The following is a 115343-nucleotide window of genomic DNA, read 5'->3' as shown; positions in this document are numbered from 1 at the left end:
ACAAGGCCCAGAACTCCTCCTGGGCCGCCTTCGACTTCTCCGGCACCGTCGAGGTCGAGGTCACGTACAACCCGGGCGGCGGCGAGAAGGTCCGCATCCGCCCGGACTCGTACGGCATCAAGCCCGAGGTGCTCGGCAGCACCGCGCGCTTCACCCTGGACCAGCCCCGCAACCTGGTCGTCCAGATCGACGACAAGATCTTCGACTGCCTGCACCTGCTCGCGAACCCGATCGAGAAGAACGTGCCCGCCGAGGGTGACAAGAAGGTCATGTACTTCGGGCCCGGTCTGCACACCCACCCCGACCGGACGCTGAAGGTGCCCGACGGCACGACCGTCTACCTGGCCGCCGGCGCCGTCCTCACCTCGGCCGTGATCTTCGAGAACGTGGAGAACGCCCGGCTGATCGGCCGCGGCGTGATCTATGACACGCCCGGCGGCGCGGTCTTCGTCCGCAAGTGCGAGAACGTCACGATCGACGGCGTCACGATCCTCAACCCCCGGTACGAGAACATCCGGGTCGCCGAGTGCCAGAACCTCACCATCAAGAACGTGCGCGCCTTCAGCCACCAGGGCTGGGGTGACGGCATCCAGCTCTACTGCTCCGAGAACGTCACGATCGACGGCTGCTTCCTGCGCACCTCCGACGACTGCGTCGCCCTCTACACCCACCGCTGGGACTTCTACGGCGACACCCGCAACATCACCGTCAAGAACTGCTCCCTCTGGGCCGACGTCGCCCACCCGATCAACATCGGCGTGCACGGCAACTCCGACACCCCCGAGATGCTGGAGAACCTGCGCTACGAGAACATCGACATCCTCGACCACCGCGAGCCGCAGGTGACCTACCAGGGCGCCATCGCCTTCATGGTCGGCGACAGCAACATCGTCCGGGACGTCAGGTTCGACAACATCCGCGTGGAGGACTTCCGCTGGGGCCAGCTCATCCACATGCGGGTCGAGTACAACCCGAAGTACAACACCTCGGCAGGCAGCGGCATCGAGTCCGTCTACATCAAGGACCTCAGCTACAACGGCAAGAACGCCGACCTCTCGATCATCGCCGGCCTCGACGCGGAGCACGCGATCAAGGACGTCACCTTCGAGAATCTCCGCGTCAACGGCAGGGTGATCGCCGACAGCACGGGCAAGCCGAAGTGGTACCTGGCCTCGGACGGCGTGCCCATGTTCGTCAACGAGCACGTGACGAACCTCAAGTTCCTCACCACCGCCGAGGCCGAGGCGGCCGCGACCTCATGACAACCTCCCCACTCGGCCGCCGGGGCTTCCTCGGCCTCGGCGGCGGCGGTGCCGCGGCCCTGCTGCTGGCATCGGGCGCGACCGGCCTCGCCGTGCCCGGCCCGGCCTGGGCGGCGGCCCGGCAACGGTCCTTCACCCACCCCGGGCTGCTGCACAGCGCCACCGACCTGACCCGGATGAGGGAAGCGGTCACGGCCAGGCAATCCCCGGTGTACGAGGGCTACTTGGCGCTCGCCGCCCACGCCCGCTCCAAGTCGACGTACACCGTGCAGAACACCGGCCAGATCACCTCCTGGGGCCGTGGCCCGTCCAACTTCATGAACCAGGCCGTCGCCGACTCGGCCGCCGCCTACCAGAACGCCCTCATGTGGTGTGTGACCGGCGTCCGCGCCCACGCCGACAAGGCCCGCGACATCCTGAACGCCTGGTCGGCCTCACTCACCGCCGTCACCGGCGCCGACGGACCGCTCGGCGCCGGCCTCCAGGCCTTCAAGTTCGTCAACGCGGCCGAACTCCTGCGCCACGGCGGCGACTACGACGGCTGGGCCGACGCGGACATCGCCGCCTGCGAGGCCTCGTTCCTCGACGTCTGGTATCCGGCGGTGTCCGGATACATGCTCTACGCCAACGGCAACTGGGACCTGACGGCACTTCAGACCATCCTGGCCATCGGCGTGTTCTGCGAGGAGCCGACCCTCTTCGAGGACGCCCTGCGGTTCGCGGCGGCCGGCGCCGGCAACGGCAGCGTCCGCCACCGCATCGTCACCGACGCCGGCCAGGGCCAGGAGAGCGGCCGGGACCAGGGCCACGAACAACTCGCCGTCGGCCTGCACGCCGACGCCGCCCAGGTCGCCTGGAACCAGGGCGTCGACCTGTATGGCCACGACGGCAACCGCCTCCTCGCCAACGTCGAGTACGCCGCCCGCTACAACCTGGGCAACGCCGTCCCCTTCACCCCCGACCTCGACCGCACCGGCAAGTACATCAAGGCGGCGGTGTCCGAGAAGGTCCGCGGCAACCTGCCCCCGATCTACGAGATGGCGTACGCGCACTACACGGGCGTACGCGGCCTCGACGCCCCCTACACGAAGGCCGCCGTCTTCCGGGGCACCGGCGGCGCCCGTTTCGTGGAGGGCAGCAACGACGACCTGCCGAGCTGGGGCACCCTGACCTTCGCGGGCACGACGCCCCCCGCCCCGACCGCGCCCACCGCTCCGGCGGGCGTCACGGCACTGGGCGCGGACAGTACGGTCACCGTCTCCTGGGTGCCGTCCGCGTGGGCGACCGGCTACACGGTCCGGCGGGCCACGCGCCCCGAGGGCCCGTACGAGACGATCGCCGACGCGGTGACCACCGACACGTACACGGACCGGGACGCGCACGGAGGCCGGACCTACTACTACACGGTCCTCGCCGCCAACTCCCTTGGTACGAGCGGTATTTCGGGCTGGGCGGCGGCAAGCTCCGGCCTGCCCGTGCCCTGGTCGAGCCAGGACGTGGGGGAGGTGCGCGTCCCCGGCTCGGCGGTCTTCGACGGCGAACGGTTCGTGCTGGAGGCGGGCGGGACAGCGGACAGCCACCGGTTCGCGTATCTGCCCCTGCGCGGCGACGGCACGGTCACCGCACGGATCGTGTGGCCGCTCAGCTCCCAGTACTCCAAGATCGGCGTCACCCTGCGCGGCTCCCTCGACGCCGCCGCCCCGCACGCGTCGATGCTGGTCCAGGGCCTGCCGCTGCACACCTGGAGCGGTGTCTGGACCGTACGCCCGGCGGCCGGAGCGGCGGTCTCCGCCACCGGCAGCACGCCCGTACCGCCCTCGCAGCAGCAGACGATCACCACGGCCGCGTCCTTCCCGATCTCCGACCTGGGCACGCTCCCCGAATCGGCGACCCCGCTGGAAGCCCCCTACGTCGAAGGTGCCGGCGACGGCTACCGGCTGCGGGCCCCCTACTGGGTGCGCGTCGAACGCAGCGGCCGCCGCTGTACGGGGTCCATCTCCCCGGACGGCGAACACTGGACCCAAGTCGGTTCCACCGAGGTCGAGTTGGGGCGCACGGTGTACGCCGGACTCGCCCTCACGTCCTCCCTGGGCGTCGACGCCGAGTACGCCGAGTACGCCGAGACCGGCACCGGCGCCTTCGACAACGTCCACGTGACGTCCGTGTCAGGATCCGTCTGGTGCGTGCCACGCCCCCGGCGCACCGCCACCGATCTGCGGGCGACCACTGCCGCCGACGCCGTCGAGCTGGCGTGGACCGACCCCGACCTGTCGGCGCGGTACACGGTGCTGCGGGCCACGCGTCCCGAGGGCCCGTACGAGAGGGTCGCCACCGACGTCGGACCGGTCGGCTTCGGCACCCGCGTGCGGTACGCGGACGCCACCGGGACGCCAGGACGGACGTACCACTACGCCGTCGCGAAAACGAACTCCGCTGGCAGCGGGCCGCGTTCGGCACCGGCCGCCGTCGTGATGCCGACACCGTCGGTCCCGCAGGCACTGTCGGCGGGCGCGGCCTTCGCCAACGTGGGCGTCCCGTTCCGGCACCTGATCCGGGCCTCCCACGAACCCGTGCGGTTCGCCGCCGCCGGGCTGCCGAAGGGGCTGACCGTGGACCGGCGTACCGGCCTCGTCTCCGGAACGCCCGCCGAGAACGGGGAGTTCACCGTCACCACGGCCGCGGGCAACGCCTCCGGCACGGCGACGGCTCCCCTCACGCTCACCGTCTCCGCCCCGCCGCCCGCCCCCTGGACGTACGGCGACCTCGGTGATGTCGTCGTCGACGAACGGGAGTTGGGGACCTACGGCGTGGTCGCCGTACGCACACCCGGCTCGACCTCGTACGAGAACGACGGGGGCGGGACCTTCGTCGTACGCGGCGCCGGGACCGATCTGAACGTCAACGGGCAAGGGATGACCGGGCAGTTCGTCCGGCAACCGGTCACCGGGGACAGTGTCCTCACCGCCCGGCTGGTCTCCCGTACCGGCGCCACGGCCGCCGACCGGGTCGGGCTGCTGATGGCCAAGTCCCTCTCGCCGTTCGACCAGGCGGCCGGAGCGATCGTCACCGGCGGTACCACCGCACAGCTGATGCTGCGCAAGACGGTGGCGGGGGCGTCGGCCTTCACGGGAACCGCCACCACAACCGCCCAACTCCCCACCCTGCTACGGCTGAAGCGCACCGGGACCGCCTTCTCCGCAGCCTTCTCCACCGATGACGGCGTCAGCTGGACCCCCCTCGCCGAGGGAGAGATCCCCGGCTTCGGCGACGCCCCCTACTACGTGGGCCTCGTGGTCTGCTCCCGCGACCCCCTGGCCCGCTGCACCTCGGTCTTCGACGAGGTGAGCATCACCCCCACCTGAATCCCCAGAATCACCCTGGGATTGGAGATGCATCGCAATGAGCCGCGAACTCCCCCACACCCTGCACACCCGCCAAATACCTGACAGCAAGCCCGAGTTGAGCCGCCGGGGACTTCTCAAGTCCGCCGGTGGTCTCACCGCCGCCCTCGCCGTAGGCGCTTCGGCCGCCGCGCTCACGGCCCCCTCCGCACAGGCCGCGCCCGCGACCTTCACCCACCCCGGCATGCTGCACGCCTACGGCGAACTCAACCGCGCCAAGGTCCGGGTCGCCGCCGGCAACGACCCCTGGCTCTCCGGCTGGAACCGCCTCACCGCCAACTCCCACTCGGCGTCGACCTGGACGCCCCGTCCGCAGGCCACCATCGTCCGGGGCGGCACCGGCGAGAACTACACCCTCCTCTACAACGACATCCACGCCGCCTACCAGAACGCCCTGCGCTGGAAGGTCGCGGGCACGACGGCGAACGGCGACAAGGCGGTGGCGATCCTCAACGCCTGGTCGTCCACCCTCACCAGCGTCACCGGCAACGCCGACCGCTTCCTGGCCGCCGGCATCTACGGCTACCAGCTCGCCAACGCCGCCGAACTCATGCGCGGCTACAGCGGGTTCGATCTCGACCGGTTCAAGACGATGATGCTCAACGTCTTCTACCCCCTCAACAACCAGTTCCTCACCGGCCACAACGACGCCTGCATCACCAACTACTGGGCCAACTGGGACCTCTGCAACATGAACTCGATCCTCGCGATCGGGATCCTGTGCGACGACGCGGCCAAGTACGACCAGGCCGTCAACTACTTCAAGACCGGCGCGGGCAACGGCTCCATCGCCCACGCCGTCCCGTACCTCTACACCGACTCCGACGGCTATGCCCTCGGCCAGTGGCAGGAGTCCGGACGCGACCAGGGGCACACCATGATGGGCATGGGCCAGATGGGTGCCTTCTGCGAGATGGCCTGGTCCCAGGGCGACGACCTGTACGGCTACGACAGCAACCGGTTCATGAAGGCCGCCCAGTACGTCGCCAAGTACAACCTGGGCAACGACGTCCCGTTCACCACCTACACCTGGGGCACCGGCCAGAACTGCTCCCAGCAGTCGCACACCGTGGTCTCCAGCGCGAGCCGGGGCCAGGTCCGCCCGGTCTGGGACATCCTCTACTACCACTACGCCAAGCGGCGCGGCCTGTCCGTCCCGTACATCCAGGCGATGGCCGAGAGCGTCCGTCCCGAGGGCGGGGGAGGTGACTACGGCACGACGAGCGGCGGCTTCGACCAGCTCGGTTTCGGCACCCTGATGTACGCCAAATAGCCCCTCCTCGGCTCCCTGCGCGGGAATACCGGCAGGTCATGTGTTGCTCTGATCTGAACGGTTCACGAGCGGCGACGCGCGAGGGAGCTGGTGGGCGGATGACGGCGGAGCAGATGACGACAGAAGCGACGGAACCCGTCGTGCGGACGCCCTACGGGGACGTCCGCGGAAGATACGAGGGCGACGGGATCGCCGTGTTCCGCGGCATCCCGTACGCCGCACCGCCCTTCGGCCCCCGCCGGTTCAGGCCGCCCGTGCCGCCCACCCCCTGGGACGGGGTGCGCGACGCGGGCGGCTTCGGTCCCACCGCGCCGCAACCGCCGTACTCCGAGACCTTCGCCCGGCTGCTGTCGGACCCGGTGGTGCCCGGCGACGACTGTCTCAACCTCAACGTCTGGACACCGGAGCCCGGCCGCGGGGCCCGCCTCCCGGTCATGGTGTGGTTCCACGGCGGCGCCCTGACCCGCGGCTCCTCGGCCGTGCCCGTCTACGACGGCCACGCCTTCGCCCGCGACGGCGTCGTCCTCGTCTCCGTCAACTACCGTCTGGGCGTGGAGGGTTACGGCCTCTTCCCGGACGCACCGCCGAACGCCGGCCTGCGCGACCAGCTCGCCGCGCTGGAGTGGGTGCGGGCGTCCGTCGCGGCCTTCGGCGGCGACCCCGACCGGGTCACCGTCTTCGGCCAGTCCGCCGGCGCGATCAGCATCGGTGCGCTCCTCGCCTCCCCCCGGGCCCAGGGGCTCTTCCGGCGGGCGGTGCTCCAGAGCGGGGCGCCCGAGGCGAGCGACCGCGACAAGGTACGGCGGATGGTGCGCCGGATGGCGGCCCGGCTGAAGATCCCCGCGACCGCCGAGGCCTTCGCCGCCGTCGACCGGGAGCTGCTGCTGCGCGTCCAGGGCGAGGTCGGACGGCTGAGCAGCCCGGTCCTGGGCGGACCCGCCTTCGGCATCGTCGTCGACGGCGACCTCGTACCCCGCGACCCCCTGGAGGCCCTGGCCGAAGGCGTGGCCGCCGACGTCGACCTGCTGCTGGGCTGGACCCGGGACGAGTACCGGCTGTGGCTGGTGCCGGGCGGGCTCGTCGAGCGCGTCGACCGGCTCGGTCCGGTCGCCCCGGCCGGCGCCATGGCCCGCTGCCACTGCGGCCCCGAGGTCCCGCGCGGCTACCGCACCCTGCACCCCGGAGCCGGCACCGCCGACCTCGTCGGCCAGCTGGTCACCGACCACCTGCTCCGCGTCCCGCTGCACCGGCTCGCGGACACCCGTACGGAGGGTACGAAGGGCACGGAGCGTACGAAGGGCTCGTCACCGGCGTACGTGTACGAGTTCGCCTGGCCGTCCGCCAAGCCCGGCCTGGGCGCCTGCCACGCCCTCGAACTGGGATTCGTGTTCGACACCCGCCATACCCCCGAGTCGGCCAAACTCGCGGGCGAGGGCGCCCCGCAGGACCTCGCCGACGCCATGCACACCGCGTGGCTGCGTTTCGCCGTCGACGGCGACCCGGGCTGGCAGCCCTGGGACACCTCGCACCCGGTGCGGATCTTCGGCGACGGCGACCCGCACACCGTACGGGGCCCACGGGACCGCGAACTGGCCCTGTGGGCGGCCGACCGCACCCCCGCCGCTCCGGCACCTGTCCCGGCATCGGCCCCGCCACCCCGTTCGCGCATGCGAGCCGTGGAAGCCCGGTCGGTCGTACGACGGCTCCGCCTCCCCGGCAGCGTCCCGCGCCGCTGACCACCGGCAGCCCCAGGTGGCAGAACTGCTCCCCGCGAGCATGGTTCAGCGGTGAGCCGCGGTCACCGCTGAACGACCGCCGCCACCGAGTTCCGTACGACGACATGCGTGCCCAGCAGCAGGTGCTCGTCCGGGCCGTCCGGGGTGCGGCCGAGGGCGGTGCGGACGGCGAGGCGGCCCAGTTCCTCATAGGGGACGTGGACCGTGGTGAGCGCCGGGTGCAGGTCGCGGGCGAACGGGATGTCGTCGTACCCGACCAGCGAGACGTCACCGGGCACCGAGAGGCCGGCCTCGTGGAGGGCGGTCAGCGCACCGGCGGCGACCATGTCGGTGGCGGCCATCACCGCCGTGAACTCCAGCCCCTGGGACAGAGCCCGGCGCATCAGACGGTGGCCCGAGTCGCGGGTGAAGTCGCCGTGCAGACGCAGCGCCGGGTCGGGTTCCAGGCCGCGCGCACGGTGGGCGGCGGTGTAGCCGCGTTCGCGGCCCTGGGCGGTGGTGTGGTCGGGGTGGCCGCCGAGGAAGAGGACGCGCTGGTGGCCCTGGGCCAGGACGTGGGCGCACAGGGCGTAAGCGCCGCCCTCGTTGTCGTACTCGATGACGGTGACCGGCGTACCGGGAGCCAGCGGCGGCCGGCCGCACAGCACCAGCCGGGAACCGGCGGAGGCCAGGGAATCGGCGATGCGGGCCATCCGGGAGCGGTACTCGGGGGTGTCGGCGGTGCCGCCGACCAGGATCACGGCGGCGGCGCGCTGGGCGCGCATCATCTCGACGAACTCCAGTTCGTGCACGGTGTCACCGTCCGTGCTGCACACCAGGCAGAGGTGGCCTAGCCGGGTCGCCTCGCGCTCCACGCCGTGCGCCATGTGCGCGAACGACGGGCCGGTGATGTCGTCGAGGACGAAGGCGAGCGTGGGCGTCCCCACACCGGCGACCGCCTTGGCGCGCGCGTCGGCGACGTAGTCCAGTTCACGCACCGCCCGCATGACGCTGGTGCGGGTCGCGACGCTCACCGGATAGTCGCCACCGAGCACCCGGGACACCGTGGACGCGGACACCCCGGCGCGGGCCGCCACATCGCGGATCGTGCTGCGCGTGGCGCTGTCCCCGGTGGTGCTCTTCCTCGTCATCGTGCCCGCCCCCTGTCCGTGGGACCTGCGGCAACACCTCGGCAACCGGTTCCCGTCCGGAGGCTAGCAGTGGACGCGAACGGGCGGGAGCCGCAGAACGAGGGCCCGGAAACCGAAACTTTCACCGCCACCCGTGGCTGTGGCCAGGGGCGCCCCGGGTACAGCGCGGCGGCCTGCTCCTATCGGGGGACGCCTACGTGAAGCGGTGAGATTCCCGCGACCACCCTCTCCGCGTCACGCCGACGTCGCGGCCGCCTCCTCCGCCGAGAGGCGCGGACGGGCGGTCGTGGCCCCGAAGCTTTGGGCGGTCGCCGGAGTCGGGTCGGCCGGCCTGCGGGTGTGCCAGTCGGTGACCGCCTGATAGGCCGCCGCGACCTCCAACATCCGGTCCTCCTCGTACGGTTGGCCGCCGAGGATCGTGCCGACGGGCACGCCGGCGCCGTCGAAGCCGATGGGGAAGCCGATCTCGGGCAGGCCGAGGATGTCGAAGGGGACGGGGCCGGTTTGGAGCACGACGTCGGAGGTGGTCAGCACGCCGTCGAGCACCTCTCTCAACAGGTGGTTCTTGGCGCGCTGGGCCGTGATCCACTCGTCGCCCGACAGCATCAGCCCCTGCAGCCAACTCAGCAGCGACACCCCGAACTTGGTGGGATCGGTGCGCAGCCAGTGACGGAAGGGCTCGGTGCGTTCGGCGAGGCGGGCGGCGTTGAACGTGCCGGTGAGCAGGGCCCAGTCGTCCGGATAGGCGATGTCGACGAGCGTGACGCCCGCGATCGCGTCCAGGCGCGCGAGGAACGCGGTCCTCAACTCCCGCTGGGTGGACAGGAAATCGGTGGGGACGCCGATGCGCGTGGCCCGGCGCAGACGTACCTTGCCGGCCTTCGACACGACCGGGGTCGCGGCGCGGACGAGGTCGGGCACGGCGGGCAGGCCCAGGGTGCGGGGGTCCTGCGGGTCCGGTCCGGCCAGGACCTGGAGCATGATCGCCGCGTCCATCGCGTCGCGCGCGAGCGGGCCCGCGTGGTCACGGGTGAACGACAGCGGGATGACGCCGTGGACGGACACCCGGCCCATCGTGGGCTTCAGACCGGTCAGGTTCTGCTGGTTGGACGGCAGCACGATCGAGCCGCCCGTCTGCGTCCCGATCGACGAGGAGGCGAGCCGCCCGGCCACCGCACAGGCCGGGCCGGTCGAGGAACCGCCCGGGTCGACGGACGGGTCGTCCGGCGTCCACGCGTTGACCGTCGTCACCATGCCGTTCGGCTTCGTGGCCCGGGTGGTGGCCAGCGGCCCCATCTGCCCCTTGCCGAGCACGATCGCACCCGCCGCCTTCAGCCGCGCCACGGCAGTGGCGTCCGCGTCCGGCACGAAGTCCTCGAAGATGAGGGAGTTGCAGCGGGTGGGCACACCGGCAGTGAAGTAGTTGTCCTTGATGCACAGGGGGATACCGCGCAGAAGGCCGCCGCCCCTCGGCGTACGGTCCGCGCGCCGGGCCGCCGCCCGCGCGGCCTCGGCGGTGACCTCGGCGTACGCCTGGTACGTGCCGTCGTACCGCTCGATCCGCTCCAGATACGCCTCGGTCAGCTCCGTCGCCTTCAGCCTCCCGCGCCGCATGAGTACGGCGGCCTCGGCCAGCGTCGCCTCCGACGGGTCGTCGCGCGCGGTCTGCCGTACGTCGATGTCTAGGTCGGGGACGCGGTCGGCAACCGGGGCCGCATGCGCGGGAGTTGCTGCCTGCGTGGCGAGTCCGCCGACCAGCGCCGCCGAACTCGCCAGGAATATCCGCCGGTTGAGGGATCTGCTCATGTCCGGTCACCGGTCTTCCCTGTCCACGCCTGAGTGATCGACGGGTACAGAAGAGGCGGCGAGGCCTGCTGCGCGTACGCCGGGCCGGTGGCGGGTGGTGTCCAGCCGGATATCGCGCCGGGGGTCGAGGCGACGAACGCCCTCAGGGAGGCGAGGACTTGGGGGCGCGTCGGGACTCCGGTGGCGGGGTCGGCCTGCTCCGGCAGGAGCGACAGATCGAACCCGGCCAACGCCAGCCGGGTTCGTACATAGGCGTCCAACTGGTCCTGCGTGGGCGGCTCGGTCACCACGGCCTCCGTGATCGGCGATCGGCGTACGGGTTCGCCCCGGACTCCATCACCGGCCCATGAGGATGTCATTGAGGCCGTGCTTCACGGGAGTTACGCCGGGTTCAGCGTCCGGGCGATCGAGGTGATCGCCCCCGGCCCCACCCGGCAGCACCCGCCGATGAGCCGCGCCCCCGCGTCCCGCCACCCCGTCACCTGACCAGCGGAGAAGGTCGAACTCCCTTTCCAGGCACGGGCGTCGGCGTCCCAGACCTCGCCGCTGTTCGGATAGACCACGACCGGCTTCTCGGTCACCCGGGCCGCCAATTCCACGGCGCCGGGCACGTCCTCGGGCACACAGCAGTTCACGCCGACCGCGACAACCTCGTCCGCGTCGGCGGCCAGCGCGAACGCCTCCGCCAACGGCTGCCCGGCCCGAGTCTGCTCCCCGGCCACGCTGTACGACAGCCACACCGGCACCCCGAGCCCGCGCACCGCGCGCAGCAGGGCGGCAGCCTCGTCGGCGTCGGGGACCGTCTCCAGGGCCAGCACGTCGGGTCCGGCGGCGGCCAGCGCCTCCAGACGCGGCCGGTGGAAACGCTCCAGCTCGTCGACGCTCAGCCCGTACCGCCCCCGGTACTCGGACCCGTCCGCGAGCATCGCCCCGTACGGCCCGACCGACGCCGCCACCCACAACGGCCGCTCCGCTTTCGCCCGGCGCGCGGCCTCGCGGGCCAACTCCACGCTCAGCGCGAGCAGTTCGGCGGCGCGCTCCCGGCCGACGCCGCGCTTGGCGAAGCCCTCGAAGGTGGCCTGGTAGCTGGAGGTGATCGCGACGTCGGCGCCTGCCTCGTAGTAGGCGAGATGCGCGTCGACGATCGCCTCGGGCTGTTCGACGAGCAGCCGCGCCGACCACAGCTCATCGCTCAGATCGTGCCCGGCGGACCCCAACTGGTTGGACATCCCACCGTCGAGGACGAGGGGCGCGCCCGAGGCGAGGGCGGCGGAGAAAGAGGCCGGGGAGGGCTGGGCGGGGGAGTGGGAGGTGTCGCTGCTCATGCCTCGACGCTAGCCGACGTTCGGACGGCACGACGGCCGTATGTGTCCAGTACATGAACAGATCGCCCACGATGTGGGACGGCGGGTTACGATCACGCCCTCCCCCTTGCTCCGTCCTCTTCCCTCATCTCTGCCCTCTGCCCTCTGCCCCGTCCCTCCCCGCTGACCGGAAGTGTCATGACTGCTCCAAGCACCACCGAGGCCGACGACCCGGAGCTGACTCCGACCGCGAAGGCCGCGCCCTCGCCCCGCAGCCGCACCTTCGGCCTGGCCGCCGCCACCGCGCTCGTCATGGGCAACATCATCGGCGGCGGCATCTTCGTCCTGCCCGCCACGGTCGCCCCGTACGGCTCGGTCAGCCTGCTCGCCTTCCTGGTCCTGTCGGTGGGGGCGGTGCTGCTCGCCCTCCTCTTCGGCAAGCTGGCCCGCCGCAGCCCGGTCACCGGAGGCCTGTACGTCTACCCGCGCGACGCGTTCGGCCCCTTCGCGGGCTTCCTGTCGGCGTGGTCGTACTGGACGATGACCTGGGTCAGCATCGCGGCCCTGGCGGTGGCGGTCGTCGGATACGTCGACGTACTGATCCCCCTGAACGACAACCACGGCCTGCAAGCGCTGGTCGCCATGCTGGCCCTCTGGCTCCCGGCCGCCGCGAACTTCGCGGGCACCCGGTGGGTCGGCACCGTACAGATCGTGTCGACGTTCCTGAAGTTCGTCCCGCTGCTCATCGTCGCCACGGTCGGCCTGTTCTTCATCGACACGGACAACTTCGGCGCCTTCAACGCGTCCGGCGACAGTGTCCCGGGCGCCCTGGCCGCCTCCGCCGCGCTGCTCCTCTACAGCTTCCTGGGCGTCGAGTCGGCGGCCGTCAGCGCGGGTGAGGTGGAGAACCCCGAGCGCAACGTGGGCCGCGCGAGCGTCCTCGGCACGCTCGGCTCCGCCCTCGTCTACATCCTCGGCATCGTCGCCGTCTTCGGCCTGGTCCCGCACGACAAGCTGGTGAACTCCGGCGCCCCCTTCGCCGACGCGGTGAACACGATCACCGGCGGCAGCTGGGGCGGCACGGCCATCGCGCTGGTGGCCGTGGCGTCGATCGTCGGCTGCCTCAACGGCTGGATTCTCCTGGCCGCGCAGATGCCGTACGCGGCGGCCCGCGACGGGCTCTTCCCGGCCCCGTTCGCGAAGGTCGGCAAGGGCGGCGTACCCGGCTTCGGCGTCTGGGCGTGCGCGATCCTCGGCACGATCCTCATCGGCTTCAACTACACGGCCGGCCCGGACACCACGTTCCGTGTCCTGGTCCTGATCACGACGTTCACGGGCTGCGTCCCCTACCTCTTCTCAGCGGCGGCCCAGTTGTACTGGCTCGCCCAGGGCACCCGCGACCGCGTCCGCCCGGCCGGCCTGATCCGCGACCTGATCGTCGCCGCCCTCTCCTTCGCGTTCTCGTTCTGGCTGATCGCGGGCGCGGGGTACGCGGCTGTGTATCAGGGGGTGCTGTTCCTGTTCGCGGGGATTCCGGTGTACGTGTGGATGCGGGGGCGGCAGGGGACGGAGGAGACAGCTGAGGCTGAGGACGCGCCTGAAATCAAGGCAGTGTGACCTCACCCGCTCGCTTCACTCGCTCCGTTGTCGGAGAAGACGACCTCGAACTCCTCCAGCCCGGTCACGGTGACATGTGCCTTGGCGGCGCCCTCATGTCTGGATGCCGCCTGGCCGCCGCGGGACGCGGCAAGGGACTCGCGGTCGGTGAACACGGTGGCGACCAGCCCGCGTCCCCGGTCCCGGTCGATGAGCAGGGACGCCCTGGCCAGTCCCGGGAGCGTTTCGAGCTTGGGGATCACTGTCGCCCGGAACGTCTCGGCGAACAGATCCACGTCCGAGGGGTCGAACTCCACCCTGGTGATCCGCAGCCCCCGGTCAGGGCTTCACGATTCTGGGCTCGCCCGGTTCCGGGTCAGTGGGCGGGCGTCCCACGTCCGACAGTGTCTCGCGCGCCCGTGCGTCGACGAAGCGGGTCACGAGATGCTGGGCAGCGCCGAAAATGACGGCCCAGGCCACTATCTGCGGGCTGGAATCCAGATCGCTCAGTCCCGGAATGAACGCACCCCTGATGAGAAGCACTCCCACGAACGCGGTCAGAGCCCCGGTAGGAAATTTCAGCAGGGCTGCCGAGAGGGGCAGCATATATGGAGTACTCGTCCCTTGAATCCGACGCAGAGACGCGATGACCGTGAGAGCCGCACCGGCCAGTCCTGCCGCCTCGGTGACGAGAACGTCGACTCTCTGCGCATAATCACTCGCAACCTTTCCCGCTTCCTGGTGAATCTCTCCGGAAGGGCATGCGGCGAGCTTCCTTCCCTCGGGGAGGAAGCACATGTTCAGCGAATCGGGACAGAACCATCCCCAAGCCGCGAGGGCACCCGCACCGAGGAGAACGAAGAAGGTGGCAATTCGCAGAATAATACTGAGGCTGCGAACTCTGCTGAATTCGGAGTCCAGTGCGTTGTACGAGGAGCCCAGAGCGAGAACAAGGAGCCCGCGGTCTCCCGGCAGCGGTCCTTTCCCCTCGATGCGCTTCGCGACTTCCTCCACCTTCACGCGAAGCGGGTCGGCCGGGCGAAGATGTTGTTCAACGTGGCTCAGCACGTCGGTGCTTCGGCTGATCAGGTCTTCTTCCGAGCAGAGCCTGAGCAGCATCACATCGGCTGCGCGCACATTGGCCCACGTCCTTTCGAGGGCTGCGGCTCCCGTGAAGAGGTGGCGCCGTGCCGAGATGCCGATGCGCGCCTCTTCCAGCTGCCGAGCGATCCCCTCCAGCGTCTTTTCCCGCTGGCATTGCTCGGCTCGGTCCTTTACCGCTCGGCATCTCTCACGCTCTGCTTGCTGTTCCAGACAGAGAATGCGCGCGGCAGCTCGCTCACGCCAGGCGGTTCTATGAGTCCTGACCAATTCCCTGGGAGCTCTGCGGAGCTGAGCAACCTTCTTTCGTTGGAATGGCTCGCTCGGGTGATCGAGCTTCGATTGATCTGACTTTCGATTACCTTTGAGTATGAGCGAGGCAACCCACAGGAGAATGAAGACGGTGATGCTTCCTCTGGGTTTTTTCGTGGCTCCTGTACCGTTTGAAGCTTTCCCGTTGGTCATCCCGACCTCCAGCAAAGAATCGCCTTCCCAGCGTAGGGCAGACGGCCAACAGGTGCGCGTCAAAAACGGTGTGGTCACAGTGCAACAGGGTGTGCCGGCCGCCGCCTAACCTGGGGCCATGTCGGAGATCCCCTTCACGGAAGCCGAAGCGCGTGAGGTCCTGGGTCCGTTCACCGGGCCCATGTTCTGCTCGACCCTCACGCACAACCCCCAGAACGGTGTCACGGCGGGCGTGTGGAACGTGACTGCCGGGGATCACGAGGCGGTTCTCAAGATCCTCACCCGGCGGAAAGAGACGTCGCAGACACAGTGGGCAGCCTCCGACGACCCCCGCCACTGGAATTACTGGCGCCGCGAGGCCCACGTGTACGAGTCCGGGCTGGCCCAGTTGTGGCGGCCGTACGGCATCCGCGCACCCCGGCTACTCGCGTGCGTCGAACGCGGGGACGGCGATGTAGCGCTGTGGCTGGAGCCCCTACGGGGCAGACCGGCCACGGCGTGGCGCATCCGGAGTCACGCCGCACACGCCCGCCGCCTGGGCGCGGCACAGGGCGCGGTGGGCGAGACGGCGGACCAGCCGTGGCTGTCCCGAGGCTTCCTGCGGGAGTACGTCGGCAGCAAGTCGCTGGGCCAGGAACTCCTGGATGACGACGGGGCCTGGCAACAGCCCCTGGTCCGCGACCACTTCACGCCGGGGCTGCGAGACGACATGGTCCGGCTGCATCACGACCGCGAGTGGTTCCTGGGCATCATGGAGACGCTGCCGCGAGCCTTCAGCCACCTCGACCACTGGCCGGCCAACGTCCGCTCCAGCGGCCGCCACAGCGCACTGTTCGACTGGGCCTTCACCGGAGACGGCGCGCTCGGCGAGGACATCGGCAACTACATCCCCGACGCCTTCTTCGACCTGTTCCTGCCCGCGGCCCGCCTGCCCGAACTGGCGTCGACCGTGTATGAGGCGTACGTGGTCGGGCTGCGCGAGGGCGGGTGGCGGGGCGACGAGCGGCTCGTACGGCTGGGGGTGTGCGCGTCGGCGGTCAAGTACGACTGGATCACCGGGCTGATGTTGGCGCGCGCGAGTGAGGAGCAGCATGTCGGGTACGGGGGCGCGGAGGCGGTTTCCCCCGAACTCCTTTACCGAGAACGGGGGTTGGTGCTCGCGTTTCTCGCCGGGTGGGCGGCGGAGGCGCGGGAGCTGGCTCCGCTGGTGGGGTTCGGCGGGGCTCCGAGCGGGAGTTGAGACATTGATGGATCAGAGGTGGACCATCGAATCGCTGGTCTTGCGATGTGACCTCTGGAACAGACCGCGTACCACGGCGGCTAACGCGCCACGCGGTAGCGGAGGTAGGCGACTCCCGAGCTGAAGGTGCGGGTCTCTACGAGTTCGAGATCAACCCGGCGCTCGTCTCGGGGAAAGAACGGAATGCCACCGCCGACCAGCACCGGGTAAACGATGACCTGGTACTCGTCGATCAGACCCGACGCGGCCGCCTCGGCGGCGAGAGTCGCGCCGCCGATCGCGATGTCGCCCTCACCCGGCTCGGCTCGCAACCGCTCGATCTCCTCCACCAGGCCGCCGGAGAGCAGGCGGGCATTGCCCTGCACCGCCGACAGCGTGGTGGAGAACACGACCTTGGGGAGCGGGTTCCAGAGCGCGATCCACTCGCGCTCTGCGTCGTCGAGTGTTGGATCCTGGTCGGCGGTCTCCCAGTACAGCATCGTCTCGTACAGACGTCGTCCCTACAGGTGGACGCCGACCCGTCGAATCTCGTCGATCCAGAAGCGAAAGACCTCCGGGTCGGGGGCCGACCAGTTGAAGCCGCCGTCCGGCCCGACGATGTAGCCGTCGAGTGAGACGTTCATCGAATAGGTCACGCTGCGCATCAGCAGTCCTCCTCGGAAACGGTTCGACAGTATGACCGCCGGACGCCGCAGAACTCATCGCGGCTCGCGGGGTCCCGGGGCCGAGTCACCTCGCCAGATCATCGTCGGGGATGTATGCCCGCGTGCGCGGATCGTGAGGGTATTCGCGGCGTCGTAGGCTCCCAGAGTGATTGAGACCATTGTGTTCGACGTCGGCGAGACGATCACCCGAGACGGCCGGTACTGGGAGGCTTGGGCGTCCTGGCTGGACGTCCCCCACCACACGCTCTCCGCGCTCGTCGGCGCTGTCGTCGCTCGGGGCCTGGACAATGCCGAAGCACTGCGGCTCCTCCGCCCCGGAATCGACATCGCCGCCGAATATCGCGCCCGTGAAGCGGCCGGGCGTGGCGAGCACCTCGAAGAGAGCGACCTGTACGACGACGTCCGCTCTGCCCTCTCCGTGCTCCGCGAGACCGGTGTACGTGTGATCATCGCCGGCAATCAGACGACCCGCGCGGGTGAATTGCTGCGCGACCTGGACCTTCCCGCCGATCTCATTGTCACCTCGGGGGAGTGGGGTGTTGCGAAGCCGCAACCGGAGTTCTTCCAGCGGGTGTTGGAGGTCGCGCAGGCTGCTCCGAGCTCGACGGTGTACGTGGGCGACCACCCGGCCAACGATGTCTTTCCGGCGAAGGCTGCGGGGCTGCGCGTCGCGCACATCCGCCGAGGGCCGTGGGGATATCTGTGGGCAGACGATCCGGACGTCGTAGCGGCGGCGGACTGGCGGATCGACAACCTCACCCAGCTCATGGCGATCATCGAGGGCTGATGAGCGGCGAATGCTGCCACCAGCCGGTGCTGATGAGGTCATTCGCATGCTCGCGCCATGTTTGTCTGGGTACGGTTCGGAGGGATGGATGCCCTCAAGTGGAGCCAGGATGCCCGTGACAGCCATGGCGGGGTAGGCAGGCGGATTGCCTACTACCGCAGTGTCGTCCGCCCGAAGATGACACAGCAGCAACTGTCGGATGCTGCCTGCGTCTCTCTTGGCACCATCCGCAAGATCGAGCGCGGCGAGCGCGGTGTCAGCGAGGCCACCCTCGAAGCCATCGCCGACACTCTCGGCATCGACCCCATGCGGCTGCTCACCGACCGCGACCCGGCCCACACTCGCGTCCACAACGCGCTGCCCGTGCTGTCTGCGGCGATCGCCACGTACGACCTTCCCGATGACGGCCCGGTCCGTCCTCTCGCCGAACTGCGCGCAGCCGTCGGGGAAGCCGTCAGCTGGAGGCTGGCGGCGCAGTACACGCGCATCGCCCGCGAGTTGCCCGACCTCTTGGACGAACTTGCTGACGCTCACGCTGAAGGGGCACCTGGCGCTCGTGATTCCCGAAGTGGATCGGGTTGCCTCAGCGCGGCGCGGTGAGGACACCTTCGCCCGCGCGGACGCCCGGATGGCCATCGCCGAGACCTGCAGGAAGCTGCGTTTCAAGCCGAGCCCCGCCCTGAGCGCACACATCGCGTACGCGCGCCGTCTTTCCCGCTCGCTGAACGCCTTGTGCGATCACTACGAGCAACTGTGTGGCGCCCATCTGGGGGTCGACCAGCGAGCCTCTGAGGAAGACGGACCAACGCGAGGGAGCGCGATGAAGGACGGCCAGGTGTGGGTGGGCGACCAGGTGTACGACCACGACACCGGAAAGAACGCCATCGTCACCGACGTCCAAGGCGGGACGTACCTGCTCCGCCCCCTCTGCGGCGGAGGTCAGCCCTGGACGGTGTCCAGTGATCAGAACCTCTCGGTCGGCGTGCCGCGTTCGGAGCGTCCGGAGTGACGTTCGTGAGCGATACCGATGCCATCGCCAGCCCTACTGGGCCTACTGGCCGGCCTGCGGCATCCGAACGACCACGACCCCGCCCTCCAGGTCCACCGTCGTCCGGTGGGGCGGCGCCCCGTCCTCCTCGTCGTCCCGCAGGATCAGGGCCGACTGGCGCTCCTTGAGTTCGCTCTGCTTCCCGGGGGAGAAGGTCGCGTGGAGTTGTTCGAAACCGGTTGCCGATATCTGGCCCTGCCGGACGCTGTTCCGCCAGGGTAGTACTCCGGCCCGCCCGACCCGCAGCAGCAGTTGGTCCACGAAGGCCATGACGGTCAGCAGGATGACCAGCCCGGGCAGGGTCATGAGGACGGCGAATTCCATGCCCTCAGTATCCGGAGCAGGGGCCGATCCCGACAGGTCCCACCCGTCCCGCATCAGTCCCGTTCAGCCCTGAGCCGCGTGCCGTCCGCCCCGTCGCCGCCCGTTCCCGTGCCCCCGCACCCGCCGAGCAGCCGGAATCATCAGCCCCGCCAACAACCCGACCGCCATCGCGTACGGCCAGAAGCCGAGCCCCGAACTGGACCCCGCAGACGCGGAGTTCGTACTCGCGTCGGCCGCAGCCACCGAGTCCGACCCCGCCGCACCCGAACCAGAGCGAACCCCGGCACCCGCCGTCGGCGACGCCCCCTTGGCCACCGCCGTCAGCACCACGTCGTTGCCGTCGCCGCCCCGATAGCTGATCCGGTACGTCGTATCGGCGAGCTTCAACGCGGCACCCTCCTTCAACCCGCTGAACGCGCCCGTCGTCTTGGCGCGCCCCACATTGTTCAGCACCGCGATCGTGCGGACGGGGTTGACCAACGCACCCGAACCCGCAGCCACCGCCGCCAAATCCAGCGCCCCCGCCAACCGCACCGCCCCACCAACCCTCAACGCCCGCCCCCGCAGCACAAGGTCACCCTTCGCCCCCTGCGTATAGCCCCCCGTCACCGTCAACCCGCCAGCGACCACGCCCTCGTTGGTCACCGAGCCCTTCACCGTCCCCGAACCGGTGAGCGTCGTCCTCACTCGCAGCCCCGCCGAGCCCACGTCCAACCGTGCGCCGGTCCCGGTCAGCCGAATCGCCTTGCTGCGTCCGAGAGTTGCCCCACCCCTCAGCGCCAGCGTGCCCTTGGTGACCGTCGTGCTCCCGCCGTACGTCACTCCACTGCCCGTCAGCGTCGTCGTCGCCGCGCCCGACTGAGTGAACGACCCGCTCCCGCTCACCCGCGACAGCACCACCGCCTTGCTCGTGTTCCGGACCACCAGCGACCCGTTGTTGACGACCTTGTACAGCGAACCCTTCGTGTACAGGCCGCCGTCGCCGCCCGTCTTCCCGCTGCCCAGCCGCAGTACCGCGTCCTTCTCGACCGTCGTCGAGCCGTCGTAGTACTGGACGGCCGCGAACGTGACGTCGTTGCCGCGCGTCCCCTTGATGACAATGTCCCCGGCGCCGGGCGCGGAGAGCGTGTCGTGGAATCGGCCGCCGCCGATCGGGGCGCCCAGTGTCACCGGGCCGTTGTAGTCGAACGTCAGGAGTGAACGGGACCTGGCCGCAAGCAGGTTGATGTAGACCGTCTCGGCCGTACCCGGCATGAAGATCTTGTTCGTGGTGCCGTCGCCCCACTGGACGTTCGCGCCCTTGATGTTGGTGCCGCGCTTGTTGACGTTCTTCCGGGCCGGAGTCCAGTTGAGGGCCGGGTCGCTCAGCGACGGGTTCGTGTCGCCGCCCTGGTTCGACCAGCTGTACTGACCGGTGAGGACCACCTTCGAGCCGGGGCGGGACTGGACGTTGATGTCGCTGCCGTACTCGCGCTGGTAGAAGTCCATCCCCATCGTCACCGTCTGGCCCAGCGGGGTGTCGACCGTCCACGTGCCCTGGTTCAGGGCCTTGCGCATGCGGGGGAGCGAAGTTGCGAACTCCGGTCGGCCCGCGTTCACCTGGGTGCCGTTGTCGATCACCCCCGAGAAGGAGTGGGTGCCCGAGAGGTCCCACGTGCCCCAGAGGAACCGGGGTTGCGTCAGCAGTCCGGCGCCGCTGATCGTGCCCAGGTTGTACGCGCTCTTCAGGGACAGCCGCAGCGTGCCGTCGACCCGGATGTTGTCCTGGTTCAGGCGGAACGCCGGGGTGTTGTACGGGAAGTGGCCGATCAGGCCCGTCGTACCGCCGTTGCCGTACTGGAGGGTGGCTCCCCGTTCCACCGTCACCGCCGGTGGGTCGGGGTTCGTCACCGTCACATACGGGTGGTTGCCGCCCGGGATGCTCACCTTCTGGCCCTGCCGGGACCTGGGCAGCGTGAAGTCGCTGTCCCTGGTCAGGATCAGGGTGCCCGTGCCGCGCACGGTGAGGGTGCCCTCGCCGCGGAAGACGCCGTCGTACGTCGTCGTCCCGGCGGGCACGGTGACCACCGTGTCGCCGGTGAGGGTGACGTCCCGGCCGGCGAGTACGTCGGCCGTGACGTTCCGGGGGCCGGCCGCCGAGGCGGGCGGGGCGCCGAGCAGGACGGCGGCCATCGCGAGGGCCGCCGCAGCTGTCGTCGTCCTGCGGACAGTGGTGGCGGGGCTGGTGATGGGGGAGTTGCTGTGCACGTCACCGGAGACGGAACGGACTCGCGGGTAATAACAGAAAGTTGCTGGGCGGTATTCGTCCCTCCCGACCCGTTGACCTTCCCGTAACACACGCTTACCTTTTCGGCGTTCGGTATGACAGATCTTGTTCGCTATTACGAACGTTGCTCGTGTCACTCCCCCACATCTGCACACACACGCACACATCCACACGAACCAAACACCTCGCGCCCCACCCCCGAGAGGCAGTCCGCATGAGCCGCGCTGACGACCTGTCCCGCACCCCCGCCCGGAGAACGCTCCTGATGGGCGCCATCGCCGCAGGCGCCCTGACCACAGTCCCCGGCATCCCTGGCATCGCCGGCACCGCACACGCCGCCGCTCCCCGGGCGACCGGCGCCCCCTACGTCAACCCCCTCGTGCGCAACCGCGCCGACCCCCACATCCACCGCCACACCGACGGCCGTTACTACTTCACGGCCACCGCCCCCGAGTACGACCGCATCATCCTGCGCCGCTCCCGCACCATCCGGGGTATCGCCACCGCCGACGAATCCGTCATCTGGCGCAAGCACGAGACCGGCGCCATGGGCGCGCACATCTGGGCGCCGGAGATCCACCACATCGACGGCAAGTGGTACGTCTACTTCGCCTCCGCGCCCGCCGAGGCCATCTGGGACATCCGCATCTGGGTCCTGGAGAACGCCAACCGCGATCCGTTCAAGGGGACTTGGGTCGAGCGCGGGCAGCTGAAGACCGCCTGGGAGACCTTCTCCCTCGACGCCACCACCTTCACCCACCGGGGTTCCCGCTACCTCTCCTGGGCGCAGCACGAGCCCGGGATGGACAACAACACGGCCGTCTGGCTGTCCAAGATGGCCGATCCGCTGACCCTGACGGGACCTCAGGTCCGGCTCACCACACCGGAGTTCGACTGGGAGCGCATCGGCTTCCGGGTCAACGAGGGGCCGTCGTTCATCAAGCGCAACGGCCGGATCTTCATGTCGTACTCGGCGAGTGCCACCGACTTCAACTACTGCATGGGTCTGCTGACCATCGACGCCCGCGCCGACCTCATGGACCCCGCCAACTGGACCAAGTCCCCGACGCCCGTCTTCACCAGCAACGACACGACCAAGCAGTACGGCCCCGGCCACAACTGCTTCACCGTCGCCGAGGACGGCTGCACCGACGTCCTCGTCTACCACGCGCGCCAGTACAAGGACATCGTCGGCGACCCGCTCAACGACCCCAACCGGCACACCCGGGTGCAGAAGCTCGGCTGGAACACCGACGGCACGCCGGACTTCGGCATCCCCGTCGCCGACACGCAGGTCAACTCACTCTTGGAGAGTGGCTCATGAGACGTGTGTACGCGGTTCTCCTCGCCCTCTGTCTGGCGCTGGCCGGCGCCCTCGTCACCGCCGGGCCCGCCCAGGCCGCGGCCGTGACCATCACCAACGGCACCCAGTTCACCGCCACCAACGGTGCTCCCGTGCACGCGCACGGCGGTGGAGTCATCAAGGTCGGGTCCTACTACTACTGGTTCGGCGAGCACCGCAACGCCGACAACACCTTCCAGTACGTGGACGCCTACCGTTCCACCGACCTGAAGAACTGGGAGTTCCGCAACCACGTCCTGACCCGGTCCAGTGCCTCCGAACTCACCACAGCCAACATCGAGCGGCCGAAGGTCATGTACAACGCCGCCACCGGCAAGTACGTGATGTGGATGCACAAGGAGAACGGCGCCGACTACAGCGAGGCCCGTGCCGCGGTCGCCGTGTCGGACACCGTCGACGGCAACTACACCTGGCAGGGCAGCTTCCGCCCGCTGAACACCCACATGTCCCGTGACATCACGGTGTTCGTCGACACCGACGGCGCCGGCTACATGATCTCGGCGGCCCGCGAGAACTACGACCTCCAGATCTACCGGCTCACCGCCGACTACACCGGCATCGCCGCCCTGGTCGCCGACCCCTGGCACAACGGCCACCGCGAGGCGCCGGCCCTGTTCAAGCGCAACGGCGTCTACTTCATGCTGACGTCGGGCGCCACCGGCTGGAATCCCAACCAGCAGCAGTACGCCACCGCGACCAGCATCACCGGCCCGTGGACGGCCATGGCGAACGTCGGCGACTCGACGACGTACGGCTCGCAGACCGCGTACGTCCTTCCCGTGCAGGGGAGTTCGGGCACCTCGTACCTCTACATGGGCGACCGCTGGGGCAACGCATTCGGCGGCACGGTCAACGACTCCCGTTATGTGTGGCTGCCGTTGAGCTTCCCGTCCTCCACCACGATGTCGATGTCCTGGTCTCCCGAGGTCACCGTCGACACCGCCGTCGGGACGGTCACGGGTAACAGCGCCACGTACAACACGCTGATCGCCCGGCACTCGTCCAAGTGCGCCGACGTCACCAGCCAGTCACTGTGGGCGGGCGCCCAGATCAAGCAGTACGACTGCAACGGCGGCAACAACCAGAAGTACTGGTTCAAGTCCGTCGCCGGCGGCTACTACCAGCTCGTGGGCCGGGGCAGCTCCCTGTGCGTGGCCGAGGGCGCCACCACCGTCACCCAGGAGAACTGCAGCGCGACGGCCACCAACCAGCAGTGGTCGGTGACCGCCTCCGGCAGCTACGTCCTGCTCAAGTCCCGCGCGACCGGAGAGTGCCTCGACGTGAACGGCGCGTCCACCGCCAACGGTGCCGCGCTGCTCACGTACACGTGCAACGGAGGAACCAACCAGCAGTGGACGCGCGGAACATGAGCGCGGAACATGATGGACAGTCAGGCAGCTACACCAGCAGGTCGAGGGCGTCGATCGCCGTCCCCGCGCTGAGGTAGGAGGTCGTCCCCGAACCGCTCACCACGTTGATCTTCAGCACGTTGTACTGACTGGTGTCCGTGAGCCAGGCGCTCGCCGGGACGCTGTAGGTGAACGTGTTGTTGTTCCCCCGGTAGGACCCGTTGGTCAGGGACCGGCTGGTCGGCTGGGTGGGCGGGGAGGGGATGGCCGACGTCCAGGTGTCGTTGACGACGACCTGCGGGCGGCCGTTGGCGAAGGCCGTCGTCACGCCGATGCGCAGGGTGTGCGCGGCGGCGGCCTGGGCGGCGGTCAGCCTGAAGTACACCAGCAGACCGCTGTTGACGTCCTTCCAGATGTAGCAGGGGAAGGCCGAGGTCTCGGAGCCGCTGCCGACCACCACGTTGCCGGTCCAGGAGGCGGCCCGGACGTCCGACGGATGCGCGTACGTCATCAGGTCGGCGTTCTTGAAGCCGCTCGGCGTGCCGTTCCAGTCGTTGATCCGCCAGATCGCGCTCGCGTTGCTCGGGTCGTTCGAGGACGGGATCGCGATCGAGTTGAGTGTGGTCGTGCCACCGGCCGACACCGACACCGAGGTGGTGTAGACGGCGAGTTCGCCCTTGAACACCGAGAGCGTGTACGTCCCCGGAAGGACACCCGCGATGGAGAAGTAGCCGTCGGAGGCGCGGGCCGAACCCCAGTACTGCGCCGCCGAGTTGGCGATCCCGACGGTGTACGCGTACGACGTGTTGCGCCCGGTGATCCCGACGCCGGCGACCCGGCCCCGGCCGCCCGCCGCGACGTAACCGGAGATGCCGAGCGAGTCCGCCCAGGAGGTGGTGAGGGTCCCCGCGTACAGCGACGAGGAGGGCGCGCCGCCATCCGTCAGGGCGATGACGTACGGGCCCTGGAGGCCGAAGCGCTGCTCCTCGGTCTGGTTCTGGCCGTAGTACAGGATCTCGTACAGGCCGCCGCCGTCCGCGCTCTGGTGGCGCAGGAGGGAGCGGTAGAACGGGCCGCCGGAGGCCTTCTCGTGGTTGGAGCGCACGATGTACAGACCGACGCTGCCGGTCTTCCAGCCGATGTAGCTGTAGTCCATGACCCGCAGCTTCGAGTAGTGCTTCGAGCGGGTCTGGCCGTCGGACTTCGCGAAGACGTCCCCGGCCTCGATGGTGCTGTTCGTGTACGTGTACGAGTCGGGCTCGTCGTTGAGGAACAGGCCCGCCTTGACGCGCAGGATGAAGCGGGTCGCCGAGACCGACGTGTCGGCCTTGTTGGTCCACACGTAGACGTTGTTCTCGCCGCTGCGGGCCGCGTAGTAGTGCTTCAGCGTGCCGTACGTGACGCTGACCAGGATCGTCGAACCGGACTGCCGGATCGTCACCGTGGAGGCGCCGAGGCCGGACTCGATGTGCGAGTTGTTGCCGCCGTAGCCCTGGTACTCCGTGCCCCGGTAGACCAGCGAGGACAGGTCGCCGTTGGACTTGCGGACCTTGAAGACGAGGTTGGCGCCGGTGTCGATGACGTAGTTCGTGCCGTCGTCGGTGTAGCCGAAGGTCGCCGCCTGGGCGGTGCCGGGAAGGGCGAGTCCGGCGGCGGTCGCCGTGGCGCCGAGGACGAGGGCGCGGCGGCCGAGGTGGGGCCCGGGCTGCGCGGCGTGTCTGTCGTTGGCTGCGGACATGGGGGGTGCCTCCTTCGGAGGTGGGACGTGGGGGTGTGGGGGGTGAGGGGGTGGCGGTGTTCGGAAGACTGACAGTTGAATCGATTTCGCGAAAGGGCTTTCGTTGTAATGAAGTTGGCGGTTGTGTGAAATCGTGCAGCACTCTAGAAAGCGCTTGCCAGACGATGTACGGTCCTGCCGCTGGGCCTTGTCGAGCGTCGGAGGACTGCTGTGGGAATCGCGATGAGACGTTTCAACCGTGCTGTGCTGGGAGCCGTGACACTGAGCACGATCACCACCCTGGCCGCCGTGCCCGCCGCCGCTCACGAACGGCCCTCGCACGGGCCGCGCGCGCTGGGCATCGAGAACTGCACCGCCACCGCATGCCACTTCGGCGTCGCGCCCGGCACGTACGACGTGCGGGTGCTGCTCGGTGGTGAGGCCGCCGCCAGTACGGCCGTCACCGGCGAGACCCGGCGCGCGCTCCTCCCGGCGACCGCCACGGCGGCGGGCGAGCGCGTCGCCCGCAGCTTCACCGTCAACGTCCGTACGCCCGAGGGCGAACCGACCGGCGCCGCGGGCACCCCCGGCCTCGATCTGGTGCTCGGCGGGACGGCGCCCGCCCTGGCGGACATCCGCGTGACCCCCGCCGCCCGCCACACCCGGCAGATCTTCCTGGTCGGCGACTCGACGGTCTGCGACCAGCCCGGCGACCCGTACACCGGCTGGGGCCAGCAGCTCCCGCAGTACCTCCGCAAGGGCCTGTCCGTCGCCAACTACGCGGATTCCGGGGAGAGTACGGTCACCTACCTCGCCAACTCCGCGCTCTTCCCGACCGTCCAGCCGCTGATCCGCCGCGGTGACCTGGTCCTCGTGCAGCTCGCCCACAACGACAAGCAGACGGACGAGCCGACGTACCGCGCGAATCTGGAGACGCTCGTCGCGGGTATTCGTGCGCGAGGGGGGGAACCGGTACTGGTGACCCCGATCGTGCGCCGCTGGTTCAACTCCGACGGCACCCTGAACAACGGCACCGCCCTGCTGGTCAACGGCCTCGGCGTCGACCACCCGGCGGTGATCCGCGCGGTCGCGGCAGCACAGGACGTACCGCTGATCGACCTGACGGCGAAGACGAAGGCGCTGGTGGAGTCCCTCGGCGTCGAGGGCTCCAAGGCGCTGTACCTCTACAACGAGAAGCGCGACAACACCCACACGTCCGTCCACGGGGCCACGGTGTACGCCGAGTTGGTGCGCGACGAACTGGTCGCGCAGCGGCTGGTCAACCGGGGCCGGGTTCGCTGAGCGGTCCTGGTGAAGTCGGGTGCGCAACCCGCGCCCCAAAGGGGCGCGGGGCTGTGTCGAACTGCGGCTCCGCCGCGATGGGGGTCCCCCCGGTCGAGCGAAGTCGAGAGTGGGGGAGCGACCAGCCCTCACCGGCCCGCGGCAGACGAACCGCCTATCCCGCGGAGCGCTTAGCGGCCCCGCATCAGAGCCCCTGGGGCGTCCCGACCGGAACCGGGGCGCCCCAGGTTCAACACGCCATGACGGCCCGGGTGCCGTGGTGGCTACTCCGGCGCCGCGACCAGCCGTACGGCCAGCCCCGTGAAGACCGTGCCGCTGAAGATGTTGAGGCCGCGGGCCACCCGGCGGCTGCTGCGCAGCGCCGACGACAGGCGGCCGGAGAGCAGACCGATCGAGACGTCCACGGTGAGGCCCATCAGGACCAGCGTGAGCCCGAGCAGCAGCAGCTGCCAACTCACGTGCCCCAGGCCCGGGTTCACGAACTGCGGCAGGAACGCGACGTTGAACAGGATCATCTTCGGGTTGAGGAGATTGGTGACGGCGCCCTGCCAGAAGGCGCGCCGCCGTCCCGGTCCGGCGGGGCCGGACGCGGCTGCTGTGTCCTCCTCGGCCGCCAGGGGCGAGCGGTCGCGGAACGCCTTGACCGCCAGGTAGAGGAGATAGGCCGCGCCCAGCCAGCGCAGTACGTGGTACAGCACCGGCAGGGTCGTGAAGAGCGCCGACAGGCCGAGCGCCGCCGAGAGCGCGTGCACCAGCGCACCGGCCGCCACCCCCAGCGCGGCCAGCACACCGGTGACCGGGCCGCCGCGTCCGCCCATGGCCACGATGAACATCATGTCGGGTCCGGGAGCGACGCACAGCGCGAAGGCGGCGGCCAGGAAGGCCGCGTACAGAGAGGTGTCCACCATGGCGGTCATGCTCTGCGGTACGCGGCGAACCGTCGATCGAGTTTCGCGGGCTGAGACGCACGTGCCGGTGCGGTCGGCTCAGAGCGCCAGGCGAGCGATCCGCAGGGACGCCGTGGTCGGTGAGGCCCCGTTCAGCGCGGTCGCGTACGACGGGGTGACCGGGACGTAGGCCCAGGTCAGAGAGCCGTCCTTCAGAGCCGCTATGTCGCCGGTGATGCGCGCCTGCACGACCTTGTCCGGCGTCTTGAACGCGCCGTTCCAGTCGATCAGCCGCAGATGCGTGCCCGTGAACGTGCCGGTGCAGGTGCCGCTCGCGCACTTGGCGTTCTTCAGGGACTCCCAGGAGACCAGCAGCCGGTCCTTGCCGTACGGGGCGACGCGGACGTTGACGTGTTCCGTGCCCGGCGCGTTGGTGAGGTAGATCGCCTTGCCCGCCGGGGAGTTGCGGTTCTTGAGGAACGACACGGCCACCTGGTGCGTGTTCCACCTCGGCTTCACCGTCCAGCCCCGGCCGCTCGCGTCGTCCGGGTTCTTCTTGGCGGAGGCCGCGCCGCGGGAGCCGTAGGCGGTGGCGTAGCGGCCGGTGGACGACTTCACCAGGTCGCCGGTGCGGCTCGCGTACGTGCCGCCGCAGTAGCCCGCCCAGCACTGCTCGCGCTGGACCGCGGGGGCGTTGTCCGGGGCTCCGATGCCCGTCGACACGAACAGGCCGGAACGCCAGTCGTCGAAGCAGAGGGAGGTGAAGGCGCCGGTGGCCTCGGCGTGCAGGGCGATGCCCTCGTTGTGGGAGCAGCCCCAGCCCCAACCACCGCTGAGCTTCGCGCCCTTGGAGCCGATGTACGACAGCTTGTCGCCGAAGTGGCCGTCGGCGAAGCCGCCGGCGCCGTGCACCACGAAGTAGGCCCCGTACTTGGTGCCGTTCCAGGTGAGCTGGCCGTCCAGGGTCGGGGAGGTGTCCTTGGACGCGGTGCCCGTGAGCTTGGTGCGCCAGGCCTCCTTGCCGCCCGAGAAGCGGACCAGGGCCGCCGCCGTCTCCTTCCACTTGTTGGTGTCGGCGACCCGGGTGAGCAGCGCGAAGCCGTCGTTGTGCGCGACCAGCCCGCCGACCTCCTTGGTGCCCTTGACGACCGCGTCACCGCCCGCGCGCTTGCCGGCCGAGGTCAGCGGGGTCACGTGCACACCGTCCGCCGCCGGCCAGGCGACCCGGAGCGTGCCGTTGGGCGCGACCGCCGTCGCCGTACGCGTCCACTCCCGCGTGTTGTTGTAACCGGCGGACAGGTAGGGGAACTTGGCCGGCAGCGTCACGGCGGTGGCGGTCACCTTGAGGGCGGGCGCCGCGGGCGTCGCCGCTCCGGCGGTCGCGTACCAGGCGCCGGCGAGCAGACCGGCCGCCGCGAGGCCGCCGATCAGGGGCTTGCGGGCCGCGTGGGTGCGGCGGTGGGCGGCGCTGCGGGGGAGTGGTGCTGAAGTCATACCTGTCTGTTGCCGTGGGGTGGGGAAAGGTTGCCGCTTGATCGGACCGGATTTCGCCGATGCGCGGGAACTGTTCGGCGGGCGCCAAACGGTCGGGCCTCTACCGTGACGGCATGACCGCCTCCGCCCCGGCCTCCTCCCTCCCGGCCTCCTCCTCCGCCTTCGCCGCCCTCCACCACCGCGACGAGCCCCTCCTGCTCCCCAACGCCTGGGACCACGCCTCGGCGATGGCCCTTGCCGCGCAGGGTTTCGCGGCGATCGGCACGACGAGCCTCGGTGTCGCCGCGGCCGTCGGACTGCCCGACGGCGCTGCGGCCACCCGGGACCTCACCCTCCAACTCGCCCTGAACCTCGGCGCGGAGGACTTCCTCCTGTCCGTCGACGCGGAGGGCGGATTGAGCGAAGACCCGTACCGGGTGGGGGAGTTCGCGCGAGAGCTGTCCGCCGCTGGTGCCGTGGGCATCAACCTGGAGGACGGCCTCGGATCGGCCGCCCTGCACGCCGAGAAGATCGCCGCCGTGAAGGCCGCCGCCCCGGATCTCTTCGTCAACGCCCGCACGGACACGTACTGGCTCGGCGGCCCTCGTCCGGATGCCCTCGCCAAAGACACCATGACCCGCCTCGACGCCTACCAACAGGCGGGCGCCGACGGGGTGTTCGTCCCCGGACTGAGCGACCCGGACCAGATCGCCACCCTGGTGACGAGTCTCGACGTCCCGCTCAACGTCCTCTACTCGCCCACCGGACCCACCGTCACCCAACTCGGCGCCCTCGGTGTACGCCGCGTCAGTCTCGGCTCGCTCCTCTACCGGCGGGCACTCGGCGCGGCCGTGGAGGCGCTCGCCGACATCCGGGCGGGCCGGGCACCGCGGGGTGCGTCACCCTCGTACGACGAGGTGGTGGCGTTCGGGCGGGAGCGCCGGCGCCGCTGACACCGGTGAGGCCTGCTGTCTATGCGGTCGGCGTCGGCTTCGGGACGCCGGCCGGAACCAGCGTCTCCATGAGCCGCGCGGCGAACTCCGCCGCGTGGGTGAGCGCCCCGAGGTGCCCGCCCGGGAACTGGCGTGCGGTGCTCCCGGTGCGTCGGGCGAGGAAGGTGGCGGCGCGGTACAGGAGGTGACCGGTGGAGTCGACGCCCATGCCGACGGTGAGCCGGGGAGAGGCGGCGGAGAGGGCGGTCAGATCGGGGGCGTAGGAGGTGAACGGGAGGACGACGCGGGTGAGGAAGAGGGCCATCGGGTTGCTCAACTCGTCGGCGGGGGAGAGCGGTTGGGCTTCGGTGCCCGGTTCCAGCGGGGTGGCGGGCCGTTCCTCCAGTCCCGCGGTCATCCTGGCCGCCGCGGCCTGAAGCCCGTGGGTGCGGTAGGTGTCGTACACGTCGGTGAACATCGCCCGCTGGCGCTCGGCGTCGGGCAGTATCCCCACGACCGGCGGCTCGTGCGCGACCACGTGCCGCAGCCGGCCCGGGTGCCGGGCCGCGAGGTCGAGGGCGGCGATGGCACCCGAGCTGGTGCCGAACACGTACGCGGACTCGCCGTCGGGCAGCACCGCGTCGAGGACCCGGGCCGCACCGTCGCTCCACCACTCGACGCGCTGTTCCTCGACGGGCAGGCCGAGCCGGCCGTGGGCGAGGCCGAGGGGGTCGTACGTCACGACGGTGAAGCGTTCGCCGAGGTGGGCCGTGAAGTCGTCGAGGCCCATGGGGTGTCCGGCGCCGCCGGGGATAATGAGGAGGACCGGGCCGTTGCCGCGCACGTCGTAGTGATCACTCATCCGACCGAAGCTACCGGCTGGGAAGGCCCGGGACGCAATGATTTTCCTGACGTGTGCCGTACGCCGTCGATGCGCTCCCTCGCACCCCCTGTAGGTGCTCTCGTTCCGCCAACTGCCCGCCCCCACGTGGTGAGCCCTTTCCCCGGCCCGCAGCGTGAAGACCATGCAGGAATCACGCTCGGTCTCCCTCGCGCGGCACCAGGACGGCGTGCTGCAGGCGGCCCGGGGACGGGGCACGGACCCCGCCGGGACGAAGGAGACGCTCGCACGCCCCCTGCCCTGGCTGCTCGCCGTGGCCGCCGCCTTCACCCTCGCCCAGCTCGCCCTCGTGGTCCGTGGCGTGGGGCTCGGCTGGGACGAGACCGTGTACGTCAGCCAGGTCGGCCCGCAGGCCCCGGCGGCGTTCTTCAGCGCCCCACGCGCGCGGGGCATCACCTTCCTGGTCGCACCGGTCGCCGCCTGGACCACCTCCACCGAGGCGCTCCGCGGCTACCTCGCCCTGCTGTCCGGCGCCGGGCTCTTCGTGGCGCTGTGGGTGTGGCGCAAGCTGCTGCCGGCCGCCGTACTCGCCGTCGCGGGCGCCCTGTTCGCGAGCCTGTGGATCACGGTCTTCTACGGCCCGCAGGCCATGCCCAACCTCTGGGTCGCCCTCGGCGCGCTCACCGCCGTCGGCTGCTTCCTGCGCACCGCCCGCGACCCCGGGGACCGCCGTGCGCTGACCGGCCTGGGCGCGGGCGTGGCCCTGGCCGCGCTCATGCGCCCGACGGACGCGGTCTGGCTGGCCCTGCCGCTCACCGTGGCAGCCCTCCGGGCGCGCAACCGCCGCCGGACGCTCCTGCTCGCCGTCATCGTCGGCTCCGCCGCGCTCGGTTGCGCCGAGTGGATCATCGAGGCGTACGTGGCTCATGGCGGCCTCGGCACCCGGCTGCGGCGGGCGAGTGAGATCCAGGGGCACCTGGGCTGGTACTTCTCCGTCGACGACCATGCGCGCGCCCTGGGCGGCCGTACCCTGTGCCGTCCCTGCGACGGCTCCTTGCGGCACCCCGTCAGCGCCCTGTGGTTCCTCGCGCTGCCCCTGGTCGTCGCGGTCGGCGTCCGCGGGGCGGCCCGCACCCGGCATCGCGCCCCGGTCCTCCTGGCCGCCGCGGTCGGAGCGACGCTCGCCGTGCCCTACCTGTTCACCGTCGGCTACGCGGCACCCCGGTTCCTGCTCCCGGCGTACGCCCTGCTGGCCCTGCCCACGGCGTACGGCCTGGTCCGGGCCTGCGCCCTCCCACGACGGCGGCGCCCGGCCGTCATCGCGCTCGTCACCGCGGGCCTCGCCGTACATCTGGCGGTCCAGTACCTCGCCCTCGACGGCGTGACCGGCCGTGCCCGTGCCACGGCCGCCGCCAACGCCCGCGTCGCCGCCGAGCTGCGCGCCCAGGGCGTACGACCGCCCTGCGTCCTCACCGGCGACGACGCGATCCGGGTCGCCTTCCTCATGGGCTGCGCCTCCCGCCAGCCCACCGGCCACGACGCCTCCACCACCCCCGAGGCCCTGGCCGACGCGGGCGCACGGCAGCCGGTCGCGATCCTGCTCTCGGGCGGTCAGCGCGTTCCGTCGTACGGCCGCTTCTGGCGCCCTCTCGACCTTCCCGACCCGCCCGCCCGGCCGGGTTACCGCGCCTATGTGTCCCCCGCGGCGTCGCCGTAACGCGCGCAGATCAGGGGCCGCTGGAAGAGGACCGGCCCCGCAGGCCCGCACCTCGTCCAACGGCCCGTGACCGGGCCGGTCAGGCGATCGGCGCGTACACCACGCCCAGCTTGTCGATCTCGGTGCCCGCGCGGCCCGTGAAGCCCACGATCTGCCAGCCCGACGGTGCCGTGAACGTCGCCGTGTCCGTCGTGGCCGTGCCGGAGGTCAGGGTGCGGGCCCTGTCGGTGGTGAACGCCGCCGAGAAGACCCTTGTACGGCCGTCCTTCTGACCCTGCGTCAGCTTCACCGAGGTGAGGTGCTCGCCGGACGCCAGGGTGAGGGAGGTGGCCGTGCCGCCCGTGCCGCCGTGGGTGAGGGTCGTGCCGCTGTCGTGCGTCAGGGACACCGCGTCGAGGCGGGAGGCGCCGCGCAGGGTCAGCGTGCGGGGCGAAAGCGCCGACGGGAGGTCGTCGGCGTCGCTGAACGCCGTGCCGTGCGGGCCGCCGATGAAGTCGCTCGCGCGCAGGTTCGTCGGCAGCGTCCAGGAGAAGTCGACCGCGTGCGGGAAGTGGTCGGAGAGGTTGCCGCCCGCGGAGTCCAGGAACGACGCCCACTCGTTGTTGTAGCGGGTCGCGGAGAGGTTCACGAGCTTGCTGCCCCGGTAGAAGATCTTGTCGACGACCTCGCAGTTGTTCGTCGGCGCGGTCGTCGGGCAGACGAGCGCGTCGCTGCCCTGCGTCGGCTGGACACCGCCCTTCACCAGCTGGACCCAGGCGTCCGTCAGGCCGTTGTCCGACACGAGCGTGCGGATGTTGTCACCGGCACGCGTGTACCGCGTGTTCGTGTCACCGGCGACGATCACCGCGTTGCCCGCGGAGTTGGCCTGGATGAACGCGGACAGCTGCGAGATGTTGGACCGCCGGGCGGCGTGCGCCTCGGTGGTGTCGTCCGCGTTGGGGTGGGCGTTGTACACGTCCACGTAGACACCCTCGGCGAGCCGCACCCGGGTCAGCGAGAAGCCCTTGGGGGTAAGGCAGTTGGTGCCCGTGCAGGCGTTCCACTTCACCCGCTCGACGTCCTGGAAGGCGTAGTCCGAGAGGGTGTTGAGACCGTCCCCGAAGGGCACTCCGCCAGTCGTCGCCGTGCGGTACGCGTGGTTGTCGTTCGCGTACAGCGCCGCGTGGTAGTTGAAGTCCTCCTGCACGTTGACGATGTCGTACGCGCCCAGACGCGGCGATATCAGCGGAGTGTTCACCTCAGGGTTGCCCGAACTCAGCAGCTCGGGAAGGCCCGCGACGTTGTACGTGAGGACGTTGAAGGTGCCCGAGGCGGGAGCCGCGGCCTGTGCGGCGGGCGCGGTCGTGGCGGCGAGACCGGCGACCGCCAGCGCGCCGGCGACCAGGGTGCCGATGAGTCTTCTCATGGTGGGGGTGTCTCCATGGGGAGGATAGGTGAACACTGCTCAGGTTCACGGGGCAACAGTGTGATGGACAAGGGCTCCTGGGGGAACAGTGAGTGGAGAGGCGATCTGCCGCGTCCGGGTCGCCCTGCGATCACCCGTTGGTTGAACAAGGTTCATGTTTCACACCGATTCTCCTCAGGCGGCGCACAGTTGGTGCCGCGTGACTGAGGAGGCGCAGCCATGGGGCACGGACACGGGCATGGGCACGGGGACCACCACCACTCCCACGAGCACGTTCACGAAGGGGGTACGGCGCTGCCCGCCGCCTTCGACACCGCCGTGCCCGACGAGGCCCTGAGCCCCGAACAGCGGTCGCGACGCGCCGTGTTGCGTGGAGCCGGGCTGCTCGGAGCGGGTCTGGCCGCCGCGAGCGTCGTCACTCCGGCCGCCGCCGCTCCCGCGTACGCCGCCACCGGCGGCCGCCGCTCGAACGGCTTCCTGTGGCTGGCCGGCGACCACCACATCCACACCCAGTACAGCAACGACGGCAAGTACCGCGTCGTCGACCAGGTCCGCCAGGGCGCCCGGTACGGCATGGACTGGCTGGTCATCACCGACCACGGCAACGTGACCCACTCGAAGATCGGTGTCGAGAAGGTCAACCCGGACATCCGCGAGGCCCGTGACGCCTACGAAGACACCCTCGTCTTCCAGGGCCTGGAGTGGAACATCCCGGGCGCCGAGCACGGCACGGTCTTCGTGCACCCCGGCAAGAACGAGGTGTCCGTCCTCAAGCAGTTCGAGACCGACTACGACGGCAGCGTGAAGAACGCCTCCAGCTCGACGCCCGCCAACGAGGCGCTCGCCGTCGCGGGCCTCAACTTCCTTGCCGAGCAGGTGAGACGGCGCAAGGTCAAGGACGCGCTGATGCTCGCCAACCACCCGGCGCGGCGCGGTGTCGACTCCCCGCACGAGATCCGCGCCTGGCGCGACGCGACCCCGGCCGGCCACCAGATCGCCGTTGGCTTCGAGGGCGCACCCGGCCACCAGGCGGGCGGCATCGCCGCGCCGACCGGTATGGGCCGGGCCCGCGGCATCTACGACAACAACCCCAGCGCCAACTCCTTCGCCGGTTACCCGCTGGAGAGTTACCGCACCTGGGGCGGCTTCGACTGGATGACGTCCACCGTCGGCGGCCTGTGGGACAGCCTCCTCGCCGAGGGCCGGCCCTGGTGGATCACCGCCAACTCCGACTCGCACCAGGTCTACACGGACACCGCCAAGCGCGGCGGCCCCGACACCGACTACGACCTCAACGGCAAGCACACCGACCCCGTGTACAGCGGCGCCGTCGACCTGACCCAGGGCGACTACTGGCCCGGTCAGTACAGCCGCACCCACGTCGGCTCCGACGGCTTCTCGTACGCCGCCGTCATGGACGGCATCCGGGCCGGCCGGATCTGGGTGGACCACGGCCAGCTGATCAGCGGCCTCGAGGTGCGCGTCTCGGGCGGCGGGCGCTGGAGCACGCTCGGCGGTGCACTACACGTGAAGAGGGGCACGAAGGTCACGCTGACGGTGGACGTGACGATGGCCGACGACCCCAACTGGGCAGGATTCGTACCGGAGTTGGCCCGGGTGGACGTCATCCAGGGCGACGTCACCGGCCCGGTCGCCGACCGGGACACCTTCACGGCGCCGACAGCCAAGGTCGTGAAGTCGTATGACGTGAGCCAGTCCACCGGCACGGTCCGGCTCACCTACGACCTCGGTCGCGTCGACCGTCCGGTGTACGTCCGGCTGCGCGGCTCCGACGGCAACCGGTCCGCGCCGGGCGCCATGGGTGCGGCGGTCGACCCGGCGGGCCCGGCCATCGACGTCGTCGGTGACGCGGACCCGTGGCGCGACCTGTGGTTCTACTCCAACCCGGTGTGGGTGCTGCCTTCGTGACGCCGTACGCCTGCTGGGCCGACACCCCGGTGCCTGCCCTCCGCGCCGCCGATCACCTCCTCCTCGCCCTCGCCACCGAACTCGCCCTCCCCGAGGGCACGTTCGGCTGCACCCACCTCGTACGCGGCGACCGCCCCAGAGTCGCCCTGTCGTTCACGCTGCCGTCCGAGCCGCTCCTGCGCACCGCCGAGGAGCGGCTCACGGCACACGGGTACGAGGTGAGGCCGGGGGTTCCCGACCCGGTGGGTCGCGCGGTCGTCTACCCGGGCGTCGGCTCGCTCAACGGCGCCATGACGGTGGGGGAGTTGCTGACACGGAGCGCCATCGACCGGGTGACGGTTCTGGGCACCCAGGGTCAACCGCCGGTAGGGCAAACGATGGTGACGCATGGTCATGTGCGCCCACAGTGGCATGACGGCGAACTCGTCCTCGCCGCCATGCCCGCCGTCGGGGGCACCCTGGTGCCGTTCGAGGTGCCGGACCCGACACCGTGCTGCGCGGATCACTGAAGGAGTTCACCGAAGGACCGCTGAGGGGACCGCTGTTGGGCCGCTGCGCGGGCGTCACCCATTGACCCCCGTGTAGTGCGCCAGGCTCCACCGCCACAGCAGCCGCGCCCCCAGGAAGGCTGCCAGGCCCACCAACGGTGAGCCCGCCGCCAGCCAGTACGGCACGCCCGTCTCGTCGCCGTGGCCGGTCAGCACCGCCGCCGGGAAGTACGCGACGAACGCCAGCGGCAGCCCGAAGGTGAGGAAGCCGCTCACCGCCCTCGGCAGCACGTTGAGCGGATAGCTGCCGAACGTACCCAGCAGCTCCTCCAGCCAGCGGCCCCAGTAGTCGGCGGCCGGGAAGCGCAGCGAGGCGCAGGCCACCGCTGTGAACAGGGCCGCCTCCAGGAGCATCCCGCCGAGGACACAGACCACGAGGTACGTGATCCGGCCCGCCGTCCAGTCCAGGTTGCTGCGGGACAGGGCGCCCACCATCAGGCCCACGGCCACCGTCAGGTCGCCGATGGCGTTGGTGGGGAAGTAGGACAGCTGGACCTGTCGGAACACCGGCATCGGGCGGACCAGATAGGTGTCGATCATCCCCTCCTGGATGATCCGGCCGATGCCGTGCATCCGCCCGAGGAACAGCACGAAGATGCCGTGCGCCAGCATCCGGGTCGCCGGGATCAGCAGTACCTCCGAGCTGTCCCAGCCGCCCATGCCGGTGAACCGGGTCAGCAGCACCGTCGCGAACACGATCACCGAGACCTGCCAGATGGCGCCGATCGCGATCATCAGCAGGAACTCGGAGCGGTACTCCAGCTGGGCACGGAAGTTGAGGCGCGTGATGCGCCACGCGATACGTACGCCGTTCACGGACCTCAGCCTCCCTGGGAGACGACACGGAGGGCGGCCCGCCGCCACAGGAACCGGGTGAACAGGGCCAGCACGACGATCCAGCCGGCCTGCACGGTGAGCTGGAAGGCGGCGTCCGAGAGCGGGATGCGGCCCACGTACAGCGACAGCGGCACGCTCAGCGTGGCCTGGAAGGGCAGGAAGGAGCTGAGGCTGACGAACCAGTCCGGGAAGAACCACAGCGGTGCGTACACCCCGGACAGCAGGTTCTGCGCGAAGATCAGGATGAGCATCGCGGCGCCGTTGCGCAGCGTCCAGAAGCACAGCTGGTCGATGACGAGCATGACGTAGTAGAGCACCAGCTGGCCGAGCAGCAGACTGAGCGCGAACACCCCGGCCACGGCGGCCGATCCGGGCGGCTCGATCACCCCCGTGGCCAGACAGAGGGCGAACCCGGCGAGCGCCCAGGCGAACCCGTACAGCTGCTCGCCGAGCGCCCGCAGCGCGTAGTAGCGCGCCGGTGCCAGCGGGCGCAGGTACCAGTACACGATCGTGCCGAAGTGCATGTGCTGGAGCACGGTGTCGCGGCCCGCGTACTGGTCCAACTCCCGTAGCCGGGAGGCGAGTACGGCCATGACGGCGTACGTCACCGCCTGCTCGCGGTCGAGGCCGGCCGTCGTACCGGTCTGGTGGTACAGGCCGTTCCACAGGGACGCGACCAGGACCACCTGGACGGTCAGCCGGAGCAGGGCGGCGGTCATCCGGGGCGGGGCGTGCAGCTCACCGAGGGGGGTGACCCTGGCGGCCCGCCAGGCGGGCAGGACGGCCATGTCAGGCGCCCCCCTGCGGTATGTCGGCCGGGGCGTCGGCGTGGACGTACGCGGCCCGCATCACGTCCTCCAGGTCGGCCTCGTCGAGGGCGATGTCCGTCACCTCGTACCGCTCGATGACCTGCTTGAGCGCCTGGTGGACCGTCGGCGCGTCCGGGCCGTCGGGGCCGAAGACCATCTGCGGGCCCTCGCGGCGAAGCAGGGCGATGCCCGGGAGCGCCACGACCTCGGTGTGCGGGTCGGCGAGTGTCGCCCGGACCTGCCAGGTCGAGCCGAACTTCTGCCGGATCTCGTCCAGCGTGCCGTCCAGCACGAGCCGCCCGTGGTTGACGAGGACGACCCGCTCGGCGAGCCGCTCGACCTCCGTCATGTCGTGCGTGGTCAGCAGCACGGTCCGGCCGCGCTCCTCTACCTGGTGCCGCAGGAACTCCCGTACCTGCTCCTTGACCACCACGTCCATACCGATGGTGGGTTCGTCGAGGAACACCACCGGCGGGTCGTGCAGCAGCGCCGCCGCCAGGTCGCAGCGCACCCGCTGGCCCAGCGACAGATGCCGTACGCGGGTGTCCCAGAACGTGGAGAGCTGCAGCAGGTCGTCGAACTCCCGCAGCCGTACGGCGTGTTCGGGCTTGGGTATCTCGTAGATGTCCCGCAGGATCGCGAACGACTCGCGCACCGGCAGGTCCCACCACAGCTGGGTGCGCTGGCCGAACACCGCCCCGATGTTGCGGGCGTTGCGCTCACGCTCCTTGTACGGCACCACGCCCACGACGCGTGCCTCGCCGGACGTGGGCGTGAGGATGCCGGTGAGCATCTTGATGGTCGTCGACTTGCCGGCGCCGTTCGGCCCGAGCAGGGCCAGGAGTTCACCCGGCGCCACGTCGAAGGTGATGTCGGAGACGGCGTCCTTCGCGACGCGCTCCGGCTGGACCAGGGAGCGCAGCGCCCCGGTGAAACCGGGACGCCGCACTGTCGTGTGGAAGGTCCGGGACAGGCCACGAACCTCGATACTGCCGCTCAATGCCCCTCCGGGTGCAGTGAGTTGACGGTATTTCAGTCGATCACTCGGCGGCCGAGAACACAAACGAGAATTCCGTCGGCTCGGCCTTCAGGAAGTACTGCGGCAGCGGGCCGGGACCGCAGGACTGTGAGCCGATGCCGTGCAGGCCGTGGTCGAGGTTGACCCACACCGTGTCGCCGGCCCTGAGGTCGGTGAGGTGGGTGGCCGCGTCCAGTTGCTCGGTGGTCCAGCGCCGGGCGGTGAACCAGAACTCCGATTCGCCCTCGACCCTGAGGCCGTCGAGCTCCACCCAGCGGACGTCGGCACGGGCGCCGTTCTCCTGCGGACGCACGTACGGCGTCTGGAGATCGTCGATGCTCGCGTCCCACTGAAGGTGCTTCGCCGCGGCCTTGGTGTCCGGGTACGCCTCGCCCAGACTGCCGAACCAGACTGCGGAGTCCGTGGCCGCCGGCAGCCCGAAGCGGACGCCGAGCCGGGGCAGCGGCAGCTTCCAGTCGCCCTCAGGAACGACCGAGACGGTCAGGCGCAGCCGCGTTCCGTCGGACGTCCACCGGTACACCGTGCGCAGGCCCACCTCGCGGGCGGCGGGCGCCACCCGGGTCCGTACGGTCAGTCCGTCGCCGTCCGACTCCACGCCGTCCAGCCGGTGTTGCATGCGGTGCAGGCCCAGCTGCCGCCACAGCACGCCGTACCGGGTGTCGTCCTGCCAGGACGCGCCGTCGTCGTTGTCGGTGGGGGCGCGCCACACGTCCAGGCGCAGAACGGTGACGTCCACCCCGTTGAGGGACCGCAGGTCACCGGTGCGGGCGTCGAAGGTGGCCGGGCCGAGCGTGATCCGGTCGCCGTCGGCCGTGGGCCGGGCACCGGTGGCCGTGGGCAGGGGCCCGCGGGGCGCGACGGTCTTCTGCGTCCACGCGACCTCGTGGGCCCGGCCCGCCCAGGGGGTGTCCGCGGCGAGCAGCGCGCGGACCGTCCACTGGACCTCCTCGCCGTTGCCGTCGGGCGCGGGCGCCGGCAGCTTGACCTCCGCCGACTCACCCGGTGCGAGCGGCGGCACGGCGAGCGTGTGCGCACCTGTGGGAAATCCGTCCACCTGGTACGAGAACTCGAACTCCAGGTGCGAGAGATCGGCGAAGTCGTACGCGTTCGTGATCCGTACGGTCCCGTCCGAGCCGTCGGCCTCGATGCGGACCGGCTCGATCACCTTCTTGTACTCGACGAGCCCCGGTGACGGAGTCCGGTCCGGGAAGACCAGCCCGTCGCAGACGAAGTTGCCGTCGTGCAGCTCCTCGCCGAAGTCGCCGCCGTACGCGTAGCCGAACCGCTCGTCCTTGATGCCGTGGTCGATCCACTCCCAGATGAAGCCGCCCTGGATGCGGTCGTGGGCCTCGAAGATCCGCTGGTAGTCGGCGATACCGCCGGGGCCGTTGCCCATGGCGTGCCCGTACTCGCAGAGGATGAAGGGGAGTTGGCGGCGCTTGCCGGTGCCGCCGTCCAGGCCCTGGCCGATGCGCTCGGTCTCCGCGTGGTCGGCGTACATCCGGGAGTACATGTCCGTGTCGCGGCAGTCCCAGTCGCCCTCGTAGTGCACGAGCCGGGAGTCGTCGCGGCCGTGGATCCACTCGGCCATGGCGGTCAGGCCGCGCCCGGTGCCGGCCTCGTTGCCCAGCGACCAGATGACGACGGACGGGTGGTTCTTGTCGCGCTCGACCATCCGGGACGCGCGGTCCAGGAGGGCCGGGGTCCAGCGGTCGTCGTCGACGGGGTTGTCGCGCCAGTTCTGCTCGGTGAATCCGTGGGTCTCCAGGTCGCACTCGTCGATGACCCACAGGCCGTACTCGTCGCACAGGTCGAGGAAGGCCGGGTGCGGCGGGTAGTGCGAGGTGCGGACGGCGTTGAGGTTGTACCGCTTCATCAGCAGCACATCGGCCCGCATGGTCTCCAGGTCGAGTGCGCGCCCCTTCTCGGGGTGCCACTCGTGCCGGTTGACGCCCTTGAAGAGGACGGCCTTGCCGTTGACCTTGATGAGCCCGTCGGACAGTTCCACGGTCCGGAAGCCGATGCGCAACGGCACCCGCTCACCCGCCGTGACCAGCACACCGTCGTACAGACGGGGTGTCTCGGCGGTCCACGGCTCGACCGCGACCGTCACCGGCTCACCGGTCCTGACATCGATGTCCAGCTCGGGGACGGTGACCCGCCCGTCGACGTCGGACTCGACGCGGAGGGTGCCCTCACCGGTCGTGTGGTCGTACGAGGCGTGCGTGAAGAAGTCGAGGACGCTGCCCGCCGGGCGGTGCAGCAGCGTGACGTCGCGGAAGATGCCCGGCAGCCACCACTGGTCCTGGTCCTCCAGGTAGGAGCCCGCCGACCACTGGTGGACCCGGACGGCGAGGACGTTGCCGCTCGGCTTCAGCAGCTGCCCGACCGCGAACTCGTGCGCCAGGCGTGAGCCCTTGAACTCGCCGATCTCCGTGCCGTTCAGCCACACCCGGGCACACGACTCGACGCCGTCGAAGCGCAGCACCGCCCCGCCGTCCGACAGGTCGGGCCAGTCGGACGGCAGGTCGAAGACGTGCAGGTGGTCGCCGGTCGGGTTCGCGGTCGGGACGTGCGGCGGGTCCACCGGGAAGGGGTAGAGGTGGTTGGTGTAGATGGGCGAACCGAAGGCCCCGTCGCCCTGGAGGACCCAGTGGCCGGGGACCGTCACCTCGGCCCAGTCCCCGGCGTCGTAGCCCGGCTCGGCGAACGAGTCGTCCGCGCCGTCGGCGGTCGGCGACAGCCGGAAACTCCAACTGCCGTTGAGGGACAGCGAACCGGCGTCCGAGGACGCGTACCAGGCGCGGGGCGGAAGGGCCCCGCTGCCGGGTGAGACGTCCTCGACGTAGTCGGTCGAGGTGGCCGTGGTGCGGAAGGACATCGGTCTCCTAGTTCAGCCCGTGGTGCAGTCCGATAGGCGGCTCAGCCCTTGATGCCGGTCTGGGCGATCCCCTGCACCAGCCAGCGCTGGAGGAAGAGGAACACGAACACCAGGGGCAGGATGGAAAAGGCGGTCGCCATAAAGATCATATGGAAGACGACGGTCTGGTTGGTCATGTAGTTGGAGAGCGCGACCTGAACGGTCCACGCATCCGGACTCTGGCCGATGACCAGCGGCCACAGGAAGGAGTTCCAGCCCTGGATGAAGGTGATGGTCGCCATCGCCGCGAAGAAGTTCAGCGAGTTGGGTACCACGATGCGCCAGTACGCACCCCAGTAGCCCAGTCCGTCCACCCGCGCCGCCTCCTCCAGCTCCTTGGGGAACCCCAGGAAATACTGCCGGAACAGGAAGCAGGTGAAACCACTGAACAGGCCCGGGATGATGAGCCCCCGGTAGGTGTCCACCCAGCCGAGTGACGAGACCAGCACGAAGCTCGGGACGAAGGTGACCGCCGTCGGGACCATCAGGGTGCCCAGGACGGCGTAGAAGATCTTGTTGGCGTGCTTGTACGGGATGCGGGCCAGACCGTAGCCCGCGAGGGAGCACACCAGCAGGACGCCGACGGTGTGCAGGGTGGCCACGACCGCCGAGTTCCACAGGGACTGGGCGAAGGGCACCGTCTGGTCGTTGAAGAGTTCGCTGATGTTGCCCCACTGGACGTCCGTGGGGAAGAACTTCCAGTTCTCGCCGGTGATCTCGGCGTCCGTGGAGAGGGCGTTGCGGACCAGCAGGTAGAACGGGACCAGGAAGAGGAAGCCGGAGATCCCGGTGGCGATGTAGAGCCCGGTGGAGCTCATCACGCCGCCACCGCGCCTGACGCGACGGGGCTTGTCCGGCGGTGGTGTGGATCCCCGTACCTCGGGCATCGTGGTGGTCACTTGGACTCCTCCCCCCTTCCGAAGCCCATGAACTTGCCCTGGAGCAGGGTCACGGCACAGATCAGCACGGTCAGGACGACCGCGCCCGCGCTGCCGGCACCGTAGTCCTGGCTCTCGCCCAGGGCCTTGTAGTACAGCTCGACCAGGGGTGGACGGCCCCAGGTGGTCTTCGACAGGAGGTTGAAGAACTCGTCGAAGGCCTGGTACGCGGCGACCAGCAGCAGCAGGACCACGGCGGTGGACGTGGCGCGCAGCTGGGGCAGCGTGATGTACCGGAAGGTCTGCCAGCCCGGCTTGGCGCCGTCGATGGCGGCGGCCTCGTACAGCTCGCCGGGGATGTTCTGCAGCGCCGCGATGAACAGGATCATGTAGAAGCCGGACTGCAGCCACAGCCGTGCGCTGACGATGACGAGCCAGTACCAGGGCGGATTGGGGTCGGCCAGCCAGGCGATGTTCTCGATCCCGAACCAGCCGAGGACCGTGTTCATCAGGCCGAAGCGGACGCCGCTGAAGATGGACATCTTCCAGATCAGCGAGGCGGCCACATAGCTGCACGCGGTCGGCAGGAAGAAGACCGACCGGAAGAACGCCCGCATGAAGCGCAGCCGGTTCACCAGCAGGGCCAGGCCCAGCGAGAGCGCCCAGGTGGTGGGCACGATGAACGCGGCGAAGGCGGTGAAGGTGCCGAGCGAGCCGACGAAGTCGTCGTTCGTCAGCATGTACACGTAGTTCTCGAAGCCGACGAACTTGTCGGGCGTGACGGTGAAGCGGGCCTCGAAGAAGCTGAGCCAGAGGCTCCAGAGGATCGGCGCGTAGACGAAGATCGCCAGACCGATGAGGAACGGCCCGGTGAAGAGCCAGAAGTTGAAGGTGGGGCTGCCCCGCAGGGCCCGCCGCGGCTTGGCCGGTGAGGCCTTCGCCGGGGCGGGGCGCGCGAGGTCGCGCGTCTTGGTCGTCGACATGTCGTGATCCGTCCCGCGGCCTATCCGAACAGCTTCTTGAGCTCGCGGTTGACGGCTGTGTCGCACTTGTCGAGCGCGGCCTCCGGGTCCATGTCCTTGCGGACGCTGTTGGCGAAGACGTCCTCGTGGGCGGTGATCATGGCCTGGGTCCAGCCGATGTTGTCGAAGTGCCCGAACTCGTTGAAGAGCCTGACGCCCTCAGCGGCGTTGCCCGACTTGAGCTTGGTGGCCGACTGCGCGAGAGAGGTGCGCGGCGGAACGTGGAAGCCGTAGGAGGTGGCCCAGTCCTCCTGGTACTCCTTCTGGTCGATCCACAGCCACTTCACGTATTCCTTGGCGGCTTCGACGTTCTCGCTCTTGGCGTTGACGAACATCGACCAGCCGCCGTTGTAGACCGACGGCTTGCCGGAGTCGATGGTCTTCGGGAAGGGGAAGACCCCCCAGTCGTCGCCGAGCGCGGCCTGGATGCCCGGCATCGCCCACATGCCGCAGAACTGGATGGCGCACAGGCCCTGGTTGAGCGAGGACGGGTCCCAGGACTCGGTCGGTGCGCCGAGGAGAAGGTCGCCGCTGGTGAACAGCTTGCGCATCTTCTTGATGCCCTCGATGACGCCGTCCGTGTGGTAGGCGATCTCGTTCTTCTCGTTGAGGGTGTCGGCACCGGCCGACCAGATCATCGGCCTGATGACGTTGTGCAGGTCGTTGCCCATGTACAGGCCCTTGACCTTGTTGGTGGTCAGCTTGGCGGCGGCCTCCATCAGCTCGTCGAGCGTGGTCGGCACCTCGACCTTGGCCTGCTCCAGCATCGACTTGCGGTAGAAGAAGAACTGCGGGTCGTCGATCATCCGGACGCCGTATATCTTGCCGTCCACCGTGTGCGACTTGATGTCCGCCGGGTTGAAGTCCGCCTTGACCGGCTCGATGATGTCGGTCAGGTCCGCCACCTGGCCGCTCTTGATCATCTGAATCTGCGGGTGGAACTCGAAGAGGTCGGGCGCGTTCTTGGTGAGCAGCGTCGCGAAGAGCTTGCTCTCGAAGTCGGCGCTGGTGATCCACTGCGTGGTCACGTTGGCCTTGTCATAGGCCTTGGCGTACTTCTTGATGGCCTGCTCGGTGCCCGCCTCGCCGTACGCGTGGAAGTACTGCGTGAGGTTCGTGCCCGAACTGCCTCCGCTGGAACGCCCGGTGTTGCCGCCACAGGCGGTCAGCGCGCCCGCGGCGGACAGGCCTGCGGCGGCCCGGAAGATGGATCGGCGGTCCCAGTTGTTGCTCATGGCCGACATGTGACGTCCTTGTCTCTGGTGCGGCTGCGGGCCACGGGCTCAACGCCGAGTGGCTGAAACAGGAGGTGCGGAGCGGGACGTTAACCTTCGGCTAAGGCTTCGGCAAGGGGTTGGACGAAGCCCGTTCGAAACGTTGTGGAGTGTTCGGGATGTCGGACGCGACCGAGCGGCGGACCGCCTCAACGGTGGTTCGCACAGGGGTGGTTGACGGTCGGATCAGTCCTATTTCAACGGCATCGGACGGATAGGTCTGGGGGATCGCTGGGTGACCGAGGACAGGGCGCCTTCGAGGGCGAAGGTCGCGGCGCCCAGGCACGCCGGGGCGGGGGAGATCGGGGAGAGGACGATCTCGGTGGCGGCCAACGGCCGGGGCAGCGCGTGCCGGGCGACGGCCTCGCGCACCTCGGCGACCAGCGGTTCACCGAGGGCCGCAGCCACCCAACTGCTGAGCACGATCACTTCGGGGTTGAGGATGTTGACCAGGGTGGCGATGCCGGCACCGAGGTAACGGGCGGTGTCGCGAACGACTTTGACCGCCACCGGGTCCTGCTCGACCATCCCCCGGGCCAGCGCGTGGATGGTGGCGGTCTGGTCCTCCGGGTGCAACATCAGGCTGTCGGGGCTGAGTTCCCGCAGGTTCAGCATGATCCCGGGCGCGCCGACATACGTCTCCACGCAGCCCTGGTTGCCGCAGCGGCACAGCCGGCCGTCCAGGACGACCGTCGTGTGGCCCCACTCGCCGGCGCTGTTGCTCACCCCCCGGTGCAGCCCGCCGCCCAGGATCAGCCCGGCGCCCACGCCGGTCCCGAGGTTGACCACCACGGCGTTGCCGCGTCCGCGGGCGGCCCCGAACCAGAGCTCGGCCAGCGCGCCGGCGCGCAGCGGGTTGTCCAGGTACAGGGGATAGGCGATGTGCTCGGTGAGCAGGTCGAGCAGCGGCACGTCGTGCCAGTCCCAGTTGGGCGCGTACTCCGCGATGCCGGTCGCGCGGTCCACCTGCCCCGGCACGCTCACGCCGACGCCGAGCACCCGGGCGCCCTCGATCCCGGCCTGCATGACCACCGAGCCGACGGCGGCGGCGACATGGCCGACCACCTGCTCGGGGAGGCTCTCACCGGGGCGGACGTCCTCCTCGGCGCGGGCCAGGACGTTCAGCGCCAGGTCGAACAGCTCGACATGGACGTACGTCTCCGCGATGTCGACGCCGATCAGCGCCCCGCCCGCCGCGTTGACGGCCACCAGGCCCCTCGGGCGCCCGCCCGCCGAGTCCTCGAAACCGACCTCGGTCAGCATCCGCAGGTCGAGGAGCTCCCCGACGAGCGTGGCGACCGTGGCGAGGCTGAGCCCGGTGGCGGCGGCCAGCTCCTGCCGGGACGTCGGCGAGGCGGCGATGATCTGGCGCAGCACCTCGTAGCGGTTCGCGGTGCGGATGTCACGTGACGTGCGCTTCACCACCGGGCTTGCCCCCTCGACCGTGCGCAGACCTCAGCGCAGACAGCGCGCCGGAGCACGACGGCACCGGCGCGGCGCAAGGCTATGGGCAGCGGGGGAGGTTCGACAAGGGGTTAGGAAAGGGGCTGAAGAAAGTCTCTCCGCAGCTAGGCCCTGTCGTCACATTCCCGTCTGCCCTGCGACGCCATGCACGCTCCCCCACTGCCTTGAGGGCGTGGGAGGGGCCCCCACTCGCCGCACCGGGCACAGACCCACGTACAACCAGTACGAGGGCCTGCGCCCGGCACGCCGAGAGCACGCACCTGACGCCGCAGGGCCCGCCCTCCGGGCGGACGACGGGAATGTGACGACAGGACCTAGCACGCCCGGCGGAGGGGTTCAGTCACCGAGCACCTCCCGTACGAAGGCGTTGGTGAACTTCGCCGACGGGTCCAGGGACACAGCCAGCGCCCTGAAGTCCTCCAGCCGCGGATACCGTCCGCGCACCACCTCCGCCGGTACGGCGAACACCTTGCCCCAGTGCGGGCGCGGGCCGAACGGGTTCAGCACCGCCTCGACCCGCCGCACCACGGGCAGCACCAGCTCCGTGTCCGCCACCCAGGTGAAGTGGAACGCCACGCTGTCGCGCCCCTGCGCCGGGCTCAGCCACTGGGTGTCGGCGGCGATCGTCCGGACCTCGCAGATCTGGAGCACCGGCGCGATGACGTCACGGATCGCGTCGAGCGAGCGCAGGGCGTCGACGGCGTACGGTCGCGGCACCAGGTACTCCGACTGGAGCTCCTCGCCGCTGCTCGGCGTGAACTCCGCCCGGAAGTGGGGGAGTCGCTCGTGCCACGGCCCCGGCACCCCGAACTGCTCGGTGCAGTTCACGGCCGGCATCCCCGGCACCGGGTGCATCGCCTCGGTGGCGGGCGCCGCCCACGGGAAGTCCACCGGCAACTGGTCGGTACGCCGCTTCAGCCACACCTGCCCGAAGCCCGGCCCACGCCAGTCGGTGAACAGACTCACGCTGTACGCCGAGCCCGCCACGGACTCGAAGTCCAGCCCCTCCAGGGGCAGTTCGGTGAACACGTACTGCTCGACCTCGAAGTCCGGCTCCAGGTCCAGGGTGAGCGCCGTGACGACGCCCAGGGCGCCCAGGGAGGTGACGGCGCCGTCGAAGCGGTCCTCGCCCCGGGTGATCGTCACGGTCTCGCCGTCCGCCGTGACCAGCTCGACCTCGCGGACGACAGCGGAGAGCGGGCCGTTGCCGACCCCCGAACCGTGCGTACCGGTCGCCACCGACCCCGCGACGGAGATGTGCGGGAGGGACGCCATGTTGTGCAGCGCGAGCCCGTGCCGCTGGACGACCCGGGCCAGCTCCGCGTACCGGACGCCGCCCCCGACCCGTACCGTACGGGCCGCCGTGTCGACGTCGATCTCCTGGCCCAGCGCGGTCAGGGAGAGCAGGACACCGTCGCCGCCCGGCTCGGCGATCTGGTTGAACGAGTGCCCGCTGCCCAGTACCCGCACCTTCGCGCTCTGAGCCACGAGCGCCCGCAGGGCGTCCAGGGAGTGCGGTCGGTGCAGCTCCTTGGGCGTGTAGGTGATGTTGCCCGCCCAGTTCGTCAGCGTCTCGGCCATGGGGTCCGTCCCTCCGCTCAGATGCGTCGAACCTTCTCACGCAGCGGGGTGTGACATGCCCGAGGGTGCCCCGCGGCCATGGACGCGCAGGCGGGGGCATACCGTGAGGAGTCGAACGCCGGAGTACCGCCGGAGCTGGAGGAGACACGGGATGGGCAGCCGCACCGCGCTGGTCGAGGATCTGATGGAGCGCTTTCCGCACGTACCGCGGGAAGCCGTCTTCAAAGAGGACCTGCTCAGGGGTGGGGTCGCCTTCGACCCGTCCGCGCTCAGCGACAACGAGAGCGGCGACGTCAAGCCGAAGTCGTACTTCATCTTCTCCTTCGACCACGGCACCCTGCCCGAGCTGGGCGAGGCCGCGCTGCGACGCCCGCCCGAGGAGATCATTCTCACCGGCGGCCCGTACGACCTGCGCCGGACCGTCGTGTCGGTGCGGGTGAACCCGGCGTCCCCCTACCGCGTGGCCGCCGACGAGCACGGCGTGCTCGGGCTGTACCTCGACGGCAAGCGGATCTCGGACGTCGGTGTGCCGCCGATGCCCGAGTACTACAAGCACAAGCTCGCCAACGGGAAGTCCGTCATGGAGGTCGCCCCCACCATCCAGTGGGGCTACCTGATCTATCTGACCGTCTTCCGGGTCTGCCAGTACTTCGGCGCCAAGGAGGAGTGCCAGTACTGCGACATCAACCACAACTGGCGCCAGCAGAAGGCGGCAGGGCGGCCCTACACGGGCGTGAAGGATGTCGACGAGGTCCTGGAAGCCCTGGAGATCATCGACCGCTACGACACGGCGAAGGCCTCCACCGCCTACACCCTCACCGGCGGCGCGATCACCTCCAAGCTCCAGGGCCGTGACGAGGCAGACTTCTACGGCATGTACGCCAAGGCCATCGAGGAGCACTTCCCGGGCCGCTGGATCGGCAAGGTCGTCGCCCAGGCGCTGCCGAAGGACGACGTACAGCGCTTCAAGGACTACGGCGTGCAGATCTACCACCCCAACTACGAGGTGTGGGACGAGTACCTCTTCAAGATGTACTGCCCCGGCAAGGAGCGTTACGTCGGCCGCGACGAGTGGCACAAGCGCATCCTCGACTCGGCGGACGTCTTCGGCGCACGCAACGTGATCCCCAACTTCGTCGCGGGCGTGGAGATGGCGGAGCCCTTCGGGTTCACGACGGTCGACGAGGCGATCGCCTCCACCACCGAGGGCCTGCGCTTCTTCATGTCGCACGGCATCACGCCCCGCTTCACCACCTGGTGCCCCGAGATCACCACCCCGCTCGGCAAGGCCAATCCCCAGGGCGCGCCGCTCGAGTACCACATCCGGCTGTTGGAGGCGTATCGCCGGACGATGGACGAGTTCGGCCTCGACTCGCCCCCCGGCTACGGCGAACCCGGCCCCGGCCGCGCCGTCTTCTCCGTCAGCTCCTTCATGGACAGCCTGCCGGCCCGGGATCCCGCGCCGAAGATCTGAACGGAACACCGCCGAGATCCGTACGGGGGGACGGTGGTCGCACTCCAGGGGAACGAATCCGGTCGTTTTTCGCACCCCGCGACCACCGTACGGTGAGCCCGCGTTGACATGTTGCGACATGTGGATACGTCGCTTGTCAGTTGTGTGGGGAACGTGAAAAGCTCGGGCTCCGTTCTGCGAAACGGTCCCCAACTCCCCTTCTCGTGGGGTCAGTTGACCTTGACGTTGGCGCGTGCAAGCCGTTGATGCTGGAGTCCCCCCATATGCCAGATCTGCCGACCCCTCAGGACGCCGCCGAAGCAGCGCTGTTCTCCGAGTGCTGGGACGCGGTCCTCTCGTACGCCGACCTGTGCACGTCCGGCTCGTCCGCCGGCGCCGAGCTGGCCGCCGAGGCGTTCACGCACGGTATCCACGCCGCCCGGGCCGCCGAGTTCGGAGCGCGCAACACCGGGCGCCGAATACCCCGCCTGCCCTGGATCCCCCTGCTGCTGGCGGCAGTTCGCAGCACCGCCGCCTCCTGGGAGGAGACCGGCCACGGCAACCATCTCGACCCCGACCTGCGGCTGTGGCTCAACTCCGACAAGGCCGCACGGTACGTCGGACCGCCGCTGCGCCGCCCGCTCGCCCTGCGCGCCCTGCGCGACATGCAGGAACCGGACGCGGCCCTGCTCTGGCTGGCCGAGGTGGAGTCGCTGCCGCTGCCCCAGGTGGCCCGCCGGCTCGGCCTCGACCCGGAGCGCGCCGCCGAGGAACTCGCCCAGGTGCAGAGCCTGTTCAGAGACCGGTGCCAGCGCAACCTCCTCGACACCCCGTTGAGCAGCGACTGCCGCGCCTTCGCCCGGCTCCTCGACGCGGTCACCCGCTCGCCGGGCACCGACACCCCCGAGGATCTCTCCTGGCACCTCGCGACCTGCGTGGAGTGCTCGGAGGCCGCCGCCTGTCTGCGCCTGCACGGCGGAAGCAGCGGACTGTCCGTCGCTCTCGCCGGCGGCGTCATCGGCTGGGGCGGGCTCGCCTACCTGGAACGGCGCCGCCGCGCCGCCGAGGCGGGTCTGCTGGGCGGGCGTTCGGAAGCGGGCATCGACACCGGTCTCACCATCGGGGAGTTCCGCCCGCGCATCGGCCGGACGGCGATCCTGGTCTCGGCCGTCATCGTCTCCGCACTGGCACTCACGGTGTCACTGATGCCCTTCGACGGCTCCGGCAACGACGTCTCCGCGAAGGGCGGCACGACCGACGGGCAGCCCGTGATGGACCCGGCGCCCGTCCTGCCGTCCACGGTCCCCGCGGTCTCCACGCCGTCCGAGTCCCCCCAGCCGTCGGACACAGGCTCGTCCCCGGCCTCCTCCGGCAGACCCGACCCGGGGCCGCAGGGCACCTCCTCGTCGACCGCGCGCGGCCGGACGACGGAGCCGGGTCCCGACGAGAGCGCCCCGGTGACCTGCCAGGTCGAGTTCGACCTCGTCAACGAGTGGCCCGACGGCTTCCAGGCCACCATCAGCTTCACCTCCGCGAAGGCCCTCGACGGCTGGAGCTTCGCCTGGAGCTTCCGCGACGGCCAGCGGGTCGGCCAGATGTGGGACGCGAGCTTCTCCCAGGACGGCGCCCGCGTCACCGCCACGGGCGCCGACTACAACAGAGTGGTCGCGGCCGGCGGCACGGTCTCCGTCGGCTTCCTCGCCAGCCGGCAGGACAGCAACGCGGTCCCGTTCGACTTCACCCTGAACGGAAGCAGTTGCACGAGCACGACCTGACACACGCGACGCGAAGGTACGGGTCCTTCGTGAGCCCGGCAGCACCGCGCTCACGAGGCCCCGGCCCAGGTCAGATCACCTCGGTCTCGCTCCGGTCGGGCCGCTCCCAGAGGGTGTGGAAGCGACCCTCACGGTCGGTGCGCCGGTAGGTGTGGGCGCCGAAGTAGTCGCGCTGGCCCTGGGTGAGGGCGGCCGGGAGGCGCTCCGTGCGCAGGGTGTCGTAGTACGACAGGGCGGCGGAGAACGCCGGGACCGGTACGCCGTGCCGGGCGGCCGTGGCGACGACCTCGCGCCAGGGCACCTGGGAGTCGGTGATCTCGGCCGCGAAGCCCTCCTCGGTGAGCAGGGTGACCCGGCAGGGATCGGCGGCGTAGGCGGCCCGTATCCGGTCGAGGAACGCGGCCCGGACGATGCAGCCGCCGCGCCAGATCCTGGCGATCGCGCCGAGGTCGATGTCCCAGCCGTACGCGGCCGACGCGTCCAGGATCAGCTTCCAGCCCTGGTCGTAGGCGATGAGCTTCGACGCGTACAAGGCGTGCTCGACCAGACAGGCGAAGCGCTCCGCCTCGTACGCGGTGAGGTCCCAGCTGGTGCCGCCGGGCAGCTCGCGGTAGGCGGCGCGCAGGGCGCTCTGGCCCGAGGCGGCGCGGGCGAACGTGGCCTGGGCGATGGCGGTGACCGGGGAACCGAGGTCCAGGGCGGACCGTACGGTCCACTGGCCGGTGCCCTTCTGGCCGGCGGCGTCGGCCACGACATCCACGAAGGGTCTGCCGGTGGCGGCGTCGGTGTGGGCGAGCACCTCGGCGGTGATCTCCATCAGGTAGGAGTCGAGGCGCCCCTTGTTCCACTGCCGGAACACCTCGGCGATCCGCGCCGGTTCGTAACCGCCGACCTGGCGCAGCAGGTGATAGGCCTCGCCGATCAGCTGCATGTCGGCGTACTCGATGCCGTTGTGCACCATCTTCACGAAGTGCCCGGCGCCGTCCGTGCCGACATGGGTGACACAGGGCTCGCCGTCCACCTTGGCACTGATCGTCTCGAACATCGGCCCGAGCGCGGCGTACGACGCCACAGAGCCGCCCGGCATGATGCTCGGCCCGTTCAGCGCGCCCTCCTCGCCGCCCGAGACACCTACCCCCACGAAGTGGATACCGAGCCCGCGCAGCGCCTGTTCCCGGCGGCGGGTGTCGGTGAAGTGGGCGTTGCCGCCGTCGATGATCATGTCGCCGGGTTCCAGGAGCGCGGCGAACTCGTCGACCACCGCATCGGTGGCCGCCCCTGCCTGCACCATGATCATGACCCGCCGGGGCCGCTCCAGGGCCGCCACGAACTGCTCGGCCGTCTCCGCCGGCACGAAGTCGCCCTCGTGCCCGAAATCCTCGACCAGCGCCTTGGTCCTCGCGGGCGTCCGATTGTGGAGGGCCACCGTGTAACCGTGCCGGGCGAAGTTCCGGGCCAGATTCCGGCCCATCACCGCCAGGCCCGTGACGCCGATCTGCGCGGTCGCCTTCATGGTGTGCTCCTTCGTTCCGGAGGTGCCGTCCACCGTCCTCGGCGGTCCGAACTGCCGCCGTGATCAGGTACGCGTGGTGGGGCCCCAGTTGTTCAGCCGTCTCCTCGTGGGTTGGGCGCGTTTCCCGCGCCGGGGTCCTGGCCGCCCAGTTCGGACCGGATCTGCAGCACGGCGAGAGCGGCTCGTGAAGTGACCCCGGTCTTGCGGTAGATGCGGCTGAGATGCGACTCGACCGTACGGGGACTGAGGTAGAGCCGGGCGGCGATGGTGGGGGTGGTCAGGCCTTCGGCGACGAGGGCGGCGATCTCACGTTCACGCGGGGACAGGGACACGGAAAGGGAAGGGGACGGGGCCACGGCGGCAGGTCCGTCGTCGGCCGCGGTTGCCGGTGTGTCGTACACGGCTGGGCGCAAGGCGTCCGCCAGGCCGGTCAGTTGAAGCGCACCGCCGGCCGCGGCGAGTTGCCGGGCGCGTGTCCACATGGCTCGGGCCCGGTCCGGGTGACCGGCGGCCGCGGTCAGGGGAGCGCCGAGCAGCAGGCTGAACGTCTCCCACAGGACCGTTCCCTGGCGGGCTGTTTTCGCCGCGGCCTCCTCGACCAGTTCGGCAGCCGCCGCCAGGTCGCCGTCGGCGAGAAGACAGTGGGCGGTGCTGCGCAGCGCCGCGGCCTGCTGAGTCGGCAAGCCCAGCTGGTCCGCCTCCCTACGGGCACGCTCCGCCCAGTTCCTGGCCGCGTCCGTCTCGCCTGCGGCGACGGCGGAGACGACGAGGATTTCCATGATGAGTGGGCGCATGGACGGCTGGAGTCCGCTCAGGTCGTCACCCCCGGCACGGAGAACTGCGCTCCGGGCGCGCGGCATGTCGCCGGTGAGCACGACGGCATGTGCGAGCAGGCACCAGGCGATCGAGGCCCACCAACTGGTGCCCATACCTGCCGCGGCGACGGCTTCCTCGGCCACCGTCAGCGCGGTGCGGTCCTCCGGCGGCACCGCGTAGGTCAGGGCGTAGGCCTTGTTGGCCAGCACGAAGGCCAGGAGCTCGTCGCTGCCGATGCCACGGGCGATGGTCTCCGCCTCGTCGGCCAGTTCCACGGCCGAGTCGAGCCGAAGGGTCTGGATGTGGACCTGCGCCTTGCACAGCAGCAGATGCGGCAGGACGTAGAGCAGGCCGCCGCGCCGGGCGATGGCCAGGCCGCGGTCGGCGTGCCGTTCGGCATCGGCGTACCGCTCCAGGAACGCCTCTGCCCAGCCGAGGCGGACGAGCGCCTCGCAGAGACTCGCGAGGTCGTGATCGGTCAGGGCGTCGACCAGGGCCGCCGCCCGGTCGGTGGCCTCCCGGGCGGCGGACATCTCACCTTCGTACGTCTCCCCGAGGGCCATGATCGCGAGCGCCATGGCCTCGGCGACCTCGTCGCCCGACGAGCGGGCCAGGTCGAGGGTGCGGGCCACGTCGGCGCGTACCTGCGGGTAGGCGGTGGAGTGCGGCGCGGACGAACCCAGTTCCAGGCCGAGTTCGACGGCGTCCGCAGGGGCCGGGCCCGGGACTCGGGAGAGCTCACGGCGCAGGAGCGCGACCGCCTCGGCGTAGCGCCCGAGGTGACGTTCCATCACGGCGCAGAGCGTGACGGCAGAGGTCCGTACGCCGGTCGCGTCCGCCTCACCCGGCGGCGACATGGCGATCACCTGGTGCAGCAGGTCCCGGCTCTCCCGAAGCCCTCCGCACACACCCAGGGCCTGGGCCCGGCGCAGCATCAGATCGCGGCGCAGCGAGGTGTGCCGCGGGTGGTCGGGGAGGTTCGCGAGCGCGACGCCCAGCCAGTGGGCGCTGCTCGCGGGGGCGGTGGAGGCGGATCGTCCGGCCGCCTCGGACAGTACGGCGACGGCCTCCGGGTCCCAGCCGGTCAGCGACCGCTCGACGTGGTGGGCGCGCTCGGTGGCGGGGGCGCCGGCGTCGGCCAGTCCGGCTGCGGCGAGGCGGTGGATACGGACGCGCTCCTGGGGGGCGATGCTCTCGTGGACGAGCGTCCTCAGCACCGGATGGCGCAACGTCCACCGCCCGCCGGGGCCGGGACGCAGCACATCGCGGCGGGCCAGCGCATCAAGGTCCGCGTCGACTCCGGCCTCGTCCCGCCCGGTCACCACGGCCAGCAGAGCGGCGGTGCCATGGTCTCCCAGGACGGCCACCACCTCGGCGGTGCGGCGCTGGGCCGCGGTGAGCGGTGTCAGTTCGTCCAGCAGGAGGGAGCCGAGCCCGGCCGAGGGCTGCGGGGCGCCGTGCCCTCGGGGCTGCCCGGCCTGTCCGGCGCGTCCCGCCTGCAGAAGGGCGAGGAAGTACAGGGGATTGCCGTCGCTGGCGGCGTACAGTTCGGCGGCCCGGCCGGGCGGCAGGCCGGGGGCCACCTCGGGGGCCAGGACCTCGAGACACGCGTGCTCGGCGAGTGGTCCGAGGTCCAGCCGGAGCACCGTACCCAGGTCGATGCCCCGGGTGAGCGCGGCGGTGAGAGAGGTCGCGGTCTGGCGGTCGCGGCGGGCCACGACGATCACGACCGGGGCGTACGGGGGATGCCGGACGAGGTGGTCGAGGAGTTCCAGGGACGCCGGGTCCGCCCAGTGCAGGTCGTCCAGGGCCACGACGAGCCCCCGGCGGCGTGGGCGGCGGCCGGTCCCGGTACCGGCGTCGGGACCGGTACCGGCGATGTCGGCGAGCAGCTTCACGACGGTTCGGTGCAGCCCGAACCGGTTGCCCTGGCGCCCGGCCCCGGCACCAGGATCCGCAAGGGCCACGTCATGGTCGGCCAGGGCGTCGCTGAACGGCTGGTACGGGATGTGCTGTTCGTACTCGGTGGCCCGGCCGTGCAGCACGGTCATTCCCCGGGCCCGCGCCCGTCGGCAGAACTCGGCCATGAGCCGGCTCTTGCCGATGCCCGCGGCGCCGGCAAGGTCCACGACGGTCGAACCGCAGTCCTGGTCGAGCGTCCGGTCGAGCACCGCGTCCAGGCGATCCAGCTCAGCCGTTCGGCTCACCAGCGGAATCACGTCTCCACCTCACTGCCCATGGCAGCCCGCCGTACCGAGCCCCGCGCATCAGATGATCTTACGTATCCGATTGCGTGACTTCACGGACGCCCCCTGCCCACCACCTCGGCCGGTTCGCGCGGAGACGCTGGTGCCCGGGATGCTCAGCCCGCTGCCACCTTCTCGACCTTGGAGACCTGTGCGGACAACACCTCGTCCGGCATCTCGGCGGCATAGTGTCCGAAGGCCATGACGGTGGCACCACTGCGTACCACCGTGGTCCAGATCGGGACAGAGCCCTGCGCGGTCGTCCTGTACGACACCGCTTCGTCGCCCGAGTCGGGAGCGTCGGCTGCCGCGACAGCCTGGTGCCCACCGTTGTCGTACCCGCCACAACCCGTCGCCGCTGTCCGGAGTTTGGCGAGGATCTGCTCCGCACCGGCCTGATCGAGGGCGAAGAGCTTGATCTCCACCCCGGTCTGGTCGGCGGTCTGCCCCGACGCCGGCATGCTCACGGCCACGCTGTACCGGAACGCCTTCGCCCGCGGCTCGAGCTTGCCCACGGCCATGTTCAGAAGCGGCTGGCACTTGGCCGGGGACACCCGCTGCGCGACGCCCTCGGGAGCAGGCATGCCCCCCATCTCCTCGGACATCTGAAACCCGTTCAGATCCGTGTCGACCAGGACGGCGGCCTGCAACTGAGCCTCGCTCAGCGCCTTCGCCGGCGGCCGGGGCTGCTCGCTCTCCGCGTCGGCCGCTGCTTCCACTTCCGCCGACGCCGACGGCGACTCGGCCCCCCGGGCGGTCGACTGCTGCGTCGCGCCGCCCGGTTCCTCGGTCCCACCACCGCACGCGGCCAGCAGCGACATCATCGAAAGCACCGACACAGCCGCCGCAGCATGCCGCACTCGCACCATCCACCCGCTCTCGTTCCATCTGGCCCCGGCACGCTCATGCCGACGAACGACAACACTTCCAAGCGCTCGCTCCGAGGGCACCGGTGGAACTACGTAACCGCATACGTAGTTCCACGGATCCGACACCGCTCCCGCGAAGCGATCATGGTCGTTCACATCCATAGGGAAGAGGGGATCCGGTGGCTCGTCGCACCAACACGTCCTGCACGGGGATGGCAGTCAGGGGTTACCTGTTGCTGACCTTGTGGTCCGCCGTCGGCTCCCTCCTGGTGCTGCCGTTCACCGTGGTCGACCTGATGGCATCCCAGGAACCGCCGCTGCAGCTGCGCGGCTTCGGACAACACGCGCTCGTGTACGGCGCGCCCGTCGCCGCCGCCGCGGGGGTGGCCGCGTTCATGGGCCGGATACGTCGCGCCCCAGGATGGGTCTTCCCGGCCCGTACGGCCGTCGTGCTCGCACTCAGCCAGGCCGCCGTGGTGGGGGCCGAGGCACGGTTCGACTCACCGGACTGGCACTCCCGTGCACTGGCCCTGGGCGGGGCCGCCGGGCTCACCGCGTTTCTCTGCCCACTGGCGCTTCGCTGGTGGCACAACGGTGGTCTCAACGGCGGCCGACGCCGCCCGGACGCGGGCGAGATCTGGCACGCCGTGGTGCCCTTCCGTGAGTCCGACGGCGAGCTTCCCCACTACTGCGTGGTCATGAGAGCCCGATTCCGCCACGTCGAAGTCCTCCAGATCACCAGCCAGAACAAGGACAGCCGGGACGACCACATCGGCATGCCCAACGACGGCTGGGACTTCAGCTCCGGCAAGGACCACTGGGTCGAGATCGGCCTCCCGCCACGCCTGGTGCCCTACGGGAAGTTCACCGAGACCAGACCCAAGGGCCCCTGCCCGAAGTACGTCTGGCGTCAACTCCGAGCGAACCGCCCGAAATCCGTCGCCTCCGGCATGCCCACTCTGCGGACCAGGATCACGCAGTACTTCGGGTGATCTGTCAGCTGTACGAGCCTGTGGGACGGAAGACCGCCTTTCCTTCCCACAGGCGGGCGAAGAGTGCGCCCTTGTCCAGCTGTTCTTCGTCATCGTCGTCGTCCTTGGCGAACACCTCGTCCACCAGGATGGTGCGCAGGTGCTCCTGGACGCCCTCGCCGTACCCCTGCCGGTAGTCGTCGATACCGAAGTGGTGCTCCGCTTCCACGGTGGCCTGCACATCGTGGTCGTCCGCGATGACCAGGCGTCCCCGGATGGTGCGTGCCTCAAGGGTGTGGTCGTTGTAGTAGCCGTAGACGATGTCCGCCTCGATGTCGCCGCCGACATGCATGTCGCCGTCGGTGTACACCGCCTGGGCCGTCAGGTGTCCGCCGATGGCGACACCCGAGTCCGGGCCCGAGTCCGCCAGACAGCCCTCGACGGTCACGGAGCCGGTGACCACGAAGGGGCACACCACCTGAAGGTGCCCCTTGACGACGAGGTCGCCATGGTGGAAGAACGGAGCGCGCAGTTCCTGCTCGCCCACCAGGGTCCGGGCTGTTCCCGTGTCGCCGAGTCCTCTCCGGCAGAGCTCCAGTACCCACGCGAAACTGTCGGAGCGCCAGTTGCGGTTCAGCGCGGCCACGAAGTGCTGGTAGCTGTCGTACGTGTCGTCCACGTTCCGTTGCAGGCCGGGGTCGTCCCAGCCCTCGGCGCGTAGTTCCGCCGCGGCCCGGCGGACGGCATCCATGTCGATGGGGACCGGTCCGCCCTCGGTGAGGGGGTAGCGGACGTGTGCGGGTGCCCCTGCCGCTTCCAGCATCGGCACGATCTGCGACCGGGCGTGTCGCTGATGGTCGTTGTTCTGGTTCAGGTGCAGGGCGATGCCCAGCGGGGTCTGTCCGAGGTGGTTGACGGCAGCGGTGTCGGCGCCGTGCTGGAGCAGGAGTTCCACCAGCTGGGGCCGGGCCGAACTCACCGTGGCGTGCAGGGGGGAGTTGCCGAGGCTGTCGGTGTCCGTCATCGACGCGCCGTGGTCGAGCAGGAAGGCGTAGACCTGGGTGGCGGTGGTGCTGCGGTGCGCGAACGAACCACCCATGACGTCCCCGCAGGGTCCGTCGAGGCGGGCGCCGTGCTCGACCAGAAGCTCCAGCACCGCCACCGACCGGTCGACGGCGGCTTGCTGCGCGGTGTCGTTGAGCAGGACGGCCCGGCCGGCGGGTGTCACTCCGGCACGGTCGCGGGCGTGCACATCCGCACCCGACTCCAGCAGAGCACGTACGACCTCCAGCGAGGGCAGCGGATCCCCGTCCTGGTACGGGGCCCGGACCGCCCGGTGCAACGGGGTGGCGTCCTGCCCATCGCGCGCCGACACATCAGCGCCCTCGGCCAACAGGGCGCGGATCCTCGCTACTTGCTCAAGGGGCTGAGCGCCGTGCGCGGGGTCGACCGCGTCAAGGAGAGCATCGTCTGTTCCAGGCATGACACCGGACCGTAGCCGACGCCTACGACGCCCACGGCCGGTGAGGACGAAAGGGACGCCGATTACGTATCCGGTTGCGTAATTCCACTCACTCGCTGTCCGACACCGAGGTCGTCCGGTCCTCGTGCTTGTGGACCACCAGCTGGGGGCAGACCCGGCGCAACGCGTCCGCCAGCAGCTGGACCTCGTGCCCAGGCCGGTCGAACCCCGCCCGGGTGCGGTAGACCCTGCGGCCCACCCGCAGCTCCAGGATGCTGTCGCCGCTGCCACCCTCCGCGGATCGGTACCCGACGGTGAGCGGACGCAGTGCGGTCACCGCGCCGAGGGGATGAGTGATCACCGGGCCGTGGCGCCGCTGCAGGACCAGCACCGGCGGTGGGCCCGGCCGGATGTCGGCCGCCACGATGGAGCGGATGTTGCGTAGCCACGGCGGCACCAGGATGCCGCCCCAGAAAGCCGCGAACACACCACCCACGAACAGGCCTCCCAGCGGCTTCATGACGTACGCCGCGAACACGAAGAAGACGTGGAGCAGCGTGCCGAAGACGTAGGCGCCCAAGTCGCCCTTCCCTACGCGGTCGCTGGGGCGGTACATCTCCCAGTGGAAAGCCTTGACTCTCTTGTTCGTGGACACGGGCACAGCATGATTGCCCGGGCACAGCAGCGAAAGGGGCGTTGCGCGCATTACGTAGTTTCACGGATGTCCCGGCCCCGGACTCCGCGAGAGCCGGTCCGTGGAGGGAAATCCCCAGCCGTCACACGGAAGTGGGATTCTCTCGTCGGCGAACGCAACCGCCCTTCGCGATGCGTCATTCTGGTGGTGTCCTGCGCAGGACCGGTCACGGTCCGGTTGCCATCGGTGCTCGTTCTCGTGAGGTGCCCCCATCGCTACGCCCGGCGGATCCACCCTGGCCATGTGGCTGAGCGGTCCCGAATCCCGGCAGTTGGAGCGAGTCCTCGCAGCTCGCCCGGATGCCGTGGCGCCACCGGAGCCACGGTCGCTCGGCGAACTGGCGGACCGCCTTCAACGCCCGGCGTCGGTGGCGCTCGTGCTGCCCCGGCTCGCACGGCCGCACCTCCAGGTGGTCGAGGCGCTGGCGGCGCTGGGGCCGGCTTCGCGTGCCGCACTGGCGGATCTGCTGGGCGCGACCGGACCAGAGGGCGCTCGGGGCCTGGACGCGGCACTTGGGGCGCTGACCGATCACGCGCTGGTGTGGCCGGACGGTGAGGGGCTGTTGCACATGGCGGCGCCGTTGCAGGAGGCGTGGGACGCGCCGCTGGGACTGGACGCGCCGCTGGTCCGGCTGCTGGCGGACACGACCTCCGAGGAACTGCGCCGGATGCTGGCGACCCTGGGCGTCCGGTCCCCGGCCGGCACCAAGCGGCAGCGGCTGGCGGCTCTCGTGGCTCACCACAGTGATCCGGAGCGGGTCACCGCGCTGGTGGCGGGGGCACCCGCGGCCACCCGGGACCTGCTGGAGCGGCGAGCGAGTGACGAGACCGGACTCCCCGGCTCGCAGGCGGAGTTCGTCGTCCTCGGGGTGTCACGGCCCGACTCCGGGCCGGAGGCGCGCTGGGCGCTGGAACGGGGACTGCTGATACAGGACCGGCACGGCTACGGACCCGCCCGTATGCCCGCCGAGGTGGCGCTCGCGCTGCGGGGGGACGACTGGCATGCACCGTTCTCGCCGGCTCCGCCCGAAGTACGGACCACGCCCATCACCCAGGCGGACGTGGACCGGGAGGCGGCGGCCACCGCCACGGCGTTCGCCGCCCACGCCGCATCGGTCCTGACGGTGTGCTCCGCCGCTCCGCCGGCCCGGTTGAAGTCCGGCGGGGTCGGCGCACGTGAGCTGTCCCGGGTCGCCAAGGCGGCGCGGTGCGACGACATCGTCGTACGCCTCGTCCTGGAAACGGCGTACGCCGCCGGGTTGTTGGTCCGGGACGGTGCTCAGGTCGTGGCGACGGACGGCTACGACGGCTGGGCGCGGCGAGAACCGGCGGAGCAGCTCACTGTGCTGCTCAAGTCGTGGCGGACGCTGCCGTCGACCCCGTCCCAGGCTCGCGACGAGGACGGCAAGGCGCTGCCCGCACTCGCCGGAACACCGCCCTGCGAAGGCTGTGCGCAGGCGCGGGACGGACTCCTCACCGCCGCAGCGCACCTCCCGGCGGACCAGGCAGCGAAGAGCACCGCGGAACTGGGGCCGCCGGTCGCCTGGTATCGCCCGCTCGCCCATCAACTCCCGCAGGACACCGGGCCGTTCGCGACGCTGGTCCGCGAAGCCGAACTGCTCGGATTCATCGCCCGCGGCGCTCTGTCCCGCATCGGTGCCGCCGTGCGGGCCGACGACACGAAAGCCCTGGCCGCGGCCTGCCAGCACCTGCTGCCGACGGCCACCAGGGCCGCCCGCTTCGGCGCCGACCTCACGGCCGTCGTCACCGGCACACCATCCGCCCACCTCGCCGAGCTGCTGGACGCCGTCGCGGACAGGGAAGCCGGAGGCACGGCGTCGGTGTGGCGGTTCGGCCCGGGCAGTATCCGCCGCGCCCTGGACTCCGGCCGCACACCCGACGCGATCGCGGCCGACCTGGCCGCCGTCGCCGTCGGTGCCCTCCCACAGCCGCTGTCGTATCTGATCCACGACACCGCGCGCAGCCACGGCCGCATGCGCGTCACCTCCGCGGCCTGTGTGATCCACGGCGAAGAACCCGCCCTCCTCGCCGAACTCGCCGCCCACCGAAAGCTCGCAGGCCTCGGCCTACGACAACTGGCCCCAACGGTTCTCATCAGCCGGACCCCGCTCGACACAACCCTCGCCGCGCTCCGGGCCGAGGGCTATGCCCCCGTCGCCGAGGCCGCCGACGGGACCGTACGTGTCGAACAGAACCGGAGCCCTCGTGCCGCCGCCCCGGTGCCGCACCCACGTCCGCCCGGCGGCACGAGGGCACAGGCGAAGCGGTCCCCGGCGGTCGTCGACGTGAGCGCGCTGGCCGCCACGCTGCTGGCCGCACCGCCCATCGCATCGGCGCCCGATCCGTACAACGGAGTCCCCTTCGGCAGCGACACCGAGGAGATCATCGCCGGGTACGCGCACCTGCTGTCCTTCGCCGACGTCCGTCAACTGGCCCACGCCATCAACGAGGGACTGGCCATCACCATCGAGTACGTCGCCGCCTCGGGCAACCGCACCGTACGCACCCTCAGCGAGATCGACTTCGACCCGCCCTACCTCTACGCCTGGTGCCACCTGCGCGACGACGAACGTGTCTTCACCCTCTCCCGCATCCACGGCGTCATGCCCGGGTAGCTGATATCACCGATGCCTCCGACGCTTCCGGGCGGGCAGCATGCCAGGTGGCTTGGATCAGAACCCGTTCAGTGCTCGCCAGATGGACCGCCGCGGCGAGCCAGGCCGACGCGTAGTGGTCGGGGTCGGCTTCGTCGAGGCGGCCGAAGACGTCACGGGTGCGGCGGTCGGCCGCCGCGGTCAGTGCCGTGGCCAGGTCGGCGGCGGTGCGGAGTCCCGTACGGCGCAGGGAAGCCGTGTCGCGGCCGAGGTCGCCGCTGCGGGCGGGCTCGGCGACCGCACGGCGGCCTCCGGCGACAGCCAGTTCGACCAGCCGCCGCACCCGCCACAGCGGTGAGTCGGCCAGGGGGTCGGGCGGGGACGGTGTGGGTGCTTCGGCGGGCGGACCGGCGTCGGGGGGCGGAAGGTGCGCGCCTTGGATGCGGTCATAGCCGAGATCGGCGCGGTCCAGCCACTCCGGAGGCAGCCGGAGTGTCGCTTCGGCGCCGGGTACCGGGCCGACGGCGAGCGGGTGCAGGGTGGCGGCCCGGTCGGGGTCGAGCCGGCCGATCACGCGTATGCGGAGGCCGGGGCGGGAGGCGAGCCGGCGCAGGTTGGCGGTGTGGGCGAGGTCGGGGTGGGCGTTGGCGGCGGCCAGGTGGATGAGGGGGCCGGTGGCGGCCGACAGTTCGCGGGCCAGGAGGCGGTCGCCGAAGGCGCCGACGACGACCAGGTCGCAGCCGATCGGCTCGCCGGTCCGCCCGTCCCGGCCGGGGTCCGTGGCGAGCCGTTCGGCGACGGTCTCGGCGAGCGGGCGGGCGAACAGGGCGGACAGAGGTTCCGACGACCAGGGGACGCCGGTCAGGGGGGTGGCCCGGACGCCCTTGCCGGAGCCGAGGCGGCCGTCCGGGGAGACGGTGGCCCCGGTGATCAGCAGGCCGCCGCGCGCGAGTTGGGCGTGGTCGAGTGCGGCCGGGCCGAGGGAGACGGGAGCCGTGGCGGCGCCCCGGGCGCGGGCCGGGCCGCCGGGTTTGACGTCGGCGACGGAGAACCAGCGGCCGTCGTCGGTGACGAGGTGGGTGACCACGCCGCCGTAACCCGTGGCGCTGATCACCGGCTCGCGGCAGACCCCGTGGACGCGCAGGCCGCCTTCGCCCGGCCGGTAGCCGCGGCGAGAGGTGCCGATCAGGTCCGGGTCGGGGTGGGCCGCCGCCAACAGGCGGGTGGTGAGCAGGAGTTCGCGCAGCGCGGCGGCCAGGTCGGCCAGGCGATGGCCGTCGTGCCGGGCACGGGCACTACGCAGACCGCGTACGACGCGCACGGCGGCGGCCTCGGCCCGGTGCAGGCCGGCCAGCCGGGCCGTGTGGGCGGCCCGCAGCAACTCGGCCTGGGGCACCGCTCCGGCGGCGGGCACCCCGGCGGCGAGGACCGCCGCGGCGGCCGACCACAGGGCGGATGCCGCGGTGATCTGGGCCGCGGTGAGCGTGGCGGTCACCGGCGCGGGGGATTCCGGGGCCGCCGCGACGGGCTCGGGCGCGGATGTGGCCGCGCTCCCCGCCGCCGTGGCCTCCGCTGCCGCTGTGACCTCCGTGTCCGCCACCGGGCAGGCGCCCAGGACTGCCGCCCGGTGCAGGCAGCGGGGCGCGAGCAGGCAGGTGCAGTGGGCCTGGTCGGCGGTGGTGACCGTACCGGAGGGGCCGGGCGTCAGGGTGACCACGGCGTCCTCGCCGCAGCTGACGGAGACGGTGTCGCCGTCGACCGTGGCGCCCACGGCGGCGTACTGCTCGATCGCCGCGTCCAGCTTCTTGCGCAGCCGGGAGGTCAGGTTCTCCACGGCGGCGGCCACCACATCCGGGGTGACGGGCGGGAGTTGCTCGTTCATCGGGGTTCTCCGCGGAGGCGGTCGCCGACCCAGCGGGCGAGGGCGAGGGGGCTGAGGGCGGCCACGGGCATTCCGGCCGCGACGAGTTGCTGGGCGACGGGCACCGAGTAGCGCGGGGCTCCGGTGTCGTCCAGGGCGGCGCAGCCCATCAGGTGGACGCCGGACGAGGCCAGCGAACGTACCTCTCCGAGCAGGCCGCCCAGCGGATACCCCTCCTCGAAGTCGCTGACGACGACCACGAGGGTGCGGCTGGGCACCGTCACCAGCGAGCGGGCGTGCGCGAGGCCGGCCGCGATGTGGGTGCCGCCGCCGACCCGTACCTCCAGGAGGAGCGACAGGGGGTCGGTGACCTGGTCCGTCAGATCGATCACGCGGTTGGAGAAGGTGAGGAAGTGGGTGGAGAGGGTGGGTACGCCGCCCAGCACGGCCGCGGTCAGCGCCGACCAGATGACGGAGGCCTCCATCGAGCCGGACACGTCGACCACGAGGATCAGCCGCCAGTCGGCCTCGCGCCGGGACCGGGTGCTGAAGACCGGCTGTTCGGGAACGACGACGAGCCGGCCGTCGTCGAGCCGGCGGGTGCGGGCGAGGTTGGCCCGCAGGGTGCGGGGCAGATCGAGCCGGCCACCGGGACGGCGGGTCGGGCGCGGGGTGGCGAGGCCGGTCAGGGCGGGGCGCAGCCGGGTGGCGAGTTCGCGGGCGAGTTCGTCGACCAGGCGGCGTACGAGCGGCCGGAGCCGGGCGAGTTGCTGCTCGGGCATACCTCCGGCGAGGGAGAGGACGGAGGCCAGCAGTTCCACGGAGGGGCGTACGGAGTCCGGGTCGAGCTGGGTGAGTACGTCGGTGCGGCCCGTGCCGGCGGCCCTGCCGAGGACCTCCTCCCGGACCTCGTCCCCGAACAGGGCGTCGAGTTCCTCGGCCCATTCGCGAGCGGTGGGGAAGGCCCCCTCCTGGCCACCGCCGGTTCCGTCCCCGAGGTCGGCGGCGCCCTCGCCGCGCCCGGCCCCGTACAACTCGTCGAGGGCGTGCGCGTAACGGCGGGCGCCGGCGGGGAGCCGGTCGGTCTCCCGGCCGAGCAACAGCCGCCAACGGTCGGCGGGGATGAGGCGCGACTCCGCTGCGGCTGCCGGTGCCGTTGCGTCGGCGGCCGGCGTAGTGGTCGCCGTCGCAACGGCCGGCTCGTCCCCCGTCCCTGCCGGGACGGCCACAGCCCCGGGTGCCGTTGCGACGGCGGCTGGGATCGCGGGTTGTGTGACGGCGGGCCCGGCGTCAGCCGGTGTTCCCTTCGCGGTTTCCGGCTCGGTGTGCTCGGGTGCTGTCACGGCGGTCTCGGGCGGGTGCGCCGATCCGCGTGCTCCTTCGGACGTGTCCAGGGCCGTGTCCGGGGCCGTGTCCAGGGCCCCCTGAGCCACCCGACGGGCTGAGCCGTCGGTACCGGGCACGCCGTCCGCCGGGAACAGCAGGCCCAAGGCGTTGAGTGCGGCGAGCCCGGCGGTGTCGGCGGCGGTCCACAGGGCGAGGAGTTCGGGCGGGGCGGCCAGCGTGAGGTCGAGCCGGTCGCCGAGGCGTTCGGTGATGGTGTGCAGCAGACGGTCGCGGGCCGCCGGGGAGAGCGTGTCGAAGCCCCCGCGCAGGGCGGGCAGGCGGTCCAGGAAGGCCTGGTCGGTGAGTGCGTCGACGCGGTCCAGCAGGGGCGCGAGGGCGGCGGGGGCCGCCTGGAGCAGCGGTCCGGCGGCGCTGAGCAGGCCGGTGAGCAGGCGCGCCAGGCGGTGGCGGCCGTCCGGGCCGGTCGCGGTGTCGACCCAGCCCGCGGCCCGGGCGCCGAGGGCGTCGGGGCCGTCGAGGTCGAGCAGGACCCTGGCCGCCGACGCGGCCCCCTGGACGAGCGGGGAGCCGGTGCGTGCGAGTGTGCCCAGGGCGTCGTCCATCCGCAGCCCGAGACGGTGTTCGCCGGCCCTGGCCGCCAGGTCGACCAGCGCGGCGGCGTCCTGCGGATCGTCGCTGCCGGCCAGTCCGGGCAGTGCCCTCACGGCGGCTTCGAGCAGGGTGACGGCCAACTCGGCGGCCTGCCCGCGCCCCTTGGGCGTGGTGCCGGGCAGATGGCCCTGGCGCAGCGCCTCCAACAGGTCGAGGGCGTCCAGCAGTTCGGGGAGGGTGGCGGCGGAGGGCAGGACGACGGCGCCCTCGGCAAAGCGGTCGGCGACCAGATCGGGCAGGTCGCACCGGGCCGCGTCGCGCAGCCCGCTCAGGAGCTGTGCGCAGGTGGCTCCGCCGTCGGCCGTCTCGCGACGGTACGTCTCGCGCAGGGTTCCGGCGGCGGCCTGGGCGGCGTCGACACCGCGTACGCCCGCCAGGTCGAGCCGCGCCGGCACGGACGGGGTCCAGGCCAGCCGCCATCGTGTGGTGAGGGCGGACGCGTCCCCCGTACCGGTCACGGCGACCGGCTCGCCGTATCCGACGCCGCACACCTTGAGCCGCTGGAGCAGGATCTCCCGGCCGCCGTCGAGTGCGGACCGCAATGGGTCGAGGCGCATTTCACGGGGTTCCGCGCTGTCCGGGCCCGGCAGCCGCAGCGCGGCCAGCTCCGCCTCCACCGACGGGCCAAGACCCGACCGGGGGGTCCCGGGCGCGATCCGTCCCCGCTCGGCACCGACCAGCACCGTTTCGAGCGCGCGGGCCAGTGCCCGGCCCCGGCCCAGGGGTTCGCCCTGGCCGAGCACGGTGGTCACCGCCTCCAGCAGCTCTCCCCGGCCGGGTGCGGGCAGGCCGCGCAACCTGGCGAGGTCGCAGGCCAGCCGCAGGGTCTCGGTGGCCTCGCCCGTGCCCGCGGTGTGCCCGGCAGCGCGCATCTCCCGGCACAGCCCGGTGATCGCGCGGGCGGCGGCATCACGCACGCGGCCGGGATCACCGTCGGCCATGAGGACCGCCTGCTGCCAGCGCGGGTCGCGGATTCCGGCGGGATACCCGGAGCGCGAGTCCAGCAGATCGAAGGCGTACGGGACCAGCGAGGTGACCGGCGCCCGCCCGACGGGCCCGGGGGACGGGCTGTCGGTTTCCCGTCCGGCAGATCCAGCAGATCCAGCAGGGAGGGGGACGGACTCGGTCGCGTCCGCACCGGCCAGGGCCGGGGCGTGGAAGGCGCCGATGACGGCTGCGACGCGGCGGCCACCGGCGGTGGCCTCGGTGAGGACGCGGCGCATGTGGGCTTCGCGGGCGAGGTCGATGGCGGGGATGCCGCCGGTGGCCGCCGCGTCCTGGCGCAGGGCCCAGCCGACGCCGAGGGCGGCGCGGCGGACGGCTTCGGGTGTGCAGCCGGGGGCGAGGACCTCGACGGCGCGGTCCCAGAGGTCGTCGCCGTCGCGTCCGGTGCCGGCGGCGGTGAGGCCATCGGCGTAGGCGGGTTCGGCGCGGGCCGCCGGGGTCTCCTCGCCGTGGTCCGCACCGGTCGGTGCTGACCAGCCCGCGTCGGCCAGCGGAAGGTCGCAGCACAGCACGGCGGCCCCTCGCTCGCGGGCCCAGCGGATCGCGGCGAGTTCCGGCGAGAAGTCGGCGAAGGGGTAGAAGGCGAGCCCGCCGTCCTCGCGGGCGCCGGCGACGGCCAGCGGTGCGACGGCGCGCGGGTCGGCGAGATGCGGCAGCCACCGCTGGAAGTCGGCCGGCAGCTCGACGCACACCACCTCGGCCCCGGCCGCGTCCAGCAGGGCGGGCACGGCCCAGGCCAGCGCGGGGCTGTGATGGCGTACGCCGAGAAGGTACGGCCGGACGGAGGCCGCGAGTGCTGCCACCGCCTCCCGGGGGTCGGCGACGGATGTCCTCGGCGGCGCGGCGGTCACCGCCGCCTGGTCGACGGTCAACGCAGGTTCTCCCGCAGGTCCCAGAGGCGGCGCCACAGGGCGGAGCCGTCCTCGGCGCGGCGGCGGACCGGGCCGTCCCAGTAGCCGAGCAGGCGCCCGTGGTCGGCGGGGTCGTCCTTGCGTACGACGCCGAGGAGATGCCCGGGTACGAGGTCGAGGAGGTCCCCGGCGGGGAGGTAGGCGGCGGCCAGGCCCAGGGAGGCGGCGACCTGCACGGCCTCGGCCGTGGACATCACCGTGCCGGGCCGCTCGACGTCCCAGCCTTCCGCCGAGCGGCCGGAGCGCAGGTCGCGGAAGACGGTGACCAGCGCGTCCAGTACGGCGTCGTCCACACCGAAGGCGGCACCGGCCCGCTGGACGGCGGCGGTGGCCTGACCGCGCACGAGAGCGGTCTCGGCGTCGGCGTCGGCGATGGGGTGGACGGTCTCGAAGTTGAAGCGCCGCTTGAGGGCGGCGGACATCTCGGAGACGCCCCGGTCACGGAGGTTGGCGGTGGCGATGACACTGAAGCCGGGTACGGCGGGGACCAACGCGTCGGGTGTGCCCGCGAGTTCGGGCACGCTCAGGCGCCGGTCGGACAGGATCGACACCAGGGCGTCCTGCACCTCGGGCAGGCAGCGGGTGATCTCCTCGATCCGGGCGACCTGCCCGCCGCGCATGGCGGTCAGCACCGGGGAGGCCACGAGGGCCTGCGGGGTGGGCCCCTGGGCGAGCAGCAGGGCGTAGTTCCAGCCGTAGCGGAACGCGTCCTCCGTCGTGCCGGCGGTGCCCTGCACGGTGAGGGCGCTGGTGCCGCTGACGGCGGCGGCCAGCAGCTCGGAGAGCATCGACTTGGCGGTGCCCGGTTCGCCGACCAGCAGCAGGCCGCGCTCACCGGCGAGGGTGACCACGCAGCGTTCCACCAGGGCGCGTTCGCCGACGAACTTGGGGGCTATGGCCAGTCGCGCGGGCAACGTCTCATGCGGTTTTGGCAGGTGCAGGCTCTCGCCACCGCTGCCGCAGATGAAGGTGACCACGGCACGCGGGGTCAGCGCCCAGCGGGGCGGGCGCGGACCGTCGTCGTGGGCGGCGAGGAAGGCGAGTTCGGCGGCGTGGCGCTCCTCGGCCGGCAGTGTCTGCCGGGCCGGGAGGGCTGTCGCCTGTTCCATCAGGGTCATGAAGTTCCTTGTGCTCTACGGGGTGCCATACGGAAGTTGGGCTCTGGGGCGGGGTGCGGCGCCGGACCGCCCGGCACCGCACCCCGTCGCCGCCGGGTTCAGCGGCGCCGGCCGCGCCGGACCTTGAGCTCCTGGAAGCGCGGGCCGTCGCCTTCGCGGACCCGCTGCCAGGCCCTGCGGTAGAGGTCGGCGACGGGTTCGGCCGGCACGATCACCCCGAGCGCCGGGTGGTCGCCGCCGACCAGGTCGTACAGGGGCAGCTTCCACTGCTCCAGCGGAAGGCGCGGGGACCTGGGATCCACCCAGCCGCCGGGCAGGAAGAGCGAACGCCCCGCCCGGGTGCGGCTGGCCTCGACGACGAGACCGGACGCCGCCAGTTCGGCGCGGGCCGCCTTGAGCCGGGCGGCCCCACCCCGATGTTGCTGCCATCCCGTCCAGCGCGCGGTGTTGCGGTCGGTCGGGTCGGGCATCGCCAGCAGCATCAGGTAGAGCACGGCGGCGTCCTCCCCGATGCCGTACTCCTTCGCCGCCTCGCCGACCAGGCCGGGCACCGACCGGGCAGGGTCCTGCGGCCACCAGGTGCCGTCCTTGTCCCGCGCCCCCGCCTCCGGGTCACCGGGATCGGCCAGGAGAGCCGCGAAACGCGGGTCGCCCGCGGTGCGCAGCGCCACCTCGGCCGGGAAGAGCCGCTGGTCGCCGGTGCGCAGGACGGACAGGTACGGGTCGGTCCCGGCCTCGTCCAGCAGCGCCGTACGGATTCCGGGCGCGGGCTGGTCGTCGTGGGTGGCCATGATGACGGCGCCGTAGCGCTCGTAGCCCTCGCCTGTCTCGGTGGGGGCGCCGGCCACCTTGCGGAATTCGGACAGGCTGACGTACTCGTCGAGGTCGAGCATCAGCCCGGGGCCCGCCAGCCGGTACCGGACGGCGGTCAGTGCGGCCGGGAGGGCCGCCCGGATCGGGTCGCCCGCCGGGAGCCGGTGGGCCAGCCAGGCGGCCAGAGCGACGGTACTGACCAGGGTGTGGGCGGTGAAGCCGGTGGCCTCCTTGTCGACCGGGCGGACCCGGTCCCCGCTGACGTGCCAGGTCAGATCGCGGCTCAACTGCGGTTCGGCGGCCGGGTCGAGGAGCGCGGGCAGCGCCCGGCTCGGCTCCCACGATGTCTTCACCGCGCGGACGGCCTCCGCGAGCAGCGCTTCGGGGACGGCGGCCCGCCGGCCCAGCTCGGCGTTCCAGACCTGCGCGGCGGCGGCCACGTCGGGGCCTTCCGTCCACAGCCGTGCGGGTTCGGCGGGCAGCAGCGCCCGGACGACGGCCCGCCGGAAACCCGCGTCCAGACCGCGCAGCTCGTCCTTGGCCACGGCGGCGTCGGCCACCTTCACCCCGAGCGTCGTACGGGCCTCGGGGCTGAGGAAGTTCCGCTCGTACGTGTCCATCCGCGGGAGGCCGGCCACGACCAGCTTGGCCGTGGTCGGCATGACCCCGGTCAGACGGGCGAACTCCTCGGCGGCCTCGGGGAACCAGGGCGCCGCCCCGCGCCCGGCCAGCTCGGTCAGGAACGTCCCGAGCCACCCGGCCTCCCGGGTCTCGCCCACCGGGGACGAGGACGCCACCGTGTAGGGCGCGGGGACCTCGAACAGCCCGGCCGGGTCGTGGAAGAGGGCCGTGAACTCGCAGCTGCCGGTGTCCGGGAGTTCCCAGCCGACGAAGGCCAGGAACGCGCCGCCGCTCAACCGGAGCAGACCTCGCCAGGACCCGGACCGCACAGTGCCGTCGGCCAGGGTGAACAGGCCCCTGTCGAGACGTAGTTCGAAACGGCGCCACCGCGTCGGCTCGACGACCGCCAGGCCCTGTGTGTCCAGTTCGCGCAGGAGTTCCCCCAAGGCCTCCCGGTGCTCCGGCTCGGTGGTCGCGGCAGCGGCCCGGAAAGCCGCTGTGACGGGCAGGTCGGGAAGGGACTCCCAGTCCAGCCGTGCCGACGGCAGTTCCGGGCCGTCGAGGTGCAGGCGGACCGCCGGAGCCGGCTCGGAAGCGTCCCGCAGCGCCTCGCCGACGAACCGCACCTGGCGCCAGACCTGGTCGGTGTCGTCGGAGCCGTACCCGTACCGGGAATGGACGAGGCCGAGGCCGCCCAGCGCGGCGTCGAGCAACCCGTCGGCCGGACCGGCGGGCCCTTCCTCCTGCTGCCCGCCCGCGAGTTCCAGGGCGAGCCGGGCAGCCGCCGCGTCCAGCGCCGCCCGCTGGGTGGCCGCGAACCGCACCACGGCGGCGATGCCCGTCACCAGCGCGTCATGACCGACCTGCGGCAGCAGCGTACGGATCAGCGCGGGCAGCTCGTCCGGGTCCGCTGCCGCGCGCTCCCGGGCGGCATCGGTCAGCAGCGCCGCCACCGTGTCGCGGTCGACGCGGCGCAGCGCCTCGGAGCCCTGCGGGTCGCGGGGCCGGAGGAGGTGCCAGAAGCGCAGCGGGGGCAGCACCAGGGTGCCGGCCGCGAACGTCCCGGGCCGGTTGTCCGTCTTGGCCGTGGCCGTGACGACGCCGTCCTGGTCGATCAGCTTGAGGCTGTAGGAGCCCGTGACGACGGCCACCGGCCGGTCGGCGCCCGGGAAGAGCACCGCCCGCACCGGCCGGCCGGCATCGGCGGGCAGGACGACGGCGTTGCCGGCCAGGTCCTCGCCGCGCAGCGAGCCGTCGGGCAGCTTCACCACGCGCCAGCCCAGCAACCCGCCGTCCGGAGCGGGCAGCACCCAGCCGGACTCGAAGACGCTTCCCGCCGGGGCGGTACGGGTGGCGTCGGCGAGGAAGCCGGGCAGGCTCTGCCGGCCGCGCTCGCCGGTGGCAGGGTCGTATTCGTACCACCCGGCGGTCTCACGGTTCTGGCCGTCCCAGTCCCACACCCAGTACGAGGTGCCGTCGCTGATCACCGACCGTTCCTCGGGCACGGCGGTGTCGCCCCGGTGCACCACACCGGTGCCCGTGGTCCGGCCCCCGCCGGGCAGCGGGAGGGTGACGGCGCCGAGGTTGCCGAGATAGTTCACCTGGGTGCCCCGGGTGCCGGAGCCCTGCACGGGCTGCCGGCGGTCGGCGGAGTGGTGCCAGTAGCCGCGCAGTTCGCCGTGCACCTCGCGGGAGCGCCAGTAGACGAGCAGTTCGCCGTCCACGTAGTGGCAGCCCGGCTCGCCGTAGCGGTCCTTGTCCGGAATCCGCAGGTCGTGGGTGAGCACGGTGCCCTCGGCGCCGAGCACCCGGACCTGCGAGGAGCCGGAGGCGATCAGATACGGCCAGGCGTCCGCGACGACGAGGTCGTCGATGTCCTTGGCGGGTACGAGGGCGGCGGCCGCCTCCTCCCAGGCGGGCCAGCCCAGCTCGTCGAGGAGCCCGGCCCGCAGGGTCCGTACGACGACCGGGGCGAGGTCGGTGCCGACCGCGGCGCGTACCTCGTCCTCGGCGAGGGCCAGGGTCTCGCCCGGCAGCCACGTCAACCGGCCCAGGGCGTCGGGCAGTTCCGGCAGACCGACGGCGGTGAACCGCCCGGCGACCGCGCGCACCCACTCCGTCAGCATCGGCCGCCCGCCCGGGGAACGGGCCAGAACCCGCAGGGCGCGCAGACCGTCCTTGTCGTTGCCGAACCGGTCGGCCCCGCGCCGGAACGCGGGCCGGAAGCGGGCATCGGCCTCCAGCGCGACCAGATCGCGCGGGTCCTCACCCTCCGCCCACTGCTCCAGGTTCAGCCGGGCGCGCTCCTCGGGGTCGGCGACCGGCAGCTTCAGCGACAGCAGCAGGTCCAGCAGGTCCACGTCATCGGTCGTGACCGGCAACGTCCCACCGGACCCGGCGAGTTCGGTGCGCAGCCGGTCGGCCATCCGCTCCACCAGCGGATACAGTCCCGGCAGACGGCCACGCCGTCGCCACCCGGAGTCACGGAACGTCAGGAACCGCGCGAGCCAGCCCGCGGCCCCGTCCGCCGGGCGCTCGGCCTCCGGCAGCGTGTTGTCGCAGAGCCCCGCCGTGGCGCCGGACTCCTCCAGCAACTCCAGCCACAGCCCCGGCAGTTCCCTGTCGTCGCCCGAGGGCATCAGTTCCAGCAGCGTCCCGCGCACCTCCGGTTCCTGCCGGGCCAGTGCCACCAGCGCCGGCCGGTGGCCCTTCCACCAGCCCGCAGCCGCCCGCAACGTGGCGGGCAGCGCCAGCAGTTCGGCCAGATACGCGCCCTCCTCCGCCACCGGGTCCAGGCCGGCGGCCTTGGCCAGCCTGCGCAGATCGCCCGCCATCTGCGCGGACGGTGCCAGCCCGCCCGCCGTACGTCGCACGCACAGTCGGCGGAACCGGTGGAACGCCTCTTCCGCCGGGACCCGCGCCACCAGCTCCTTCGCGTACCCCGACAGCACCTTCACCGGCAGCGCCCCGGCGAGCGCGAACTCCAGGAACACCGCGTCCAGCCGCTCCTCGTCGACCGTCAGACCGTGCTCGGCCTCGGACCTGCGGGCCCGGGTGAACATCTGCGCCGCGTACGTGGCGTTCTCCACGCCCAGGAAAACCCGGCCGGCCTGCTCGTAGAAGGTCGGCAGGAAGTGCGGCACGGCGGCCGCCAGCTGACCGGCGAGCACCTGGTAGGCGTCCAGCGCGGCCTTCGGCTTGGACTTCGCCTGCCGTGCCACCCGGTCCAGCTCCGGTACGACGCCCAGCGCGTGGTGGCCGTCCGCCGGGTGGTGCACCAGCACCCACTCCGGGAAGCCCAGCGACTGCCGCAGGCCGAGACCGACGTCGGCCGGTTCGCCCTCCGGCTCCAGGCCGAGGAAACCGGCGGCCAGGTCCTCGGCCGCCCCCAGCTCGGCCGCGACCAGCCGCACCACCACCCGGCCGTCCAGCCCCGGATGCCGGTACGCACGCGCGGTCAGCGGCACCGCCCGCTCACCGGCCCCCTCCGTACCCGGCGGCAGCACCGCCCCGGCCGCCAGCAGCTCGGCGGCCTCCACCTGCCCGATGATCCCCGTGTCGCTCATGCGTCCTTGCCCTCCACGATCTTGCGGCCGGCGTACAGCGCCGCCGCCATGCGCATCCCCTCGGACCAGGCGACCGGGCCGACCCGGAACGGCCGCACCGTGCGACCCTCGTCGTCACTCCAGGTCAGGCCGCCCGTCTCGGTGTCCCCGTCCCAGTACGGCTCCCCGATCCACACCGACGCCTCGACGCTGCGCCCGGCGTCCCGCACCCGGCAGGTCGCGTAGCCGCCGGACACCCGGTAGCCCAGCGAGGTGGCCCGCGCGGCCAGCCCGAACCGTGAGTCGTACGTCCCGCCCGCGAACTCCCGTATCTCGGTGACCGTTTCCGCGAGGCCGTCCGGCCTGAGCCAGGTGGCCCGGTGGATCTGCTCCACCCGCTGCGTCACGCCCAGCTCCGCCGCGAACTCCCGCAGATCCTCCAGGTCGGGCAGCAGCACCGGGTGCGGCAGCGTCACCGTGCGCGGCGACAGCCGGACCGTCTCGCCGTCCAGGTTCACCACCCGCAACTCACCGGCGTCCGTCGCGTCCCGCAGGAAGCCCACCTCGTCCGGGTCGTCCCCGACGACCGCCAGGTCACGCAGTGCCGACTGCCACGCCTCGTCCGGCCACAGCCGGGCCAACAGCCCGGTGGGCACCGGCAGCGACGACACCATCCAGGTGTCCACCTGCGCCACGCACGCCACCGCGTGCCGGTCCAGCCACTCGCCGAACCGCCGCAGCCGATCCGTCTCCGGGTGCTCCCGCACCGCCTTCGGCAGCGACTTCAACTGCCGCCCCGCCGCCCGCCCGGACGTGGCCCGCGCGGCCACCCGGCCCTCCACCAGAGCGACTTCGTACCCGTCACCCGCCGACAACCAACCCATCGGTCCCCACCCCTGACACCGTCCGGAAAACAGCACGCTTGAGCCGGTGCGTCCCGGTCTCGCTGCGACGATGCGGCGAACGTTATCGGCAGCCACTGACAAGTGATCCGGCGGAGCCTCCGGGGCGAAAAGGGGAGAACCTCTCCGGCGTCTGTCAGGGCATGGCGCCGTTCGTCAGCAGGTCAGCGAACTCGGCCTGCCGGCCCCGCTGTTGGAGGACGTCGGGGAGGCCGGCCCGGCGATCGTCGACATCACCGGCGAGGCCGGAACCGGCGAGATGCGACTACCGGCGGAGTACTGCGCGCCGTTATTTCGATGGCGCCGCGCCCCGGGTACCTCTAGGGTCGATGGTGTTCGAGCGGCACCTTGCGGTTGCCGTGTGTGACCTGTGCTGGGGAGGTGTGACCGATGGCTGTCGTTGAGATGGGCGCTGCCCGCATCCGGAAGTTCATCAAGTCCACCCCCGTGGTCTCCGGCTGACCTCATTCTTTCCCGCGCCGATGGGCGCGGTGCCGGGGCCACCCTTGTGAAGGGTCACCCCTTGTCTTTCTCGTCTCTTCCGGGTTCGTCCTCGGCTTCCTCGCATCCGCTCGTGCCGTATGGCTGGGACGCGGAGTGGGAGTCCGGGTTCGTGCCCTTCGCCGGGCAGGGTCTGCTGCCCGGCCGTGTCGTGCGGGTCGACCGCGGTCTGTGCGACGTCGTCACCCCGGCCGGCACGGTCCGCGCCGACACCGAGTTCGTCGTTCCCCGTGACCCGATGGAGGTCGTGTGTACGGGGGACTGGGTCGCCGTCGACCCCGAAGGCAGCGATCCGCGATATGTACGGACGCGGCTGCCGCGCCGTACCGCCTTCGTGCGCTCGACGTCGTCGAAGCGTTCCGAGGGCCAGGTGCTGGCCACCAACATCGATCACGTCATCATCTGCGTGTCCCTCGCGGTCGAACTCGACCTCGGCCGGGCCGAACGGTTCCTGGCGCTGGCCTGGGAATCGGGTGCGCAGCCCGTCGTGGTGCTCACCAAGGCCGACCTCGTGCCGGACGCGACGACACTCTCGTACCTCGTCCAGGACGTGGAAGCCACCGCTCCCGGGGTGCCGGTGCTCACCGTCAGCTCCACCGACGGGGACGGCATCGACGTCCTCGCGGCGGTCGTCTCCTTCGGTACGGCCGTGCTGCTCGGGCAGTCCGGTGCTGGCAAGTCGACGCTCGCGAACGCGCTGCTCGGCGCGGACGTCATGGAGGTCCAGGCCACGCGCGACGCCGACGGCAAGGGCCGGCACACCACGACCACCCGCGACCTGCTCGCCCTGCCCGGCGGGGGCGTCCTCATCGACACCCCCGGGCTGCGTGGCGTCGGCCTCTGGGACGCCGGTGCCGGCGTCGGGCAGGTCTTCGCCGAGATCGAGGCACTCGCCGCCCGGTGCCGCTTCCAGGACTGCGCCCACACGGCGGAGCCCGGGTGCGCGGTGCTGGACGCGGTCGACTCGGGGGCGCTGGCCCACCGCCGCCTCGACAGCTACCGCAAGCTGCTGCGCGAGAACCAGTACATCGTCGCCAAGACCGACGCACGGCTGCGGGCGGAGATCCGCAAGGACTGGAAGAAGAAGGGGGCGGAGGGGAAGGCGGCGATGGAGGCGAAGCGGGGGCGCCAGCGGTAACTCTGCGCGCCTGCGGTTCGAGGGTGCCCGGCAAACGGACCGAGACGGGCGGGTGGGTGGGTGGGTGGGAAAATGTCGTGTCCGAAAGCCGCCAGCGGCACCCTCCCCCCGTGCCGCAGACTGGACCACGTGACCGACGAAGACACCAGGTACGAGGCTGTGCGCAGCAGGGACGCCCGGTTCGACGGCGAGTTCTTCTTCGCCGTCGAGACCACCGGCATCTACTGCCGGCCCAGCTGCCCTGCTGTCACGCCGAAGCGGCACAACGTGCGGTTCTATCCGACGGCCGCCGCCGCCCACGGCGCCGGCTTCCGGGCCTGTCGGCGTTGCCGGCCGGACGCGGTCCCCGGCTCCGCCGAGTGGAACGTCCGCGCGGACGTCGTCGGCCGGGCGGTGCGGCTGATCGGCGACGGAGTCGTGGACCGGGAGGGCGTCGCCGGGCTCGCCGTACGGCTCGGGTACAGCGCACGGCAGGTGCAGCGGCAGCTCACCGCCGAACTCGGCGCGGGCCCCGTCGCCCTGGCCCGGGTCCAGCGGGCGCACACCGCACGGGTGCTGCTGCAGACCACCGGGCTGCCGGTCACGGAGATCGCGTTCGCCTCCGGGTTCGCCAGCGTCCGCCAGTTCAACGACACGATCCGCACGGTGTACGCGGCCACCCCGAGCGCCCTCCGCACCACGGCCCCCCGGATCACCCCCTCGACCGTCTCCGCCCCACCCGGTATCCCCCTCCGCCTCTCCCACCGCGGCCCCTACCACCGCGCCGCCGTCTTCGACCTCCTCGCCCGCGAGGCCGTACCCGGCGTCGAGGAGATGACCGGCAGCCCCGGCGGCCGTACGTACCGCCGGACGCTGCGCCTTCCGTACGGCACCGGGATCGCCGCTGTCGACGAGGGCGGGAGCAGGCACAAGGGCCGCTGGCTGGAGGCCCGGCTGCACCTCACCGACCTGCGCGACCTGACGACCGCCGTACAGCGGCTGCGACGGCTGTTCGACCTCGACGCCGATCCGTACGCCGTGGACGAGCGGCTCGGCGCTGACCCCCGCCTCGCTCATCTGGTCGCGCTGCGGCCCGGCCTGCGTTCGCCCGGTGCCGCCGATCCGGCGGAGCTGGCCGTACGGGCGCTGGTGGGGACGGCGGCGGGGGAGCGGCTCGTGACGCGGTACGGCAAGCTGCTCGACGCGCCCTCCGGCAGCCTCACCCACCTGTTCCCCGAACCGGCGGTCCTGGCGGAGGCGGCGGAGACGGAAGGGCGCGGCGACAGCCCCCTCGGCGCTCTCACCGCCGCCCTCGCCGACGGCACGCTGCGGCTGGACCCCGGCGCCGACCGCGACGACACCCACCGCGCACTGCTCGCCCTGCCGGGACTCGAACCCCGTACCGTCGCTCTCGTCCGGGCCCGTGCCCTCGGCGACCCCGACGTGGCGCCGCCCGGCGTGGACGTGCCCGACACCTGGCGCCCCTGGCGCTCGTACGCCCTCCATCACCTCATCGCCGCAGGCGAGTGGGAGTCCGCATCATGACGACACACCCGACCACCTCACCCATGGCTGCTTCCGTGACCGCTTCCCCGTCCGTCCACTGGACCCACCTCGACAGTCCCCTCGGCCAACTCCTCCTCACCGCCGACGAGTCGGGCGCCCTGACCTCCGTCTCCGTGCCCGGACAGAAGGGCGGCCGGACCGTACAGGACGGCTGGCGGCACGATCCCGGGCCCTTCCGTACGGCGGGCGAACAGCTCGCCGCCTACTTCGCCGGTGAACTCACCGAGTTCCGGCTGGAGTTGAAGAGCTCCGGGACCGACTTCCGGGAGCGGGTCTGGGACGCCCTCGACTCGGTGCCGTACGGGGAGACCACGACGTACGGTGAGATCGCCGCGCGGATCGGCGCCTCCAGGATCGCGGTACGGGCCGTCGGCGGTGCGATCGGCGCCAATCCGCTGCTCGTCGTCCGGCCCTGTCACCGGGTGATCGGCGCCGACGGCTCCCTCACGGGATACGCGGGCGGCCTCGACCGCAAGCGTCACCTGCTCGGCCTGGAGGGCGTCCCGCTCACCCCGTAGCTCAGCCGCTGCCCTCCTCCAAGCCCCAGCTGTGGATGCGCCTCGGGTGGACGCGGATCAGCTCGTCGCTGAAGTGCGGGCCCAACTCGTGTGGGCCCGTGAGGAGTTCGGCCTCGCCGCGGATGTCGACGCCGCGCACCTTCCACGGGTGCACGCTCACCACGTCGTCGACGACCAGCGCGACCTTCGGGTTCTTCTCCAGGTTCCGCCACTTCTTGGTGCGGCCCATGGCCTGGCCGCCGATCAGGATCGTCCCGTCGTCCTGCGGGAAGAAGCCGACGGGGTTCGCCTGCGGCTGGCCGTGGGGGTCGACGGTGGCGAGCCGTCCGAGCCGCTGGGTCCGGAGGTAGGTGCGCTCGGCCGCGCTGAATTCGGTCATGCCGGAAGCCAAGCACGCGGGCCCCGGCAGACGCATCGGAAAAGCGGGTGTACGTACGAACGAACGTGCGTGCCGCCAAGGGTGTGACATGGCGGGGGCGCGGCTGACCGTTCGGGGAACCATGCGCACATGACCCGCGCGATCATGGTTCGGCACCTCCTCGCGGCCCTGCTGGCCGCCGTGGCAATCGTCCCGCCCGCCGCGAGAGCCGACGAGGGGCCCGCCGTCCAGGCATGGCCCCCGGCCCCGTCCGCCGCTCCCGTCCGAGAAGCAACCGCGCCCCGTGTCTGGACCGGGACCTGGGAGGCCGCCGCCTCCGGAACGGTCCCGGCCAAGCCCGGCGCCTCGCTCCGCAACGTCCTGCATCTCAGCGTCGGCGGCAGCGCGCTGCGCGTCCGCCTCACCAACCGGCTCGGCACAAAGCCCCTTTACCTCGGCGCCGTCACCGTCGCCCTCCAGGCACCCGGCCGGCCGAAGAGCCCGGACGCCGTGCCCGGCTCGATGCGTGCGGCCACCTTCGCGGGCGCCCGTACGGTGACCGTCCCGGTGGGCCAGGACCGCGTCACGGACACCGTCAAACTGGCCGTACCGGCGGGCGCCAACCTGCTCGTCACGGTCCACACCCCCGGCGACTCCGGTCCGGTGACCTACCACCGTACGGCCAAGCAAACCAACTTCCTGGCCACCAGCGGCAATTGGGCCGCCGTGGAGGACGGCGACGTCTACACCAAGACTCTCGGGTCCTGGTACTACGTCACCGGCGTGGACGTCCTCGACGCTCCCGCCGCCGGGAGCGTGGTCGCGCTCGGCGACTCTCTCACCGACGGTGTCGGCACCACCTCCGACACCAACCGCCGCTGGCCCGACCGCCTCGCCGACCGGCTCGCCGCACTGCCCCCGAACCGGCGCCTGGGCGTTCTCAACGCCGGTATCTCCGGCAACCGCGTCCTCCTCGACGGCGCCGGCCCGCGCGCCCTGACCCGCTTCGACGCCGACGTCCTCTCCCGGACCGGCGTACGCGCGGTGATCGTGTTCGAGGGCATCAACGACATCAACGGCACCCCCGCACAGACCGTCCCGCGCGCCTTCGAGGAGGCCTACAAGTCGCTCGTGAGCCGCGCCCACGCCCGCGGTATCCGCGTCATCGGCGCCACCATCACGCCGTACGGCGGCCACGTCCGGTGGAGCGAGGCCCGCGAGTCCGTAAGGCGGGCCGTGAACACCTTCATCCGTGGCAGCGGCGTCTTCGACGCGGTCGTCGACTTCGACGCCGCCGTCCGCGACCCGGCGTTCCCGCACCGCATGCGCGCCGCCTACGACCCCGGCGACCACCTCCACTTCAACGCCGCCGGCATGCGGGCCATGGCCGACAGGATCAACCTGGCGGACCTCAGGAGCCTGTGAGTCAGGAGCCTGTGGGTGAGGAGCCTGTGGGTCAGTGATCCGTACGCGGCAGGCCCCAGCGCGGGGCCTCCGCGTTCGGCCGGACCGGCGCGATCGTCAGGTCCGGCCGCTCTCCCCGGGCCGTGACGATCGCCGACTCGCCCTTCCGCAGGGCGAGTTGGACTGTCCCCTCGCCGAGATCCCGGTAGCGCAGGCGTCTGCCGCGTTCGTCCCGTACGTCCACCGGGCCCGCGATGCCGTGCCGTACGGCACAGGGTGCGCCCGCCTCGCTGACCAGGCGCACCCAGCGCGTGACACCGCCCTCGCGGACCGCGCTCAGCAGAAACGCCCCCTGCGTACGGAAGTTGTGCACCGTGAGGTCCGCCCACGCGGCCGGCAGTGCCGGGAAGACGCGGATCGTCCCGCCCCAGGACTGGCAGACCATGTCGTGCAGTGACTGCGCGGCCGAGAGGGGCGTCTCGATGACCGGGCCCGACTCCTTGTACATGGTGTTGGGCTGGATGAAACGGGCCATCAGCTCGCCCAGGTACTTCAGCGCGTCCTCGCCCTTGCCCAGCAGCGCCGACATGGAGGCCGCGCCGGTGAAGGTGTAACCCTGCAGGGCGCCCTCGAAGCCCACCCAGTGCGCCAACGACCGCTCGATCAGGGCCCGTTCGTCGGGTGTGCGGCCGGTCAGCTCGTACAGCGGATAGACGGCGAGCAGATGCGAGTAGTGGCGGTGGGACTTCGCGAAGGGGATGTCCGCGCCGATCATGAAGCCGTTCGCGTCGGTCGGATAGGCCACCCGTCTGGCCAGCACCTCGCGCCAGCGCGGTGCCAACTCGTCGTCGACGCCCAGCAGTTCGGCGGAGTCGAGGAGCGTGCGACAGCCCCAGGTCAGGAGCATCAGGTCGTAGTTGCAGTCGCGGGAGTTGCCGCCGTATTCCGGGGAGAAGGTGGCCGGCAGGTGCAACCTGCCGTCGGGGCCCGGCTCCAGGAAGTGCAGGTAGTAGGTGATCGCCTTGCGGAGGAGCGGGAACAGGACCTCGCGGAGGATGCGGATGTCCATAGTGTGGCGGTAGCTGAGCCAGACGTTGTGCAGGGCCCAGGTCAGGTTGCCGACCTCGGGGGTCGGCGGGTCCTGGCCGGGGATGCCCACGCCGTATCCGGTGAGGGTGCCCGCCGCGCCGTTGACGAGGTGGGGGTCGGTGGTGCGGGGGATGCCGAGCGAGTCGGCGCGGTACGGCTGTGCCGTCTCCTTGGCCAGGTTGTCCCGGAACTCGCTCAACGCCCGCGTCACGGCGTCGAGTTCGAGGTGGTTGGAGCCGTGGATCAGCCAGTACTCCAGCTGCACGTTGAGGTTCCACCAGGTGTTGGGCCAGGGGGTCGACTCCAGCCAGGGGCCGCAGGTCGCCATCACGGGTGCGTCCCGGCGGGCGGCGGACGCCGTCTTGTACAGCTGAATCCAGTAGAAGCGCTGGACACGGGCGTCGGGGAGGGAGAGGAAGCTCTTGCGGTAGTAGGCGTGCCACCAGGCCCGGTGCGTCGACGCGAGGGCGGAGTAGGGGAGTTGGGAGGCGCCGCGTACCTCTTTGAGCGCCCGGCCGAGTGCCGTGCTCCCCGGGTAGGAGTGCGCCACGTGTACGTACAGCGTCCGGCTCGTGCCCCGGGCGCGCTCCCGCCACGCCGTCGCATGCCCGCCGCCGGCCAGCAGTGGTTGTACCGAGGCACGGATGCCGTCGTACTCGGCGACCTGGGCGGGCGCGTTGCCCTCGTAGCCCTCCGGCAGTGGTTTGAAGGCGGCGCGCGGGCTGATCGCGTCGGCGGGGTGGAACACCCACCGGAAGCCGCGCTCGCCCTCGCTCGGGGTGACCTCGACGGCGAGGACTGAGCGGTCGTTGTGCACCAGGGCGCGCAGGGCGAGCGTGCCCCGGTCGGTGGTGAGGGTGCCGGTGAGTTCGGCGTCGCGCAGACCGAGCCGCCAGTCCAGACCGGTGATCGCGCCCACCGGCTCCAGCGTGAAGTACCCGACGGGCAGCCGCGCGAGCCCGAAGAGGGAGCCGAACTCCGGGCGGTGGTCCTGGACTTCGGAGTGCTGGACGTTGAAACGGACGGCGCTCGTCTCCGCGCCCGGCTCGGCGTAGATGCCGGAGCCGAGGAAGCCGTTGCCCAGGTACGGGCCCTCGTACCAGGTGGCCGGCATCCGCTGCCAGACCAGGTCGGCGTCGTCGAGGACGGTGCGCCAGGGGTCGGCGGTCTGCTCGGTGGTCTGTCCGGCGGTCTGTTCGGAGGTGGCTGCCTGCGCGGGCACGGCCTGGGCGAGGAGACCCCCGCCCAGGGCGGATCCGGTGGCGAGGACGGTACGTCTGGACGGGCTGGGCACGCTGCCTCCCGGCGGCTCGGACCGATCATCCAAGGCATCCGACAATTCATCGGAGCTATCCCGTGATGCAACGTAGAGAAGGGGTGCGTGGCCGTCAATAAGGCGGGAGAGATCCGATGTGTAGAACGTCAGCTCCAGATCGTGGCGCCGAGCCAGGCGCCCGCGATCAGCAGGCAGGTGAAGAGCTCGACGAGGACGCTGGTGCCGCCCGCCCGCATCACCGTCCGTACCGCCGCCACCGCCTCGCCGTGCCGGCCGAGCCGCAGCCGCTCGTAGAGGTAGAGACCGCCCACGAAACCGGGGATCGCGCCGAGCACGGGCAGCAGGAAGAAGCCGAGAAGGGCGCCCGTCCCGGCGTACACCGCCATTCGGGTGGTCGCGCCGCTCGCGCGCAGCCTGCGCGGGGGCAGCTGCCAGCGCACCACCTGGGACAGGAACAGGACGACGGTCGTGCCCACGAGCACCCACCAGGAGACCGCCTGCGGATCCTTGAGCGCCCACCACAGAACCGCGGCCCAGACGAGCCACGACCCCGGCACCCCGGGCACCAGAACTCCGCACAGACCGAACAGCATGACCAGGCCGATCAGTAGGAGGTCCCAGACTCCCATCTGCCCAGCCTGCCGGAAAATGCCAGAAACCGCAGGTCAGGGAAGGGAGGATAGCGGGATCAGGCCCGTCGGTCCCGGCGGTCCCGGGCTACCCAGCCCCGCTCGTACGCGTGCCACCCCAGTTGGAGCCGGGTCGTCGCACCCGTCAGTTCCATCAGCCGCTTCACCCGGCGCTGCACGGTCCGCAGCCCCAGATCCAGCTGTTTGGCGACGCTCGCGTCGGTCAGCCCGGCCAGCAGGAGGGAGAGGATCTCCAGGTCGGCGGCGTCCGGCTGGTCCGGCGTACCCTCGGTGACCCCGTCGTCCGACGTACCCCGGGCGGCGCCGAGCCGCAGCGGGAGCGCGTCCCGCCACACCGACTCGAACAGCCCCGACAGCAGTTCGAGCAGCCCGCTGGCATGGACGACCAGCGCGGCCGGCTCGGCCGTACGCGAGGTCAGGGGTACGAGGGCGAGTGAGCGGTCGGCGATCACCAGCTTGGTCGGCACCTGGTCGACGACCCGCACCTGCTCGCCCCGGTTCAGCGCGGCGGTCAGCTCCGTGAGGCCGGCGGGCAGGTCCAGCACGGACCGCTCGACGACCACGCGGTAGCGGACCCCGCGATCGGCGGCCTGGTCCTCCGCGTGGTTCTCCGGCCCGGTGACGGCCACCGGGGTCCCGGTGACCAGCGCGCACACCTCCTCGCTCGCACCGAGCTGAAGCTGCAGAAACCGCCGCGAGACCGCCGCCGCGCCGGTCACCACCTCGACCAGGTCGTGTACGGCGGGTTCGGCGGCCTGTGCCCGGTACTCCTCGGCGAGCAGCGCGGCGGCCAGTTCCGCCTTCTCCAGTTCGTGCCGCTGCTGGGTGAGCAGCGCGCCCAGCGCGACCCCGGGCGGCGCGGCCACCCAGCGCCCCGGCCGCGACGACGACTGGGCGGCGAGTCCGTGCCGCTCCAGCCGGCGCAGGGCGCGCTCGGTGACGTACTCGCCGAGCGCGAGCCGCCGCGCGAGATCGGGCACGTCGGCGGCGCCCACGGCCACCAGAGCCCGGTACGCCGACTCGTGCGCCTCGTCCAGGCCTATCGCTGCGAGCACCCGATGTCGCCCCTCTCCGAAGTTCTCCACGGCCGCAAAGTCCTTTGCTGCGTGGGCAGTTCATGGCGGGAACCGGCCACGACGCAAACCCGCCTCGGTACATCATCGCCATACCACGTGTCCCTCTGCCAAGGTGTCGCCACCGCGAACCACAGCGGAACCCCAGGAAGACCGGTCACACTCGACTCGGAGCGGACCCGCCATCCATGGGGCCCGCGAGGGCCCGTGGGTTCAGGTCACCCCGGCGTCGCCGGGCGGTTCTCCCGTGGGGGGTGGGGCCGCCCGGCGACTTGTTTCGTACGACTGTTCGTTGTGTCGGCCGACACGCCGTCTGACACGCCGTTATTGGCGGAACGAGCCGCCGGATTTTCCGGATGCCCCGTTTTCATCCGGCCCGTGCGGTGGACAATTGGGGCCATGAGCCAACAGGGGGAGAGGTCCACCGGTCACGAGGACGACTGGTGGGGGCAGTTGTACGACGACTCCACCGAGGACACCGGGCCCACAGCCGCGGGCGACTCCCTGGACGACCGGTTCGCCTCGGCGGCGGACACGGTCGGCGTTTCGGAGGCCGACGCGATTCCCGGTAAGGCCGGAGACGTCCAGGAGACGGCTTCCGCGTACGGGGGAGGGGCACAGCCGGTGTTCGGGCGCGAGACCGTGTCCGGCGGTTCTGACGGTTCCGCCGGTTCCGACGGCGGAGCCTCCGCGCCCGCGGACGCCTCCGTGGAGCGGGAGGGGATGCTGCGGCCTCCGCCGCCCGTGACGCCGCCACGTTCGCTGCCGCCGCAGCGGGGCGTTGCCGCCCACGCACCATGGGACGCGCCGCGCACCAGCGGACCCGGACGGCCCCGCGCCCCGTGGGAGCCGCCGCCCGCCCTGCCCGGGGGCCCGGCGACCTTCCCGCCCGGCCCCAAGCCCCCGGGCTTCCGGGACCGTACGCCCCCGCCGCCGGCCGACGTCGCCCGTTTCCCGGCGGAGCCACCCACGACGGGCCCCGGATCCGCCGCGGAGGGCTCCCCGGCGCCGCCGGACCTCCCTTCCGCCGGACAGGACGGGCGCCGGGGCTGGGGTTCCCCGGCCCGTTCCGTCCGGGCCACCCCGATGACCGGTGCCCCGCGCGACGCGGCCTCCGCCGATTCCGCCGAGGACAGTTCCCCGGCGGAGCCGCCCACGGCGGGCCCTGGATCCGCTTCGGAGAGTTCCCCGGCGCCGCCGGACCTCCCTTCCGCCGGACAGGACGGGCGCCGGGGCTGGGGTTCCCCGGCCCGTTCCGTCCGGGCCACCCCGATGACCGGTGCCCCGCGCGACGCGGCCCCCGCCGAGTCCACCCAGGACAGTTCCCCGGCCGACTTCCCCTCCCTACGGACCCCGACCCGCCGGGACCTCCCCGCACTCCCGCCCGAGACACCGACAGCGTCCGAGCCCTTCTCCAGCACCGTCGACGGGCCTCCCACGACCGTCGACCACGTCGGCTCCGGTCCCCCCACCTACGCCCCCGAACCCACCGCCCTCCCGCCCGCCGACCCCGACGACCTGGGGGACCTCGTCGCGGACACCGTGCTCGACGGGGCGCACTACGGCGCCGCCACGCTCAGGGCCGTGTCCCTGCGCGGGGACTCCGCGCGCTTCCGCGGTGAGCCCCGCCGCGACTCGCTCCTCACCGCCCGCTTCGGATCGGGCGACCAGGCACTTGTCCTTATCGCCATGGCGACCGGCGCCCGTGCCACGCCCGGCGCGCACCGGGCCGCCGCCGAGGCGTGCCAGTGGATCGGGCGGGCCGTGGGGCGCAGTCACGTACGGCTCGCCGAGGACATCCGCGCCGCCCGGCGCGGCGACCTCAAGTCGGGGCTGCACCGGCTCACCGACCGCAGCCTCGGCAAGCTCCGCGCGAGCGCCGCCGAGCAGGGCATCGAGCCCGAGGAGTACACCGCGGGCCTGCGCTGCCTGCTGCTCCCCGCCGATCCGGACTGCCGTACGCGGGTCTTCTTCGGCGTCGGCGCGGGCGGACTGTTCCGGCTCCGGAACGGCGAGTGGCAGGACATCGAGCCGCGGGTCACCGAGCTCCCCGCCGGTGAACCCGTCGTCGGGTTCGGCTCGCTGCCCCACGAGACCCCGGACGGGGACCGGCTCACCATGGACCTCGGGATCACGACACCCCCCAGTCCGTACGAGACCACCCCCGAGCCGCCCCGCGAACCGTTCCGTTTCCGCGCCTCCGTCGCCCGCCCGGGGGACACACTCCTGCTGTGCACCGGCGGCCTCGCCGAGCCGTTGCGCGGTGAGCCCGAGCTGTGCGAGTACCTCACGGGACGCTGGTCCGGTGATACTCCGCCCGGCCTCGCCGCGTTCCTCGCGGACACCCAGGTGCGGGTCAAGGGATACGCCGACGACCGTACGGCCGCCGCCGTCTGGGAGGCGTGAACCGGTACAACCAGACTGACGGGTCGGGGAGTTGCCTCAGTCGGCGCGCGGGGACCACTCGCGCGCCGAGTACCAGTAGCGGGGCATTCCCTTGATGCCGCTCGTCCGGAACGGGCGTCCTTCGTCGTCGATCCGGACCGTGCCGGTGCGGCCCTGGGAGGACCAGTCGAGTTCCAGGTACCAGCGGCAGTCGCAGCTCTCGGTGCGGGCGGTGACCAGGAGTACCTCGGGGTCCTGGTCGGAGACGCGGTAGGGGAAGCGCACCGCCGGGATCGGCTTGTCCAGCTCGCTGCCGGCGACGGAGCGGGCGATCGGCCGGTCCTTGTCGAGGTCGACGGCGATGTACCTGGGGGTGATCATGCCGCCGCAGCCCTGGTCCATGGAGTACGCGGTGCCCGGGGCGGGGTCGGTCCGCCCGACCACCCGGACGCGGAGCGCCTCCAGGACCACGGCCGTCGAGGTCTTCCCCTGCACCGAGATCTCGACGTTGGTGTCGCCGCCGTGCACCGCGTTCTGGGTGGCCGCCCAGGGGCCGGCGTCCTGCGGGGCCGGCGGCGGAGGGACCTCCTTCGGTGACTTGGCGATGACGTAGTCGTGGCCGCAACCGAGCGCCCAGGCCTGGGAGTTCGCGGTCCAGGTGATCGGCGCGGGGGCGGCTGGGGTCGGGGAGGGGGACGGGACCGGGGAGGCCTTGGACGGGGTCCGGTCGGCGGAGAGGGCCGACAGGCTGCCCAGGGTCGTGAGGAGCACGCCTGCCACGGCCGCGGTGACCGTGATCCGCCGTCGGCGGTACCAGGGGCGGAGCGCGGGGACAGGCCCGCTCCGCTCCTCGGACGCCCTCCACGGGCCGTCGTCGTCGGCGGTGTCCGGAGCGGCGACCGCTGCGGGGGCGCCCTGCGCATCGGACGTATCGGCTGAGGCGGACGCACCCGCTACCGACGACGCATCCGCTGCGGCGGAGGCAACCGGTTCGGCGGACGTGCGCGTCCGCTGCCGTGCCGCCACCGCCAGGATCCATCGGCGGTGCAGTTCGACACGCTCCTCCGGCGACGCCCCGCAGAGCGCGGCGAACCGTTCCACCGGGGCGAAGTCCAGCGGGACGGTGTCGCCGGAGCAGTAGCGGTGCAGGGTGGAGGTGTTCATGCCCAGGCGCCGGGCCAGCGAGCCGTAACTGCGGTCCGTGCGCCCCTTCAGACGCGTCAGCAGCGCCGCGAACTCCTCCACATCGTCGTACGTCGACACCCTGCCCCCGTGTTCTCGTGGTTCCCGTGGTCGTCCGCGTCCCGGGACGGTGTCCCAGGCACTCCATATACCTGCACGTCAGAGGGGATGGGATGGTTCCACCCTCGCGGATCGCGTGTCGTCGGTTGCGGATACCCCGAGTGGCGGCCGATGCTCTGGGTGTCGCACCGACCGCCGCCGGACCGACCACCCGGCGCGGCGACCTCCGACAAGCAAGCAACCACTCACGCAACCGATACGGGGAACAGCCATGTCCACTCGCACTGTCCGCGCCACCATGACCGTCACGCTCACCGCGCTCGCCGCGGCCGCACTCGCCTTCGCGGCCCCCGCCGGCGCCACGGGGAAGACGAGCACCCCGGCCCCGCCCAAGTTCCTGTCGGCCGCCGAACTGCCGCCGCACCCCAGCTCCGCCTGGACGGCGGACAAGGTCAAGGACGGCGTACCGGAGGAGCTCAGGTTCTGCCTCGACGCGGCGCTGCCGGGCTACGACTCCCGCTACCGGGAGTTCCGCACCGACCTGGACACCGGCGCCCGCCAGCTGACGTTCGTCGTCGGCAGCGACGCCAAGGCCAAGGCCCTCGCCACGCGGCTCAACAAGGAGATCCGCTCCTGCCCGACGCGGATCGAGCAGTCCGACCCCGAGGTCGAGGCCGAGTTCAAGGACTACGGCACGCTCCCGGTCGAGGAGGGCGCGCACGTCTACGGCCTGCACACCGAGACCTCGTACGGTGCCACCGACATCAATCTCCTGTCGGTCGGCCGGGACGGCCGCGCCGTCACGGTCGTGGGCTGGGGTCAGATGGGCGACTTCGGGGACGCCCCGGTGCCGGCCTTCAAGAAGACGACGACCACGGCGGTCAAGAAGCTCTACTGACCGGCCGTACCGAGCCACTGGCCCGTTCCGCCGATCAGCTGAACTTCCGCACCTCCACGGGGAGAACACCGACATGAACCGCCGCTTCCACCTCGGTCTGCTCGGCCTCGGAATCGCCGCCGTCACCGCGCTTCCGCTGGGGCTGACCGCCTCGGCCGAGGCGACCCCGGCCGCCGTCACGGCGCCCCGGACGGTCGTCGGCAGCCCGTCCGACTCCGTGACCCGGATCGCCGACTTCTACGGCGCCTACATCGACGCCCGGAGCGGCCCCGGCGACGGCGGCAGGCCGGCGGCGGAACTCCGCACGTACTACGTGCACCCCGACTACCTGAAGAAGCTGGCCGTCTGGGAGGAGAAGAACCACGCGGACGGCGTCCTGCGCGCCCAGAACGTCCCCGTCCGCTGGGCGGTCACCGACAACGGCACCGCGGACCGCACGGAGGTCGGCGTCACACTGACCTGGGGCGACCGGAGCACCACCGAGCTGGTCGTCGACATGACCCGCGACCACAGGATCGTCCACATCGGCACGAAGGGCGTCGGAGGGAAGGGCAACGACGCGAAGTAGCCTACGGCCGGATCGGCAGCCCGCACCGGGCAGTTCGGCCGATCCACCACGGTCACGCGCCCCGTCCCCGACTGGACGGGGCGCGTGAACTGTTGCAGCGTCCGCTCCAAGCGCCCCTCCAGCCGCGCCCGGTGGGCGCGCCCGAGGTCCTGATCCGGCCAGTGACGGTCCAACCATCCCTGTACATCAGGTCGTTGATGATTCGACATGACTGCCGTGTTCCGGTCGGGGGCATGGATCCCGTGAACGTGTTCGATCAGGAGGGGACAGTACACCGACGTCCGGGCGGGGGTCATGAAGAGGCAGGTGCGAGGGGGCGGTCCCGTAACCATCGGGGTCTTCCCGGCGGAAGCGGCGGAGGAATCGACCGACAACGACATCGATATCGGTAGCGGCGAGTACGGCGACGGCAATGCTTCTGACCGGGGGGAGGCGTCGCAGTTGAGGCGCAGACTGGGCTGTTCGGATCTGCGGGAGGTGCCCGAGGCACGCAGGGCGCTGCGCGAGCTGCTGCGGCACTGGGGGAAACCCGGCCGCTCGGAGATAGCGGAACTGCTCACCAGTGAACTCGTCACCAACGCGCTGGTCCACACCGACCACGACGCGGTGCTGACGGCCACCGTCTCGCCGCGTGGATTACGGGTGGAGGTGAGGGACTTCGTAGGACGCAGGCCACGACTGCGCGTACCGAACGCCGACGACGGTACGCACGGCAGAGGTCTGGTTCTGGTGGAGTCCCTCGCCGACGCGTGGGGGGTGCGGGCGCACGGGGTGGGCAAGGCGGTGTGGTTCGAACTGGATGGGGGCGCGGCCTGAAGAACAGGCCGCGCCCCCATACCGGTTGTGCTCAGCCGGTCTTAACCGTACTGCTGCTCAAGGTCCCGGAGCTTGCGCTCCAGGGAGTCGAGGCGGGGCAGGGCCATCGTGTCGTCCTCCGCCGTGAGATCGACCGTGATCGAGTCACTGCTGCTGCCACGAACGGGCTGGAGGGAGGGACGGGCGCGCAGAGGCAGCTGCTCCGCGGAGGATATGGCGGGCTCCGAGGTGACCTGGGCGGGCGCCCGCTCCACCTCGACCTGCTGACGGCCACCGCCGCCACCGCCGCCGAACGGGCCGCGGTGGCCCCGGCTGATCGCCTTGAGGTGCGCGCGCTCGGCTCGCTCCTGCTCACGCCTGCGCATACGCGCCTGCTCCTTCTGGCGCCGGTCCTCACGGACCTCGTCGACCGCCTCGTCCAGGCTGCGCACGCCTTCGAGGAGCATCAGCGACCAGGCCCTGTACGTCTCACGGGGCGCCCGCGCCCAGCGGACCATACGGATCTGCGGCAGCGGGCGCGGTACCAGGCCCTGCTCGCGCAGGGCGGCCCGGCGGGTCTGCTTCAGCGCGCGGTCGAAGAGCACCGCGGCGGACAGGGACATGCCGGCGAAGAACTGCGGGGCGCCCGCGTTGTCGAGACCCCGGGGCGCGTGCACCCAGTTGAACCAGGCGGCAGCGGCCGCGAACATCCACACGAGTATCCGGGAGCCGAGCGCCGCGTCACCGTGACTGGCCTCGCGCACCGCGAGTACGGAGCAGAACATCGCCGCTCCGTCCAGACCGAACGGGACGAGGTACTGCCAGCCGTCGGTGAGGTTCAGGTTCTGCTCGCCGAAGCCGACCAGGCCGTGGAAGGAAAGCGCCGCGGCGACCGCCGCACAGCAGAAGAGGAGTACGTAGGACGCGGTGGCGAAAATGGCTTCCTTGCGCCTGCGGCGCTCTTCGGTGCGTTCCCACGAGTCGTCCTGGCTCGCTTTCCCCCCGGAGGTGCGCTTGCCGCGCGCGAGCACCGCAACCGCCGCCAGCACGCCCAGGAGCAGTACGGCGCCCGGAAGCAGCCAGTTAAGCGATATGTCGGTCAGTCTCATCTGGGGTCCCTTGCATTGGGATAGGGCGTAACGCCCGCCATAGTGGCCCAATCCCCTCAGCCCTCAGGGGGTTTCGGGGCAAGAGGCCGCCTAAGGAGGTGCAAGGGGATACTCAGGGCGACATTCTGCTCGAACTGCCGCTTGAGGGGCGGGAGTTGAGTTCGAATAAGACTACCCGTACGGGTGGTTCCACGGAAAGTTCCTGCGACAAGTGAGGAACTTGTGAAGTGCCCGTAACCATGGCGAGACTCAGTCGAACATGATCTTACGGCGGGGATCCTACGGCACGTCATGCCGGGCCGTGGGGGAGGGGTGCCGCCGGGGGCACTGCTGAGGGTTCCTCAACTCGCGGCGGCGGCCACGAGCTTGGCGTCCCGGTCGCTCGCGCAGGTGCGCGGGCAGTTGTCGCACAACTCGTCCGGGCGGATCGTGTAGAAGAAGCAGCAACTGGCCCGGTCGCGGGTGGGCAGCGTCGAGCCGTCCGGCGCGGTCGCCTCCCGGAAGCCCGCCGATCCGACGAACGGCCGCGTCGAACCCGGCAGCAGCAGCTCCAACTCCCGCTGTGCGCGGTCCCCTTCGCCGACGGTCTGTCCTATGTAGTGCAGGCCCTCCACGACGTCGTCGGTCACCACACCCCACAGGGCCCGGCCGCGCCGCCGCATCCGTGGCCCGAAACCGCCGAGCACCGGCTCCAGATGCTCGGTGAGGGCCGCCCGCACCTCCCCGCGCAGCGCCTCCTCGTCGCCGACGACCCGAGCACCGGGCAGTTCCGCCGCCGGGTCGCCGGGCAGACAGGCGAAGGCGCCGGTCCTGACGCCGAAGCGCCCCCGGGTGCGGTGGTAGGAGACGTTCTCGACGGGCAGCCGGGGCACCCGGCGGTCCAGGAGCCACGGAACGGTGATCAGCAGGCAGGCGGTCCAGGCGTAGCGGTGCAGCCCGAAACTGGCGACGACGTCCGGCCGGCCCCGCCGGCCGTAGTCCCGCAGCACCTGCTCGTCGTCCCAGGCGAGGAAGGAGTCGAGCTCGCCCTCGCCGGCCGCGAGTCCGGCCACGGAGACCCATCCGTCACCGCTCGGATGCGGCTCGCCGGGTCCCAGTTCGGTGACGGCCGCGTCCGGGTAGGCCTCGGCGAGCCGGTCGTACGCGTCCGCGACGGCGGACCGGGCCTGTGCGGGAGCGGACATGTCGGGACCACCGCATCTCGATAGATCATTCGATAGCTCAAAGGTAAGGCTTACCTTACCCATCATGCCTGTGATGTGATCCGGATTTAACGCCGGATCCCAGCCGATTCGAGCCTGGACCCGAATCGGGATTTGAACTGACGGAATGTGCGCCTATGGTGCTTGACGGGCGAGTAACAACCCGCCGCAATGACCTCAATGGCCATCAAGATGCCATCAAGCCCGGAGGAGGCCCCCGTGCAGCACGCCGGCCCACAGGGCGCGCACGGCTCGCCCGAGACAAGGGTCCAGGCCGAGGGCCCGGCCGCCGTACGTGTTCCGCCGCAGGCCAGAGCGGCGGACGTGGACCGCGGATGGGGTCCCGGGGCGAGCGGGCCGACCGCCCACAGGGACGCCGGCGCCGCGGCCCCGGGCGACGGCGCCCGCGGCGAGCACACGCACAGTGAGCAGCCGATGCCCCGGCCCCGCATCGAGCAGGCGCGCCCCGTCGTCCAGCGTTCCTCCGTGCGCGGCCAGATCCTCGACGCGCTGCGCACCGCGCTCGTCGGGGGAGAGCTGGCACCCGGGGAGGTGTACTCGGCCCCCGTGCTCGGCGACCGCTTCGGGGTCTCCGCGACGCCCGTCCGCGAGGCGATGCAGCAGCTCGCACTCGAAGGCGCCGTCGAGGTCGTCCCCAACCGCGGCTTCCGCGTCGTGGAACGCGGCGCCCGCGAGCTGGCCGAGCTGGCCGAGATCCGCGCCCTGATCGAACTCCCCGTGATGCTGCGCCTGGCCCGCACGGTGCCCGCCGAACGCTGGACGGAACTCCGCCCCCTCGCCGAGGCGACGGTCCGCGCCGCGTCCACCGGCTGCCGGGCCACCTACGCGGACACCGACCGCGCCTTCCACCGCGGGGTCCTGTCCCTGGCCGGCAACGCCCAGCTCGTCCAGATCGCCGACGACCTCCACCGCCGCGCCCAGTGGCCCCTGATGGGCGCAAAGACAACACCAGGCCGAGCAGCACTGATGGCCGACGCCGCGGACCACACCAACTTGCTGGACGCCCTCATCGCAAAAGACGTACAGCTGGTCCAGTCACTGACACGGGAACATGTAACAGGCGCCCACTGACTCGACGGTAGGGGCGCGGGGAACTGCGCGACAAGCCACAACGAACCCGCACCCGCCCCACAACCGAACAACCCCCCACAGCTGGCGCACCTACGCAGACGCAGCCGGCCGCGCCAACTGCCGCGCCAACCACGTCGGCACCCCACCAAGCAACCGGAACAACCGCCCCGCCTCAGCCCGCAACCTCGCAGCCTCCGGCTCGGACTCCGCATCGGCGAGCGACGCCAACGCCGGCGCCGTACCCACCAGATACCCCAACTCCTCACGAATCCGCAGCGATTCGCTGAACCCGTGCCGCGCCTCCGCCAACTCCCCGTCCCGCAGGGCCAGTCCGGCCAGATGACGCCACGTGAACGAGAGCAGCAGTGGATCGGCGTGCGCGGTCGCACCTGCGTGGGCCCGCCGGTACGCGGCCCGCGCCGCCTGCGGAGAACGCGCCAGGTTCTCGGCCAGCAGCCCCCGCCGGAAGTCCAGCACCGCCCGCCCCGACACCCCCGGCGGGATCAGCGCCGCCGCCCGGCCCAGCGCGGCCCGCGCCTCGTCGGCCCGGTCCCGTACGCCGAGCAGCGTCGCCGCGTACGCCAGCTGCCCGCGCTCACAGGCGGCCGCACCCCGCTCCTCGTCGCTCTGGGCCACCGCCTCCGCCGTACGGAGCGCGTCCTCGGCCTCCGCCCAGCCCTGTTCGGTGTAGAGGCACCGCTCCACCAGCAGCGAGGCCCGCTGGAGCGAGGCGTCGGCCGTGGTGGGTTCGAGCAGCGCCGCCGCATCCGCCCAGCAGGCGCGTGAGCGCAGCCGCCATATCGCGGTCTGGAGCGGATCGTCACCAGCAGTCGTTCCGGAACCAGACATGGCGGTGTACGCCACGTTGCCCTCCCCGAGCACGCCATCGAGCTTGTTGAGTGGTGGCGGCATCTCAGCACGAATCCTGGCACTGGGCCAAGGGGGTGGGTGAAGGAATTCACAAAGTCGGGGAAGAGATCGCGCCCGGGTTGCCGTGCGGCCGGTCCCATCCGGCGTGCGGCAGGACCGCGCGCCCTACGCCCCCGTCACTGACCGGCGTCGTGCGATCAACTCATCCGCAACGCCAGGAAGAAGTCCAGCTTGTCCTCCAGCCGGGACAGGTCACGGCCCGTCAACTGCTCGATCCGCCCCACCCGGTACCGCAGCGTGTTGACATGCAGATGCAGCCGCGCCGCGCACCGCGTCCACGATCCGTCGCACTCCAGGAACGCCTCCAGCGTCGGGATCAGCTCGGCCCGGTGGCGCCGGTCGTAGTCCCGCAGGGGATCGAGCAGCCGGGCCGTGAAGGCGCGGCGGACGTCGTCGGGGACGAACGGGAGCAGCAGGACGTGCGAGGCCAGTTCCTGGTGGCCCGCCGCGCACACCCGGCCGGGGCGCGCCGCGGCCACCCGCCGGGCGTGCCGCGCCTCCTCCAGCGCCCCGCGCAGCCCCTCCGCCGAGTGCACTGCCGCGCTGACGCCGATCGTGAGCCGCCCGTCGTCGTCCAGACCCGCCGACAGCGGGTCCCGTACGGCGGCGAGCAGCTCCTCGGCCAGAATTCCCGCCTCCGAACCGTCGTGCTCCGACGACACCGCCGGCAGCGGTACGAGGGCGATCGCCTCGTCCCCCGTATGGGCCACGGCGATGCGGTCGGAGTGCTCCGGTCCCGTCGCATGCGGGTCGACGAGAATTTCCTCCAGCAACGCCTGGGCCACCGGGCCGCCCTCGATCTCGCCGCCGGCCCAGTCCACGCGGGCCACGACCACCTGCCAGTGCGGGGCCGCGCCGAGGCCCGGCAGCAGGACCGGTGCGGCGACCCGCAGCCGGGCCGCGATCTCGGCGGGCGCGGCGCCCGACTGCACCAGCTCCAGGATCTCCTGCGCCAGTCGCCGCCGTACCGTGCGTGCCGCGTCCCGCCGGTCGCGCTCGACCGCGATCAGCTGGGTGACACCCTGGAGCAGGTCGAGCCGCTCCGCCGGCCAGTCCCCGGCGTCCGCCTCGACGGCCAGCAGCCAGTCGGACAGCACGGTCTCGCGCAGGTCCCGTGAGCCGCCCTGCGCGGCGCTGCGACCGTTGCCGCGAACGGGGAACAGGGAGTACGTCGTGCCGCCCACCGCCACCCGGTGGGGGCTGAGCCCACGTCGGCTCCCCGTGCGGGCCGCCGTCAGGTGCCCGGCCGCCAGTGCCGCGCACACGTCGGGGGCCGGCGCCGGCCCCGAGACCTTCGAACCGGCGATGAGCCGTCCGGCGGGGGACAGGACCCAGGCGCGCAGGTCGAGGTCCGAGCCGAGCAGGTCCAGGACCACGTCAGGGCCGCCGCCCGCCGGGCCCGAGATCATCATCCGGCGGTGCCGGTCCACGACCGCGGCCAGATCCCCGGCACGCTCGCCGGACACCTGCCGTACGACATGCTCGGTGATCGTCGCGAACGCCACCGACTCGTGCACCGCGAACAGCGGCAGCCGATGCCGGGCACAGGCCGCGATCAGGTCGTCCGGGACGTTCCCCAGCTCCGCCTCACCGGCGCCCAGGGCCGCGACCCCGGCCCCCGCCAGGAGCCGTACGAACGACTCGGAGTCCGTCGGCTCCCGGCGCCAGGCCAGACCCGTGAGCACCAGTTCGCCGCCCGAGAGGTAACGGCTGGGGTCCCTGAGGTCGGTGGTCATCACCCCGCGCACCGTGCGGTCCAGTTCGTCCTCGCCGCCGAGCAGCCTGAGGCCCAGCGCGTCGGTGTCCAGCAGTGCGCGCAGCCGCATGTCTCGTCGCCGCCGTTCTGTTTGCGAGCCGCGCTTTTCCGCCTGCGCGGCGCTCACTGTTTCCGGGGAAAATCAGAGAGGTTACTGATGGCCCCTGTTCATACGAATCTACAAGACGATCGCCTTGGCCAGCCAACTCCTTCATGGTTTCCGTGACTGACCCCGGCGGAGCACAGCGCTGTGTACTGAATGCATCCCCCGTGAACAGCACATGAACGAGCCATTGGCACGACCTACGCGACGAAGAGGAAAAGAGCCGGTCATGGACTTCCTTCGCCCCGCCAGCTGGGAGGAGGCGCTCGCCGCGAAGGCCGAGCACCCCACCGCTGTGCCGATCGCGGGCGGCACCGACGTGATGGTCGAGATCAACTTCGACCACCGCCGGCCCGAGTACCTGCTCGACCTCACCCGCATCGGAAATCTCTACGAGTGGGAGACCGACGGCGACAGCGTCCGGCTCGGCGCCTCGGTCCCGTACACCGGCATCATGGAGAACCTGCGTGACGAGCTGCCGGGCCTGGCCCTCGCCTCGCACACGGTCGCCTCCCCGCAGATCCGCAACCGCGGCGGCGTCGGCGGCAACCTCGGCACCGCCTCCCCGGCCGGTGACGCCCACCCGGCGCTCCTCGCGGCGGGCGCGGAGGTCGAGGCCGAGTCCGTACGGGGGACCCGGCTGATCCCGATCGACGACTTCTACACCGGCGTGAAGCGCAACGCGCTCGCCCCCGACGAGCTGATCCGCGCCGTCCGTATCAAGAAGGCGGACGGGCCCCAGCAGTACTCGAAGGTCGGCACGCGCAACGCCATGGTGATCGCGGTCTGTGCCTTCGGGCTGGCCCTGCACCCGGAGTCCCGGACCGTCCGTACGGGGATCGGCTCGGCGGCGCCCACACCCGTCCGGGCCAAGGCCGCCGAGGAGTTCCTGAACGCGGCGCTCGACGAGGGCGGCTTCTGGGACAACGGGAAGATCATCACGCCGTCGGTCGCCAAGCAGTTCGCCGACCTGTGCGCGGGCGCCTGCAACCCGATCGACGACGTCCGGGGCACGGCCAGTTATCGCCGCCACGCGGTCGGAGTGATGGCCCGGCGGACGCTGATGTGGACCTGGGAGTCGTACCGCGGCACCGCCGCCCGCACGGAGGGAGTCGCGTAATGCGCGTCAATCTGACGGTCAACGGACGTCCGCAGGAAGCCGACGACGTATGGGAGGGCGAGTCCCTGCTGTACGTCCTGCGGGAACGGCTCGGCCTGCCGGGCTCCAAGAACGCCTGCGAGCAGGGCGAGTGCGGATCGTGCACCGTCCGCCTCGACGGCGTACCGGTGTGCTCGTGTCTCGTCGCGGCCGGGCAGGCGGAGGGCCGTGAAGTCGTCACGGTCGAGGGACTCGCCGACTACGCCAGACAGCGCACCGAGCGTGCGGAGCACGGCAGTTGCGGAACGGGCGCCTGCGGTACGTCACTTGACGCCGCCAAGCAGTGGCAGCCCAAGGGCGGTACCGACTCGCAGACCGGCGAGGGCACCGAACTCGCCCCGATCCAGCAGGCGTTCATCGACGCCGGCGCCGTCCAGTGCGGTTTCTGCACGCCCGGTCTGCTGGTCGCCGCCGACGAGATGCTGGAGCAGAACCCCAACCCGACCGACGCGGACATCCGCGAGGCGCTGTCGGGCAACCTGTGCCGTTGCACGGGCTACGAGAAGATCATGGACGCGGTCCGGCTGGCGGCGGCCCGGCAGGAAGAGGCGGTCTGACATGCCCGGCAAGAGTTCTCCCCTCGGGACGCCCACCAAGGTCACCCAGGGCTCGAAGACCAAGGGCGGCATCGGCGAGTCCACGCTCCGCCCGGACGGCATCCTCAAGGTCACCGGCGAGTTCGCGTACTCGTCGGACATGTGGCACGAGGACATGCTCTGGGGCCAGATCCTGCGCTCCCCGGTCGCGCACGCCGAGATCGTCTCGATCGACACGGCCGAGGCCCTCGCACTGCCCGGCGTCTACGCCGTCATGACGTACGACGACCTGCCGACCGACGTGAAGAACTACGGCCTGGAGATCCAGGACACCCCGGTCCTCGCCCACGGCAAGGTCCGCCACCACGGGGAACCGGTCGCCATCGTCGCCGCCGACCACCCGGAGACCGCGCGCCGCGCCGCCGCCAAGATCAAGGTGGAGTACCGCGAACTGCCGGTCATCACGGACGAGGCCTCCGCGACCGCGCCGGACGCGATCCTCATCCACGACCACCGCACCGACCACCACATCGGCCACGTCGACCACCCGAACATCGTCCACCGCCAGCCCGTCGTCAGGGGCGATGTCGAAGCGGCTCGCGAGCGCGCCGACTTCATCGTCACGGGCGAGTACACCTTCGGCATGCAGGACCAGGCCTTCCTCGGCCCCGAGTCGGGCCTCGCCGTCCCCGCCGAGGACGGCGGAGTCGACCTCTACATCGCCACGCAGTGGCTGCACTCCGACCTGCGCCAGATCGCGCCCGTGCTCGGCCTGCCCGAGGACAAGGTCCGGATGACGCTGTCGGGTGTCGGCGGCGCGTTCGGAGGCCGCGAGGACCTGTCGATGCAGATCCACTCATGCCTGCTGGCCCTTCGCACCGGCAAACCCGTCAAGATCGTCTACAACCGTTTCGAGTCCTTCTTCGGCCACGTCCACCGCCACCCCGCCAAGCTCCACTACGAGCACGGCGCCACGAAGGACGGCAAGCTCACCCACCTCAAGGCCCGGATCGTCCTGGACGGCGGCGCGTACGCCTCCGCCTCCCCGGCGGTCGTCGGCAACGCGGCCTCGCTGGGCGCCGGCCCGTACGTCATCGACGACGTCGACATCGACTGCATCGCCCTCTACACCAACAACCCTCCCTGCGGCGCGATGCGCGGCTTCGGCGCGGTACAGGCGTGCTTCGCCTACGAGGCCCAGATGGACAAGCTCGCCGACGCGGTGGGCATGGACCGGGTCGAGTTCCGCCGCCTCAACGCGATGGAACAGGGCACACTGCTGCCGACCGGACAGGCGGTCGACTCCCCGGCCCCGGTCGCCGAACTCCTGCGCCGCGTCAAGGCGATGCCGTTGCCCCCGGAGCAGCAGTGGCTGGCGGCGGGCGAGGCGGCGGACGTACGACAGCTGCCGGGCGGCCTCTCCAACACCACCCACGGCGAGGGCGTCGTCCGAGGCATCGGCTACGCGGTCGGCATCAAGAACGTCGGCTTCTCCGAGGGCTTCGACGACTACTCGACTGCCCGGGTACGTATGGAGGTTGTCGGCGGCGAGCCGGTGGCCACCGTCCACACGGCGATGGCGGAAGTGGGCCAGGGCGGCGTCACCGTGCACGCCCAGATCGCCCGCACCGAGCTGGGCGTCACCCAGGTGACGATCCAGCCGGCCGACACCCAGGTGGGCTCGGCGGGTTCGACCTCCGCCTCCCGTCAGACGTACGTCACCGGTGGCGCCGTCAAGAACTCGTGCGAGCTGGTGCGCGAGAAGGTCCTGGAGGTCGGGCGCCGCAAGTTCGGTTCGTACCACCCCGCTTGGGCGACGGCCGAGCTGCTGCTGGAGGGCGGCAAGGTCGTGACGGACGCCGGCGAGGTCCTGGCCGACCTGGTGGACGTCCTGGGCGACGAGTCCGTCGAGGTCGAGGCGGAGTGGCGACACCGGCCGACCGAGCCCTTCGACCTCCGTACAGGGCAGGGCTTCGGACACGTCCAGTACTCGTTCGCCGCGCATCGGGCGGTCGTCGAGGTCGACACGGAACTGGGCCTGGTGAAGGTGATCGAGCTGGCCTGCGCGCAGGATGTCGGCAAGGCGCTCAACCCGCTGTCGGTCATCGGCCAGATCCAGGGCGGCACGACGCAGGGCCTGGGCATCGCGGTCATGGAGGAGATCGTCGTCGACCCCGTGACGGCCAAGGTACGGAACCCGTCCTTCACGGACTACCTGATCCCCACCATCCTCGACACCCCGACCATCCCGGTCGACATCCTCGAACTCGCCGACGACCACGCCCCCTACGGCCTCCGAGGCGTCGGCGAGGCCCCGACCCTGTCATCAACTCCGGCGGTCCTGGCGGCAATCCGGAACGCGACGGGCTTGGAACTCACGAAGACACCGGTGCGTCCGGAACACCTGACGGGCACGGCGTAGTCGTCCCCGCGCCCCGAAAGGACAAAGACCCGGCCCTGCGGGCCGAAAAGCACGGGGCGCAGCCCCTGCTTTTCAGGGGCGCGGGGAACTGCGCGAGAAGCCCCACCGCCCGCACCCGACAACGCACCCCACAAGTACCCCCACTCGCCTCGGGCCGTCCCCCGGGTCGTGCACCTTCCCAATCCCCTATGAACCTTGGGAGACGGCACCATGACCCAGCAGTCACTGGAGCAGGAGTCTCTTGCCGGGGACGCGAGCGCGGAGGCCCGCGTTGTCACTGTTAAGGAGACCGAGAGATGCTGGACATCGCCGAAGAGCTGCACTGGTGGGTCGAGCAGGGACGCGACTTCGCCGTGGCCACCGTCGTGGCTGTGAGCGGCAGCGCGCCCCGCCAACCCGGTGCCGCCCTCGCGGTGGACGCCGACGGCACGGCGATCGGCTCGGTCTCCGGCGGCTGCGTGGAGGGCGCGGTGTACGAGCTGTGCCAACACGCCCTGGCAGACGGCGAGGCGGTCGTCGAACGCTTCGGCTACAGCGACGACGACGCCTTCGCCGTCGGCCTGACCTGCGGCGGCATCATCGACATCTTGGTAACGCCGGTACGGGTCGGCGACCCCGTCCGTCCGGTGGTCGCGGCCGCGTTGACAGCAGCGGCGGGCGGTACGGCGGCGGCTGTGGCGCGGATCGTGTCCGGCCCGGGGGAGCTGCTGGGCCGCGCCCTCCTCGTCGGCCCGGACGGTTCGTACGACGGCGGCTTCGGCGCCCACCCCGAACTGGACCGCACGGTGGCGGCCGAGGCGCGCGCCTTCCTCGACGCGGGCCGCACCGGCACCCTGGAGATCGGCGAGCAGGGCTCTCGTTGCGGAGCGCCGATCACGGTCCTGGTCGAGTCGTCGGTCCCGCCGCCCCGCATGATCGTCTTCGGTGCGATCGACTTCGCGTCGGCGCTGGTCCGCATGGGCAAGTTCCTCGGCTACCACGTGACGGTGTGCGACGCCCGCCCGGTCTTCGCCACCCGGACCCGCTTCCCTGAGGCGGACGAGATCGCCGTCGAGTGGCCGCACCGGTACCTGGAACGGACGGACGTGGACGCCCGCACGGTCCTGTGCGTCCTCACCCACGACGCCAAGTTCGACGTACCCCTGCTCCAACTGGCCCTGCGCCTGCCGGTGGCCTACGTCGGCGCGATGGGCTCCCGCCGGACCCACCTGGACCGGAACGAGCGGCTGCGTGAAGTCGGCGTCACCGAGCTGGAGCTGACGCGGCTGCGGTCCCCGATCGGGCTGGACCTGGGCGCCCGTACGCCCGAGGAGACGGCGTTGTCCATCGCTTCGGAGATCGTCGCCAACCGGCGGGGCGGGAGCGGGGTTTCGCTGACCGGGGCGCATACGCCGATCCATCACGACGGTTCCGAGGCCGTAGCGGGCCGCATCGGGTCGGTGGCCTGACGGTCGGGTGACGTCGGTCAGTCCATCCGCAGCAACCGGTTCACCGCCCGCCCGAACACCGACCGTGCCGCCCGCTCCAGCGTGCGGTCGAACAACGACGGCAGCAGGCGTACGTGCAACTCCTCGCGCCAGATCACCCGTGAGCGGCCTCCCGGGCCCGGGCGTACCTCGATCTCCGCCCAGCCCGTGACGACCCGGCCGCGTTTCTCCAGGTGGCACAGGCCCGGGGTGTCGTCGGTCGGGGGGCGCCAGACGGTGACCTCCATGCGGTCGTCGAAGGCGAGGGGGCCGATGCCCGAGCGGGCGACGAAGACCGTGCCCTCGTGGGTCGGCGGGGGCGTGAGCACGGTGACGCGGGTCAGGGGGACCACGGATGCGTGGCGGGGCCACTCCGTGAGCCGGCGCCACGCCTCGTCGAGGGGGAGCGGCACCGTGCGTTCGAGGAGGAATATGGCCACGGCACGATCGTAGGGAACCGGGAGGCCGGCACAGCACGATCCGGCGTCCTGCGGCGCGTGTTCATACGCGACTCACATACATGGCCCGGCCCGGCATTCACGATGTGGCGTACGCCGGACACGGGCTGTCCAATACCTTTGAACACCTTCCGTCTCCGTACGGGTGTACGGCACCATGGGCGCGACCGCGTGACCCGTGATCCGAAACCCTGGCCGGAGGGCACTGCGTGGACCACCAACTGCACGACAGACTCGACGAGTTGCAGAGCGACCCCTATCCGCACTACGCCCGCGCCCGTGACGCCCAGGGCCTCACCTTCGTCGCCGAACTCGACGCCTGGCTGGTCGCCCGGGACGCCGACGTACGCGAAGTGCTGCGCCGTGCCGAGGACTTCTCCTCGGCCGGTTCCCTGCGCCCCGACGTCATGCCGTCGCCCGCCGCGTTCGCTGTGCTGGGGGGCGGTTTCGGCGGCCGGCCCGTCGTCGTCGGCGCGGACGGAGCCCAGCACCAGGAGCTGCGCGCCCCGATCGTCCGCGGCCTCTCGCCCGCCCGGGTCGCCGCCGTCGTGCCGTACGCAGCCGAACGGGCCGCCGCCCTGGTCGACGCGTTCGTCAACGGTGCATCGGGTGAGTCGGGTGAACACAAGGCCGGGCACGTGGAGTTGATGTCCGCGTACGCCCGGCGCCTGCCCGGAGAGGTCATCGGGAGGGTCGTAGGGCTCGATCCCGCCGACATACCGGCCGTCGTACACGGCGGGTACCGTGCCGAGGAGCTCCTCTTCCGCCCGCTGTCCGAGGGCGAGCAAGTGGCCGTCGCCGAGGACGTGGTGGCGACGCAGCACATCCTCGACCGGTACGCTCGGGCCCGGCACGCCGAACCCCGCGAGGACCTCTGCACAGAACTCGTGGCATCCGTCACCGCCGTCACCCCCGGTGACGGCAGCGCCGAACTGACCCTCGACCAACGCCACGAGGTCGTCAGCCACCTCCAGAACCTGCTGATCGCCGGACACCTCACCACCACCGCGCTCATCGGCACGACGGTCCTGCATCTGCTGCGGCACCCGGACCAGTGGGCGCTGCTGTGCGCGGAGCCGGACCGGATTCCGGCCGCCGTGGAGGAGGCCGCCCGGTACGACGCGGCGATCCAGGGATTCCGGCGCGTCACCACCCGCCCGGTCACCCTCGCCGGCACCGAACTCCCGGCCGGGGCAACGCTGTTCGTCGCCTTCGGCGCCGCGAACAGGGACGGCGTACGGCATCCCGGCCCGGACGGGTTCGACATCACCCGCATCCCGGTCCGCCACCTCGCCTTCGGCTTCGGCGCCCACGCCTGCCCGGGCTCACAGCTCGCCCGCGAACAACTCCGCCTCACCCTCCACGAGTTGACCAGCCGCCTGCCGGGCCTCCGGCTGTCCGAGGACCACCCGGTCACCATGCGCCCGACGATGATCCACCGCTCCCCACAGAGCCTGCACCTGACCTGGTAGCGAGGGCGGCCGGACGGCCGTTCACTTCCCGCGCTCCCGCTCCGGCTCGCCTGCCACGAAGGACCGTTGCCTGACCGGCCGTTCGCGAGCCGTCCCAGTACTTCGGGCACCCGTGCCGACTTCCCTGTCGCGAGCGGCCGTTGGCCGGAGGGCCGTCCCGATGGCACGTCCAGTGCCTTCCGCACCCGCCCCGACTTCCGTGTCACGAACGGCCGTTGGCGGGGCGGGTGTCTGCTCGAACGCCCAGTGTTTCCTGCCCCCGCACTGGCTCGCTTCTCACGAAGGACCGTTGGCCGGCTGGTCGTCCGCCGGCACGTCCCACACCCGCCCCGGCTCGCCTGTCACGAAGGACCGTTGCCCGACCGGCCGTTCGCGAGCCCGCCCCAGCACTTCGAGCGCCCGCGCCGACTCCTCTGTCACGAGCGGCAGTTGGCCGGAAGGCCCGTCCGCTCGCATGTCCAGCACTTCCCGCACCCGCCCCGGCTCCCTGTCACGAACAACCGTCAGCCGGAGCGCCCGTCCGCTCACGCGTCCAGCACCTCCCGCACCCGCACAGCCTCCCCCGTCACGAACGACCGGTTGGCCGCCAGCCCCGTCACCAGGGACCGGGCTCCGTCCGTCGCGTCCGCCGCCCGCCCGAGCGGATCGGCGGCGGCAGCCACATCGTCGGCGCGCTCTCCGAACAGGTCCGCCAGCATCCGTACGTCACCGCCGCCGTGACCCCCTTCGCCCGTGCCCACCTTCACCTCGCGGGGCGGCTCCCAGAAGCGCCGCGACAGCAGTTCCGTACGGCCCGGGTCGTCGCCGTGGAGCGCCGGGTTGCCGCCGGTGGCCCGTACGCCGGGGCGTGTCCACATCGACTCCTCGACCAGTAGCTCCAGGCGGCCCTCGCTGCCGTTGAAGGACACCCGGTATCCCTCCCAGGGCGCGTATGCCGTCAGGTGGTAGGTCAGGGTGGCGCCGGACGCGTACCGCACCAGCACCGCCATGTCGTCCTCGATGGTCACGCCGGGGCCGAACACGTTCTGGTCGCGGTGGTAGCCGTCCTCCCGTTCGGCGTCGAGATACAGCGCGGTCAGTTCGGGTGAGTCCGCCAGGTGTACGGCGAAGGGGTCGTCCTGGGCGGCGGGGGAGCCGTGGGCGCGTGTGTAGGGGCGGGCGAGGCCTCGGCGGTGGCCGGCCTCGTCGCCGTAGAAGAAGAGGTTGCCCTGTGCGTAGACCGTCTCCGGTCGCGTTCCGAGCCACCAGTTGACGAGGTCGAAGTGGTGGGTCGCCTTGTGGACCATGAGGCCGCCGGAGTCGGCCTTGTCGCGGTGCCAGCGGCGGAAGTAGTCGGCGCCGTGGCGCAGATCGAGCAGCCACTCGAAGTGCACCGACCCGACCTCGCCGATCTCCCCGGCCGTGATCAGCTCCCGTACCGCTGAATGCGCGGGGTTGTAGCGGTAGTTGAAGGCGACCCGCACCTCGCGGCCGGTGCGTCGCTGCGCGTCCAGGATGCGGCGCGCCCTGTCGGCGTCCGTGGTCATGGGCTTCTCGGTCACCACGTCGCAGCCCGCCTCCAGGGCCCGCACGATGTAGTCGTCGTGAGTACGGTCCACGGAGCAGACCACGACCAGGTCGACCCCCTCCACCCGCAGCATCGACTCGAACTCCCCGGCCGCGTACGCCGGTACGGGAGGCCGGCCCGGATGGTCGGCGGCGAGCCAGGCGTTGTGGACGGCCATGCGGTGCGCGTTGACGTCGCAGAAGCCGACCAGGTCGATCCGGTCCGCGTACGGGCCGGACAGCGCCTGCGTGAACATCCGGGCGCGGGCGCCGAGGCCGACCACGGCACAGCGGCGGCGAGGGCGCCGGTGTGTGGATGCGGTGCACGGGTCTTGTTCTGACATCCGGACCTTCCCTAGGGTCGTTCAAGGGGTGGAAGCGCTTTCTAGTGAAAGAGGTGACCCACTCATGCCCGGAAACAGGACAACGGAGTCCTGGCGATCCCGGAGGCCCTGGAGCTTTCGCAGTTCCCGGCGGTCGCACCGGACCGCTGCCGCTGCTGTCTCCGCCGGTCTGGCCCTCTGTGCCGTACTCACCGGTTGTTCCGGCACGGACGGTTCGACGAGCGCGGGCGGCAAGGTCGTCCTGCGCTACACCTGGTGGGGCAACCCGGACCGGGCGGCCAGGACCGAGGCGGCGGTCGACCTCTTCGAGAAGAAGTATCCGGACGTCGACGTACAGACCTCGTTCGCCGGATACGAGGCCTACAAGCAGAAGCTGGCGACGCAGGCGGCCGGCGGCGACGCCCCGGACGTCATGCAGCTCGACTACCGAATGATCGACCAGTACGCCTCGGGAGGTGTCCTCCTCGACCTCGGTACGCAGCAAGCCGCCCTGAAGACAGGGGAGTTCGAGCCCGGACTGCTCGCCACGGGCCGGCTGAACGGCAAGCAGTACGCCGTCCCGCAGGGACGCGGCACCGAGACCGTCGTCCACGACCCGGCGCAGTGGAAGGAAGCGGGTCTTGAGCCGCCCGCCGACGCCTCGGACGGCGGCTGGACCTGGGAGCAATGGGCCGACACCATGCGGGTGTTGAAGGAGAGGACCGGCACACCCGGCGGCACCGACCCCGGGCAGAGCGAGGACGCCTTCGAGGTCTGGCTGCGCGGCCAGGGCAAGTCCCTCTACACGAAGGACAATGAACTCGGCTTCAGTGTCGACGACTTGACCCGCTGGTGGACCTTCACCGACAACCTGCGCCGCGAGGGCGTCGTCTCGGCCGCCGAGCAGACCACCCAGATCGACGGCTCGGTCGAGAACACCCCGCTCGGCCGTGGCACGGCCTCCTCCGACATGAACTGGGACGCCCCGGCCAGCGGTTACCTCGCCCTGATCCCCGACGGCATCGCCCTCGCACCCATGCCGTCCGGCGCGGACGGAACCCCCGGCCAGTACTTCAAGCCGTCCATGTTCATGGGCATCGCCGCCGACACCGGCAGCCCCCAACAGGCCGCCCAGCTCATCGACTTCATGCTCAACGACCGCGAGGCCGCGGCCGTCCTCGGCGCGAGCCGGGGCATCCCCGTCAACGAGTCGATCCGTGCGGAGATCGCCCCGCAGCTCAAGGACTTCGACAAGACGATCTACGCCTACCAGGCCACCCTCGAAGGAAAGCTCAACACCCCGCCCCAGGCGCCCCCTTCGGGCGACAGCGCCCTCCAGACCACCTTCCAGCGCGACTACGACCAGGTGTCGTACGAGCGCATGTCGCCGCGCGAGGCGGCCCAGGACTACGTCACCGAGGCGAAGGCGGAGCTGAGGTCATGACCACCACCGAGATACCGACCCCCGCCCGAACCGCGAAGCCCACCCCCGTGAAGCGGCCCAAGCGCCAACGCGAGGGCGCCGCCTGGGTGTTCCTGTCACCCTGGGTGCTGGGCGCCTGCGTCCTGACGCTGCTCCCCATGGCGGTCTCCCTCTACCTCTCCTTCACCGACTACGACCTGTTCACCCCGCCCACATGGGTGGGCCTGCGCAACTACACGCAGATGTTCACCGAGGACCCGCGCTACTGGCGCTCCGTCGGCGCGACCCTCACCTACGTCGTCATCGCCGTCCCGCTCCAGCTCGGACTCGCCCTCGTCGTCGCCCTCGCGCTGAAGAACATGAAGCGCGGGCGGGCCTTCTACCGCTCCGCGTTCTACGCCCCCTCCCTCCTCGGCGCCTCGATGTCCGTCGCCCTGGTGTGGCGGGCCCTGTTCAACGAGGGCGGCACCGTCGACAACCTCTTCGGCACCGGCGGCTGGATCTTCAAGCCCGGCTGGGCGCTCGTCACCGTGGCGCTGCTGACGGTGTGGCAGTTCGGCGCGCCGATGGTCATCTTCCTCGCCGGACTCCAGCAGATCCCGGGGGAGTTGTACGAGGCCGCCGAGGTCGACGGCGCGAGCAGATGGCGCCAGTTCCTCTCCATCACCGTGCCCATGCTGTCCCCAGTGATCTTCTTCAACCTGGTCCTCCAGACGATCCAGGCCTTCCAGGTCTTCACCCCCGCCTTCGCGGTCAGCGGCGGCAAGGGCGGCCCCGCCGACTCGACCCTCTTCTACACGCTCTACCTCTACGACCGGGGCTTCGTCGCCTCCCACATGGGCTACGCGTCCGCGATGGCCTGGGTCCTGCTGATCGTCATCGGCGCGGTCACCGCCGTACTGTTCCGGACCTCGCGCTCCTGGGTCTTCTACGCCTCCGACACCGAAGGGGGAGTCCGATGACGACCACCGCAGCCCCAACTCCCGCTGTGCGCAAGCCGGTTGCCTGGCGTCGGATCGCCCTGCACGTCGGCTGCCTGGCCGCACTCCTTGTCATGCTGTACCCACTGGCCTGGCTGCTCGGGACCTCCCTCAAGCCCGCGAACGAGGTCATCGCCAGCCTCGACCTGCTGCCCAGCCACCTGGAGTGGTCCAACTACAAGACAGCGCTCGACGGTGTGAACGACGTCTCCGTCTGGCGCCTGCTCACCAACTCGCTGCTGATCGCGGGCGGCGCGGTCCTCGGCAACGTACTCAGCTGCTCCCTGGCGGCCTACGCCTTCGCGCGCCTGCGGTTCCGCTTCCGGGGGCCGCTGTTCGCGTTCATGATCGCGACGATCATGCTGCCGCACCACGCGGTGCTGATCCCGCAGTACATCATCTTCAACCAGCTCGGCATGGTGAACACGTACTGGCCGCTGATCCTGCCCAAGTTCCTCGCCACGGAGGCGTTCTTCGTCTTCCTCATCGTGCAGTTCATGCGCGGACTGCCGAGGGAACTGGAGGAGGCGGCGCGCATCGACGGCTGCGGCCCGTTCCGCTCCTTCTTCCTCGTCATCCTCCCCCTGACCCGGCCCGCGCTGATCACCACCGCGATCTTCACCTTCATCTGGACCTGGAACGACTTCTTCACCCAGCTGATTTACCTCTTCTCGCCGGACAAGTTCACCCTCACCCTGGCACTCAGGTCGTTCGTGGACGCGTCCAGCACCTCCGCCTTCGGCCCGATGTTCGCCATGTCGGTGATCGCGCTGCTGCCGATCGTGCTGTTCTTCCTGGCCTTCCAGCGGTTCCTGGTGGAGGGCATGGCCAACTCCGGGATCAAGGGGTGAAGCGATGAGTGGCAGCGGTATGCGCACGACCCGTGAGCCGGGCGAGATCTTCGGCCCGCGCATGACGCTCTTCGCCGACGTGCTCAGCGTCGGCCTCGCCACGGCGGTGGCGAGCCTGCCGCTGCTGACCGCCCCGGCCGCGCTCTCCACGGCCTGCGAGGTCCTGCGCGGCACCAGGGAGGACCGCCCGGCCACCGCCGGACGCTACTTCCGCCTCCTGGGGCAGCGCCTGCGCGTCGGCGACCTCGTCGCCGGGCTCGCCGCCGTGACGGGGGTCCTGCTGGTGCTGGCCGACCTGGCGCTCGCCCGCACCGGCCTGCCGGGCGGGCCGGCCTTCGCGGCCGTCGCCGCCGCGATCGGCGCGTACGCCGCCGTGACCGGCCTGCGCGCCTGCGGACGCCCCGAGTCGCTCACCGACTGGCCGTCCGCCGTACGCCATGCGGCCCGGGACACCGCCCGCGACCCGGGCGGCAGCGCCCTCGTCCTGCTCGCCCTCGCCACGGCCGCCCTGTGCGCCTGGATGCTGCTCCCGCTCGCGTTCCTGGCGCCGGGACCTCTGGCGATGGCCCTCACGGCGATCGACGTCCGGGGCGTCGCACGCACCCGCTCGGGCTAAGCGCTCCGCGGGAAGTGCGGTACTGAGGGCGCGGGTCCGTTGTGGCTGGTCGCGCAGTCCCCAGCGCCCCTTCGGGGGCGCGCTGAGCGCACCGGAGTTCGCCGGCCCCGCCCGCTCCGGGCAAACCCGCCCCGCCGAAGTGACGTATCCCTGGGAGGAGGACGCTTGTCGGCCCGCTGAGGAGGCGCTGTGGCTGGATCCCGAGTCCGTACCCCTCGTACTCGTCCTCGAAGTCGTACGAGGGGTGCAGTCGCCCTGGCGCTTCTCCTCCTGGGAGCTCTCGCGTCGCCGGGAGTCGCCACGGCCGCCGCACCCTCGCCCTGCGAGGCCGGGACCGGCCCCTACCAGCGCGAGCTGGAGCGGCACCTGAAGCTGACCGTGGACGGACGGCAGACTCCTGCCGACTGCGAGGCCGTCCGCACCTTCCAGAGCCGCAACGGGGTGCAGCCCGCCGACGGATACGCGGGTCTGACGACCTACCGCACGATGCTCGTGGTCGAGGCACGGGCCAACCCGAACGCCGCCAAGAACTGTCCCGTCCGCACGTACCGCATCGCCTGTGTCGATCTGACCCGGCAGCTGATGTGGGTGCAGACCGGGAGCCGGGTGGTGTACGCGCCCGTGCCCATCCGCTCCGGACGCGACGGCTACGAGACCCGGACCGGCTCGTACACCGTCTACTGGCGCAACCTCGACCACTACTCGGACCTGTACGACAACGCGCCCATGCCCTACTCCCAGTTCTTCAGCGACGGCCAGGCCTTCCACGGCACCCCCGGCGACCTGTTCACCGGCGGCTCCCACGGCTGCGTCAACCTGCGCCTCGACGACGCCAAGCGGCTGTGGAACACCCTTGCCCAGGACGACTCCGTCTACGTGTGGGGCGTCAAGCCGGGCACGGAACGGAAGTTGGTGCCGCAACCCGAACGGGAGTACGTGGACCCGGCTAGCCCAGCAGACGTGCGCCCAGGTCCTCGCCCGGAAGGGCACCCGGAAGGACGTACGCCACCGCCGAACCCCGGTGCTCGGTGAAGCGGCTCAGCTCGTCCGTCGCCGTCATCCGGTGCTGGACGCGGACGAACAGCGCCGGGTCCCGCATGAAGGCCAGGAACAGCAGCCCCCGGTCGTCCGGCCCCGCGTCGTAGTTGTAGCCCCGGCGCAGCATCCGGGCGCCCGCGTCCAGACGCGGACTGGCCGCCCGTACGTGCGACCGCAGCGGGATCACGTACCGGCCCTGCGGGGTCTGCGCGAAGATGTCCACGTCGTCGTGCTCGTGCCGGTGCCCCAGCGGCGCCCCACTCACGCGATGCCGCCCGATGATCTCCTCCTGCCGCCCCGTACCGAGCCGTGCGAACTCGGCCACGCCGATGTGGATGCGCCGTACGACGAGGAACGTGGCGTCGTCGGACCACACCCAGCGCTCGCACTCCTGGGGCGTCGGGTTCTCCGTGCCGTCCTTGAAGCCGAGCTGGTTGCGCGGGGTCTGCCCGGCGGGCGTCGGCGGCAGGAACCCGGTCTGCCGCCAGCGCGGGCGCAGGGTGTCGCCGGCGAGCCGGGTCAGCGCGGTCGCGGCGGCCGCCGTGGTGCGCGGGTCGTCGGCGCAGAGCTGGAGCAGCAGATCGCCGCCGCCGTACGCCGGGTCGAGCCGGTCGTCGGGGAAGGGCGGCAGCTCGCGCAGCGCGGGCGGCGCGCCGACGCAGAGGAGCTGGGGGAGACGGGGGCCGATCGCCACGGTCGCGGTGAGGGTGAGCCGGGATCTACCGGCCGTTCTGTGAAGTTCCGTTGCCCGTAGGGGACTTGGGGGTGGGAGTTCGCCGTCCAGGACCTCTGCCAGCGCCCGTGTCCAGCGGCCGAAACACTCCCGCAGGGCGCGTACGCCGCCGGCTCCCCGTACCGCGGGGACGAGGTCGTACGCCGTGATCAGGGCGGCGGACTGCTGAGGGGTCGTCACACCGGCCTGGCGCGGGCCCCGGAAGCGGAAGGGCGGCGGGCCGGCGGTGGCGGGCAGTGAGCGCGGACCACTCGTGCAGCCGGAGGCGGTCGCGGTGAGGGCGGTGAGGGCTGCGGCGCGGGTCAGGACGGCCCGGCGGGCGGGGTCCGACGCGCCGTCGGGCGTGGGGAAAGCGGCATGTGCTGTCATAAGAGTGAAAGGGACGATACATCTGCGATCGTGCTAAACATTCTGTTTCCACGAATCGGACGAACCGTGTCCCGTGCGTCCCGTGTGGCCCGTGTGGCCCGTGCGTTCCGGGGGTTGCTCGTCGCCGCCTTCCTTCTCACGGGTGCCACCGGCTGCGCCGGTTCCTCGTCCCAGGGCTCCGGCGGCGCCGCGTCCGCGCCTGTCGTCCGGGTGCCGCAGGACACCAACTCCCTTCAGGACGCGGTCGACCGGGTCAGGGAGGGCGGGCTGGTGCTGGTGGCCCCCGGTGTCTACCAGGAGAGCGTCACCGTCTCGAAGGCACGGGTCGTGCTGCGCGGCCTCGACCGCTCCCGGGTGGTCGTCGACGGGGAGTTCGAGCGCGCCAACGGCATCACCGTGACCGGCGCGGGCTCCGTCGTCGAGAACCTGACCGTCCGCAACCACCTCGCCAACGGCCTTCTGTTCACCGGCGTCACCGACCCGGACGCCCTGGAGGCGGGCCGCGCGGGCGGCTCGGCGTACGACCCGCTCGACACCGTCAAGTTCCCCCCGCTGAAGGGCTTCCGGGCCTCCTACGTGACCGCGTACAACAACGCGCTGTACGGCATCTACGCCTTCGACGCCCGCAACGGGGTCATCGAGCGCTCGTACGCCTCCGGGCACGCCGACTCAGGGATCTACGTCGGCCAGTGCCGCCCCTGCGACACGGTCGTCCGGCACAACACGGTCGAGCGCAACGCGGTGGGCCTGGAGGTCACCAACGCCTCCGAACGGCTCTACCTGCTGGGCAACCGGGCGAGCCGCAACCGGGTCGGTCTGACCCTCAACTCCAACGACCTGGAGGCACTCGGCCCGCAGCACGGCGCCGTCGTCGCGGGCAACACCCTCACCGACAACAACGACGCCGCCGGTCCCGAGCAGGCCGACGGCGGCTTCGGCATCGGGGTCGGCACGGGCGGCGGGCGCGCCAACGTCCTGGAGCGCAACCTGATCAGCGGCAACAAGGCCGCCGGGGTGCTGCTGAGCGACGTACAGGGCTACCCGGCACGCGCCAACACCGTGCGCGCCAACCGGGTCACCGGCAATGGCACCGACCTCGTCCTCGCCACCGGCACCCCGGCCGGCAACTGCTTCACCGACAACGCCGAGTCACGCACAAGCCCGGCCCGCCTGCCCCGCGAGGCGAGATGCGCCAAGGGAGCGCGCGGCGCCGCCCGAACGGAACCGGACACCGGCCTGGTACGCGACCCCCTGGGCCACCCGACTCCGGTCCAGCCACCCCCGGGCATCTCCTTCCAGGACGTACAGGCACCACCGAGCCAGCAGTCGATGCCCGCCGCTGATACGACTCCGGCCCGCCCGGCAGTAGGCCTGCCGGGCAAGGTGACTCCGGGCGACTTCCTGTTGCCGGGCGCGCCTTAGGGGCGCGGGGCTGTATCGATTTGCGGCTCCGCCGCGTGGGCGCGACAAGCCCCAACGAACCCGCACCCGCCACACCACCACTCACCGCTCCCCCCAAGGCGCACCCGGCACTTCAACCCCCCGCACCCGCACCCCGCCGAGGTCCATGGTGATAGTCCGGCCCTTACCAAGATCAACCCGTACACGCCGAAGATCGCCCTCGTCGCCAATCCAGTACGACAACGGGGACCGGTCCGCGGCCGGGCGGGCCGGGGACGCGGACGCCCGGGGCCGCGGCCCCGAGAAGACGTCGTACCGGCGCCCGTCAACGCGCTCGTCGCGCAACCGCAACGGCCCGGCCTGCGCCAGCAGCTGCGCGTTGTCGGGCCGGTCGGCGCCCAGCGACAGGGCCAGCTTCAGGGCCGTGTCCAACGGCGCCGCACCGAACGCACGGCGCGTCCACGCCTCCGGCTTCAGCCGCCCCGCCGCACGCACCGCACCCTCGGCGGGAGACATGGTGGTGGCCCCGGCGGCCACCACCAACCCGCTCGGGTCCCAGGCGAGCAGGCCGCCGTCCGGGCGTCCGGCGCCCGTCACCTCGTACCGTCCGACCGCCCGGTGCCTGCGGTGGTCGACGACGGCGCGTACCACGGCCCTGCCGTCGCCCGACTCCGCGCGGACGGTGATCTCCGAGGGACTGACCCGGTACGTGCGGAAGCGGGCCAGGGCCATGCGCTGGGCCTCGTCGGCGGACAGGGGCCGGGGGCCGGGATCGCCGCCGCCGGTGAGGAGGAGGCCCCCGCAGGCCGCCGCCGTGAGGACGCCCACCGCCCACCAGGTCCGGGCCCTGGGCCGCCGTACCGTTCGTGTCCTGCCGCTGGTGCCACTCCTGATGCGTCGCATGGGTCGTCTCTACATGCGGGCGGGGGGGGGGGCCCGGGGGGGCCCCCCCCCCCCCCCCCCCCCCCCCCCCCCCCCGGCGGGCGCCCCCCCCCCCCCCCCCCCCCCCCGGCGGGGGGGGGGGGGGGCCCGCCCCCGCCG

The 115343-nt window shown here is 71.3% G+C and carries 86 protein-coding genes and 1 pseudogene (1 of these 87 only partly in view); 40 read left to right on the top strand and 47 right to left on the bottom strand.

From position 1 onward, the window contains the following. From ACH4TV_RS23795 to ACH4TV_RS23780, 4 genes are all read left to right on the top strand, one after another. On the top strand, nucleotides 1-1262 hold the 3' portion of the coding sequence (locus ACH4TV_RS23795) for a glycosyl hydrolase family 28 protein (RefSeq protein WP_398401222.1). The gene continues 271 nt to the left of window position 1, outside the view; the window shows 1262 of its 1533 coding nt (coding positions 272-1533); its start codon lies off the left edge, out of view; the stop codon is at nucleotides 1260-1262. Beyond that, complete coding sequence (locus ACH4TV_RS23790; RefSeq protein ID WP_398401220.1) at nucleotides 1259-4624, top strand: alginate lyase family protein; 3366 nt, start codon at nucleotides 1259-1261, stop codon at nucleotides 4622-4624. The genes ACH4TV_RS23795 and ACH4TV_RS23790 overlap by 4 nt, the downstream gene beginning before the upstream one ends. A gap of 37 nt (nucleotides 4625-4661) precedes the next feature. Then, a complete protein-coding gene (locus ACH4TV_RS23785; protein ID WP_398401218.1) occupies nucleotides 4662-5936 on the top strand; it encodes an alginate lyase family protein in 1275 nt (424 codons plus the stop codon). Nucleotides 5937-6049: 113 nt separating this feature from the next. Next, nucleotides 6050-7672 carry a carboxylesterase/lipase family protein gene (locus tag ACH4TV_RS23780; protein ID WP_398401625.1) on the top strand — a complete coding sequence of 541 codons (1623 nt, stop codon included), beginning with the start codon at nucleotides 6050-6052 and terminating at the stop codon, nucleotides 7670-7672. A 62-nt stretch (nucleotides 7673-7734) separates the two neighbouring features. On the opposite strand, the gene ACH4TV_RS23775 is transcribed toward ACH4TV_RS23780, so the two are convergent. The 4 genes from ACH4TV_RS23775 to mmuM all read right to left on the bottom strand — a co-directional run bounded on the left by ACH4TV_RS23775 (nucleotide 7735) and on the right by mmuM (nucleotide 11933). After that, nucleotides 7735-8802, bottom strand: coding sequence for a LacI family DNA-binding transcriptional regulator (locus tag ACH4TV_RS23775; RefSeq protein WP_398401216.1), 1068 nt, complete (start codon nucleotides 8800-8802; stop codon nucleotides 7735-7737). 234 nt (nucleotides 8803-9036) lie between these two features. Then, complete coding sequence (locus ACH4TV_RS23770; protein WP_398401214.1) at nucleotides 9037-10608, bottom strand: amidase; 1572 nt, start codon at nucleotides 10606-10608, stop codon at nucleotides 9037-9039. Continuing rightward, nucleotides 10605-10895 carry a hypothetical protein gene (locus ACH4TV_RS23765; protein WP_398401212.1) on the bottom strand — a complete coding sequence of 97 codons (291 nt, stop codon included), beginning with the start codon at nucleotides 10893-10895 and terminating at the stop codon, nucleotides 10605-10607. Before ACH4TV_RS23765 ends, ACH4TV_RS23770 begins: the two co-directional genes overlap by 4 nt. Before the next feature lie 93 nt (nucleotides 10896-10988). Continuing rightward, on the bottom strand, nucleotides 10989-11933 hold the full coding sequence (gene mmuM, locus ACH4TV_RS23760; RefSeq protein WP_398401210.1) for a homocysteine S-methyltransferase: 945 nt from the start codon (nucleotides 11931-11933) through the stop codon (nucleotides 10989-10991). A 177-nt stretch (nucleotides 11934-12110) separates the two neighbouring features. Between mmuM and ACH4TV_RS23755 the strand changes: the two genes are divergently transcribed. Further along, nucleotides 12111-13529, top strand: a complete 1419-nt coding sequence (locus ACH4TV_RS23755) for an amino acid permease (RefSeq protein ID WP_398401208.1) — start codon at nucleotides 12111-12113, stop codon at nucleotides 13527-13529. A gap of 2 nt (nucleotides 13530-13531) precedes the next feature. Here the strand turns inward: ACH4TV_RS23755 and ACH4TV_RS23750 are convergent, their stop codons facing one another. Beyond that, nucleotides 13532-13825 (bottom strand): hypothetical protein, encoded by a 294-nt coding sequence (locus ACH4TV_RS23750; protein WP_398401206.1) that lies wholly within the window; start codon nucleotides 13823-13825, stop codon nucleotides 13532-13534. A gap of 22 nt (nucleotides 13826-13847) precedes the next feature. Continuing rightward, entirely contained in the window at nucleotides 13848-15074 is a 1227-nt protein-coding gene (locus ACH4TV_RS23745; protein ID WP_398401204.1) for a hypothetical protein, read from the bottom strand. A 118-nt stretch (nucleotides 15075-15192) separates the two neighbouring features. On the opposite strand from ACH4TV_RS23745, the gene ACH4TV_RS23740 reads away from it, so the two are divergent. Then, on the top strand, nucleotides 15193-16314 hold the full coding sequence (locus ACH4TV_RS23740; protein ID WP_398401202.1) for an aminoglycoside phosphotransferase: 1122 nt from the start codon (nucleotides 15193-15195) through the stop codon (nucleotides 16312-16314). Nucleotides 16315-16394: 80 nt separating this feature from the next. Here ACH4TV_RS23740 and ACH4TV_RS23735 read toward each other — a convergent pair. Then, nucleotides 16395-16958, bottom strand: a pseudogene (locus ACH4TV_RS23735) (dihydrofolate reductase family protein). A 166-nt stretch (nucleotides 16959-17124) separates the two neighbouring features. On the opposite strand from ACH4TV_RS23735, the gene ACH4TV_RS23730 reads away from it, so the two are divergent. The 3 genes from ACH4TV_RS23730 to ACH4TV_RS23720 all read left to right on the top strand — a co-directional run bounded on the left by ACH4TV_RS23730 (nucleotide 17125) and on the right by ACH4TV_RS23720 (nucleotide 18775). After that, entirely contained in the window at nucleotides 17125-17766 is a 642-nt protein-coding gene (locus ACH4TV_RS23730; RefSeq protein ID WP_398401200.1) for an HAD family hydrolase, read from the top strand. Nucleotides 17767-17850: 84 nt separating this feature from the next. Further along, nucleotides 17851-18366: a helix-turn-helix domain-containing protein gene (locus ACH4TV_RS23725; protein ID WP_398401623.1), complete on the top strand. Its 516-nt coding sequence runs from the start codon at nucleotides 17851-17853 to the stop codon at nucleotides 18364-18366. Beyond that, complete coding sequence (locus tag ACH4TV_RS23720; RefSeq protein ID WP_398401198.1) at nucleotides 18287-18775, top strand: DUF6415 family natural product biosynthesis protein; 489 nt, start codon at nucleotides 18287-18289, stop codon at nucleotides 18773-18775. The genes ACH4TV_RS23725 and ACH4TV_RS23720 overlap by 80 nt, the downstream gene beginning before the upstream one ends. A 42-nt stretch (nucleotides 18776-18817) precedes the next feature. On the opposite strand, the gene ACH4TV_RS23715 is transcribed toward ACH4TV_RS23720, so the two are convergent. Beyond that, on the bottom strand, nucleotides 18818-19138 hold the full coding sequence (locus tag ACH4TV_RS23715) for a DUF6191 domain-containing protein (RefSeq protein WP_398401196.1): 321 nt from the start codon (nucleotides 19136-19138) through the stop codon (nucleotides 18818-18820). Between the two features lie 63 nt (nucleotides 19139-19201). Then, nucleotides 19202-21310 carry an autotransporter gene (locus tag ACH4TV_RS23710; RefSeq protein WP_398401621.1) on the bottom strand — a complete coding sequence of 703 codons (2109 nt, stop codon included), beginning with the start codon at nucleotides 21308-21310 and terminating at the stop codon, nucleotides 19202-19204. Nucleotides 21311-21618: 308 nt separating this feature from the next. Here ACH4TV_RS23710 and ACH4TV_RS23705 point away from each other — a divergent pair, with 308 nt between their 5' ends. Continuing rightward, nucleotides 21619-22728, top strand: coding sequence for a family 43 glycosylhydrolase (locus ACH4TV_RS23705; protein ID WP_398401194.1), 1110 nt, complete (start codon nucleotides 21619-21621; stop codon nucleotides 22726-22728). Beyond that, complete coding sequence (locus ACH4TV_RS23700; RefSeq protein ID WP_398401192.1) at nucleotides 22725-24137, top strand: RICIN domain-containing protein; 1413 nt, start codon at nucleotides 22725-22727, stop codon at nucleotides 24135-24137. The genes ACH4TV_RS23705 and ACH4TV_RS23700 overlap by 4 nt, the downstream gene beginning before the upstream one ends. A gap of 28 nt (nucleotides 24138-24165) precedes the next feature. Here ACH4TV_RS23700 and ACH4TV_RS23695 read toward each other — a convergent pair whose 3' ends face one another. After that, entirely contained in the window at nucleotides 24166-25854 is a 1689-nt protein-coding gene (locus tag ACH4TV_RS23695) for a rhamnogalacturonan lyase B N-terminal domain-containing protein (RefSeq protein ID WP_398401190.1), read from the bottom strand. A 222-nt stretch (nucleotides 25855-26076) separates the two neighbouring features. Here ACH4TV_RS23695 and ACH4TV_RS23690 point away from each other — a divergent pair, with 222 nt between their 5' ends. Then, nucleotides 26077-27135, top strand: a complete 1059-nt coding sequence (locus ACH4TV_RS23690) for a rhamnogalacturonan acetylesterase (protein WP_398401188.1) — start codon at nucleotides 26077-26079, stop codon at nucleotides 27133-27135. Between the two features lie 263 nt (nucleotides 27136-27398). Here the strand turns inward: ACH4TV_RS23690 and ACH4TV_RS23685 are convergent, their stop codons facing one another. Next, complete coding sequence (locus ACH4TV_RS23685; protein WP_398401186.1) at nucleotides 27399-28043, bottom strand: LysE family translocator; 645 nt, start codon at nucleotides 28041-28043, stop codon at nucleotides 27399-27401. A gap of 78 nt (nucleotides 28044-28121) precedes the next feature. Beyond that, entirely contained in the window at nucleotides 28122-29516 is a 1395-nt protein-coding gene (locus tag ACH4TV_RS23680; RefSeq protein WP_398401184.1) for a hypothetical protein, read from the bottom strand. Nucleotides 29517-29629: 113 nt separating this feature from the next. On the opposite strand from ACH4TV_RS23680, the gene ACH4TV_RS23675 reads away from it, so the two are divergent. Beyond that, nucleotides 29630-30448 (top strand): isocitrate lyase/phosphoenolpyruvate mutase family protein, encoded by an 819-nt coding sequence (locus ACH4TV_RS23675; RefSeq protein ID WP_398401182.1) that lies wholly within the window; start codon nucleotides 29630-29632, stop codon nucleotides 30446-30448. Nucleotides 30449-30467: 19 nt separating this feature from the next. Here ACH4TV_RS23675 and ACH4TV_RS23670 read toward each other — a convergent pair whose 3' ends face one another. Next, on the bottom strand, nucleotides 30468-31289 hold the full coding sequence (locus ACH4TV_RS23670; RefSeq protein WP_398401180.1) for an alpha/beta fold hydrolase: 822 nt from the start codon (nucleotides 31287-31289) through the stop codon (nucleotides 30468-30470). A gap of 163 nt (nucleotides 31290-31452) precedes the next feature. Between ACH4TV_RS23670 and ACH4TV_RS23665 the strand changes: the two genes are divergently transcribed. Beyond that, nucleotides 31453-32985: a hypothetical protein gene (locus ACH4TV_RS23665; RefSeq protein ID WP_398401178.1), complete on the top strand. Its 1533-nt coding sequence runs from the start codon at nucleotides 31453-31455 to the stop codon at nucleotides 32983-32985. 79 nt (nucleotides 32986-33064) lie between these two features. Here ACH4TV_RS23665 and ACH4TV_RS23660 read toward each other — a convergent pair whose 3' ends face one another. Beyond that, a complete protein-coding gene (locus ACH4TV_RS23660; RefSeq protein ID WP_398401176.1) occupies nucleotides 33065-34390 on the bottom strand; it encodes a jacalin-like lectin in 1326 nt (441 codons plus the stop codon). A 219-nt stretch (nucleotides 34391-34609) separates the two neighbouring features. Here ACH4TV_RS23660 and ACH4TV_RS23655 point away from each other — a divergent pair, with 219 nt between their 5' ends. Together ACH4TV_RS23655 and ACH4TV_RS23650 are read left to right on the top strand one after the other, a co-directional pair. Continuing rightward, a complete protein-coding gene (locus ACH4TV_RS23655) occupies nucleotides 34610-36319 on the top strand; it encodes a PHP domain-containing protein (protein WP_398401174.1) in 1710 nt (569 codons plus the stop codon). Next, nucleotides 36316-36828 (top strand): hypothetical protein, encoded by a 513-nt coding sequence (locus ACH4TV_RS23650; protein WP_398401173.1) that lies wholly within the window; start codon nucleotides 36316-36318, stop codon nucleotides 36826-36828. The genes ACH4TV_RS23655 and ACH4TV_RS23650 overlap by 4 nt, the downstream gene beginning before the upstream one ends. A gap of 54 nt (nucleotides 36829-36882) precedes the next feature. Here the strand turns inward: ACH4TV_RS23650 and ACH4TV_RS23645 are convergent, their stop codons facing one another. The 9 genes from ACH4TV_RS23645 to ACH4TV_RS23605 all read right to left on the bottom strand — a co-directional run bounded on the left by ACH4TV_RS23645 (nucleotide 36883) and on the right by ACH4TV_RS23605 (nucleotide 48691). Next, a complete protein-coding gene (locus ACH4TV_RS23645; RefSeq protein WP_398401171.1) occupies nucleotides 36883-37683 on the bottom strand; it encodes an ABC transporter permease in 801 nt (266 codons plus the stop codon). A 5-nt stretch (nucleotides 37684-37688) separates the two neighbouring features. Further along, the gene (locus tag ACH4TV_RS23640) at nucleotides 37689-38492 is read right to left on the bottom strand and encodes an ABC-2 family transporter protein (RefSeq protein WP_398401169.1); all 804 of its coding nucleotides are present in this window, start codon (nucleotides 38490-38492) and stop codon (nucleotides 37689-37691) included. A 1-nt stretch (nucleotide 38493) separates the two neighbouring features. Further along, nucleotides 38494-39513: an ATP-binding cassette domain-containing protein gene (locus ACH4TV_RS23635; protein WP_398401166.1), complete on the bottom strand. Its 1020-nt coding sequence runs from the start codon at nucleotides 39511-39513 to the stop codon at nucleotides 38494-38496. A 40-nt stretch (nucleotides 39514-39553) separates the two neighbouring features. Continuing rightward, nucleotides 39554-42433: a glycoside hydrolase family 2 TIM barrel-domain containing protein gene (locus tag ACH4TV_RS23630; protein WP_398401164.1), complete on the bottom strand. Its 2880-nt coding sequence runs from the start codon at nucleotides 42431-42433 to the stop codon at nucleotides 39554-39556. A 41-nt stretch (nucleotides 42434-42474) separates the two neighbouring features. Next, nucleotides 42475-43371: a carbohydrate ABC transporter permease gene (locus tag ACH4TV_RS23625; protein WP_398401162.1), complete on the bottom strand. Its 897-nt coding sequence runs from the start codon at nucleotides 43369-43371 to the stop codon at nucleotides 42475-42477. Beyond that, nucleotides 43368-44333 (bottom strand): carbohydrate ABC transporter permease, encoded by a 966-nt coding sequence (locus tag ACH4TV_RS23620; protein WP_398401160.1) that lies wholly within the window; start codon nucleotides 44331-44333, stop codon nucleotides 43368-43370. The genes ACH4TV_RS23625 and ACH4TV_RS23620 overlap by 4 nt, the downstream gene beginning before the upstream one ends. A gap of 20 nt (nucleotides 44334-44353) precedes the next feature. Next, on the bottom strand, nucleotides 44354-45616 hold the full coding sequence (locus tag ACH4TV_RS23615) for an ABC transporter substrate-binding protein (RefSeq protein ID WP_398401158.1): 1263 nt from the start codon (nucleotides 45614-45616) through the stop codon (nucleotides 44354-44356). 222 nt (nucleotides 45617-45838) lie between these two features. Next, nucleotides 45839-47068, bottom strand: coding sequence for an ROK family protein (locus tag ACH4TV_RS23610; protein WP_398401619.1), 1230 nt, complete (start codon nucleotides 47066-47068; stop codon nucleotides 45839-45841). A gap of 378 nt (nucleotides 47069-47446) precedes the next feature. Further along, the gene (locus tag ACH4TV_RS23605) at nucleotides 47447-48691 is read right to left on the bottom strand and encodes an FAD-binding protein (protein WP_398401156.1); all 1245 of its coding nucleotides are present in this window, start codon (nucleotides 48689-48691) and stop codon (nucleotides 47447-47449) included. Between the two features lie 151 nt (nucleotides 48692-48842). Here ACH4TV_RS23605 and ACH4TV_RS23600 point away from each other — a divergent pair, with 151 nt between their 5' ends. Both ACH4TV_RS23600 and ACH4TV_RS23595 read left to right on the top strand, forming a co-directional pair. Further along, nucleotides 48843-50165 (top strand): radical SAM protein, encoded by a 1323-nt coding sequence (locus ACH4TV_RS23600; RefSeq protein WP_398401155.1) that lies wholly within the window; start codon nucleotides 48843-48845, stop codon nucleotides 50163-50165. Nucleotides 50166-50428: 263 nt separating this feature from the next. Further along, the gene (locus tag ACH4TV_RS23595; RefSeq protein WP_398401154.1) at nucleotides 50429-51919 is read left to right on the top strand and encodes a cellulose binding domain-containing protein; all 1491 of its coding nucleotides are present in this window, start codon (nucleotides 50429-50431) and stop codon (nucleotides 51917-51919) included. 70 nt (nucleotides 51920-51989) lie between these two features. Here the strand turns inward: ACH4TV_RS23595 and gndA are convergent, their stop codons facing one another. The 3 genes from gndA to ACH4TV_RS23580 form a co-directional block, all read right to left on the bottom strand. Next, entirely contained in the window at nucleotides 51990-53432 is a 1443-nt protein-coding gene (gene gndA / locus ACH4TV_RS23590) for an NADP-dependent phosphogluconate dehydrogenase (RefSeq protein ID WP_398401153.1), read from the bottom strand. Nucleotides 53433-53524: 92 nt separating this feature from the next. Further along, a complete protein-coding gene (locus ACH4TV_RS23585; protein WP_398401151.1) occupies nucleotides 53525-56455 on the bottom strand; it encodes an AAA family ATPase in 2931 nt (976 codons plus the stop codon). A gap of 155 nt (nucleotides 56456-56610) precedes the next feature. Further along, complete coding sequence (locus ACH4TV_RS23580; RefSeq protein WP_398401149.1) at nucleotides 56611-57333, bottom strand: hypothetical protein; 723 nt, start codon at nucleotides 57331-57333, stop codon at nucleotides 56611-56613. 209 nt (nucleotides 57334-57542) lie between these two features. Between ACH4TV_RS23580 and ACH4TV_RS23575 the strand changes: the two genes are divergently transcribed. Next, complete coding sequence (locus ACH4TV_RS23575) at nucleotides 57543-58355, top strand: hypothetical protein (RefSeq protein WP_398401147.1); 813 nt, start codon at nucleotides 57543-57545, stop codon at nucleotides 58353-58355. A 4-nt stretch (nucleotides 58356-58359) separates the two neighbouring features. Here the strand turns inward: ACH4TV_RS23575 and ACH4TV_RS23570 are convergent, their stop codons facing one another. Continuing rightward, nucleotides 58360-59817, bottom strand: a complete 1458-nt coding sequence (locus ACH4TV_RS23570; protein ID WP_398401145.1) for a hypothetical protein — start codon at nucleotides 59815-59817, stop codon at nucleotides 58360-58362. A gap of 88 nt (nucleotides 59818-59905) precedes the next feature. Continuing rightward, complete coding sequence (locus ACH4TV_RS23565) at nucleotides 59906-60451, bottom strand: hypothetical protein (protein WP_398401143.1); 546 nt, start codon at nucleotides 60449-60451, stop codon at nucleotides 59906-59908. A gap of 280 nt (nucleotides 60452-60731) precedes the next feature. Here ACH4TV_RS23565 and ACH4TV_RS23560 point away from each other — a divergent pair, with 280 nt between their 5' ends. Next, nucleotides 60732-63125, top strand: coding sequence for a helicase-associated domain-containing protein (locus ACH4TV_RS23560; protein WP_398401141.1), 2394 nt, complete (start codon nucleotides 60732-60734; stop codon nucleotides 63123-63125). On the opposite strand, the gene ACH4TV_RS23555 is transcribed toward ACH4TV_RS23560, so the two are convergent. The 5 genes from ACH4TV_RS23555 to ACH4TV_RS23535 all read right to left on the bottom strand — a co-directional run bounded on the left by ACH4TV_RS23555 (nucleotide 63112) and on the right by ACH4TV_RS23535 (nucleotide 75860). After that, nucleotides 63112-64986 carry a hypothetical protein gene (locus ACH4TV_RS23555; protein ID WP_398401139.1) on the bottom strand — a complete coding sequence of 625 codons (1875 nt, stop codon included), beginning with the start codon at nucleotides 64984-64986 and terminating at the stop codon, nucleotides 63112-63114. The genes ACH4TV_RS23560 and ACH4TV_RS23555 overlap by 14 nt on opposite strands. Beyond that, nucleotides 64983-68840 (bottom strand): DUF5682 family protein, encoded by a 3858-nt coding sequence (locus ACH4TV_RS23550; RefSeq protein WP_398401137.1) that lies wholly within the window; start codon nucleotides 68838-68840, stop codon nucleotides 64983-64985. The genes ACH4TV_RS23555 and ACH4TV_RS23550 overlap by 4 nt, the downstream gene beginning before the upstream one ends. After that, the gene (locus ACH4TV_RS23545; protein ID WP_398401135.1) at nucleotides 68837-69997 is read right to left on the bottom strand and encodes an AAA family ATPase; all 1161 of its coding nucleotides are present in this window, start codon (nucleotides 69995-69997) and stop codon (nucleotides 68837-68839) included. Before ACH4TV_RS23545 ends, ACH4TV_RS23550 begins: the two co-directional genes overlap by 4 nt. A gap of 98 nt (nucleotides 69998-70095) precedes the next feature. After that, nucleotides 70096-74997, bottom strand: a complete 4902-nt coding sequence (locus ACH4TV_RS23540; RefSeq protein WP_398401133.1) for a DNA-binding protein — start codon at nucleotides 74995-74997, stop codon at nucleotides 70096-70098. Next, nucleotides 74994-75860, bottom strand: coding sequence for a DUF4132 domain-containing protein (locus ACH4TV_RS23535; protein WP_398401131.1), 867 nt, complete (start codon nucleotides 75858-75860; stop codon nucleotides 74994-74996). Before ACH4TV_RS23535 ends, ACH4TV_RS23540 begins: the two co-directional genes overlap by 4 nt. Nucleotides 75861-76401: 541 nt before the next feature. Here ACH4TV_RS23535 and rsgA point away from each other — a divergent pair. The 3 genes from rsgA to ACH4TV_RS23520 all read left to right on the top strand — a co-directional run bounded on the left by rsgA (nucleotide 76402) and on the right by ACH4TV_RS23520 (nucleotide 79580). After that, nucleotides 76402-77517, top strand: coding sequence for a ribosome small subunit-dependent GTPase A (rsgA, locus tag ACH4TV_RS23530; protein ID WP_398401130.1), 1116 nt, complete (start codon nucleotides 76402-76404; stop codon nucleotides 77515-77517). A gap of 129 nt (nucleotides 77518-77646) precedes the next feature. After that, entirely contained in the window at nucleotides 77647-79041 is a 1395-nt protein-coding gene (locus ACH4TV_RS23525; RefSeq protein ID WP_398401128.1) for a DNA-3-methyladenine glycosylase 2 family protein, read from the top strand. A gap of 23 nt (nucleotides 79042-79064) precedes the next feature. Further along, entirely contained in the window at nucleotides 79065-79580 is a 516-nt protein-coding gene (locus ACH4TV_RS23520) for a methylated-DNA--[protein]-cysteine S-methyltransferase (protein WP_398401618.1), read from the top strand. 1 nt (nucleotide 79581) lies between these two features. Here ACH4TV_RS23520 and ACH4TV_RS23515 read toward each other — a convergent pair whose 3' ends face one another. Then, nucleotides 79582-79959, bottom strand: a complete 378-nt coding sequence (locus ACH4TV_RS23515) for a PPOX class F420-dependent oxidoreductase (RefSeq protein WP_398401126.1) — start codon at nucleotides 79957-79959, stop codon at nucleotides 79582-79584. A gap of 129 nt (nucleotides 79960-80088) precedes the next feature. Here ACH4TV_RS23515 and ACH4TV_RS23510 point away from each other — a divergent pair, with 129 nt between their 5' ends. After that, complete coding sequence (locus ACH4TV_RS23510; protein ID WP_398401124.1) at nucleotides 80089-81363, top strand: SGNH/GDSL hydrolase family protein; 1275 nt, start codon at nucleotides 80089-80091, stop codon at nucleotides 81361-81363. Nucleotides 81364-81394: 31 nt separating this feature from the next. Here the strand turns inward: ACH4TV_RS23510 and ACH4TV_RS23505 are convergent, their stop codons facing one another. From ACH4TV_RS23505 to ACH4TV_RS23495, 3 genes are all read right to left on the bottom strand, one after another. After that, the gene (locus tag ACH4TV_RS23505; RefSeq protein WP_398401122.1) at nucleotides 81395-83725 is read right to left on the bottom strand and encodes a glycosyl hydrolase family 95 catalytic domain-containing protein; all 2331 of its coding nucleotides are present in this window, start codon (nucleotides 83723-83725) and stop codon (nucleotides 81395-81397) included. 128 nt (nucleotides 83726-83853) lie between these two features. Beyond that, on the bottom strand, nucleotides 83854-84336 hold the full coding sequence (locus tag ACH4TV_RS23500) for a DUF456 domain-containing protein (protein WP_398401120.1): 483 nt from the start codon (nucleotides 84334-84336) through the stop codon (nucleotides 83854-83856). A 59-nt stretch (nucleotides 84337-84395) separates the two neighbouring features. Next, nucleotides 84396-85412: a helix-turn-helix domain-containing protein gene (locus tag ACH4TV_RS23495; RefSeq protein ID WP_398401616.1), complete on the bottom strand. Its 1017-nt coding sequence runs from the start codon at nucleotides 85410-85412 to the stop codon at nucleotides 84396-84398. 417 nt (nucleotides 85413-85829) lie between these two features. Here ACH4TV_RS23495 and ACH4TV_RS23490 point away from each other — a divergent pair, with 417 nt between their 5' ends. Then, nucleotides 85830-87836, top strand: a complete 2007-nt coding sequence (locus tag ACH4TV_RS23490; RefSeq protein WP_398401118.1) for a protein phosphatase 2C domain-containing protein — start codon at nucleotides 85830-85832, stop codon at nucleotides 87834-87836. A gap of 36 nt (nucleotides 87837-87872) precedes the next feature. Here ACH4TV_RS23490 and ACH4TV_RS23485 read toward each other — a convergent pair whose 3' ends face one another. Next, complete coding sequence (locus tag ACH4TV_RS23485) at nucleotides 87873-89078, bottom strand: helix-turn-helix domain-containing protein (RefSeq protein ID WP_398401116.1); 1206 nt, start codon at nucleotides 89076-89078, stop codon at nucleotides 87873-87875. Between the two features lie 250 nt (nucleotides 89079-89328). Between ACH4TV_RS23485 and ACH4TV_RS23480 the strand changes: the two genes are divergently transcribed. The 3 genes from ACH4TV_RS23480 to ACH4TV_RS23470 all read left to right on the top strand — a co-directional run bounded on the left by ACH4TV_RS23480 (nucleotide 89329) and on the right by ACH4TV_RS23470 (nucleotide 91339). Beyond that, nucleotides 89329-89955: a hypothetical protein gene (locus ACH4TV_RS23480; protein WP_398401114.1), complete on the top strand. Its 627-nt coding sequence runs from the start codon at nucleotides 89329-89331 to the stop codon at nucleotides 89953-89955. Nucleotides 89956-90028: 73 nt separating this feature from the next. Beyond that, nucleotides 90029-90523, top strand: a complete 495-nt coding sequence (locus ACH4TV_RS23475; RefSeq protein ID WP_398401112.1) for a hypothetical protein — start codon at nucleotides 90029-90031, stop codon at nucleotides 90521-90523. Nucleotides 90524-90817: 294 nt separating this feature from the next. Next, on the top strand, nucleotides 90818-91339 hold the full coding sequence (locus ACH4TV_RS23470) for an ATP-binding protein (protein WP_398401110.1): 522 nt from the start codon (nucleotides 90818-90820) through the stop codon (nucleotides 91337-91339). Between the two features lie 41 nt (nucleotides 91340-91380). On the opposite strand, the gene ACH4TV_RS23465 is transcribed toward ACH4TV_RS23470, so the two are convergent. Together ACH4TV_RS23465 and ACH4TV_RS23460 are read right to left on the bottom strand one after the other, a co-directional pair. Continuing rightward, the gene (locus ACH4TV_RS23465; RefSeq protein WP_398401108.1) at nucleotides 91381-92427 is read right to left on the bottom strand and encodes a DUF2637 domain-containing protein; all 1047 of its coding nucleotides are present in this window, start codon (nucleotides 92425-92427) and stop codon (nucleotides 91381-91383) included. A 341-nt stretch (nucleotides 92428-92768) separates the two neighbouring features. After that, a complete protein-coding gene (locus ACH4TV_RS23460; RefSeq protein ID WP_398401106.1) occupies nucleotides 92769-93611 on the bottom strand; it encodes a (2Fe-2S)-binding protein in 843 nt (280 codons plus the stop codon). 237 nt (nucleotides 93612-93848) lie between these two features. Here ACH4TV_RS23460 and ACH4TV_RS23455 point away from each other — a divergent pair, with 237 nt between their 5' ends. Next, on the top strand, nucleotides 93849-94721 hold the full coding sequence (locus ACH4TV_RS23455; RefSeq protein ID WP_398401104.1) for a GntR family transcriptional regulator: 873 nt from the start codon (nucleotides 93849-93851) through the stop codon (nucleotides 94719-94721). Between the two features lie 90 nt (nucleotides 94722-94811). Here ACH4TV_RS23455 and ACH4TV_RS23450 read toward each other — a convergent pair whose 3' ends face one another. Both ACH4TV_RS23450 and ACH4TV_RS23445 read right to left on the bottom strand, forming a co-directional pair. Then, nucleotides 94812-95585: a hypothetical protein gene (locus ACH4TV_RS23450; RefSeq protein ID WP_398401614.1), complete on the bottom strand. Its 774-nt coding sequence runs from the start codon at nucleotides 95583-95585 to the stop codon at nucleotides 94812-94814. 203 nt (nucleotides 95586-95788) lie between these two features. Then, complete coding sequence (locus ACH4TV_RS23445; RefSeq protein ID WP_398401102.1) at nucleotides 95789-97477, bottom strand: PucR family transcriptional regulator; 1689 nt, start codon at nucleotides 97475-97477, stop codon at nucleotides 95789-95791. Nucleotides 97478-97739: 262 nt separating this feature from the next. Here ACH4TV_RS23445 and ACH4TV_RS23440 point away from each other — a divergent pair, with 262 nt between their 5' ends. From ACH4TV_RS23440 to ACH4TV_RS23425, 4 genes are all read left to right on the top strand, one after another. Beyond that, entirely contained in the window at nucleotides 97740-98630 is an 891-nt protein-coding gene (locus ACH4TV_RS23440; RefSeq protein WP_398401100.1) for an FAD binding domain-containing protein, read from the top strand. Further along, entirely contained in the window at nucleotides 98630-99226 is a 597-nt protein-coding gene (locus ACH4TV_RS23435) for a (2Fe-2S)-binding protein (RefSeq protein WP_398401098.1), read from the top strand. The genes ACH4TV_RS23440 and ACH4TV_RS23435 overlap by 1 nt, the downstream gene beginning before the upstream one ends. Nucleotide 99227: 1 nt before the next feature. Further along, entirely contained in the window at nucleotides 99228-101627 is a 2400-nt protein-coding gene (locus tag ACH4TV_RS23430; RefSeq protein WP_398401096.1) for a xanthine dehydrogenase family protein molybdopterin-binding subunit, read from the top strand. Nucleotides 101628-101923: 296 nt separating this feature from the next. Next, nucleotides 101924-103075: an XdhC family protein gene (locus tag ACH4TV_RS23425; RefSeq protein ID WP_398401094.1), complete on the top strand. Its 1152-nt coding sequence runs from the start codon at nucleotides 101924-101926 to the stop codon at nucleotides 103073-103075. A 17-nt stretch (nucleotides 103076-103092) separates the two neighbouring features. Here the strand turns inward: ACH4TV_RS23425 and ACH4TV_RS23420 are convergent, their stop codons facing one another. After that, the gene (locus ACH4TV_RS23420; protein WP_398401092.1) at nucleotides 103093-103533 is read right to left on the bottom strand and encodes an SRPBCC family protein; all 441 of its coding nucleotides are present in this window, start codon (nucleotides 103531-103533) and stop codon (nucleotides 103093-103095) included. Nucleotides 103534-103760: 227 nt separating this feature from the next. Between ACH4TV_RS23420 and ACH4TV_RS23415 the strand changes: the two genes are divergently transcribed. Next, on the top strand, nucleotides 103761-105023 hold the full coding sequence (locus ACH4TV_RS23415) for a cytochrome P450 (RefSeq protein WP_398401090.1): 1263 nt from the start codon (nucleotides 103761-103763) through the stop codon (nucleotides 105021-105023). Nucleotides 105024-105299: 276 nt separating this feature from the next. On the opposite strand, the gene ACH4TV_RS23410 is transcribed toward ACH4TV_RS23415, so the two are convergent. Further along, nucleotides 105300-105551 carry a hypothetical protein gene (locus ACH4TV_RS23410; RefSeq protein WP_398401088.1) on the bottom strand — a complete coding sequence of 84 codons (252 nt, stop codon included), beginning with the start codon at nucleotides 105549-105551 and terminating at the stop codon, nucleotides 105300-105302. Next, nucleotides 105548-106912 (bottom strand): Gfo/Idh/MocA family protein, encoded by a 1365-nt coding sequence (locus ACH4TV_RS23405; RefSeq protein ID WP_398401086.1) that lies wholly within the window; start codon nucleotides 106910-106912, stop codon nucleotides 105548-105550. Before ACH4TV_RS23405 ends, ACH4TV_RS23410 begins: the two co-directional genes overlap by 4 nt. A 64-nt stretch (nucleotides 106913-106976) precedes the next feature. On the opposite strand from ACH4TV_RS23405, the gene ACH4TV_RS23400 reads away from it, so the two are divergent. The 5 genes from ACH4TV_RS23400 (at nucleotide 106977) to ACH4TV_RS23380 (ending at nucleotide 111793) form a co-directional block, all read left to right on the top strand. Further along, the gene (locus ACH4TV_RS23400) at nucleotides 106977-108335 is read left to right on the top strand and encodes an ABC transporter substrate-binding protein (protein ID WP_398401084.1); all 1359 of its coding nucleotides are present in this window, start codon (nucleotides 106977-106979) and stop codon (nucleotides 108333-108335) included. Beyond that, entirely contained in the window at nucleotides 108332-109276 is a 945-nt protein-coding gene (locus tag ACH4TV_RS23395; protein WP_398401082.1) for a carbohydrate ABC transporter permease, read from the top strand. Before ACH4TV_RS23400 ends, ACH4TV_RS23395 begins: the two co-directional genes overlap by 4 nt. Beyond that, complete coding sequence (locus ACH4TV_RS23390) at nucleotides 109273-110145, top strand: carbohydrate ABC transporter permease (RefSeq protein WP_398401080.1); 873 nt, start codon at nucleotides 109273-109275, stop codon at nucleotides 110143-110145. The genes ACH4TV_RS23395 and ACH4TV_RS23390 overlap by 4 nt, the downstream gene beginning before the upstream one ends. 4 nt (nucleotides 110146-110149) lie before the next feature. Continuing rightward, on the top strand, nucleotides 110150-110761 hold the full coding sequence (locus tag ACH4TV_RS23385) for a hypothetical protein (protein WP_398401078.1): 612 nt from the start codon (nucleotides 110150-110152) through the stop codon (nucleotides 110759-110761). Between the two features lie 189 nt (nucleotides 110762-110950). Then, a complete protein-coding gene (locus tag ACH4TV_RS23380) occupies nucleotides 110951-111793 on the top strand; it encodes a L,D-transpeptidase family protein (RefSeq protein ID WP_398401076.1) in 843 nt (280 codons plus the stop codon). Here the strand turns inward: ACH4TV_RS23380 and ACH4TV_RS23375 are convergent. Continuing rightward, on the bottom strand, nucleotides 111708-112901 hold the full coding sequence (locus ACH4TV_RS23375; RefSeq protein ID WP_398401074.1) for a Dyp-type peroxidase: 1194 nt from the start codon (nucleotides 112899-112901) through the stop codon (nucleotides 111708-111710). The genes ACH4TV_RS23380 and ACH4TV_RS23375 overlap by 86 nt on opposite strands. Nucleotides 112902-112967: 66 nt before the next feature. Between ACH4TV_RS23375 and ACH4TV_RS23370 the strand changes: the two genes are divergently transcribed. Next, entirely contained in the window at nucleotides 112968-114323 is a 1356-nt protein-coding gene (locus ACH4TV_RS23370) for a right-handed parallel beta-helix repeat-containing protein (protein WP_398401072.1), read from the top strand. 81 nt (nucleotides 114324-114404) lie between these two features. Here the strand turns inward: ACH4TV_RS23370 and ACH4TV_RS23365 are convergent, their stop codons facing one another. Further along, complete coding sequence (locus ACH4TV_RS23365; RefSeq protein WP_398401070.1) at nucleotides 114405-115205, bottom strand: hypothetical protein; 801 nt, start codon at nucleotides 115203-115205, stop codon at nucleotides 114405-114407. Nucleotides 115206-115343 lie beyond the last annotated feature (138 nt).

Origin of the sequence: Streptomyces sp. NPDC020898 (assembly GCF_044333925.1) — a bacterium.
Classification (GTDB): domain Bacteria; phylum Actinomycetota; class Actinomycetes; order Streptomycetales; family Streptomycetaceae; genus Streptomyces.
Note: the sequence above shows the minus strand (reverse complement) of the source record. Positions and strands in the feature narration are given on the sequence as shown.

Bases quoted from the DNA above. Each gene is read 5' to 3' on its own strand.
- ACH4TV_RS23790 (WP_398401220.1), top strand. From the start codon at position 1,259: ATGACAACCTCCCCACTCGGCCGCCGGGGCTTCCTCGGCCTCGGCGGC.
- ACH4TV_RS23785 (WP_398401218.1), top strand. From the start codon at position 4,662: ATGAGCCGCGAACTCCCCCACACCCTGCACACCCGCCAAATACCTGAC.
- ACH4TV_RS23780 (WP_398401625.1), top strand. From the start codon at position 6,050: ATGACGACAGAAGCGACGGAACCCGTCGTGCGGACGCCCTACGGGGAC.
- ACH4TV_RS23775 (WP_398401216.1), bottom strand. From the start codon at position 8,802: ATGACGAGGAAGAGCACCACCGGGGACAGCGCCACGCGCAGCACGATC.
- ACH4TV_RS23770 (WP_398401214.1), bottom strand. From the start codon at position 10,608: ATGAGCAGATCCCTCAACCGGCGGATATTCCTGGCGAGTTCGGCGGCG.
- mmuM (WP_398401210.1), bottom strand. From the start codon at position 11,933: ATGAGCAGCGACACCTCCCACTCCCCCGCCCAGCCCTCCCCGGCCTCT.
- ACH4TV_RS23755 (WP_398401208.1), top strand. From the start codon at position 12,111: ATGACTGCTCCAAGCACCACCGAGGCCGACGACCCGGAGCTGACTCCG.
- ACH4TV_RS23745 (WP_398401204.1), bottom strand. From the start codon at position 15,074: ATGACCAACGGGAAAGCTTCAAACGGTACAGGAGCCACGAAAAAACCC.
- ACH4TV_RS23740 (WP_398401202.1), top strand. From the start codon at position 15,193: ATGTCGGAGATCCCCTTCACGGAAGCCGAAGCGCGTGAGGTCCTGGGT.
- ACH4TV_RS23725 (WP_398401623.1), top strand. From the start codon at position 17,851: ATGGATGCCCTCAAGTGGAGCCAGGATGCCCGTGACAGCCATGGCGGG.
- ACH4TV_RS23715 (WP_398401196.1), bottom strand. From the start codon at position 19,138: ATGGAATTCGCCGTCCTCATGACCCTGCCCGGGCTGGTCATCCTGCTG.
- ACH4TV_RS23710 (WP_398401621.1), bottom strand. From the start codon at position 21,310: ATGGCCGCCGTCCTGCTCGGCGCCCCGCCCGCCTCGGCGGCCGGCCCC.
- ACH4TV_RS23705 (WP_398401194.1), top strand. From the start codon at position 21,619: ATGAGCCGCGCTGACGACCTGTCCCGCACCCCCGCCCGGAGAACGCTC.
- ACH4TV_RS23700 (WP_398401192.1), top strand. From the start codon at position 22,725: ATGAGACGTGTGTACGCGGTTCTCCTCGCCCTCTGTCTGGCGCTGGCC.
- ACH4TV_RS23695 (WP_398401190.1), bottom strand. From the start codon at position 25,854: ATGTCCGCAGCCAACGACAGACACGCCGCGCAGCCCGGGCCCCACCTC.
- ACH4TV_RS23690 (WP_398401188.1), top strand. From the start codon at position 26,077: ATGAGACGTTTCAACCGTGCTGTGCTGGGAGCCGTGACACTGAGCACG.
- ACH4TV_RS23685 (WP_398401186.1), bottom strand. From the start codon at position 28,043: ATGGTGGACACCTCTCTGTACGCGGCCTTCCTGGCCGCCGCCTTCGCG.
- ACH4TV_RS23680 (WP_398401184.1), bottom strand. From the start codon at position 29,516: ATGACTTCAGCACCACTCCCCCGCAGCGCCGCCCACCGCCGCACCCAC.
- ACH4TV_RS23675 (WP_398401182.1), top strand. From the start codon at position 29,630: ATGACCGCCTCCGCCCCGGCCTCCTCCCTCCCGGCCTCCTCCTCCGCC.
- ACH4TV_RS23670 (WP_398401180.1), bottom strand. From the start codon at position 31,289: ATGAGTGATCACTACGACGTGCGCGGCAACGGCCCGGTCCTCCTCATT.
- ACH4TV_RS23665 (WP_398401178.1), top strand. From the start codon at position 31,453: ATGCAGGAATCACGCTCGGTCTCCCTCGCGCGGCACCAGGACGGCGTG.
- ACH4TV_RS23660 (WP_398401176.1), bottom strand. From the start codon at position 34,390: ATGAGAAGACTCATCGGCACCCTGGTCGCCGGCGCGCTGGCGGTCGCC.
- ACH4TV_RS23655 (WP_398401174.1), top strand. From the start codon at position 34,610: ATGGGGCACGGACACGGGCATGGGCACGGGGACCACCACCACTCCCAC.
- ACH4TV_RS23640 (WP_398401169.1), bottom strand. From the start codon at position 38,492: ATGGCCGTCCTGCCCGCCTGGCGGGCCGCCAGGGTCACCCCCCTCGGT.
- ACH4TV_RS23630 (WP_398401164.1), bottom strand. From the start codon at position 42,433: ATGTCCTTCCGCACCACGGCCACCTCGACCGACTACGTCGAGGACGTC.
- ACH4TV_RS23620 (WP_398401160.1), bottom strand. From the start codon at position 44,333: ATGTCGACGACCAAGACGCGCGACCTCGCGCGCCCCGCCCCGGCGAAG.
- ACH4TV_RS23615 (WP_398401158.1), bottom strand. From the start codon at position 45,616: ATGTCGGCCATGAGCAACAACTGGGACCGCCGATCCATCTTCCGGGCC.
- ACH4TV_RS23605 (WP_398401156.1), bottom strand. From the start codon at position 48,691: ATGGCCGAGACGCTGACGAACTGGGCGGGCAACATCACCTACACGCCC.
- ACH4TV_RS23600 (WP_398401155.1), top strand. From the start codon at position 48,843: ATGGGCAGCCGCACCGCGCTGGTCGAGGATCTGATGGAGCGCTTTCCG.
- ACH4TV_RS23595 (WP_398401154.1), top strand. From the start codon at position 50,429: ATGCCAGATCTGCCGACCCCTCAGGACGCCGCCGAAGCAGCGCTGTTC.
- gndA (WP_398401153.1), bottom strand. From the start codon at position 53,432: ATGAAGGCGACCGCGCAGATCGGCGTCACGGGCCTGGCGGTGATGGGC.
- ACH4TV_RS23570 (WP_398401145.1), bottom strand. From the start codon at position 59,817: ATGCCTGGAACAGACGATGCTCTCCTTGACGCGGTCGACCCCGCGCAC.
- ACH4TV_RS23560 (WP_398401141.1), top strand. From the start codon at position 60,732: ATGTGGCTGAGCGGTCCCGAATCCCGGCAGTTGGAGCGAGTCCTCGCA.
- ACH4TV_RS23555 (WP_398401139.1), bottom strand. From the start codon at position 64,986: ATGAACGAGCAACTCCCGCCCGTCACCCCGGATGTGGTGGCCGCCGCC.
- ACH4TV_RS23545 (WP_398401135.1), bottom strand. From the start codon at position 69,997: ATGACCCTGATGGAACAGGCGACAGCCCTCCCGGCCCGGCAGACACTG.
- ACH4TV_RS23540 (WP_398401133.1), bottom strand. From the start codon at position 74,997: ATGAGCGACACGGGGATCATCGGGCAGGTGGAGGCCGCCGAGCTGCTG.
- ACH4TV_RS23535 (WP_398401131.1), bottom strand. From the start codon at position 75,860: ATGGGTTGGTTGTCGGCGGGTGACGGGTACGAAGTCGCTCTGGTGGAG.
- ACH4TV_RS23520 (WP_398401618.1), top strand. From the start codon at position 79,065: ATGGCTGCTTCCGTGACCGCTTCCCCGTCCGTCCACTGGACCCACCTC.
- ACH4TV_RS23515 (WP_398401126.1), bottom strand. From the start codon at position 79,959: ATGACCGAATTCAGCGCGGCCGAGCGCACCTACCTCCGGACCCAGCGG.
- ACH4TV_RS23510 (WP_398401124.1), top strand. From the start codon at position 80,089: ATGACCCGCGCGATCATGGTTCGGCACCTCCTCGCGGCCCTGCTGGCC.
- ACH4TV_RS23500 (WP_398401120.1), bottom strand. From the start codon at position 84,336: ATGGGAGTCTGGGACCTCCTACTGATCGGCCTGGTCATGCTGTTCGGT.
- ACH4TV_RS23490 (WP_398401118.1), top strand. From the start codon at position 85,830: ATGAGCCAACAGGGGGAGAGGTCCACCGGTCACGAGGACGACTGGTGG.
- ACH4TV_RS23480 (WP_398401114.1), top strand. From the start codon at position 89,329: ATGTCCACTCGCACTGTCCGCGCCACCATGACCGTCACGCTCACCGCG.
- ACH4TV_RS23475 (WP_398401112.1), top strand. From the start codon at position 90,029: ATGAACCGCCGCTTCCACCTCGGTCTGCTCGGCCTCGGAATCGCCGCC.
- ACH4TV_RS23470 (WP_398401110.1), top strand. From the start codon at position 90,818: ATGAAGAGGCAGGTGCGAGGGGGCGGTCCCGTAACCATCGGGGTCTTC.
- ACH4TV_RS23465 (WP_398401108.1), bottom strand. From the start codon at position 92,427: ATGAGACTGACCGACATATCGCTTAACTGGCTGCTTCCGGGCGCCGTA.
- ACH4TV_RS23460 (WP_398401106.1), bottom strand. From the start codon at position 93,611: ATGTCCGCTCCCGCACAGGCCCGGTCCGCCGTCGCGGACGCGTACGAC.
- ACH4TV_RS23445 (WP_398401102.1), bottom strand. From the start codon at position 97,477: ATGCGGCTGCGCGCACTGCTGGACACCGACGCGCTGGGCCTCAGGCTG.
- ACH4TV_RS23440 (WP_398401100.1), top strand. From the start codon at position 97,740: ATGGACTTCCTTCGCCCCGCCAGCTGGGAGGAGGCGCTCGCCGCGAAG.
- ACH4TV_RS23435 (WP_398401098.1), top strand. From the start codon at position 98,630: ATGCGCGTCAATCTGACGGTCAACGGACGTCCGCAGGAAGCCGACGAC.
- ACH4TV_RS23430 (WP_398401096.1), top strand. From the start codon at position 99,228: ATGCCCGGCAAGAGTTCTCCCCTCGGGACGCCCACCAAGGTCACCCAG.
- ACH4TV_RS23425 (WP_398401094.1), top strand. From the start codon at position 101,924: ATGCTGGACATCGCCGAAGAGCTGCACTGGTGGGTCGAGCAGGGACGC.
- ACH4TV_RS23405 (WP_398401086.1), bottom strand. From the start codon at position 106,912: ATGTCAGAACAAGACCCGTGCACCGCATCCACACACCGGCGCCCTCGC.
- ACH4TV_RS23400 (WP_398401084.1), top strand. From the start codon at position 106,977: ATGCCCGGAAACAGGACAACGGAGTCCTGGCGATCCCGGAGGCCCTGG.
- ACH4TV_RS23395 (WP_398401082.1), top strand. From the start codon at position 108,332: ATGACCACCACCGAGATACCGACCCCCGCCCGAACCGCGAAGCCCACC.
- ACH4TV_RS23390 (WP_398401080.1), top strand. From the start codon at position 109,273: ATGACGACCACCGCAGCCCCAACTCCCGCTGTGCGCAAGCCGGTTGCC.
- ACH4TV_RS23385 (WP_398401078.1), top strand. From the start codon at position 110,150: ATGAGTGGCAGCGGTATGCGCACGACCCGTGAGCCGGGCGAGATCTTC.
- ACH4TV_RS23375 (WP_398401074.1), bottom strand. From the start codon at position 112,901: ATGACAGCACATGCCGCTTTCCCCACGCCCGACGGCGCGTCGGACCCC.
- ACH4TV_RS23365 (WP_398401070.1), bottom strand. From the start codon at position 115,205: ATGCGACGCATCAGGAGTGGCACCAGCGGCAGGACACGAACGGTACGG.